We start from the raw sequence: 97664 nt of genomic DNA on the forward strand, positions 1-97664 counted from the left end.
CAGCATGCGGCGCTGAGCCGGGTCCATGGTGGTTTCCCACAGCTGATCCGGGTTCATTTCGCCCAGACCTTTGTAGCGCTGAATGGTATGACGCTTGGTGCTTTCGGCCATCAACCAGTCCAGGGCTTCCTTGAACTCTTTGACCGCTTTCTTGCGTTCGCCACGCTGAATGTAAGCACCGTCATCCAACAGAGTGCTCAATTGCGCGCCGAGGGTCACAACGGTTTTGTAGTCGTTGCTGCCGAAGAAGTCGCGGTTGAAGGTGACGTAGTTCGACAAGCCGTGGGAGATCAGTTCGACCTCAGGCAGCCAGACGTTACGTTCACGGTCTTCACGCAGGCTGGCTTTGTAGACCAGGCCAGATTTCTCAACGGTGCGCAGGCGCACTTCATACTGGGCCAACCAATCCTGCATCGCTGCGTGATCGCTCAGTTGCTCCAGGCTGACAGCCGGGAGGTAGATGAAGTGCTCGGTCAGCTCCTGAGGGTACAGGCGCGACAAACGCTTGAGGGTCTTCATCACCATGCGGAAGTCGTTAACCAAACGCTCCAGCGCCGCACCGGAAATACCCGGGGCTTCGTCGTTCAAGTGCAGGCTCGCATCTTCCAGGGCCGACTGCGTCATGTACTCTTCCATGGCGTCGTCGTCTTTGATGTATTGCTCTTGCTTGCCCTTTTTCACTTTGTACAACGGTGGCTGAGCGATGTAGATGTAGCCACGCTCGATCAGCTCCGGCAACTGACGGAAGAAGAAGGTCAGCAGTAGGGTACGGATGTGCGAACCGTCGACGTCAGCATCGGTCATGATGATGATGTTGTGATAACGCAGCTTGTCGATGTTGTACTCATCGCGGCCGATACCGCAGCCCAACGCCGTGATCAAGGTGCCAACTTCCTGGGAGGAAATCATCTTGTCGAAGCGGGCCTTCTCAACGTTGAGGATCTTACCCTTCAACGGCAGGATGGCCTGGGTGCGACGGTTACGACCCTGCTTGGCGGAACCGCCAGCAGAGTCACCTTCCACCAGGTACAGTTCGGAGAGAGCAGGGTCCTTCTCCTGGCAGTCGGCCAGCTTGCCTGGCAAGCCAGCGATATCCAACGCGCCTTTACGACGGGTCATCTCACGGGCTTTACGCGCCGCTTCACGGGCACGTGCAGCGTCGATCATCTTGCCGACGACCAGCTTGGCTTCGTTCGGGTTTTCCAGCAGGAAGTCGGAGAAGTACTTGCCCATCTCCTGTTCCACTGCGGTCTTCACTTCGGAAGACACCAGCTTGTCTTTAGTCTGCGAACTGAACTTTGGATCCGGCACTTTCACCGAGATAATAGCGGTCAGGCCTTCACGGGCATCGTCACCGGTGGTGGCAACTTTGTGTTTCTTCGCCAAGCCTTCGGCTTCGATGTAGGTGTTCAGGTTTCGCGTCAGTGCGGAACGGAAACCCACCAAGTGAGTACCACCATCGCGCTGTGGAATGTTGTTCGTGAAGCACAACAGGTTCTCGTTGAAGCTGTCGTTCCACTGCAGGGCGATTTCCACGCCGATACCGTCTTCACGCTGGATGTTGAAGTGGAACACTTCGTTGACCGGAGTCTTGTTGGTGTTCAGGTATTCAACGAAAGCACGCAAACCACCTTCGTACTTGAACAGCTCTTCCTTGCCGCTGCGCTCGTCCTTGAGGACGATGCCGACACCGGAGTTGAGGAAGGACAATTCACGAATCCGCTTGGCCAGGATGTCCCAGCTGAAGTGGATGTTCTTGAAGGTTAGATCAGAAGGACGGAAGTGGATCTGGGTACCCGTGGTTCCGCTTTCGCCAACGATCTTCATCGGCTCTTGCGGAACGCCGTGAACGTAGGTCTGTTCCCAGATCTTGCCGCTGCGACGCACGGTCAGCACCAGCAGTTCGGAGAGGGCGTTCACCACGGAAACACCTACACCGTGCAAACCGCCGGATACTTTATAGGAGTTATCATCGAACTTACCGCCGGCGTGGAGCACGGTCATGATGACCTCTGCCGCCGATACACCTTCTTCTTTATGCACGTCTACCGGAATGCCGCGACCGTTGTCGCGCACGGTAATCGACTCATCCGGGTGGATGATGATGCTGATGTCGTCGCAGTGACCGGCCAGAGCTTCGTCGATGGAGTTGTCGACCACCTCGAACACCATGTGGTGCAGACCGCTACCATCATCGGTGTCGCCAATGTACATACCGGGACGTTTGCGTACGGCATCCAAACCTTTCAGCACTTTAATGCTGGTCGAGTCGTACGTATTGGTATTTTCTTCGCTCATGCCTTCACTCCCGATGGTCGTGGGTCTGGGTGATACGGCCTTGTTCCACGTGGAACAAAGCGACTGGCGTTTCCGTCTGCCAGCCTTCCCTCAATAATTCGTGGTCTACACAGGTGATAAACACTTGGCAGCGTAAGTCTTCCAACAAGCGGCATAACGCGCGGCGATGTTGCTCGTCGAGTTCAGACGGCAAGTCATCCACCAGATAAATACACTGACCACGCCGGGCTTGGCTAACCAAATGCCCTTGCGCAATACGCAAGGCACACACCACCAACTTCTGCTGACCACGGGACAAGATGTCCGCGGCATTATGTGCACCTAAACGAAGGCGCAAATCAGCGCGTTGGGGTCCGGCCTGGGTGTGGCCGATTTGCTGATCCCGCTGTAAGGATGTGGCGAGCACTGCACTCAGTTCACGCTCTTTATCCCAACCACGGTAGTAACTCAACGTCAGCCCTTCGAGATCCAACAACTCACTCAGGGTCTGCTCAAAGACTGGTTTCAAGGCTTTGATATAGGCGCGGCGGTATTCATCTATTTCATCGCTGGCCAGGCACAGTTCCCGGTCCCAGGCCGCTTGCGAAGCGGCGTCAAGTGTACCATGCCGCAGCCATGAGTTCCGCTGCCGCAGGGCCTTCTGCAGGCGCTGCCAAGTGGCCATGAACCGCGGTTCCACGTGGAACACTCCCCAATCGAGGAACTGCCTGCGGATTTTCGGCGCACCCTCCAGCAAGCGAAAGCTGTCGGGGTTGATCAATTGCAGTGGCAAGATTTCCGCCAATTGCGCCGCACTGCGAGCATTTTGACCATCGATGCGGATTTGAAACTCTCCGCCGCGATCACGGGATATGCCAAGGCTGCTATGTCCACCCTCAGCCAGTTCGACCTGGCCAAACACTGTGCACGCCAGTTGCTCGTATTGAATGACGGGTAAGAGGCGGGCACTGCGGAACGAACGGGCGAGCCCCAGCAGGTGAATGGCTTCCAGCACGCTGGTTTTGCCACTGCCGTTGGCGCCATGGAGAATATTGATGCGGGGGGAGGGGGAGAAGGTCACCGGGTGCAGATTGCGCACCGCGGTGACCGAGACGCGACTGAGGGACATCTAGCTTCTGCTGAACATGATTACAGACGCATCGGCATAACAACGTAAGCCGAGTCGTCGTTATCGGATTCTTGTACCAGGGCGCTGCTGTTGGAGTCCGACAGGATCAGGCGAACCTGTTCGGTAGTCATAACACCCAGTACATCCAGCAGGTAGCTCACGTTGAAGCCGATCTCGAGTGAACCGCCGTTGTAGTCGACGCCCACTTCTTCTTCCGCTTCTTCCTGCTCCGGGTTGTTGGCCTGGATTTTTAATTGGCCGTTGGCCAGTTGCAGGCGAATACCACGGTACTTTTCGTTCGACAGAATCGCAGTACGGCTGAACGCTTCACGCAGGGCCTGACGATCGCCGATCACCAGCTTGTCACCGCCTTTAGGCAGTACGCGCTCATAATCAGGGAACTTGCCGTCAACCAGCTTGGAAGTGAAGGTGAACTCGCCAGTGGTCGCGCGAATGTGATGCTGACCCAGCACGATGCTGACGTTGCCGTCCGGCTCAGTGAGCAGACGCGCCAATTCCAGGATGCCTTTACGCGGCACGATCACCTGGTGACGATCAGGCTGACCGATATCGGCACGCATCGAGCACATCGCCAGTCGGTGGCCGTCGGTGGCCACAGCGCGGATGATGCCTTCCGACACTTCCAGCAGCATGCCATTGAGGTAGTAACGCACGTCCTGTTGGGCCATTGCGAAACTGGTGCGCTCGATCAAACGACGCAGCTTGCTTTGTTCGAGACTGCAGGTCAGCGAGCCCGGGCCTTCTTCGACAGTCGGGAAGTCATTAGCCGGCAAGGTGGACAGGGTGAATCGGCTGCGACCGGCTTTGACTACCAGCTTCTGCTCATCAACCTTGATGTCGATCAGCGCGTCGTTAGGCAAGCTCTTGCAGATGTCCATCAGCTTGCGCGCCGGTACGGTGATCTCGCCCGGTTCGGCGGGCTCTTCCAGCTGCACGCGACCGACCAACTCGACTTCCAGGTCGGTACCGGTCAGGGACAACTGCTGGCCTTCGACAACCAGCAATACGTTGGAGAGCACCGGCAAGGTCTGTCGGCGCTCGACGACGCCTGCGACCAGTTGCAGGGGTTTCAACAGGGCTTCGCGTTGAATGGTGAAATGCATGGTCTAGTCCCTTGCCTTAATAAGCTGCGCTGGTGTCATCAAGTTGTCAGTGTACGCAGCAGGTTCTTGTAGTCCTCGCGAATATCCGCGTCGGATTCCTTAAGTTCATTGATCTTGCGGCACGCGTGCAAGACCGTGGTGTGGTCGCGACCGCCAAAAACATCCCCGATTTCCGGCAGGCTGTGGTTGGTCAACTCCTTGGAGAGCGCCATGGCCACCTGACGTGGACGTGCCACCGAGCGCGAACGACGCTTGGACAGCAGGTCGGAAATCTTGATCTTGTAGTACTCGGCCACGGTGCGCTGGATGTTATCCACACTTACCAGTTTGTCCTGCAGTGCCAGCAAGTCTTTCAGGGATTCGCGAATCAGCTCGATGGTGATATCGCGGCCCATGAAGTGCGAGTGCGCGATGACCCGCTTGAGCGCACCTTCCAGCTCACGCACGTTGGAACGAATGCGTTGGGCAATGAAGAAAGCGGCGTCATGGGGCAGGTCGACTTTCGCCTGGTCGGCCTTTTTCATCAGGATCGCAACGCGGGTTTCCAGCTCCGGCGGCTCTACCGCAACCGTAAGCCCCCAGCCAAAGCGCGACTTCAAGCGTTCTTCCAGGCCTTCGATTTCCTTCGGATAACGGTCACTGGTCAAGATGACCTGTTGGCCACCTTCGAGCAATGCGTTGAAGGTGTGGAAGAACTCTTCCTGGGAACGTTCCTTGCGTGCGAAGAATTGAATGTCATCGATCAGCAAGGCATCAACCGAGCGGTAGAAACGCTTGAACTCGTTGATTGCATTCAGCTGCAGGGCCTTGACCATGTCAGCCACGAAGCGCTCCGAGTGCAGGTACACAACCTTGGCATTCGGGTTCTTCTTTAATAGGTGGTTGCCCACAGCATGCATCAAGTGGGTTTTACCCAAGCCAACGCCGCCATAAAGGAAGAGCGGGTTGTAACCGTGCTTGGGGTTATCGGCGACTTGCCAGGCTGCCGCGCGCGCCAGCTGGTTGGATTTACCTTCGACGAAGTTTTCAAAGGTAAACGTGCGGTTCAGGTAGCTGGTGTGCTTGAGCGCGCCTTCGACCTGAACGGTGCGTTGTTCCGCGCGAATTGGCGCCTGTTGAGAACTGGCACCCGCCATCGGATCAAAGCTGTCGCGGGACGGCTCTTCATTAATAGGCGCGTTTTTCTGCGACGACGATTTCGACGTAGCCTGGGCAACCGGCGCAGGTGAGTTATTAACAGGTGCCGCCGCGGCCTGGGCGTGTGAAGCGCTGGCGGCCAGCGGTGCGTTCGGCGCGGCACGAGGTGCCGAGCTGCGTTTGCTGCCTATTAATAGGGAGAGCACGGGCGCGAGGCCATTGCCATGTTCATCGAGCAATTCGAGAACGCGGCTCAGGTACTTCTCGTTGACCCAGTCGAGAACAAAACGATTGGGTGCGTATACACGCAACTCGTCGCCTTCGGCTTCGACCTGTAGCGGACGGATCCAGGTGTTGAATTGCTGGGCAGGCAGCTCATCGCGCAAAAGCTCCACGCACTGCTGCCAAAGTTCCACTGACACGGATATCCCCTAAGTTGAAAGCCGGTGAGGCAAAAACAGCCGCCATTGTAGCGGCCAGCCGCCCACTTATCCACATGTAGGTTGCTCACAGACCAGCCAAAATCAATGCCTTAACTCTAAAAAAGGCGACAGATGGTCTGTGCATAAGCTCTGTGGATAAACGTACGTGAGCTCGTTGCACAAGTAGGGGGTAAAGTCTGTGGGTAACTGGGCTGTGGATAACAACGCATTCCACACACAGCTTATCCGATAGCGCAGCACAGGCAGAGCACCGTTTCTCCCCCGTGTTGTCATTCTCTGTACATCAGGTGGAATATGGCCTCAAGGCAGTTATCCACAGAAGATTGGCTCCCTAGCTTTTATAAGCTTTACAGAAAAGCTTTAAATAACTTCCTTCTTTATTTTTATATCTATGGCATTGCCCACGAAAGGCGAGCGGATAGAAAAGGCCAGAACGGCTGTGAAGATCTAATTGAAGGAAAAGCTGGTTGGAAATTGACCTAGAGGCTTGCTTTCTCTAGAATCGCCGGTCTCTTAAAACGGGGGCCATTCCGGCCCGTTGTGGACGAACCAGGTAACAACGCCATGAAACGTACTTTCCAACCAAGCACCATCAAACGCGCCCGTACTCACGGCTTCCGTGCTCGCATGGCTACCAAGAACGGCCGTGCTGTCCTGTCGCGTCGCCGCGCCAAAGGTCGTGCGCGTCTGGCAGTTTGATAATCCGGTACTGGTGGTGAGTCAGGACTTCAGTCGGGAAAAGCGTCTGCTAACCCCCCGACACTTCAAGGCAGTCTTTGACTCCCCCACCGGCAAGGTTCCGGGGAAAAATCTCCTGCTCCTTGCGCGTAACAACGATCTGGATCACCCCCGTCTCGGGTTGGTGATTGGCAAGAAGAGCGTAAAGCTCTCCGTTGAGCGCAATCGCCTCAAGCGTCTGATGCGCGAATCGTTTCGTCTCCACCAGGACACTCTGGTTGGTTGGGATATTGTTATCGTCGCGCGCAAAGGCTTGGGGGACGTAGAAAACCCCGAATTGATTCAGCATTTCGGCAAGCTCTGGAAACGGTTGGCGCGTACAAACAAGCCAGCACCAGCAGTCAGCACCGAAACTGTAGGGGTAGACAGTACCGATGCGTAAACTGGCGCTCGTTCCGATCCAGTTTTACCGCTATGCCATTAGTCCCCTGATGGCCAGCCACTGTCGTTTCTACCCCAGTTGTTCCTGCTACGCGTTAGAGGCCATAGAAAATCATGGTCTTCTGCGCGGTGGCTGGCTGACCTTTCGTCGTTTAGGTCGCTGTCATCCGTGGAATCCCGGTGGTTATGACCCGGTTCCGCCTATCCCTACCTCCCGTTCTTCTTCGATGGCCGAGTAATCATGGATATTAAACGCACGATCCTGATCGTCGCCCTGGCAATCGTGTCCTACGTCATGGTTCTTAAGTGGAACCAGGACTACGGCCAAGCTGCCCTGCCGACTCAGAATGTTGCTACCAATCAGGCTGCGCCGGCTATTGCGGACACCCCGTTGGGTAACAATGCGTCCGCGAGTGCCGATGTTCCCAGCGCGAATGGCGAGACCCGCGCTCCTTTAGAAACGCCTGTGGTCACCAACAAAGACCTCATCCACGTCAAAACGGATGTGCTCGACCTGGCTATCGACCCGCAAGGTGGTGATATCGCGCAGCTGAAACTGCCGCTGTATCCACGTCGCCAAGACCATCCGGATGTTCCGTTCCAGCTGTTCGATAACGGCGGCGAACGTACTTATCTGGCACAAAGCGGCCTGACTGGTACCAACGGTCCTGATGCACGTGCTACCGGTCGTCCGGTTTATTCGACCGAACAGAAGACTTATCAACTGGCCGACGGCCAGAATCAGTTGAATGTCGACCTGAAATTCAGCCTCGACGGCGTCAACTACATCAAGCGCTTCAGCTTTACCCGTGGTCTGTACGACTTGAAGGTCACTTACCTGATCGACAACGAAAGCGACAAACCGTGGAGCGGCAACCTGTTTGCCCAGCTCAAGCGTGATGGCAGCTCCGATCCTTCTTCCAGCACCGCCACCGGCACCGCGACTTACCTGGGCGCCGCCCTGTGGACAAGTGGCGAGCCGTACAAAAAAGTGTCGATGAAAGATATCGACAAGGGCGCGCTGAAAGAAACCGTCCAGGGCGGTTGGGTTGCCTGGTTGCAACACTACTTCGTGACCGCATGGATCCCGAACAAGGGTGAAGCGAACCTGGTTCAAACCCGCAAGGACAGCCAGGGCAACTACATCATTGGTCTCACTGGCCCGGCGGTGACCGTCGCTCCAGGTGCCAAGGCTGAAACCAGCGCTACCCTGTACGCCGGCCCGAAAAGCCAGGCCGTGCTGAAAGAGTTATCCCCAGGTCTGGAACTGACTGTGGATTACGGCATTCTGTGGTTCATTGCCCAGCCGATTTTCTGGCTGCTGCAACATATCCACAGCATCGTCGGCAACTGGGGCTTCTCGATCATCTTCCTGACGATGCTGATCAAGGGGATCTTCTTCCCTCTGTCGGCTGCCAGCTACAAGTCGATGGCGCGCATGCGTGCCGTGGCCCCTAAACTGGCCGCGCTGAAAGAACAACATGGCGATGACCGGCAGAAAATGTCGCAGGCCATGATGGAGCTGTACAAGAAAGAGAAGATCAACCCGCTGGGTGGATGCTTGCCGATTCTGGTGCAGATGCCGGTGTTCCTGTCGCTGTACTGGGTACTCCTGGAAAGCGTGGAAATGCGCCAGGCGCCGTTCATGCTGTGGATAACTGACCTGTCGATCAAAGACCCGTTCTTTATCCTGCCGATCATCATGGGTGCGACCATGTTTATCCAGCAGCGCTTGAACCCAACGCCTCCGGATCCGATGCAGGCCAAGGTAATGAAAATGATGCCAATCATCTTCACCTTCTTCTTCCTGTGGTTCCCGGCTGGCCTGGTGCTGTACTGGGTGGTCAACAACGTGTTGTCGATCTCTCAACAGTGGTACATCACACGTAAAATCGAAGCGGCTACCAAAAAAGCCGAGGCGTAATTTACTCTGTGGTTAACCACTCAAGACGCCCCCTAGTGGGGCGTTTTGCTTTCCGTCACTTTTGTTCTGGAACCTGCTGATGAGCGCTCCTCGTGAAACCATCGCTGCTGTTGCTACCGCTCAAGGTCGCGGCGGTGTCGGTATCGTTCGAATTTCCGGGCCGCTCGCCGGCATCGCGGCCAAGGCCATCAGCGGCCGCGAATTGAAGCCGCGTTACGCCCATTACGGGCCGTTTCTGGATGCCCATGACGAGGTGTTGGACGAAGGCCTGGCGCTTTATTTCCCAGGCCCGAATTCCTTTACCGGTGAAGACGTCCTGGAATTACAGGGCCACGGCGGTCCCGTGGTGTTGGATATGCTGCTGCAGCGTTGCCTGCAATTGGGTTGCCGCCTGGCGCGTCCAGGAGAATTCAGCGAGCGAGCATTCCTCAACGACAAGCTCGACCTGGCCCAGGCCGAAGCCATTGCTGACTTGATCGAAGCCAGTTCTGCACAGGCGGCACGCAATGCCTTGCGTTCTCTGCAAGGTGCGTTTTCCCTGCGTGTGCATAACTTGACCGAGCAATTGATCAACCTGCGCATTTACGTAGAGGCGGCAATTGATTTTCCGGAGGAGGAAATCGACTTCCTCGCCGATGGCCACGTCTTGGCGATGCTGGATAAAGTCCGTGATGAGTTATCCACAGTGCTGCGCGAAGCCGGGCAAGGGGCTTTGCTGCGTGACGGCATGACGGTAGTCATTGCCGGACGCCCCAATGCCGGCAAATCCAGCCTGTTGAATGCCCTGGCGGGCCGTGAAGCGGCCATCGTCACAGAGATCGCGGGCACGACCCGGGATATCTTGCGCGAACATATCCATATCGACGGTATGCCGTTGCACGTGGTCGACACTGCCGGGTTGCGCGATACCGACGACCAGGTGGAAAAAATCGGTGTGGAACGGGCGCTCAAGGCGATCAGCGAGGCGGATCGGGTGTTGTTGGTAGTCGATGCCACAGCGTCGGAGGCTGTGGATCCTTTTGCGCTGTGGCCGGAATTCCTCGAGCAACGACCGGACCCGGCCAAAGTCACCTTGATCCGTAACAAGGCCGACCTGACGGGCGAAGCCATTGCGATGGAAACCAGTGAGGATGGCCATGTCACTATCAGCCTGAGCGCCAAGTCGGCCGGTGACGGTCTGGAATTGCTGCGCGAGCACCTCAAGGCCTGTATGGGCTATGAGCAGACCTCGGAAAGCAGCTTCAGTGCTCGCCGCAGACACCTGGAGGCGCTACGCCATGCCAGCGCGGCGCTGGAGCACGGTCGGGCACAGCTGACCTTGGCGGGGGCAGGGGAGCTGCTGGCTGAGGATCTACGTCAGGCACAGCAGCTGCTGGGGGAAATTACCGGAGCATTTAGCTCCGATGATTTGCTGGGGCGGATCTTTTCCAGCTTCTGTATCGGTAAATAGCAACGTTATCCACAACCCCGTAGGAGCTGGCTTGCCAGCGCTAGCTGCCTGAAGAACGCCTTAATGCTTCAGGCCATTACCAGTTGTAGGAAACCGTCCCGAGCAGCGTACGGCTGTCGCCCCAATAGCAGCGGCCCGCATCGTTGCAACCGGACACATACTCCTTGTCGAATAGGTTCTTCGCGTTCACGTCCACCGACCAGTGCTTGTCGATCTGATAGCCCACAGCGGCATCCACCAAGGTGACGCTTCCCGCATCCAACTTCCCGTACAGCGTTGGTTGGGTATAGGAAAAGGTACTGTCGAAATAACGAATACCACCGCCAAAGGACAGTCCCTTGAGTTGGCTATCGAGGAAACGGTATTTGCCCCACACCGAAGCCTGGTTACGTGGAACGCCAGTCATCTGATGCCCTTCCACCAACGACGTCGCGGAATCCTTGGTAATCCGTGCATCGGTGTAGGTGTAGGCCGCAGTGACGTTCAGGTTAGGCGTGATGTTGCTGTTGACCTCCACTTCCACGCCCTTGGCCTGGCTCTCGCCTACCTGGCGATAGCTGTTGGTAGTGGCATCGAGGTAGGTGTCGTCCTGTTTGCGCAGGTCATACACCGACAGTGTCATCGCTGTGTCCCAGCCGATAGGCTCGTACTTCACGCCCACTTCATATTGGCTGCTGGTGATTGGCTTCAAGGGTGAACCGGCGTTGGAAATCTGCTGCACCGGGACAAACGCTGTGGAATAGCTGACATACGGCGTAATGCCGTTGTCGAACTGGTACATCACTCCGCCCTGATAGGTGAACTTGCGATCATCGGAACCGGTGTTACTGGCCTTGTTCACTTTGTCGCGGAAATCGCTGTCGACCCAGTCCTGACGGCCACCCAGCAGGAACAGCCAGTGGTCGTACTTGCTCTGGATCTGTGCATATACCCCCTTCATCTGCTGCTCTAGTAATGTATTTTGCACCTCTATCGGTGTAAGAGGGTCGCGCAGGTACACCGGGTTATACACATTGATGGTGCCGGCGAAACCAGCGTCCCAGTCCTGGTTGAACGACGTTCGATCGTAGCTGGCACCGAACAGCAACGTGTTTTCCAGACCGCCTACCTGGAATTTCCCTTCGAGCTGGTTATCCAGGGAGTAGACCATCGACTTGTTGTAGCGGTCGTAGGCAGTCATGTTCAGTTGCGTACGGAAGCCGCGGTTATTCAGCGCGCTTGGCCAGGTTTCGTGGCGGTTGATACGCGACTGCATATAGCGCGAGTTCTGGCGGAACAGCCAATCGTCGTTGAAGCTGTGGCTGAATTCGTAGCCGGCGCTCCAGATTTCACGCTCGAAAGTGTTCCAGTCCGGATCACCGAGCAGGGTGTGCTTGGAGAGCTTGCCGTTAGGGTTTGTGAGCAATGTGCCGGCGGCCGGTAGGCCGAGTTCCAGGTTGGTATGGTCTTTCTGATAATTGGCCAACAGAGTGAGCGTGTTGTAGTCGTCGAAATTCAAGGTCAGGGATGGCGCAACATAGAGGCGATCATCAGGCACGTGGTCGGTCTGGGTGTCGGACTTGCGGCCAAGCATCACCATCCGGCCGAGTACATTGCCGCTGTCATTGAGCGGGCCCGAGATATCAACACCCAGCTGGCGCCGGTTATTGGAGCCGTAGCCTAACTGAACTTCACCCTGGGGTGTTGCCGTTGGGTGTTTGCTCACAAGGTTGACCAACCCACCGGGGGCGTTCTCGCCGTAGAGCAGGGAAGAAGGACCACGGAAAATTTCTACACGCTCCAGGCCGTAGGGTTCGCTGGTGGTGTCATACCGATTGCCTTGCACCCGGAGTCCATCGCGTAGCAGGCCGTAGCCATAATCGGTGGCATTGAAACCGCGAATGAAGAACAGATCCCCGGCCAGGCCGTCACCGGCAGCGAAGGGCGGTGCGAAGATTCCGGGCACATAGCCCAAAACCTCGGTAAGGGTCTGGGATTTCTGGTCTTTGATACGCTGCCCCGTGACCACCGATACCGAACGCGGGGTCTCGGACAGCGGCGTGCTGGTCTTGGTACCAATGCGACTGTTTTGCGCCTTGTAGCCAACATCCCCAGCAATCTCTTGATTGAAACCGTCCAGTTGATAAGTGCTGACGGTAGTCGGAGCGAGCGTCAGTTGCCCGGCAGGCGCCGCCTGTAATACATAGCTGCCGGGTGCTTGGATTACCGCCTGCAATCCCGAATTTTGCAACAACAGCACGAAGCCCTGGTCGACCGAGTAATCACCTTCCAAGCCTGGCGTGTTCAACAGCGCAGTTTGCTCGGGCGAGAATGACAGGATCACATTGGCCTTGGCGGCAAATTGGCTCAAGGCGCCGTCCAACGGGCCTGCGGCAATTGCGTAGTGCTGTACTGTACTGGCAGCCATGGCACCACTCGCCAGAAAAACACTGGCCGAGGCTGTGGTGGTCAGCAATAAACCATAGGTCATGCCGTGGAAAGAGAGTCGCTGGCGAAGCTTGGCGGGAAGGCGCATAGGTGAGTAAGCCCTGAAGGTAGCGTCGTGATTACCTGTAGGGCCGCATCAGGCAGAAAAAAGATAACCCCCTATGGACTATTTTTGCGATCAACCGATGTGCTTCACCGAGATCCAGTAACGGGTGAAGTACTTCACCTGGATCGGCAGGGTGGCCTGCAGATTGGCCAGTACTGCATCGGTAGAATCCAGGCGGAACGTGCCTGAAACCCGCAGGCGTGAAGACGCTGGATCGCACTGCAGTACACCCGGACGGTAACGTGCGAGTTCATCGATCACATCCCCAAGCCGGGCATTCAACACGATCATTTGGCCGTCGACCCAGGCAGCCTGGGTTTGGCGATAAGGTTGGTTGTGACTGATGGTATGCCGGTCAAAGTCGGCACTTTCGCCGGCACTGAGCAATTTGTCGCGGGCGGGCGTGTCACCGGGCGAAACGCTGACACGGTCTTCCAGGACACCCACTCGCGTGGAATCCGGCATCTGTCGAACGGTAAACAGGGTGCCTAGCGCCTGGACCCGGCCATCGCGGGTTTCGACATAGAACGGCGTCTGCCCACCCGACTTGCCGGTGTGGATAAGTACCTCACCCTCACGCAGACGGACCAAACGCTGGTATCCGTCGAACAGCACATCGATTGCCGTACCGGTATTGAGGTCAATTCGGGTGCCTTCAGCCAGTTCGATGCGGCGCCGTTCTCCAACACGGGTGCGATAATCCGCCCACACGTTACCCAGTGACGTGTGTTGCTGAACATTCCAGCCCAGATAACCGGTCCCTCCAAGCACCAACATCCACTTGAGCACCTGACGCCGTTGCTGCGTGGCCGATAAAGCACGTCGGGTGAGATTCTGAGGCAGCGAGCCGAGGCTGCGCTGCAACTGCTCCATCTGATTCCAGGCGGCTTGATGGGACGGATCGCCATTGAGCCATTGTTGCCAGGCATGCCGCTCAGCGGCGGTGGGCGGTTGCGATTGAAACTGCACGTACCAACTGGCAGCAGCCTCGAAGGTCTTGCGATCGGGGGCCGCCATCACAGGCTTGCCATAATCAGCGAACATTCAGTCAGGGCGCGGATCATGTGTTTCTTCACTGTGGTCAGCGACAACTGCAGCTGATCAGCGATCTGTTGATAAGTCAGACCTTCAATCTGCGACAGCATGAAAATCCGCCGTGTACGTTCGCCCAAGCCAGACAACGCCTTGCCCACAGCCACCAGGGTTTCGATGATGATCGCCTTGTCTTCCTCACTGATCGCAGTGGCTTCAGGGCGGTCGGCCAAGGTCTGCTTGTAGGCCTGCTCGATGGCGTGCCGACGATAACGATCGATGACCAAACCCCTGGCTATCGTCGCCAGATAGTCCCTTGGCTCAAGGATTTGCGCCGCATCGCGCCCGCCCAGAATACGCACGAACGTATCGTGCGCCACATCGGCTGCATCGCAGGCGTTATGCAATTTGCCTTTAAGCCAACCGTGCAACCAAGAGTGGTGTTGCTCATAGATGTGCTGGACTGCAGCCGAGTGTGAAGGGGGCATAGGGACGACAAGGTAGGTTAATGATAATCGCTATTATTAACTGGCCCGGAGATTTCCCACAATAGTTCTCTATCTGAAGCGTTCGGCGGTTCTGTCGTAGCTAGGCTTGCTGTGTATTCGCGTATTTCTGTGGATTAAGCCCTGTGAATAACCGTCCCTGTGCCCAGTTGATAACAGGGCTCAAAACCTGAGTAAAAACCCACCTGTGGATAACCACCTGTTTAATCCACAGGCTTAAGGCACTTATCCAACCCGCTCATGGGCACATGACCACAGACTTTTGAATCTCTGTACACATTGTAAATAGAGGCCTATAGAGATCTATCCACAGAAAACATGCTCAGTAGAAATAAACATAAAAACAAAGATTTAATAACTTTCTCTCTTTTAATTTCTATTGTCCGTGATTCATCCACAGCTGGTTAAATTTTGTGCAAAGGGTTCTTTAGGAAGGGCTAAGTCCCTATACTTGCCGCCAAAGCTCTAAAACCAGCTCAACCAATCAATTCCTAATTACCTACATAAGCAGGCACGAGGTGCGTGGTGGATTTCCCTTCCCGTTTTGAAGTGATCGTCATCGGCGGCGGTCATGCCGGTACCGAGGCAGCACTGGCGTCAGCACGCATGGGCGTAAAAACCCTGTTGCTGACGCACAACGTGGAAACCCTCGGCGCCATGAGTTGCAACCCCGCCATCGGTGGGATCGGCAAAAGCCATCTGGTCAAGGAAATCGATGCCCTTGGCGGTGTCATGGCGATGGCCACCGACAAGGGTGGCATCCAATTTCGCGTGCTTAACAGCCGCAAAGGCCCGGCCGTGCGTGCCACGAGGGCACAAGCTGACCGCATCCTGTACAAGGCGGCGGTGCGTGAAACCCTGGAAAACCAGCCGAACCTGTGGATATTTCAACAAGCGGCCGATGATCTGATCGTCGAACAAGACCAGGTACGCGGTGTTGTCACCCAAATGGGCCTGCGTTTCTTGGCAGAATCCGTTGTGTTGACCACCGGTACTTTCCTCGGCGGGCTTATCCACATCGGTATGCAGAACTATTCCGGCGGCCGCGCCGGTGATCCGCCGTCGATTGCCTTGGCAAAACGCCTGCGTGAATTGCCGCTACGGGTAGGTCGCTTGAAAACCGGTACGCCGCCGCGTATCGATGGCCGTTCAGTGGATTTTTCGGTGATGACCGAGCAAGCCGGTGATACGCCGATTCCAGTGATGTCGTTCATGGGCTCCAAGGAGCAGCACCCAAAACAGGTGAGCTGCTGGATTACCCACACCAACACCCGTACACACGAAATCATTGCCGCAAACCTCGACCGTTCGCCGATGTATTCCGGGGTGATCGAAGGTATTGGCCCGCGTTATTGCCCGTCGATCGAAGACAAGATCCACCGCTTTGCCGACAAGGAAAGCCACCAGGTCTTCATCGAACCAGAAGGCTTGACCACCCACGAGCTGTACCCGAACGGGATTTCCACTTCCCTGCCGTTCGATGTGCAAATCCAGATCGTGCAATCGATCCGGGGCATGGAAAACGCGCACATCGTGCGCCCGGGCTACGCCATCGAGTACGACTACTTCGACCCGCGTGACCTGAAATACAGCCTGGAAACCAAAGTGATTGCCGGTCTGTTCTTCGCCGGGCAAATCAACGGCACCACCGGTTACGAAGAAGCCGGCGCCCAGGGTTTGCTGGCCGGGACCAACGCCGCATTGCGGGCACAGGGCAAAGACAGCTGGTGCCCGCGTCGCGATGAGGCGTACATCGGCGTATTGGTTGACGACTTGATTACCCTGGGGACTCAGGAACCGTACCGGATGTTCACATCCCGGGCCGAATACCGCCTGATCCTGCGCGAAGACAACGCCGACCTGCGCCTGACCGAAAAAGGTCGCGAACTGGGTCTGGTCGATGACGCACGCTGGGAAGCTTTCTGCAAAAAACGCGAAAGCATCACGCTGGAAGAGCAACGCCTGAAAAGTACCTGGGTTCGCCCGGGCACCGAGCAGGGCGATGCGATTGCCGAAAAATTCGGCACGCCGCTGACCCACGAGTACAACCTGCTGAACCTGCTGTCCCGTCCGGAAATCGACTACGCAGGTCTGGTCGAGGTGACCGGCGGCGGCGCAGACGATCCACAGGTTGCCGAACAAGTCGAAATCAAGACCAAGTACGCCGGTTACATTGACCGCCAGCAGGATGAGATCGCTCGCCTGCGCTCCAGTGAAGACACCAAGCTGCCTGTGGATATCGACTACACCGGTATTTCCGGGCTGTCGAAAGAGATTCAAAGCAAGCTGGGGATAACTCGCCCCGAAACCCTGGGCCAGGCTTCACGTATTCCCGGTGTCACCCCGGCAGCCATTTCGCTGTTGATGATTCATTTGAAAAAACGCGGCGCGGGCCGTCAGTTGGAGCAAAGCGCTTGAGTTCGTTGGTCACCTCGCAACACGCCGAAGAGTTATCCACAGGTGCACGCCAATTGGGCGTGAACTTGACCGAAGCCCAGCACGACTTGCTGCTGGGCTACCTGGCCCTGTTGATCAAATGGAACAAGGCTTACAACCTGACGGCGGTGCGCGATCCCAACGAAATGGTCTCGCGTCACTTGCTCGACAGTTTGAGCGTGATGCCGTTTATCGAAAACGGCCGTTGGCTCGATGTAGGCAGCGGCGGGGGCATGCCAGGGATTCCGTTGGCCATCCTGTTTCCCGAGTCGCAAGTGACCTGCCTGGACAGCAACGGCAAAAAAACCCGCTTCCTGACCCAGGTCAAACTCGAACTCAAGCTGGACAACTTGCAAGTTATCCACAGCCGCGTCGAAGCCTTCACGCCTGAAGAACCGTTCAACGGAATTGTTTCCAGGGCCTTCAGCAGCATGGAGAACTTCAGCAACTGGACCCGCCACCTGGGCGACCGCGATACTCGTTGGCTGGCAATGAAGGGCGTTCATCCAAGCGACGAGCTGTTAGCATTGCCGGCAGACTTCCACCTCGATAGCGAACACGCCTTGGCCGTACCCGGTTGCCAAGGCCAACGCCATCTGCTGATACTGCGCCGCACGGCATGATTGGGAACACAAGCAAGAATGGCTAAGGTATTCGCGATAGCGAACCAGAAAGGTGGCGTGGGCAAAACCACCACCTGCATCAACCTCGCAGCATCCCTGGTCGCGACCAAGCGCAGGGTGCTGTTGATCGATCTCGATCCACAGGGCAACGCCACCATGGGTAGCGGTGTGGATAAACACGGCCTGGAAAACTCGGTCTACGACTTGCTGATCGGCGAGTGCGACCTGGCCCAGGCCATGCACTACTCCGAGCATGGCGGTTATCAACTGCTGCCGGCCAACCGCGATTTGACCGCGGCGGAAGTGGTGCTGCTGGAAATGCAGATGAAAGAAAGCCGTCTGCGCAGTGCCTTGGCGCCTATCCGCGAGAACTACGACTACATTTTGATCGACTGCCCACCGTCGCTGTCGATGCTCACGCTCAACGCATTGGTGGCTGCTGATGGGGTGATTATCCCCATGCAGTGCGAGTACTTCGCCCTCGAAGGGTTGAGTGACCTTGTGGATAACATCAAGCGTATTGCGGAATTGCTCAACCCGAACCTGAAAGTCGAAGGCCTGCTGCGGACCATGTATGACCCGCGCCTGAGCCTGATGAACGATGTGTCGGCGCAGCTCAAGGAGCACTTTGGCGACCAGCTGTACGACACCGTGATTCCACGCAACATCCGCCTGGCCGAAGCGCCAAGCTATGGCATGCCCGCGTTGGCGTACGACAAATCATCGCGTGGCGCCATTGCCTACCTGGCCTTGGCCGGCGAGATGGTTCGCCGTCAACGCCGCAACTCACGCACCGCTGCAGCCCAGCCAACTTAAGGAATCCCCATGGCCGTCAAGAAACGAGGTCTCGGACGTGGACTGGATGCACTGCTGAGTGGTCCGACTGTCACGACCCTTGAAGAACAAGCGGTGCAGGCTGACGAGCGCGAGCTGCAGCACCTGCCGCTGGACCTGATCCAGCGCGGCAAATACCAGCCACGGCGGGACATGGACCCCCAGGCGCTGGAAGAACTGGCCAATTCGATCAAGGCCCAGGGCGTGATGCAGCCGATCGTGGTACGCCCGATTGGCGCTGGCCGCTTTGAGATCATCGCCGGTGAGCGCCGCTGGCGCGCCAGCCAGCAGGCTGGCAAGGAGACCATCCCGGCGATGGTGCGCGATGTGTCGGATGAAACCGCTATCGCCATGGCGCTGATCGAGAACATCCAGCGTGAAGACCTCAATCCCATCGAAGAAGCGATCGCCTTGCAGCGTTTGCAGCACGAATTCCAGCTGACCCAGCAACAAGTGGCCGATGCGGTGGGTAAATCCCGCGTCACTGTGTCGAACTTGCTGCGTCTGATAGCGCTGCCGGAAGTGATCAAGACCATGCTGTCCCACGGCGACCTGGAAATGGGTCATGCCCGTGCCTTGCTCGGTTTGCCGGAAAATCAACAGGTTGAAGGGGCGCGACACGTTGTCGCACGAGGTCTCACAGTTCGCCAGACTGAAGCACTGGTTCGCCAGTGGCTTAGCGGCAAACCTGCACCGGTCGAAACGGCCAAACCTGATCCGGATATCGCGCGTCTTGAGCAGCGCCTGGCCGAGCGCCTGGGCTCTGCGGTGCAAATTCGACACGGGAAGAAAGGTAAAGGCCAATTGGTCATCGGATATAACTCGCTTGATGAGCTTCAGGGCGTCCTTGCCCACATCCGCTGAAACATTTGCTCATGTAGCGTGTGATCGGAAATCACTACCCGACAGTTGAATAGGGGCAGAACCGCCCCTATACTCTGCGCGCATTTTGTCGGCACAAATTATGCCAAGTTATTGATTTCCGGCAGCCGACCATTGAGGAGCAAGAGTGATGGAAACCCGCACGCCAAACAGGTTGCCGTTCCATCGCTTGGCCGTTTTCCCGGTTTTATTGGCTCAATTTGTCATCGTACTGATCGCCGCATTGGCGCTTTGGTATTGGCATGGAGTCGTAGCCGGGTATTCAGGACTTTGCGGAGGCCTGATAGCCTTGCTGCCCAATATGTATTTTGCTCACAGGGCCTTTCGGTTTTCCGGCGCCCGAGCAGCCCAGGCTATCGTCCGGTCTTTTTATGCCGGCGAGGCGGGGAAACTGATTTTGACGGCAGTGCTGTTCGCACTGACCTTTGCAGGTGTGAAGCCATTGGCGCCGCTGGCTGTATTCGGCGTCTTCGTGTTGACCCAACTGGTTAGCTGGTTCGCTCCCCTGCTAATGAAAACAAGACTTTCGAAACCTTAGGGCGTTTGAGGCAACCATGGCAGAAACAACCGCTTCGGGCTATATCCAGCACCACTTGCAGAACCTGACCTTCGGTCAGCTTCCCAACGGCGGCTGGGGCTTCGCCCACACCGCAGCAGAGGCCAAAGAAATGGGCTTCTGGGCTTTCCACCTGGATACTCTGGGTTGGTCGGTCGCACTGGGTCTGATCTTCGTCCTGATTTTCCGCATGGCGGCGAAGAAGGCGACTTCCGGTCAGCCAGGTGCCTTGCAGAACTTCGTTGAAGTATTGGTCGAATTCGTCGATGGCAGCGTGAAAGACAGCTTCCATGGCCGTAGCCCGGTGATTGCACCGCTGGCGCTGACCATCTTCGTCTGGGTGTTCCTGATGAACGCTGTCGACCTGGTACCGGTCGACTGGATTCCTCAGTTGGCCATCCTGATCACCGGCGATGCTCATATTCCATTCCGTGCCGTTTCCACCACGGACCCTAACGCCACCCTGGGCATGGCCCTGTCGGTGTTCGCGTTGATCATTTTCTACAGCATCAAGGTCAAGGGCATCGGCGGCTTCATCGGCGAACTGACCCTGCACCCGTTCGGCAGCAAGAACATCTTCGTTCAAGCCCTGCTGATCCCGGTGAACTTCCTGCTGGAATTCGTCACACTGATCGCCAAGCCTATTTCCCTGGCTCTGCGACTGTTCGGCAACATGTATGCCGGCGAGCTGGTGTTCATTCTGATCGCTGTGATGTTCGGCAGTGGTCTGCTCTGGCTTAGCGGCCTGGGCGTGGTTCTGCAGTGGGCGTGGGCTGTGTTCCACATCCTGATCATCACCCTGCAGGCCTTCATCTTCATGATGCTGACCATCGTCTACCTGTCGATGGCGCACGAAGAGAACCATTAAGGCCAGTCTCGACTAGTCTGATGTCCTTCCCGGTGAAACGGGAAGGTGGCCCACCAGGGCTATGAAACGATTTGTTTTACCGCTTTAAAATCTAAAAAACCTAAACCATACGACGTAAAAGTCGGGAGGAAAGATGGAAACTGTAGTTGGTCTAACCGCTATCGCTGTTGCACTGTTGATCGGCCTGGGCGCCCTGGGTACTGCCATTGGTTTCGGCCTGCTGGGCGGCAAATTCCTGGAAGGCGCCGCGCGTCAGCCAGAAATGGTCCCAATGCTGCAAGTTAAAATGTTCATCGTCGCCGGCCTGCTCGACGCCGTGACCATGATCGGCGTTGGTATTGCTCTGTTCTTCACCTTCGCGAACCCCTTCGTTGGTCAACTCGCTGGCTAATCACTCGACTTTTCGAGTGATTAGGGTGATGGACAACGAATGAGCGAGGTGTTGGCGTGAACATTAATGCAACCCTGATTGGCCAATCCGTTGCGTTCTTCATTTTTGTAGTGTTTTGCATGAAGTTCGTGTGGCCTCCGGTCATCGCGGCTTTGCACGAACGTCAGAAGAAGATCGCGGATGGTTTGGACGCTGCCAGCCGTGCAGCTCGCGACCTGGAGTTGGCCCAAGAGAAAGCGGGTCATCAACTGCGCGAAGCTAAAGCACAGGCAGCTGAAATCATTGAGCAAGCCAAGAAACGCGGTAACCAGATCGTCGAAGAGGCTGTTGATAAAGCCCGCGTCGAAGCTGACCGTGTGAAGGCTTCGGCTCATGCCGAGATCGAACAGGAACTGAACGGCGTCAAAGACGCGCTGCGTGCCCAACTGGGTGCTCTGGCGGTCGGCGGTGCTGAGAAGATCCTCGGTGCCACAATCGATCAAAACGCGCACGCGGAGCTGGTTAATAAACTGGCTGCTGAAATTTAAGCGAGGGCGATCATGGCAGAACTGACCACGTTGGCCCGACCTTACGCCAAGGCAGCCTTCGAGCACGCCCAGGCCCACCAGCAACTGGCCTCTTGGTCAGCCATGCTCGGCCTGGCTGCAGCAGTGTCGCAAGACGACACCATGCAGCGCGTGCTCAAGGCCCCGCGCCTGACGAGCGCAAACAAGGCCGCCACTTTTATTGAAGTGTGCGGCGACAAGTTTGATGTGAAAGTGCAGAACTTCATCCACGTCGTTGCCGAAAACGACCGCCTCCTGCTTCTGCCGGAGATCGCCGCTCTGTTCGACCTGTACAAGGCTGAAGAAGAGAAATCGGTAGACGTTGAAGTGACCAGTGCTTTCGCATTGAACCAAGAACAGCAAGACAAACTCGCCAAGGTTCTCAGTGCACGACTCAATCGGGAAGTGCGCCTGCAAGCTACGGAGGACGCATCCCTGATTGGTGGTGTCGTTATCCGCGCCGGCGACCTGGTTATCGATGGCTCGATTCGCGGCAAAATCGCGAAACTTGCCGAAGCATTGAAATCTTGAGTTTGAAGGGGCAGCAGAGCAATGCAGCAACTCAATCCTTCCGAAATAAGTGAAATTATCAAGGGCCGCATCGACAAGCTCGATGTGACCTCCCAAGCCCGTAACGAAGGCACTGTCGTCAGCGTATCTGACGGCATCGTGCGGATTCACGGTCTGGCCGACGTAATGTACGGCGAGATGATCGAGTTTCCGGGCGGCGTCTACGGTATGGCCCTCAACCTGGAGCAAGACTCCGTAGGTGCCGTTGTATTGGGCGCGTACACCAGTCTGGCTGAAGGCATGAGCGCCAAGTGCACCGGCCGCATCCTGGAGGTTCCGGTTGGTAAGGAACTGCTGGGTCGCGTAGTCGACGCACTGGGTAACCCTGTTGACGGCAAAGGTCCACTGGGCAACACCGAGACCGACGCGGTCGAGAAAGTTGCTCCAGGCGTGATCTGGCGTAAGTCGGTAGACCAGCCTGTACAGACTGGCTACAAGGCTGTCGATGCCATGATCCCTGTCGGCCGTGGCCAGCGTGAGCTGATCATCGGTGACCGTCAGATCGGTAAAACCGCTCTGGCGATCGACGCGATCATCAACCAGAAGAACAGCGGCATTTTCTGCGTCTACGTAGCCATTGGTCAGAAGCAATCGACCATCGCCAACGTGGTTCGCAAGCTGGAAGAAAACGGCGCCCTGGCCAACACGATCATCGTGGCTGCCAGTGCTTCGGAATCTCCTGCGCTGCAATTCCTGGCACCGTACTCCGGTTGCACCATGGGTGAATTCTTCCGCGACCGCGGTGAAGACGCGCTGATCGTTTATGACGATCTGTCCAAGCAAGCAGTGGCTTACCGCCAGATTTCCCTGCTGCTGCGCCGTCCACCAGGCCGTGAAGCGTACCCAGGCGACGTGTTCTATCTCCACTCCCGTCTGCTTGAGCGCGCATCCCGCGTTTCGGAAGAGTACGTAGAGAAGTTCACCAAAGGCGCAGTGACCGGCAAAACCGGTTCCCTGACTGCACTGCCGATCATCGAAACCCAGGCTGGCGACGTTTCCGCGTTCGTTCCGACCAACGTGATTTCCATCACCGACGGTCAGATCTTCCTGGAATCGGCCATGTTCAACTCGGGCATCCGCCCTGCAGTGAACGCCGGTGTTTCGGTATCCCGTGTGGGTGGTGCCGCTCAGACCAAGATCATCAAGAAGCTCTCCGGTGGTATCCGTACCGCTCTGGCTCAGTACCGTGAACTGGCGGCATTCGCCCAGTTTGCTTCTGACCTGGACGAAGCGACCCGTAAGCAACTTGAGCATGGTCAGCGCGTTACCGAGCTGATGAAGCAGAAGCAATACGCCCCAATGTCGATCGCTGACATGGCGTTGTCGCTGTATGCCGCTGAGCGTGGGTTCCTGACCGACGTTGAAATCGCCAAGGTCGGCAGCTTTGAACAAGCGCTGATTGCTTACTTCAACCGCGATCACGCCGAATTGATGGCGAAGATCAACGTGAAGGGTGACTTCAATGACGATATCGACGCTGGCATGAAAGCCGGTATCGAGAAGTTCAAGGCCACCCAAACCTGGTAAGCCGCAGCGGGAGTCGCAAGGCTCCCGCTTGCTAACCTGATAGGTGTTACATGGCAGGCGCAAAAGAGATTCGCAGTAAGATTGCGAGCATCAAAAGCACGCAAAAGATTACCAGCGCCATGGAAAAAGTGGCGGTCAGCAAAATGCGCAGGGCACAAATGCGCATGGCTGCTAGCCGTCCTTATGCGGAGCGTATCCGCCAGGTAATTGGGCATTTGGCCAACGCCAACCCGGAATACCGCCACCCGTTCATGATCGACCGCGAAGTCAAGCGTGTGGGTTATGTGGTAGTGAGCAGTGACCGTGGTTTGTGCGGTGGTTTGAATACCAACCTGTTCAAGGCCCTGGTCAAGGACATGGCGGTAAACCGCGAAAACGGCGTCGAGATCGATCTGTGTGTTGTTGGTAGCAAGGGTGCGGCCTTTTTCCGTAACTTCGGCGGTAACGTCGTTGCAGCTATCAGCCACCTGGGTGAAGAACCGTCGATCAATGATTTGATCGGCAGCGTCAAGGTGATGTTGGATGCGTACCTGGAAGGCCGGATTGACCGCCTGTCCGTGGTATCCAACAAGTTCATCAACACCATGACTCAGCAGCCTACCGTGGAGCAGTTGATTCCATTGGTGGCGACCGCGGATCAGGAACTCAAGCACCACTGGGACTACCTCTACGAACCAGACGCCAAAGAGCTGCTTGACGGCTTGATGGTGCGCTACGTGGAGTCGCAGGTTTACCAGTCGGTGGTCGAGAACAACGCGGCTGAACAAGCTGCGCGGATGATCGCGATGAAAAACGCTACCGACAACGCCGGTGACCTGATCAGTGATTTGCAACTGATCTACAACAAGGCGCGTCAGGCTGCGATCACCCAAGAGATCTCGGAAATCGTCGGCGGCGCTGCCGCGGTTTAACGGTTCAAATATTCAGAGGATCCAGCTATGAGTAGCGGACGTATCGTTCAAATCATCGGCGCCGTTATCGACGTGGAATTCCCACGCGACAGCGTACCGAGCATCTACAACGCTTTGAAAGTCCAAAGCGATGCCGGCACCACTCTGGAAGTTCAGCAGCAGCTGGGCGACGGCGTGGTTCGTACCATTGCAATGGGTTCCACCGAGGGCTTGAAGCGCGGTCTGGAAGTCACTGACACTGGCGCTGCCATCTCGGTACCAGTCGGTAAAGCGACCCTGGGCCGGATTATGGACGTTCTGGGCAACCCGATCGACGAAGCTGGCCCGATCGACACCGAAGAGCGCTGGGGCATCCACCGTCCAGCACCTTCGTTCGCCGAACAAGCTGGCGGCAACGATCTGCTGGAAACCGGCATCAAGGTTATCGACCTGGTTTGCCCGTTCGCCAAAGGCGGTAAAGTCGGTCTGTTCGGTGGTGCCGGTGTAGGCAAAACCGTAAACATGATGGAACTGATCCGTAACATCGCCATCGAGCACAGCGGTTATTCCGTGTTCGCCGGTGTGGGTGAGCGTACTCGTGAGGGTAACGACTTCTACCACGAGATGAAGGACTCCAACGTTCTGGACAAAGTGGCACTGGTTTACGGTCAGATGAACGAGCCGCCGGGTAACCGTCTGCGCGTAGCACTGACTGGCCTGACCATGGCCGAGAAGTTCCGTGACGAAGGTAACGACGTTCTGCTGTTCGTCGACAACATCTACCGTTACACCCTGGCCGGTACTGAAGTATCCGCACTGCTGGGCCGTATGCCTTCGGCAGTAGGTTACCAGCCGACCCTGGCTGAAGAGATGGGCGTTCTGCAAGAACGTATCACTTCGACCAAGGAAGGTTCGATCACTTCGATCCAAGCGGTATACGTACCTGCGGATGACTTGACCGACCCGTCGCCAGCGACCACCTTCGCCCACTTGGACGCCACCGTCGTTCTGTCCCGTGACATCGCTTCCCTGGGTATCTACCCAGCGGTCGATCCACTCGACTCGACTTCGCGCCAGCTGGACCCGAACGTGATCGGCCAGGAGCACTACGACACCGCTCGCGGCGTTCAGTACGTGCTGCAGCGTTACAAAGAACTGAAGGACATCATTGCGATCCTGGGTATGGACGAGCTGTCGGAAGCCGACAAGCAGTTGGTAAACCGTGCTCGTAAGATCCAGCGCTTCTTGTCGCAGCCGTTCTTCGTGGCTGAAGTCTTCACCGGTGCTTCGGGTAAATACGTTTCCCTGAAAGACACCATTGCTGGCTTCAAAGGCATCCTCAACGGTGACTACGACCACTTGCCAGAACAAGCGTTCTACATGGTCGGCGGCATCGAAGAAGCGATCGAGAAAGCCAAGAAACTGTAATCCCGGCGCCCGGCAACGGGCGCTAATCAGGTTGAGGCAATCAGATGGCTATGACATTCCATTGCGATATCGTCAGCGCGGAAGGGGAAATTTTCTCCGGTCAGATTGAAAGTGTCATTGCACACGGCGAGCTGGGTGATCTGGGTATTAACTTTGGCCACGCGCCATTGATTACGTCCCTGAAGCCTGGCCCGATTACTCTGACCAAGCTGGGCGGGGAAAGGGAGGTGTTTTACATCTCCGGTGGTTTCCTCGAGGTTCAGCCGAACATGGTCAAGGTACTTGCCGACACCGTGCAACGTGCTGGCGACCTGGATGAAGCCGCTGCTCAGGACGCCGTCAAGGCTGCCGAGAAGGCCCTGAACGAAAGAGGTGCGGACTTCGACTACAGCGCTGCTGCTGTACGTCTGGCCGAAGCCGCAGCTCAGCTGCGCACGCTCCAGCAGATCCGCAAGAAGTAAGCGGCCACGCCGACAAACTTCATGTGTGATTGATTAAAAAGGGTAGCCTCGGCTACCCTTTTTCTTTTTTAGCAAAACACTTCTTTGGTCTGAAGTCGGACCGCCCAGGATTGGTAGCCATTCATGTCTCTTGAAATCGTCATTCTCGCCGCAGGCCAGGGCACCCGTATGCGTTCGGCCCTGCCCAAAGTGCTGCACCCGGTAGCGGGCAACTCCATGCTTGGCCACGTTATCCACAGCGCCCGGCAATTGGCCCCGAAACGCATTCACGTGGTCATTGGCCACGGTGCGGATGTGGTGCGTGAACGCCTGGCCGCGGATGACCTGAATTTCGTATTGCAAGACAAGCAACTGGGTACCGGCCACGCCACCGCGCAAGCTGTGCCGTTCATCACCGCCGACACCGTGCTGATCCTCTACGGCGACGTACCGCTGATTGAAGTGGAAACCCTGCAACGCCTGCTCAAGCATGTGGTGCCTGGCCAGATGGGCCTGCTTACCGTTGAACTGGACGACCCTACCGGTTACGGCCGCATCGTGCGCGATGCCGTAGGCAAGGTCGCCGCCATCGTCGAACACAAGGACGCCAGCGAAGCCCAGCGCGCCATCACCGAAGGCAACACCGGGATTCTCGCGGTACCGGCTGATCGCCTCGCTGACTGGATGAGCCGTCTGTCCAACAACAACGCCCAGGGCGAGTACTACCTCACCGACGTCATCGAAATGGCCGTGAGTGATGGCCTGCTGGTCGCCACCGAGCAGCCCCACGATCCGATGGAAGTGCAGGGCGCCAATGACCGCAAGCAGCTGGCCGAACTGGAGCGTCACTATCAGATGCGCGAAGGTCGCCGCCTGATGGCCCTGGGCGTGACTCTGCGTGACCCGGCACGCTTCGATGTGCGGGGTGAAGTCAGCGTTGGCCGTGATGTGCTGATCGATATCAACGTGATCCTCGAAGGCCGTGTGATCATCGAAGACGATGTGGTGATTGGCCCGAACTGCGTGATCAAGGACAGCACCCTGCGCAAGGGTGTAGTGGTCAAGGCCAACAGCCATATCGACGGCGCGGTGATGGGCGAGGGCAGTGATGCCGGCCCGTTCGCGCGTCTTCGTCCCGGCACCGTGTTGGGTTCCAGGGCTCATGTTGGTAATTTCGTCGAACTGAAAAACGCCGTGATGGGTGACGACGCCAAAGCAGGCCACCTGGCCTACCTCGGTGATGCGGTGATCGGTGCCCGCAGCAATATTGGCGCCGGCGCGATCACCTGTAACTACGATGGCGCGAACAAGTATCAGACGACTATTGGTGAAGACGTATTCATCGGCTCCAATAATTCGCTGATTGCCCCCGTGACCATTGGCGATGGCTCGAATACGGCTGCCGGTTCAACCATCAACCAGGATGTGGATAAGTCCCAACTGGCCGTGGCCCGAGCCCGCCAGCGCAACATCGACGGCTGGAAACGCCCAGTCAAAATCAAAAAGAGCTGAGTTATCCACAACTCCGGAAAAACCTGTTGGCTTCCCCCAACAGGTTTTTTTATGCGCGCGTATTGACGATTTTCCACCAATAGGTTTTGATTGCCTTCGTTATCTTTCGAAACGAAACTTACCATCACCATGTCGAAACGAAATACGCCCCAACGACGCCACAACATTCTGACCTTGCTCAATGAACAGGGCGAAGTCAGTGTGGACGAATTGGCCAAGCGTTTCGAAACTTCGGAAGTGACCATCCGCAAGGACCTGGCCGCCCTCGAAAGCAACGGCTTGCTCCTGCGCCGCTACGGTGGCGCGATCACCATGCCCCAGGAACTGGTCGGCGACCCAGCCCAGCCCATCTCGGCCTACAAACGCGCCATCGCGCGTGCCGCCGTGATGCGTTTGCGCGAACACGCCCGCATCATCATCGACAGCGGCAGCACCACCGCCGCCATGATCCCCGAGCTGGGCCCGCAGCCCGGCCTGGTGGTGATGACCAATTCCCTGCATGTGGCGCGAGCCCTGAGTGAACTGGAACACGAACCGGTGCTGTTGATGACCGGCGGCACCTGGGACCCGCATTCGGACTCGTTCCAGGGCCAGGTCGCCGAGCAAGTCCTACGGTCCTACGACTTTGATCAACTGTTCATCGGCGCCGACGGCATCGATCTGCAGCGCGGTACCACGACCTTCAATGAGTTGCTGGGCCTGAGTCGCGTCATGGCCGAAGTCGCCCGCGAAGTGGTGGTGATGGTCGAATCTGACAAGATTGGCCGCAAGATCCCCAACCTGGAACTGCCCTGGAGCAGCGTCCATACCCTGATTACTGATGATCGCCTGCCGCTTGAGGCCCGCGACCAGATCCAAGCCCGCGGCATTACGCTGATATGCGCGGCAATCATCTAGGAGAAATACCATGTGTGGAATTGTTGGCGCAGTCGCTGAACGCAACGTTACTGCCATCCTGATCGAAGGCCTCAAGCGCCTGGAATACCGCGGCTACGACAGCGCCGGCGTGGCGGTTTTCACCAACGCCGGCGAGCTTGAGCGCGTGCGTCGCCCGGGCAAGGTCAGCGAGTTGGACCAGGCCCTGGCCGGTGAGCCGCTGGTTGGCCGTCTGGGCATCGCCCACACCCGTTGGGCCACCCACGGTGCGCCGTGCGAACGCAACGCTCACCCGCATTTCTCCGGTGACTTAGCGGTGGTGCACAACGGCATCATCGAAAACCACGAAGTGCTGCGTGAGCAACTCAAGGGCCTGGGGTACGTGTTCACCTCGGACACCGACACCGAAGTCATCGCCCACCTGCTTAACCACAAGCTCAAGGACCACAGCGACCTGGCCACCGCCCTAAAGGCCACGGTCAAGGAACTGCACGGCGCTTACGGCTTGGCCGTAATCAGCGCCAGCCAACCTGACCGTCTGGTTGCTGCCCGCAGTGGCAGCCCGCTGGTGATCGGCCTGGGCCTGGGGGAAAACTTCCTTGCCTCCGACCAACTGGCGCTGCGCCAGGTCACCGACCGCTTCATGTACCTGGAAGAAGGCGACATCGCTGACATCCGCCGTGAAAGCGTGGCGATCTGGGACATCAATGGTAACTCCGTCGAGCGCGAAGCCGTGCAATACCGCGACGGTGCCGAAGCCGCCGACAAGGGCGAGTTTCGCCACTTCATGCTCAAGGAAATCCACGAGCAGCCCGCCGTTGTGCAACGCACCCTGGAAGGTCGCCTGAGCCAGAACCAGGTGCTGGTCAACGCTTTCGGCCCGCAAGCCGCCGAATTGTTCGCCAAAGTACGCAATGTGCAAATCGTCGCCTGCGGTACCAGCTACCACGCCGGTATGGTTGCCCGTTACTGGCTGGAAGAGCTGGCAGGCATCCCGTGCCAGGTCGAAGTCGCCAGCGAATTCCGCTATCGCAAGGTGGTGGTGCAGCCCGACACCCTGTTCGTGACCATCTCCCAGTCCGGCGAAACCGCCGACACCCTGGCCGCACTGCGCAACGCCAAGGAACTTGGCTTCCTCTCTAGCCTGGCAATCTGCAACGTCAGCATCAGCTCGCTGGTGCGTGAGTCCGACCTGACCCTGCTGACCCAGGCCGGTCGCGAAATCGGCGTGGCCTCCACCAAAGCCTTCACCACCCAGCTGGTCGGCCTGTTGCTGCTGACCCTGTCCCTGGGCCAGGTGCGCGGCACATTGGCTGCCGGCGTCGAAGCCACCCTGGTGGAAGAACTGCGTCGCCTGCCCACCCGCCTGGGCGAAGCCCTGGCCATGGACGCCACCGTGGAAAAAGTCGCCGAGCTGTTCGCCGACAAGAACCACACCCTGTTCCTCGGCCGTGGCGCACAGTACCCGGTAGCGATGGAAGGGGCTTTGAAGCTCAAGGAGATCTCGTACATCCACGCCGAAGCCTACCCGGCCGGTGAGCTCAAACACGGCCCGTTGGCCCTGGTGGATGACGACATGCCCGTGGTCACCGTGGCGCCGAACAACGAACTGCTGGAAAAGCTCAAGTCCAACCTGCAGGAAGTGCGCGCGCGTGGCGGCCAATTGATCGTCTTCGCCGACGAGAAAGCCGGCATGACCAACGCCGAAGGCACCCACGTCATCAACATGCCGCACATCCACGACACCCTGTCGCCGATCCTCTACACCCTCCCGCTGCAGTTGCTGTCGTACTACGTGGCCGTGCTCAAGGGCACTGACGTTGACCAGCCGCGCAACCTGGCGAAGTCAGTGACGGTGGAGTAACGCGGCAACTGCCTGGAGACTCTGATCTTCAGGATTAAAAACTGTCTCAAAGTATTAAAAACTGTCTCGTTTTGGAGCCTCTAGGGGCTCCAAACGACTTTATTGCTTCTGGCCATACCTGCCTTACAGAATTCCGAGGCGCTCGCCCTTGCTCCTTACCATCCAGCCCAACGAGTCCTTGCGTTCCTTTTTGGAGCGGCATATCTATCTGGATTCGCAAGCCCCCTCAGCAATCAGTCTCAAGCAAATCTCGCGCTTCTACATGAGGGCATCAGCAATCCGCGTAATCGCTGCGGTTATAGGCAGTGACAATTGTTACGGTTTTAATCGTCTCCTGCACGACCATACCAGTTACCCTCAACTCGCACTTTTCCGACAAGCTTCCCAGGTAGGTTATTCAGGAAGCAAGTATCTATCGAGTACAACAAGGTTTGAAACCGAAGATGTACGACCTGCTTTCTGCATTGCGTGCGTCAAAGAAGATATAGAATCGATAGGATTTGCGTACTGGAGGAGAGATCATCGCTACGTGAATGTGTGTGCCAAGCATAATGTCGTTCTACTAAAAAAATGCCCAGTTTGTAAAAAGAGCATTGAAATACACGACCATGGATATGGCTATTCCCTTTTATGGAAAGGATGTAAAGGGCGTCACGTCTATGAATTCCGCGAGATAATAAATAGCGATGCCAGGGAGCAAACCTATTCAAAAATACACGAAGAAATAGGGCGATCAAGATTTTATCTTTTACGTGATGAAGTAACTCAGCATCTTAAAGAAAAGGCCATAGAAATGGCATCTAGTGAAGCAATTTCAGAAGAAGAATTAGAAGTAATTAAGTCTCAACTAGAGTTTTTCAGGTTCTGTATTCCGAGACTTGACTCAGATTACAGGCCAGATCATCGTTATAGCAAAGAATTGATACACGTAATATCAACCTTGTATGGGAGTTTCGGATCGTTAGTGGATGATATTCGTCAGAGAGGTGGCTTGGTGCGCTGCATAGACGATTCTATGCATGCAGTAGGTGAATAAGAGCCATGGTGTTACGAATCCTAATCGACCTTTGGATCAAAGATTTCATTGAATGCATCCAATAAGCTTTCATCCGTTGGCTTTTCGATGCTGGGGCGCTTACGGCGCTTAGTGCTTGGGGGGCTTGCGTCGGAGTCCAGCTTAAGCTTTTTGTGTGTTTCCCGCTCAGTCGGTGTCAGTGCGCCCTCGAATACGGCTCGAGCTGCACGATTGTCACGATCCTTCCTAGCAAACTGAATTACATTGGATCGAATTGGTGTACCGAATGGGCAGCGTAGATCTAAACGACTAGCCTTATTTTTTTGAATAGCTTGGCGCTCCAGTTCCTCCACGTCATCCCGATGAGAAAAGTAGGAGCTTGAACTGTAAGCGCGGTGCACATCTTCAAGACCGATCCACATGCGACTCGAGTTCCTAGCTTCTAAGTAAGAAAGCTTTAAGAGCTGCACTGCGAGCCGCTTGATTCCAAAACTGCCGCGATAGACTTCTCTTGCTAGGTCCTCGACGTTGGCGCGAATTCGCCCATTGCTGGCGGCTATGCATTCGCTTATGTATTCGGCCCAAGGCTTCGAGTCTGGTGCATCTGGAAGCATCACTCTTGGCTCTGATAACAAGCGCTGTCTATCCTCGCTGTTACGTCTAAGAAGTTTATGAATTAAGCTATAATTCGATACAAAAACCATCGGTATATTCAGACCAGACATGGTTAGAAGGAGGTCCGTTACCTTGGCGGCACCTTGTCCGGTATTTACATGCTGCATTTCCTCAAGTACTGCCAACGATATACCGTCCTGATTAGCGCGCTGTTGACATCTGTGCAGCAGGTTCGCAACGTTTTCCCGTGTCGAGCCTTCATGGCCCAGGAAATTCATTAGAAGTTGCTTACCAGATGCTTTGCCGCGAGCGCTCGCGTACCAGTGAGAGTAAACGGTATGCGGCTTTTGATAATGGCCAACTTCTATTTCAGCTGGGCCGGGCATTACGCGTCGTAACGCATTAATCGTTTCGGTTTTACCTACACCTGCTAAGCCGGTTAGACAGATGGGAAATACCTCACCAGAAGATGGGTAGTACATTCTATTGACATAATGGTTTTCAGTGTCGAAGTTCATGGCTGAGTGAGCGGCTGCCCTACCTACCACCTCTGCAATGAACTCAATGGTAAATTTATTGGGAATGAAAATTTCCCTTAGTACGCCAGCAAAAAGTTCTGCTGCCAGATTAGGTTCTATGCAGTCTAGGTCGCTAACAGGTGCGGGACGGGTTGTAATAGTCTCGCGAAGATGATTTATGTTCGTCAAACCGTCGAAGCGAGATGTCATAAGGCTAATCATGACTTTATTCCCATCAGGCGCTTTTGATCTTCTAAGTCACGTTGAGCGATAGAGTCCTTTGAGGGGCGCCCCAGTTTCTTAACTCCAGCGTCCCAATCTTTTCCGGTTTCTTCTTCAAAGGTTGTCTTATGCTGTTGTTCAATAGCTACCTTTTCATGGCGTCGAATTGCTTGCGCACGTAGTCGAGCTTCATTTATTACCTGGAGGTCTTCAAGCGAAATGTCGGCGCTTCCTGGCTTTGTGCTTGCGGTGTAGACGAAGCTGAGTTCGAATAATTCACCTTCAATCTCAATCCATATATGACGTACACACATGGTGATACTGTAGGCTTTGACGCGAATCACGCCGTTGCGCGCTATCCTATCAAATACACCAGTGTCAATTAATGATCTTGAGTTGTATTTTCGGCCATAAAAATACACTCCGTCATTGCGGATTGTTGCGGGGAGTGGAATCAAAAACTCTCTGACCGCTTGCTCGAAGGGCATCAAACTCCCGCTATTACGTCCTCTTTCGTCTAGATACTTCCAAACATTCAGTGGGGTCGGAGCGAATTCCTGAAGCCACATTTCTTCTGTCATATGGGACTTTGCGTCGGAGGTCTCGTTATCTTTTATTGTTCTACGGACTTCCCGGCGTGCCATTTCCACTAGATTGAGTCCGCTATGAATGTAGGAGGCTTGATCATTAGTTTGCTTATCCCTAGGATGCGATGACTCTACCGTTGCTTTGGATTGTCCAGAATGAACGGGGGTCAATTCAAGGCGGCTTAGCCATTCAATTGCTTCCTCGGCCTCCATATGTGCAGCTGGACCTCTGTCGAAGACCAGTCTGCTGGACAGTCCAACACTTGGCCATTGATCGGGTGTGATCGTAACCCCAAACAATTCACAGTATTTGACCTTATCGACTGCTGCAGAGAATAAGGCCATTCGATACGCTTCCATGCTTTCACGCCCTTTAGCGAATCCAATACCAACGATGGCCCCAGATACAACACAGACCGCTCTTACAACGCAAAAAGCGTCTAGAGCAGCGCCTTCAATAATTCCAGAGATCTTCTCGCTCGGATAAAAGCCGTCATACTCGACGAGCTGATTTAAATTACATAGCTGCGCAGAAAAGCTTCCCTTGTCGCCCGATCTTGCTCGGGCCGAGCTCGGTCCTTTTAAATCGCGGGCGAGCGATGCGGGATCAGTTTGTTTTTTGACCCAATCCCAAAATTGAAATGGGCTAGGAAAAGACTTACCCTCAGGATGAAAGAACTCTCGGCCCCTCATACCTTCACGAACTTGGCACCCGAAAGTCTTTCGGAGAGCAGCTCCATAAATGTCATCTTGAGTCTTGTGCGCCCGTTTAAACTCCAGAAATCCTTTCAGAATTTTTTCTTTCATTTCGGGTGTAATGGGAAACCCGCTATTTTTTCCAAAGCGCGGGGGGCGGCCAAGCTTCTTCACTATCTTATTACTTCTGTCCCAAGTGCCGATTCTGTGCAAGCTGGGTAGGAGCGCCCATTTTGATTTGCCAAACACCAAGTAGCTGAAAAACCACAACCGTAGCCTCCCCGGATGCTGCTTAGGCTCATAGTTTTTCGCGTGTGCGTTGATGATTGCTTCTGGATTGTCGGATGCCAGAATTTCCGCTGACCTAGGCACCAGCTCAGCTATGGCCAGTAAGCGTCGGTTCACCTTATCCTCGTATCGCTCTTTCGGATTGACACGGCGGCTCTCTCTCCACGAGTTTTCAATGCCAGCAGCTTCGTCGAGCCAGGGTGGATGGGCCTGCACGTCCATCTCAACGAGCTCACCTGCTTCGAGCGCGGCTTCGAAGCGCAGCCGTGACATAGTAACTAGGGTGGCACGCGTTCCACGCTCGTCGAACTCGACCAACCGAACTCGGTTGCTCCCGCCGTCGCTTATGAGGAAGTGATAGGCCACTCCATTGACCAGCTCACCGCAGCCTTCAGGCGCACTGAGTCGAGATCCCGTCATCATTGAGCAGTTTCCGAGAAGAATGATCGGTAATGCTCAATCACATCGTACCGCGCATGTTCAAGCGGTTGATCGATTTGAATATATTGAAATAGATCGACAGCTAGATTTCGATCCCAGATATCTTGATAGATACGTGCGAGAAACTGATCCCGGTTACCCCATTTTTTTCCAAACGCTATAGCGACTGGCGCGAGGGGACGACCGCAGATGAAATCGTTATGCACTTGCTGGCTAAAGTCCTCTAGCAACTGAGGATTCAAATCCAGTGGACGGTCGTGCGCACCAAAAACTTGATCCAAATTTGCCACTACAATCGGATCAATCTCATCAAGTGATAAATTTACTGTTCTGATTCCCGCGCTTAAATAATACTCTTCCTCTAAGCGGAGCCGCAGTTCAGCAAGTTGACGATCCTTGCGCCTCGTCGCAAGCGATTTTAACGAAGACCTCCGTTTTTCCATGAAGTCGTATTTCGATAACTTAATGTTCCAGTTAACTGCATACGGTGCTGCGCCTGGAGCATTGAGGTAGATCAGCAAGTCTCCGAGGTAGGGGTACGCTGCCCACTTGCGCTCGCCGCTTGAGGTTTCGACTACCACCTTTGCGTGGTCCATGCCGATATGGTTTGCGATGGCTAGCGTGCCAGCTAGCGGTTTGAGGCTGGCTCCTTGTGCTAGTGGGTGACCATGCAGCGGGTGGACGTGCGCTTGCGGATGAAGCAGCTTCTGTTCGTGAATATCGAAGACAGCTGGATGGAACAGAGCCAGCTGGGTAAATACACGTTCAGGAATGGAGAGCAGATGAAGCGCACGCTCAAGCTTCCGGCTGTTAAGCCGGCAAACCCGTGATCCCTTAGGCGCCTCGCCAGGTACTGCGAATATCGCGGGTAAGTAGTCATCACCCCAGCGGAAGTTACCCTGGCGATTCCTAATTCGAGTGAGAGTTTTTTGAGAAATCATTGTTATCCATACCCATGCCACTTGGTTAAGCCAGCAGCAGGTGGCCTAACTGAGGTAATACGTACAACAGTCGTACGCATACGCCGCGCTGCCTTTCGGCACGCGGATTTCACTTTTCTAGGGATGAGGGGAACCGGCAGAGCTTGACGCCCTGCGCATGCGGATAGACAATGATCGTGTCAGGGGTCCAATCTTGACACGGGGGCCTAAGGTAAAACTTAGGCCCTTGTCTATTCTGGCTCTCGGCTAAATTAACCAGAATCTATCATTACTTTCCTGCCTCCATACTTTCTACTCTTTTGACGATTCCATCATCCAGTAGCACAACTTAGTGGTAGCCAAGCCCATAGCAAAATTGGGATTTAAGCATACGCCGCTGAAGTGCGTCTTTTAGATCAATTCGCAGTTATGTCTATAGCGATGACCACGCATGGTAACGCCATGAAACGTTAATTGACAACTGGAAAAATTCGTACAAAAACCGCCCCCTGAGGCGGCTTTCACAATTGCCAATGTTGATGTAGAGCGCTACGCTTAAACTATGTGTGCAAAAGGTCTCAATTCATTACGCTCTGTATAAGTGCAAAGTTATCCACAAATCGATTTCCTTCTGTTATATATGGCTTGCGAGTTAATTCGAATCAAACTATCCACAGTGGTCCTCTTGCTATAATAAGTTATCCACAGAACTGTTGAGCATGCTGGAATGGGATCTGGATTGGATGGCAGCCCCATAGACACTGCTTGGTCGGAAGCAGATATCGAATGGTTGAGGAATGAGACCTTCTTCAGTCTTTGCAGTCGCGTACATCTACTATCAGGAAACCTCCGCTCCAGTGCTACTGCGAAGCAGCTGTTCAGTCTGTCTGAGCGATGCATCAAACACGACCTACCCTGCGGAATGGATGCTTTCGAACAGAACAGTGGTGGCCGGTGGGGCGATGCTAGGCTTCTCATTGAGAAGCACACGATTTTTCCCTTCTTCGCTCCCTTTCAGTCTCAGGTGGCGGTCTATGACGCATTGATCCGCTTGAGAAGCCCAGTAATGGGGTCGCTGAAATATCAGCTCGGCCTGGTATGCGGAGGTTTTGGTGCAGACCATCCTCTAAGGGCTTGCTTGTCGTGCATGAGGCGAGATATCGAGCTTTGTGGCGTTTCGTACTGGCATCTCGACCACCAGTATCCTGGCGTAGTGATTTGCTCGACGCATGGGGAGGCGCTCCGTGAATGCACACGAAACCGGCGGTGGTGCGGCCGTTTCAGTTGGACATTGCCTGAGGAGGCCACTTTGCGCGACATGGGTTACGGAGCATTGGCGGATGAGGAACAGGAGAAACTCGCCTTGTTGTCCGATGCTTGTCGCGACTTGGCGAGTTTCGGACTTAATCAGCACTTCGATCCACTGGTAGTCGCCAACGCCTATCGGCACTGTCTTCCGAAGCTCGGGGCGCCCCAGAGCCTGTTGGCTCATTTGCTTCCCCTGCGGAGGTTTCATCCGTACGAAGGATTGCCGGCAACTGCGGAAGTTGCCAGCAGCTTTATCACTCAGATGGCGCGTTCTCCGCGCCGGCACGTTCACCCGCTGAAGCATTTGGTGATGCTTACCTGGCTTTTCGGTGATTTGCCGTCTTTTGTGCAGTGCTACGAGGTAAGCTCCAGACAGCTAGCAACGCCGGTCCTGCGAGATGACAACATCCAACAGCCTAGGGACCTCGTGCCGATTGATATTACTAGAGGGCCTCCGAGACCGAAGCGGTTGAAACCTCGACTCAGGGCTGTTTTGCTCAGGCGTCTTGCCGAGGGGGTAGCAAAGCGGGTGATTTGTGATGAGTTCCAGATCACCATCTCAACGGTAAACAAGCTGCTTCGATCCGAACCTGGTGTTCAAGCGTCTTGGTCATCTCGGCAAATTGATCTCAGCCAAGCTCTTCATCGTTCACGATGGTCCGACCTCCGGCAGCGGTTCCCGTCGCTCTCTCTTACTGACCTTCGAAAAAAATGCCCGTCGTTGTACGCTTGGCTGTATCGCAATGACAGAAAGTGGCTGGACGTGCAGACCGTTCAGATATCCAAGCCTTGTAGAAGCCGCCCTGCGCGAGTCGATTGGGAGAGCCGAGACGATAGCCTTCTACGCGAGCTGAGAGTGGAGCTAATCCGCGCGTTTGGAGCGGATCATGATATGCATCTCAAGCAATCGCAGATTTTTGCCTTGATGCCTCGCCTCGCCCAGAGCTTGGAGCGAAGGGATCGTTACCCACGGACTCGTGCATATGTGAAGCTGCTATCCATACGGTAGGCCTCACTGGCATCTAGGGTTTGCATCATGAGCTATTTGCAAAAGCTGCCGATGCTGTAGGCACATCCCAAAAGATCGTCTTCTTGAAGGGCGCCGATATCTAATTTTAGGTTTGAAAAAATATCTACCATTAAATGGCCGATTTCGGCCATTTAAATCTAACGCCCTTAGCAGCTGTGATTATCGGTAGTCTTCGTAAGGGGTTTCTTCGACTGAGAATTCAATACCGCCCGACAGACCTTGAACGCTTATATTCATGTCTTGGATTGTAAATTCCCCATCATCGACCTCATACGACAAGTCGATCTCCACCGTAAATTCTAGCTTTCCTTCTTCTTCCTGTGTCGTATCTTCAAAGGTGTATATGACATCATCCTCTCTGTCATATCGACCATTTGCATAGTCTGGGCCAGTCACCTTGACGCTGTAGCGAACTTCAACGTCGCAAACTATCTGGCAGTTCTCGTCATCAATGTGGATGATCGAAGGCTCAAAATCTCGTACATCCAGTATTGAGAATTCTTCTACTTCTGCATCTTCCCAAGTCGATGAGTTGTAGGCATCCGCTTCCTGTATCTGCGATTTTATGCTGAGTTTTATTTCCTCTTCATGCTCGTCGATATAGTCTTTGATGAATTTTGAACGATCTTCATCATGAGCATTGTAGAGGTCAAGAAGCTTACTCAAACTCTCAATTTGAATAAAGCGAGGATTCTCGTCACAAAATGTAATTAGATCTTTATCTTCGGAAACAACATAGATTTCTTCTCGACCCTTTAAAGCGCCACGAACAGCCAAAAGGGTAAATGCGTCAGGAAATTCATTTTTTTTCTTTCCGCCTTGAAACGGCGGTGTTTGATCGAAATACATCTCGACAATTTCATTTCCATTAACATTACTCAAATCAACTATTGTAGTGTTCGACTCATCTAGAAAGTCATCGAAAACTTGAATTGCGTGCTTTTCGATTTCTTTTTGATCGAATGGTACGAATAGATTTTTTATTACGTCATCATTTGAGTTTGTTAAGATTTTCGCTTTGCGGCGAAATGAATTCACTCCGTTTATAGCATCTCCGATGTGCTCCCCAATTTTACGTTTTACTTCTCGGACTACTATCGTGCTGGTGATGTGATTTAGCTCACCATCATTACAAATATCTTTGAATGACTCCAAAGTCTTGGAAGAAAAGTCCAAACCAGCCTTCACGAAAAACTCTGTATCTATGAATACATTCCTTGTTTGCAGCGGCATCGCGACCTCCTGAGGTGATGGCTATCTGATTGTTCATACTCTCTGTGCCACCTATGGCAATCAACCCTCCTTTAGTTGACCATTTCCCGCACTGCTCAGCCGCAGCAGTCAAACGATCTGGATCGAATCACGAAAGCTTTAAACGCATCGTTGGCCTGGAGGTTGTCGGTCAAGATCTCTACAGGACAGCACGTCCTTGTATTTGCTGCCGGACTCGCTCCTGTTCCCGAGCTTGGACCTGTAGCGCGATAGCCGCCTGGATTTCCACGTAGAGTTGAGCATTCTCGTTGTCACGGTCAGCCACCGTCACAACAAGGGAGTAGGGCTCCTTATCTGCTACATCAGGATGATTCCAATCGCGATCTTGGCGTGTTACCACCACAAACCATTTCTCGTTCGGGGACCGTTGCTTAAAGGTCCACCGAGAAGATTGCACCGTGCCTCGGCTTCGTAACTGCGCAGAAATTTCTCGGTTGGGTGTAGCGTCGTCGTTACGTGCGTCTGCCTCTTTCTGCTTTTCGCGATTAAAGGATTTCTGCACAGTTTCAAGGGAGTCTCCTTTGACCAGCCGATAGCTAATTTGAGTAGCAAGGTATTCCATGCGCGTTGTGCGGACTGCGGGTGAATACGCCAAGCTGATGCTCAGCTCGCGGGTGCCCCTGGCTTTCCGTAGGTAGGAGGCTGGCAGGGGAAGCTCATAGAATTGGCAGGAATCTTTCTCGATTGTCTCCTCACATACAAGCACAACGCAGTGATCTGAAGACCTAAACAGATCGCTTTCACTGACTTGGCCATACCCTCCAACGTCTCGGGGCATGTCTCGTTGCCAGGTGGCCTTATTTGCCTTGTAGGCTGCCTTCAGTTCATCAGGGAATGTCGAGTCAACTTCCTCTGGCAGATAAGCGTGGTTAACCAACATCGCCCTTAGCAGGTTCGCCGACGCATCGGGGTACTCGTTTAGCAACCTGCCTGCTAGGTGCGTCACGTAGGGAGCGGAGAAGCTGGTACCGCTGATCTCCTTGAAAATAGTATTGCCTTGGAATTGATGGTTTAGAGTCAGAACCCCTAACCCTCGCATATCGGCTTTCCACTGGTTCGCAGCTTGGCGCATAGGGCTGGCCAAGTTGCCACCTGGTGCGATTAGCTCAGGTTTCAGGGCACCCTTCACTGACGGGCCGTGGCGAGTGAATGGGGATGGTTGGTGTTCGGATGCTGGCGATAATTGGTAGATCTCAGGGTACTTCTGGCTGTCGTATGTCGCGTTGTGGCGGGAGACACTGCCCACGGTCAAGACGTTCAGGGCCGGTGCTGGATCTATAATCACGCTCTGTTCGTGAAGCAAATACTCCGGGTACTCCTCCCGCCAGCTTTCAATCGGCATTGGCGGTTCAGAACAGCCGCGGAAATTACCTGTGGAAACGACGAACAGGACATTATGCTTACGGGCTAATACGTCGAGTATGTAGGCAAGTCCTCTCACGTGAGCGCCGTCGTAGGGCGCGTTTGAGTTTCCTAAGGACAAGTTGAAGATCCTGCATCCAAGGCCTACGAAATATTCAACTGCTTTGGTGAGCGTTGACTCCACTGAATGTTCGTCGTAGATCGCATCGTTGGTGTGCGGGCATTTGCGCATCACCTTTCCATTGTATAGCCAGAATTGCGGCTGCCAGAAATTGCCTCGATCACAAGCTTCGACGTCACCGTACAGGGCTATGCCGGCCACGGCTGTACCATGCCCTGCTTCATCGAACTCATCCTGCTCATCGACGAAAGACTGGCTTTCCCCAATAGCGGACTTGAGAAGCGGGTGATTTGTGTTGATACCGCTATCTAAAATACAGACTCGTGCGGCATCACGGTTTGGGGAGGGAATATTCAGGGGAAGCGCTGCGATGTCTCGGTTTAGCTGAGGAAAACTGATTCCGGTCGTGGGAATGAGGTCGACTAATCTGACATCGCGGTGATTGAGCAATAGCTCCGCTTGGGCCATCGTTACCTCAACCCTGTACATGAGAAGGCTATCAAGGTTGATGCTGTCGATTTTCTTCACACCGATCTGCGCAAGCCACGCTTCGAAAGTAGTGAATAATCGAATCCGTACAGGATGATGGACCACTTGGTGCGGCCATAGCTCAATGTCTAGCTTGAATGTCGGTGTCTTCGGAAGGCCGATGTTACGTACCGCCCAGCTTTTGCGATCTTCAGCAGACCAGCTTTCGATGCCTTCAATTGCTTGCAGGATTTGGCCATAAGAGAGTTTCTGGCCGGCTATGCCCAGTTTGTTGATGTGGTCTTGGAATTTGGCTAGTCCCTCTTCAGTGGCAAATACAATGCACAGCTGCTTGTTTTCCTGACTTACAAACTCCAATCCATGTTTTTGAAGATCTTCGAAGGTCAAGGCTCCGTCGTACTGGATCTTCAACACGAATGGGGAGCCTTCGGCTGATGCAACTTGCTGCTTTGCGGCGGCTGCGGCAGTGGCAAAGTAACCATTCAGCTTTTGCCCGTGCCCACGGAGGTCTTCGCGCTTGGTAAATTTTGGAGGCTGTTTGGCGCGGCGGCGATTGTCCAAGTTTTCGCGAGCGATAGTCAGGTGCTTGTAGGTCGCCAATTCCATCATCCTTGAGTTGGGGGATTAATGCCTTCGGAGTCCTTCACGAACGAGCGCACTGCGCAGCTCCTTGATCGTCAGAAACTCCTGGCCTCTTAATATCATACGCTTCGCTGCACGACGAACTACACGCTCTACGTCGGCGCCACTCTTTCCCTCGAACTCAGTCAAAAGCTCTTTATCATCCAGCTCGAACTGTCGGCGAATACCTCGAAGTTTTAGCTGCAGCAGGGAAGTCAGCTGCTTCTGATCAGGTAAGGGAAACTCGATCGCTTCATCGAACCGGCGCCAGATCGCAGAATCGAGGATATTTTCGTGATTGGTAGCTGCCAAAATCAAACTGCTACCGTCATAAGCGTCCATCATTTGAAGTACCGCATTGACGACGCGCCGCAGCTCGCCATGCTCGCCGCTATCTCCCCGCTCCTTACCTATGGCGTCGAACTCGTCGAACAGAACGACTAAGGGGTGCTTAGCGATGAAGTCGAAGACCTTTCGAAGGTTCGCTGCTGTCTCCCCCAGGAAGGAAGATACGAGCGCGTCAAGGCGAACGATGGCCAAGGGACGATCCAACTCGAATGCGATTACTTCCGCTGCAAGCGTCTTGCCGCATCCAGGGGGACCGAAGAAGATGATTTTCCCTGAGGGCTTCATTCCGTAGCTTCGAAGCACATCGGACCGGCGATGCTCTTCAAGCATTTCCTCAATCATTACCGAGCTACTTTCCGGCAAAATGATCTCATCCAGCGAACGCTTAGGTGGCCTAATGTCCAGCAGTGGAAGTCCGCGTTCTTTATCCACAGGGATATCAAACTCAAACTGAGGTTTCTTAGACGATGGCTGCGCATGCATGTCACCGCCATATAGAATTCTCTCAAGATCATTGGCGAGAAGATGATGTTGCTTTTGCCGCTCCTCTTCAATAATCGCTTCAGATGCTTGACGGAACGCAACGGTATCCCCGAGCGCGCCAGCTTTCACTAGTTGTCTAAGTATTTTTCCGTTAGCCATTTATGTACTCCTGCGGATGCGTTTGGATTCAGAGTGGTCAACTCATGAAACCGATCCTTGCCCTAAGCAGTAAGAACTAACAGGATAAAATTATCAGAGCTAACATGTAACATGAACTCCATTTCGTATTCCTTATTATTACTAAGTCTATGTAAACGAACCAGTAATATCTGATGACGAGCGTATCTGTGAGCTGTTGATTTGTCCAGTGAGATCACTATTCAAGAGGCCATTTGTCGCTGATTTGGGACGGATGGCACTCTACCGGTCGTCTGGCGAGCGTTAGTGGATCTGAACATAGGTGACAGTTCCGACGCATGCCTACTTTGCTGGTCTTTACGGGACGTCGTGGTGAAGGGGGCAACCTTGTTGAAGGGGGTCTACAATTACGTGTGCTTTGCATTTTCGGTGGTAACCGGCTGAAAAAACTGAGCCGCGAGCATAAGAATGCCTGGCTGCGACATGTGGAAATCGCAGTCAGAAAACAGATCCAGAGAGCCTACGACTCGGCGTGGAGCTAGCGCGAGTAGTGGCTATTAGGTGACTCCAGGAGAAGATGATGACTACCCCTAGTGAGCGCAGTCGGGCGGTGATTCAGACGCATGAATTTCTGAACGAGCTTTCTCGAGACGACTCGCTCCCCGAGAAGGTGCGCCATGACGCGAAGTTTTTGTTACGACATTTTCCAGGCCGCGCTGAAGTCGTATTAGCAGGACGCCTTGAAGAAGAGGCAGTTACCTTACCGATACCATTTATTTTTCCTGTATTTAGCTCCTCAATTGAAGAGTAGGTTATACAAGAATCGTGAAGTAGAAACTGGCCGAAAGTTATACGAAACGATGCTGTTTAGTAGATTTGGCAAATAAACTACACAAAGCTCTTGAGAGTTTGACGCAACGTATTCGCTTAGGGCCGGAAGCATCCGATGCAGTCACTGGGTAGATCCATGTTTCAATACCTCCCGGAGATTATTTTGTCTGTAGCCAGAAACATCTCATGTCGAATCAAGCGTATGACGAAAGGGCGTCCCTTTTATCGCGACGTATTCACCACGGCTGGTTCTTCATCAGCAGTCAGTAAAGCTCTATCTCAAATGATCCGAGCAGGCCTGCTGCAACGTGTCGCCCGAGGGATCTATATGCGTCCCAAGTGGAGCGAGTACATCGGTCAGGTTTACCCTAGCCCATTAGCTGTCATGGGAATCATTACCAGGGCGAATGGCGAGGTCGTCCAGATTCATGGTGCGGAGGCGGTTCGTAGGTTCGGGCTCAGCACTCAAATGCAGGTATTGCCAACTTATTACACAAGTGGCTATACGAGAGAAATCAAGGTCGGAAATGCTGTGATCCGGCTAAGGCATGTTTCAAAAGAGCGTTTGCAGCATGCTGGTACGAAGGTGGGACTAGCGCTTACCGCGCTCTACTACCTCGGCAGAAAGGGATCGTCCGAGCTAGTCATTTCCAGGATCTGCGAGGTGTTAACCGATCAAGAGTTAACGGCACTGCGCGCCTGCGTGATGCCGATATGGATGCACGCAGCACTGAGCCGATCCTATGGACGGAATGGAGAATAATAAGTGTCATTTCTGGTTAGGCGATGGAGTCCAAAAAATATAGTTGGACGCCATGCCTCAAGCGACGTTATCAGGAAGTGTATTCCCCCGGACGGCTACACTTTTCCTGGAAGTTTGTTGGTTCAATTTGGAGGAGCATGGCGACCATGGGGTTCAGCAACGCGGCTCATCATTCGCTGGCCTGTACCTCTTCCAAATATGATGGATTTGAGTGACTGCGCTGCCACAGCTCAGCGGACCAGTCCATCTTCTGATCATCAGTCCTTGGGTGTGCAGTGATTGGCACAGCCCTCTTTAGCGAGATCGGCACAAGGATGCGTTAAATCCCAAACCATCATTCAGTGTGGGCAAAGAGCGCTTAAGCCGGAAATCGGCGGTGGTTGAGTTGCAGCACCGAGTAAGCAGACCATCGGGGCGAGAGTCATATTCACAGTGCTCTGCGGCTAGGGTGCTGAAACAGTCTAAGAAAAGTCATATATTTTTTTGGGGGCGATAGTTGAGCGAAAGGTCGGTCATTCACTTTATAAAACCATGCCGTGATCCTGTAGAGGATCATCGTATCCTTACTCCGCAGTACGCAATGGGTATGCTGGTGCAAGGGCATATCGTCAAAATAGGGCTGGATAATTGCACGTTGCAGAGGATGGAGGAGCTACCAGCCAATCCGTCCCGAGCAGCGGCTGAAGCGGTTGGACTTCTCCCCCTTGTCGAGTTTCTAGAGCGTGCTCCCGGTGTTGCCCTTACAGCTATGGGGACACATGAGATGCCTGAAAACCGTGTTGCAAAGGCTAAGAGAGCATACGAAAACTTTTGTGCGACCTTTTGGCCGAGCCACCGAGACGATGTTGAGGCATCACACAGAGAGTTTGACGAAGCGTCTACAGATCGTTGGGTTGAGTTTACTGAGTTAGGTGACGGGGCCAGATGTACCTACGGCTTGGCGTACGTTGCTCTCCTACAAATGCAGAATATACGGCGAACATATCCGTCATTGAGCCCCGAAGAGAAATTTGAAGCGTATCTCCACAGCATGGCTGGCATGCTGGACCTAGTGAGCGCATTTGAGCTTGAGATCGCCAAGTATGCGTTTTGGGACGCCTCACATGTCGAAATAGACAGGCTTCCTGGCCGAGTACGAAGAAGAAGAGCGGACATAAAGGAAAACTTTACGAAGCAGCAGTCCACTGTCAGTAAGTGCAAGCGAGCTGCTTTTAACGGCGCTATGGATTTGTACTGGCTCAGTGGGGCCAATTTATTGGAAGATCTTGGAGTTCCGATCAAAACCGACGTAGGAGAGTTTGCACTTGATAATTGGGTTGGAACCAATGACCTCAAGCTTTATCGGATATGCAGAGATCTGCACTCGACGCCGCATGAGGGTTCGAAAACTATGCGCTTTGCATGCTCACGCGAGTCAGCTTTGGGAACACTTCGTTACTGGCGCAATGTAGATCGCATGTCTAAAAACGTAATGCTGTACCGAAATGCGAGCGGCTATCGATCCCTCGATAGCACTCTACTTTCCAACGTAGACGCGGCCGTCAAGCACCTTGAACGGGAGCTGCGCAAAGTGCTGAATGAATGAGCTCGGTTAAAAGGGTGATTCAAATCAACAGACCCGTTACCCAAGAAGGTGGTTGGCTCAGTTTGGAATACTAGTCCGGGTAGTCAGCCTCTTCTTTAGATTGCACTTCATGCCAACTAGCCCACACCTGTGCTTCGGCAACGCACTGCTCCTGCGAAACCTTACGCGGTCTGATTTGGTGAATTTCTCCCGCATCTATCGAGAAGATGTAGCGACTAGCACTTTGAAGGATGATATCGCGAAAAAATCTTGCGTCTGAATCATTTAGGATTGTTCCCCGGCGAGGTGGACGTACACCTAAGCAGGCGTAGAGAAGGTGTTTAGGGCTCAAAGGGAGAAACAATTGTACTCCTGGTACGTCCCACCCTCCTTCCAATGACAGTTTCCCGTTAGCATCACGAGAAAGCCTGATGAAAGGATTATCACTGGTAGGCCAAGAAATCCCAGATGGCGCGTGCAAGATCGTCCAGTGGTATTTGGGTAAACGATGGATTGTCCGCGTAAGTACATGGCGAAGGTGCCAAATCCACATTTTCCTTCCATTTAGGGCCCTGGCTTCCACCCCCTCAGTACCATCCTCATTTTTAACTCGTAAAACTTTGAGTGGTAGTTTACTCAGAGACTCATCAGCGGGTGCAGGTTGCAGTTTTATACCGGCGTTTAACGCTACTCCAATTCTAGCGACGGAAGTCTCCAAAGAGTCGATGAGTAAGGTTTTCAGCGTTTGGTTTTGCCTTTGCATGAAGCTTTCAAGACCCGCTGGCGTTCTTACCGACTGGGCTACCGCGAAACGAAAGAGATTGTTCCAATCCTCAGGGGTAAGTCTGGACTCGTTGATCACTTTAGCGATAGAAATCGTCGCTGGACTCTCGAAATCTCGGTCAAGCCACTGTTCGACCTCGTCACTGTCTTTCGCACCAGAAAAGTAAGTGTAGAGATGTTGATGTTTTGCGATGCTACTAGGCGAGTGGCTCTTCCACAGTTCACAATTTTCATGAGGAACTAGCAGTCGATATGTGGGAATTTTCCCATCGATTGTCCATTGCTTCAGATACGCTTGGGGCACATAGTGATTATCTTTCTTCAAATGACCCATAGTGAAATCAATACCCCTTTAACAAAGCAATTTGCTGCTGGCATCCCTAAAATAGATTCTTCAGCTGCGGCTCAATGCGACGGAAAACAGTATAATATTTGGACTTAGAGCAGTGGATACTTGCAGTGTCGGGGCTGCTAGACCAGAGTGATCATACCACCCCAATCCAGAAAACCTCCTTACCTCTATCGATCCAACCTGACCCGTAAGCGACGTGCTCGCTCGCGAAACGCTTGCTCGCCACCTTCCAAAATATCGCAAACGGCCTTCCGAATTGACGCATTTTCAAGGCCACCTGCTTTGTATGCGATCAATGGCAACCCCCCGGTTGAATGGGGGCCAGCGTCAGCGACGATGATCTGATCTGCATCCGTATTTATTACCAAATTCGCGTTGTGAGTTACCATTATTACTTGGCGCTTAGATTTGGCATTTATGAACAGACCAACCAATTCCTCAAATACAGATTTTGGGTCTAGATTTTCCTCAGGTTGATCGATGATGAGTGGACGGTCATCCGCCTCATCTAGTGCGAGGTATAAAAGAAGTAAAACGATACCTCGAGTTCCTGGGGACAACTTTCGGATATCAGTTCCGTCGTAGATAATCTCGTAGCGAACAGTGATGTGGTCTGTATCGAAGAGCCAATGCGCAAATTGCTTCAACCAGCCACGTAATTCAGCTTGCTGATCTGACCCATAAGGTGCATGACGCAGCAGATCTCGCTGATGTGTTTCTATAAAGACTGCCATTGCTGCTTGAACATCCGCCGCTGATCCTGTTTCCCATGCTGTGCGGAGCATTCTTTCAGCCACCTCAATTAGCGCACCGCGCCCCTGAAACGGCCCCGCTTTTCGCCTATCCAAGAGGGATTCTTCCGCTACCGCACCCCACGCGTTAACGTTCACAATGCGGCGAACTGTGAAACCCAGTTTTTTTAAGGTGCCGGAAGATTGGGCTAACCGGGCTAGTAATGGAGCGTATAGATCCAGGAGTGCGTCTTGTTCGCTCTCAATCGCTTGGAACACCCGACCGTATGCTTCTTCACGTTCAGTCTGAAGATCCTTTCGCCGAGCATTGGAACCTTCTGCATCTGTAAGCCGCTTTTTGAGGGTTTCTAAAGCAGCACTTTCTTGAGTGATGCGTTGAGTGAGGGCTGTGTATTGGGCCCGAACAACCTTATCGGCGCCTATGACGGTCTCCAGTCTGTTCATTTCGGCGGTGAGCAGATTCAGGGTTAGTGCTGTAAGGTCTGCGTCGGCCGGAAAGTACGCAATTTGTTGCACGCCAGTCGCCGGAGGCGGAAGTGGCGGGCCCGTCATTGCGTTGATTTGGCCGTCAGCCCAGGTAATATAGTGCGAGAGACTCTTGTCTACGTCTCCTTTATAAATGAGTAGGAATTCCTCCCATTGCTCAACGGAGAGATTGCTAACCTGATAGCGCTCTTTAGCTTGTCGCAATAGTTCCGGAGCCCGACTGGAACGAGTACTTTTAACCTCGTCTTGTAAAGAAACAAATGCCCGCCGTTGATTCGTGAACTGTTGGATAGCTGTTTGCTTTGCCTGAACGGCAGTTACGACTTCTGTATGGCGAGCGGCCTGCACTTCTGAGCCTTTCACCACAAGCTTGGCCCGGTCTTTACTGTAGTTTTCTAGGAGCCCTACCTTTTGGGCTACCTGGGCTTTAAGAGTTGCGACGGATGCTTCCTTTTCAATCTCCGTGGCGATGCGATCTGATAATTCCAGGATTGCTTCAACCTCCCGTTCTCTGGAGTGTTTGAACCTAGAAGTTCGGTATTCACGCAGCTCCTCAAAATCGATGGCACCTTCACGGTCTTCATGTGGGTGAGTGTCATAAATTACCCGCTCAATCTCTGCAATGAGGCTGTCTGAAACCCCGTTTGATGAGCAAAGCTCTTCTACGAACTGCTGGGACAGATAACGTGCTCGCGGAAATGATAAATGGTCGTTCGCGTCACGACCGTCTAGGAAACGGGTTACGGACGTGCCTCCTCCCCATGTCAGAGTAGCGGTTGCCTCACCCATAAGCTTGTTAGCGCGGGCTAAGAATGACGGGCTGATAGCACCGTGAGTATTCCACGCCTCCGCTGGGATCGCATCACAGGCCGCTGCGATCATATCAGCGAGCGCGGTCTTGCCTGATCCTCGAGCACCGATGATTGCCACCAATCCAGGATTGAGCTGGATTTCTGGGTTAGCCATCCAATCAGCATTTGATATCGATAGATGGGATATAACTTGAGACGGCATTGCGGAGCGAGGAGGTTCTGAACCTACATATGCTCGTCCTTCGGGATCAATGCAGGCCTGTCGTAGTGCATCAAACTCTAGGCCTCCTTTGATCCATGAATATCTCTCGTCTGTTGGTTGACCTACAGTTTTATGATCGTGCGCATCACTACCGTGAAGGCAAGGTTTGCAACCGTTATATCGTTCCTTCAAATCATCCTGGGTGACACTCCGTTGCCCACTCCAGTATTCCCGCTGTCCCGGATTACTGGAAAAGATGATATGAGCGAACCGTTCGATTTCTTGGCGCACCGTGGCGTCGGCGGCTTGATGAATCCCTGAGGTTCCGTCACCTGACCCAGCAGCCACCGCCACCAAAATATTGGTTTTTGCCCATTCGCTTTCGCGTAGAACCCGCCGAAGCTGGTCGAAGTTAACCTTGAACTGGGTAGCTCCGTGTCTAAGCGCCGCGTGATCATCAATGATCTTGTTATCTGCGCGCTTTCCAAGGGTGATCAGATCAGCTCGGGTACAGTTATAGGTATCGTCATGCGCCTGAAATTGTAGACGCTGCAAAATACGCTGGAGCTGTTCAAGATGGTCTGGGTCGTCTGGACATACCAGGAGGTGAGCGTTGACGAACCCGCGTTTCGCAGCAACATCTAGCCGAATCTCCACATTCGGAAAAATCAGTTGGACATCAGGCAGCCGTCCTGCGCGTTTGAACTCCAGGACTTTCTCGTAGGTTTCCGTTAGGTAGTAATCTGTGACAGCCAACGCCTCGATTTTCGGCGTAAGCATTTCTATGCCAATGAGGTAATCATCCCAAGGCGATTTGCCTCCAAATTGATTATTGAGAACGGTGCCCGGTGCATGAATATGAGGTTCCCAGCGACACCATTCTGATCCGCGCCCTATCATTTATCCTCCTTGAGTGCCGTGGTCCATTGATGCTCAGATCATACCTTGGCTCATAGCTGCATAAACAGCGGCCTGTCGAATGCAGAACTTCAGTTGCAGCGGCAGAAAGGGCGCCGGGAGAGTGAGCAGCAACGTGTGTTCATTTAATGTGAACAAAATCCGTCCCGACGAGGCTATCAAACGTTCTATTACGAGAGACCCCAAGCGCTATGCACGCTGACCGAACACTAATTGAAGTCTTGAATACCCTTTGGAGAATCAGCCCGCCAGGACCAGACAGACTGTGGTCGTCACCGGAATTCGTAGCGTTAAAGAATTTATTGGTGCAACGATATGAAAACGGTAGATCAACCTTCGGACTGGAGTTTTCACTCGGAAATGCGCTGAGGTCTCTCGGCCTGCCTTGTTTACAAATGCAAGAGATTCGGCATCCACCGTTAGAGCTGGAGGACATCGCATCGGCGCTTGAACGAGAGTTTTCTAGAACGAAAGTGATGCGGCGGTATTTATGCCCATTGGATCTTGCGGACGATATCCCCACAATTAGCTTTGGGAATTCGAAGCTGTCTCGCTTCTCCGCCGCCGAGCTGGAAAACTTATTCGACGCTCCAAGATTGGAAAGACATTTCCCCGAAGTTCGACTGGACAGCTGTCGGCTTTCGGAATTTCACTGGTTGATCGTCGAAGAAGAGGTGGCGATAAACGTCGGTCCGGCAGGGCGCGCTCTTCCTTTTTTAGACATGTCTATTGAGAGAGATCTCGGAGAAATAGACCCATACAGCGGGCGTATCCCCGCTGTGGTCGAGTCAGCACTATTTTTCTTGCTGCTGGCACCTTGGGAGAAATGGGCCGAAATGACCGAGGTTGATTGGCGCGGATTTCACATGCCATGGATTTACACCGTCAGCGATGACTTATGCGTCTCACCAGCCCGGCCACCTGATCCGGATAGCCTATCTTGGGAACCGCAAGGTTATACAAACGAATGGGGAGAGACCATTGAGTATGAACGGCCGGTTGGTCTGCGCTTGGATGACAGTGCTGTTTTTGGTATCCAAGCCCTAACAAACGCATTCTGGGAACTGGTGCAGGACGCGCGAAAATCAGACCTGTTTAGTACTCCCGTGAAGCACTTTCTGGTCCGGGCTTTTTTGGCCAATAAAATAGATGAAATTATGGCTCACCTGACGGTGATCGAGGCTGCGTTGGGGACGGAAAGTGACCATAAGTCTCAATTGCGCCCAAAGCCCGACCGCCATAAAAGCATTGGGGCAACTAGAAGGGTTGCAGCCAGGCTTAGCGCTGCAGTCGGAGAGCCTCAAGCAGCACGAGACTTTCTTTACCTGTTCGACTTGAGGAGTATGTTCGTCCACGGACGTGCAGGTCTTCAGCCCATCTCAACCACACATCGAGTCATGGCGCGCAGCCTTGCACGAGGCGCCGCTAGCGCATTGGTGCGCCTCGCAAGCCTAGGGCTTCCGCGTGAGATCCTTTTGGCGCAGCTGCTCGATAGTGGGATTGAAAATTTGCCGTGAGGCTAGATCCCAAAGGAACCCAGTCTCTAAGGACGGTGTTAAAAGAGCTCAAAACTTCATATCTTGTCGAGCGACTCTACGACGTATCCTTGGGTTATGAAACCGTTCACTGTAGTCAAATAGATCCGCCCGTGCTTCATAGCGTGTCCGGAATATACGAAACTCGGGGCGATTCACTTTATATAAAACGGATTTTTCTCGCCAAATATGAATAAAGAACAGCTATACACCGTGGGTGATGAAGGACTCATCCCCCAAGCCGACTCCGCGCGTCAAGCTGTGGACTCGCTGCGTGGTTACGTCTATCAGGTGACTGCAGCGGCCCTTGCGTGGTTGGATATCGGTGAGCGATCCCGAATTTTCCTAGAGGTCGCTGAGGACTATGCCACTATGGCTGGTAACGTCCTCAAAGCTGTGCAGGTTAAGGATACCCGCGCATCAACCACTGTCACTCTCAATACAAAGAGCGTCCGCGCCGCGATCGCCAACTTTGTTCGTTTGACCCTTGAAAATCCCGCAATTGAAGTACATCTCGAATATTTTACGACCTCCGAGATCGGTAAAGAGTTAGCCGGATCTACGCCTCTTCCATCGGGAGAGGCGGGCTTGGCGTACTGGCGTTCAACCGCTAAAAGTGGAGATCTTTCACCTTTACGACAGTTACTCAACAGCGACTCATTCGTAGAGCCGGTTAGAACCTTCGTCAGAGAGCGAGACGACGAACAGCTGAGAAATGACTTACTACGGAGGATTCACTGGAACTGCGGCCAACCCGATCTGGCCGCGCTCCGCAGAGAGTTCAATCAGCGTTTGATCGTGGTGGCAAGGGAGCGATTCCAGTTGCCTGCTTCAGAAAGTGAGAGCGTCGCAGACACCCTGCTTTACAGTGTGCTTGAGAAGAGCATAGGCAAGAACGCTTCGGGACGGTGGTTGACACGAGCGGACCTAATAATTGCAGTAGAGACATGCACCCGGGTATCGGTTCCCAGGGCTGTGCTCGACACACTGACGGCATTCTCAGGCGGACTCGCCAAGCTAGACGGAGGAGGTGTCCAGCCCGGTATGTCATCGACACCGGCGCTGCGTTGGCTAATTGAAGGAAGCTCGCTTCCCAAGGCTCGAGGTTTTCTATCCCGGCCGGTTGTTAAGAATGATATTGAGGTAATGGTACGCGAGACAGGCGTCGGCTTTATTATCGGTACTAGCGGAGTTGGAAAGACAAATATAGTCCGTGCTGTTGCGGAGACAATCGGTGGAAGATTTTTTCTGGTTGATTTTCGGGATGCGGGAGTTGAAGAGACAAAGAATCGGTTAGACGTATTGCTTTCTCGTCTAGGTGGTCTTCAAGCACAGGTGATCCTTTTAGAAGACCTCAATTGCTATGAAAATCCTCAAGTTGGGCTATTACTCAGTCAAGTGCTTCAGGCGCTAGCTAGACGCGACATAGGCGTGATGATCACTTGCTATAGCAAACCTACCGCAAGAGACTTGGCTAATTTTGGGCTAAAGTTTAACTGTATTCACGAATGCTTGTACTTTAATCAAGACGAAGTGGACGAGCTGGTGTTGCTCCATGGCGGCGACCCAGCAATTTGGGGGCAATTAGCTCGTATTACAGGTGCTTTTGGGCATCCTCAATTGGTGCATGCATTCATTGCCGGTATGGCTGCTCGGGAATGGCCAAAATCCGAGGTGCTGCAGCTTTTGGGGGCCGGCCTCTCATCTGGAGATGTCGCTGCGGAGCGAGATAGTGCGCGTCGAAAAATCGTAGAGGCGCTCCCAGAACATACGAGAACGCTCCTCTATCGCCTTAGCCTGCTAATAGGCAACTTCGATCGCAACATGGCTCTGATCGTTGCTGAAATCCCACCGCCTGGAATCACCCCAGGCGAAGATTTGGACACGCTTATTGGCCCTTGGGTCGAGATAGTGGGAAGAGATCGGTACCGAATTTCGCCCTTGGCTGCGAAGTTTGGAAAAGAAATGCTTTCTCCATCTCTTCAAACACTCATCCATAGCGGTATTGCGAAGCATTTAATTTCAAATTCAAGCGTTGACGTTAGCGACGTTGACAAAATAATCACTCATTCACTCGTCGGGAAAAATACTTTTGCTTTGGCATTAGTTGCTACGAAACTGCTGAAAGCAGACGAATCTATCATAGGCTACCTCTGCGAAAACTTTTCGTTATTCCAAGTGCTTGAAGCGAGTGGGCCAATTTATCCACATGATATTCATGTATCGGCATTGCTTCGAATGGTGCAGTTGAAAGTTCTCGTAGCTGCTAAATCCAGAGAGAAGATACCATCCTGTTTTGCGGCATTACGTAAGGAAATTCAGCTCTTGCCGGAAGGGCCGACGAGAGATGCGATGTACGTCTCTGGGCTGCTCGTAATACTGAATTCCTTAGGTGTCGCTAATTATGTTAGCGATTGGTTTGTGATTTTGCAGGAATATCGAGCATTCATGCGGGAAAGTACACTGCTCGATCGTGCGACAGACGAAAGCTTGGAACAGAACTTCAATGCGGATGGTGGTGTTTCGAGCCTTTTCGCAGTCGGGATTGCCGGTCTGGATAGTGTTATAACGCTGGAGAAAATCTTACGTCAGCTGAATGATCTTGACCCCACCGATAGGGCTTTTTACCTTAGTACTATCCAAGATATCACACCCGATTATTCAGTCATGGTGAATGGTCCATGGGTCGCTCAGGACCGGGCGTCTCTAGATTATATAGATACTTCTGCACGCTATCATTGGATGGCAATGTGCACTAAAGATTGGGGAGTCCGTGCTCTAACTCTGCAATGCTGGATTGCTAGGGCGGTAATGTTAGATGAGCACGCGAGTGATCAGTTAGGTGCTCTTCGTGTCCTTGATGAGGCAGTAGCCGCGTGCGGCGAGGATATATTGTTAGCGCGCGCACGCGCAAAAATTTACTGGCGTGCACAAGATCACCCCAAAGCGTTAACAATACTGCGTGGTATTGCTGATGTTATTGGTAGTGACAATTGCGTCGAGCGAGCTTTCGCTCTGCGTGAGGCCGCAATCAGCGCAGCTAAGACTAGCGACTGGGCACAAGCGGAGCAGTGGTTCCTAGAAAGTAGAGAATCGGCATTACAAGCCAGCCTCCATGACATGAAAGTCATGGGCATTGGACTCGGTGCTGATGCCGCAGCAGCAGCTTTCAAGGCTAGGAATGTAGAAAAATCGCTGATCCTAATTGGGCGTGCCCTGACTGAGCTAGAGGGTATTGATCCCTGCACCTCTTTGCGATCTATCTACTGCCATAACGTCGTGCGACACACCTTACTCTGGCTAACGTCATGCATCGAAGACATACCTGTAGAGATCGAGGGTAAACCCATAGTGTTGGTACCTGGGAGTTGCAGTAATCCCGAACCGCCAGCAGCGATCGCAGAGCGTCCGGCTGCAGCAATGGACGTTGCCTGGTATATGCTGGCGAAGCTGGACGTCTTGGCCCGCACTAAAATTGGGTACGCGGTTCAGCTTCGTGAGAAATTGGGCTCGAATACTATTTTGAGTCTGGAGTTCAGCCTGCGCATGAGCGAACTCGTAGTAAATATTGAAGATAGTAATTCCGTAGAGTTTCCTGACTGTGTTTTACGTTTCGTAGAATGCGCGTCCCTTGCATTCAGCCGGTCAGATCTAGCCGAACTCAATATACTAGAGCCAGCTCGAGAAAGAATTCCAATGCTGAAGTTAGCTGAGCTCGACACTCAGTCTAAGAAAATCCTGAATGATGCACTCCTTGCGTATGCCATTAGGTGCGCAAGCAAGCATCGATTTGAAAATACTTCAGAACTGAAAGCCGCCATGGTTTCGCGGTTCGGCGTCGGCCCGGTGGAAAGCACCATCCTCGTTAGGATTGGAACCAGTGGGAAGCAAGCTTCACCAACGTCGTTTGAAGAGAGTCTAATTGATGATCTGTCGGTCTTTTGCGCGGAAGTTCACCCAACACCTAGAAACTACGCGTTGGCGGGTATTCGATCACTTCAGTTAGTGGCTCATTCGTACATAAAGAGTGACTTGATTCCCATAATTGCGTTATGGCAGCGCTTAGCTTGGACAAGGATTATCTCTTCAGAGGCGTTTCAGCTTTTCACACCTTTGAGTACAGTCCCACCTTTGAAAGCAGCTTTATCAAATTCAGCCAATGATGAGAGTTTTTTGTACCAACTTATGCTGTTGGCGGCAGATGCCACTGCATTGTCCCTCGGCCCTAACCTACGTGCGGATTTTGTCTCGAAGATTCGTCAATGACTGAGCAAATGACGACTTGGTTCGAAGGACTTGCTGGCAGGGCTATGGCAATATTGCAGTAGGCTGGAAGGTTGCGATAGTTTTTAATACTTGATGCATTGTGTCATGGAGAAATTTCCGGTGGTTGCGACAGATTCTAGATATCAATGACGCCCGAACGCGGACCCGTATCTTAGGCGTCTGATGCGACAGTTTTTATTTGCAATGACCAGTTGGGGCGTGTTTTCCAGGATCAAAACAGCCCCATGGAATGAAGGCTGACTACAAACCCCTCTAAAGCGATCCTCCTAGCGAAGGTGACGGCGCTGCCGGCAACAGGTGGGAACCAATGCCGAGGATTGAGACAGTTTTTAATCCCTGCCGCATGGATCAAGGGCGGAATTCCGAGCGTCGGGACAGTTTTTAGAGCGTCAACGCCCCTGCTCGGAGCGCCCGGATTTCTGGGACTACCAGAGACAGTTTTTAATCCTTAAGATCAACTCGTCGGGTCTCCAGGCCCCAACGCAAGGACGCGACGTTGATGCAACCTTCCTTTCCCCAAATCGGCGAACGTTTGAACAATCGCCGATTTGTCGTAGCGAACAACACCCATGGGCTATCCGGCACAGGCACGGTGTTTCATTACCTTGTCGAAGGGGATGCCATTTCCGGTACCTACCAAGGCGGCCGGATTCGCATGGGCACGCAAGTCGGGCGCGCAACAGGTGCCGATACCATTGAGCTGCTTTATCAGTGCCTGACGCTGGAGGGTGAGCTGCTGGCAGGCTGGTCGCGTGGCACGGTTGGCGTTGATCACGCCGGGCTTACCACCCTGAGCTTTGTGTGGGGTTGGTTGTCGGGTGCGAGCGGAGGCGGGGAATCGAGCTACGTTGAGCTGGCTACATAGGTCAAAAACAACCAGCGAAAAACCTCAGAGAGACGAGGGAAATGGCGCAGCAATTGATATAGATCGTTCCCACGCGTCGGCTCTTAAAGGGCTGACGCGGAGCGTCACAGGATGCATTCCCACGCAGAGCGTGGGAATGATCGGTGGAGGAAGTCAGGTCCACCAGTAACGAACAAGGTGGAAGAAAATCGGCGCCGCAAAACACACCGAATCCAGCCGATCCAGCATGCCGCCGTGCCCTTCGATCATATGCCCCCAGTCCTTCACACCTCGGTCGCGCTTGATGGCCGACATCACAATGCCGCCGGCAAAACCGAGCAGGTTGATCAGCAACGCGATCAAGAATGACTGCCACGGGTTGAACGGCGTGGTCCACCACAGCGCCGCGCCGATCAGGGAGGACAGCAGAATGCCGCCAATAAAGCCTTCGACTGTTTTCGACGGTGACAGGTTGGGCGCGATCTTGTGTTTGCCGAACAGTTTGCCGCACACGTACTGCAGCACGTCCGACAGTTGCACCACGATCACCAGGTAGGCGATCAGCAGCAGGTTGCGGCCTTCATAGCCGGGGATGTCGAGGGTCAGCAGGGCGGGCACGAACGACACGCAGAACACCGCGATCATCAGCCCCCATTGCACCTTCGATGCGCGTTCCAGGAAGTGCGTGCTGTCGCCGCCGAGAGAGGCGAGGATCGGTAGCAGCAGGAACACGTATACGGGGATGAAAATGGAGAACAGCCCGTACCAGTCGGCGTAGATCAGCAGGTATTGCAGCGGCAGGGCCAGGTAGAACGCTGCTACCAGGGCTGGGTAGTCGCTGCGGCGGGTGGGGGTGAGGGTGAGGAATTCGCGCAGGGCGTAGAACGACACTGCGTAGAACAGCAGGATCACCGCGCCGGTGCCGAGCCAGAAGGCGATGCCGATCACCACCACCATGACCCACCAGGCGTTGATGCGGGCGTTGAGGTTGTCGATCACCGCGTTCTGGGTGCCGCGAGTGCGCCATTTCAGGGTCAGGCCGATCAGCGAGGCCAGCACCAGGATCGCGCCGATCCCGCCGAACAACATCAGGGTTTGGCTATCCATGTCAGGAGTGCTCCGGGGCGAGGGCGAGCAGGGCGTCGCGGGTGCGGGCGAGGAATACAGCTTTGTCTTCGTCCTCTTCCAATTGCAGCGGCGCGCCGAAGCTGGTGGTGCACAGCAGGGGCAGCGGCAGTACGCGGCCCTTGGGCATGACCCGGTTGAGGTTGGCGATCCACACCGGAATCAGTTCAGCCTGTGGGTAACTTTTCGCCAAGTGATAGAGGCCGCTTTTGAAGGGCAGCAAGCCGTCTTCCAGATTGCGCGTGCCCTCGGGAAAAATGATCAGCGAGTCGCCGCCTTCCAGCGCGGCGAGCATGGGCTGCAAAGGGTTATCCACAGGGTCCTTGCGTTCGCGGTCGATCAATACGCCGTTGAACACCCGGTTGATGATGTAGCGGCGCAGGGCGCTCTTGTTCCAGTAATCGCTGCCGGCCACCGGGCGCGTGAATTTGCGCAGGTTTTGCGGCAGCGACGCCCACAGCAAGACGAAGTCGCCGTGGCTGCTGTGGTTGGCGAAGTAGATGCGTTGTACCGGTACCGGCGCGCAGCCAAGCCACAAGCTACGGGCGCCGGTGACGGTGCGTGCCATTGAGGTAATCAGCGTGGCGACCACGGGTTCGAACATGGGAATTCCTTATCCGGCAAAAGGTAGCCAAGGGCTGGCGAGGATCACGGCCAGGGTCAGCAGTACTTGCGCACCCAACAGCCAGGCTTGCTTGCGCAACAGTTTGAGGGCGCCGCGACGGCGTTCAATCCAGGGCCGGCCGGCGCGTTTGGGCGATTGCAGGCCGAGGGTTTGCAGGGCCTGGTCGAGGTCCGGGGTGCGTTCGGTGTCGCGGGCCAGCAGGGCGAACAGGTCGGCGTCGAAAGCCACGCGCAGCGCCGAATACTTTTGCAGCAGGCCCAGAATAATCATCCACAGGCTGAGCAGCAGGCAGATGGGCGCGACACTGGGCATTAGCAGTTGGACCAGGCCAAATAACACGCCAACCAGCGTCAGGCCTGTGGATAACTGATCCAGCGAGCGGCCACGGCGCAGCAGGCTGGCGACCACCTGGAGTTCCATATCAGCGGGCATGGGGCAAACCCTCCAAAGCTTCACGGTGAGCGGGATGCAGGACCACATGGGCCCGCGCTGTACGAATAATAGCCAGTGCCTCATCGACCGTGGCGGCGCGGCCGCTGTGCAGTAGCCAGGCGGCGACGGCAGTGGCGCTGCGCGAATAGCCGAGGGCGCAACACACCAGCAACGGACCGTTTACACGCAGGCGCTCTATGGCGTGTGCGGCTTGCAGGCATTCGGCAGGTGTCGGGGCGATCAGGTCCAGCACGGGAACGCATTGGTAGGCGCGGCCCTGTGGATTAATCGGTAATTCTGCGCAGAGGTCGACAATGGCCTTGAAGGAATTCTGCTCGCCCGTTGTGGGAATCCGCCCGAGCCAGATGTTATCCACAATCAGATCGGGTTGTGGATGCTGGCGTGTCCAAAGGCGTGAGTTTATCCACGCGGCCGCCAAGTAGGGCGCGTAGAGCCAGCGCGCTGCGGGCGTCAGTCGACCGTCGGCACGTTTCTGAACGCCCGGGGCTCCAAGCACGAGGTAGTTGGCCTTGATCAGGCCCAGGGACACTGCCGGCCACAGCAGCCAAAGCCACCAGCCACCCAACGTAAACGCCAGAACGATCAACGCCAATGCCCCCAGGCCATAGCGGACTCCCAACCGCCAACGTTTCGAATCCCGCGTAAGCCGCGCATTCAGCAGCGGGCTCGGATGCTCCAGCGGCCACAGCCACACACACAACCACCCGGCGAGGGCGCCTGTGGGTAAGTCGATAAAGTGATGTTGATAAGTGGTCAGTACTGAAATGCCGATCAACGCGAACCAACCATGCACCACCCAGCGCCACAATCCCTGGGTATGGCGCTGGTACATGACCCACAGGATCACCAGCAGTGCGATATGCAGAGACGGCGCCTGGTTGAACGGTTTGTCGAACCCGGCCAGTACGGCAAACAGCCAGCCGAATACGCCATCCAGTTCGGGCCGTTCGAAGGTGAAGCGCAGCGGCCAGATAAGGAAGCAGCTCACGGCGATCACTTGAGCAGACAGCAGGCGAAGCGCGTGTTGCTTCAGTTCATGACGACTGTTGGGCAGTAGCAGGGAGAAACCGTAGAGCAAGTCGATGGACCAGTAGGGCACGATGGTCCAGGCCCAGAACGGCATGTGGGTTTCCCAGCCGAACACCAGCGTGCCGACATCGCTGCGCTGGCTGGTGACCCAAGTGGCAAAGCCGTAGGTGCTGAAAAACAGCGGCGCCAACAGCAGCAGCCACAGGACGGCGGGTTTCAATAAACCGGGTTCGCGCATGCTCAGATCTTCTGCGCCAGGGATACGGTAAAGATGCCCCACTCATCCACACGCTGGGTGATTTTGCGGAAACCCGCCGCCTCGACCAGTTGATCCATTTCTGCCTGGCTGCGACGGCGCATCACCCAGGCCTGGCCCTGGCGATGGCTGGTCAGCGCGCGGGCGATCAATTCCAGCTGCGGGTGCCATGGCTGGCCGGTATAGACCAGGTAACCACCGGGCTCCACCGCTTCGGCCAGACCGGCCAGCGAACCGCCGACCATGGCGTTATCGGCAAACAGTTCATACAGCCCGGACACCACCGCCAAGGTCGGCTTGGGCGTCAGCGCCGCCAGATCTGCGCGATCAAACGCATCCCCTTTGACGAACTGCGCGATATCCCCCAGGCCTTTTTCGCGAATCAGCGCGCCACCGTCGCGCACGTTGATGTCGCTGTAGTCGCGCAGCAGGATCGATTCCGGCAGCGGCGACACGCCCTGCAAGGCTTCGAGAATGTAACGGCCGTGGCCGGCGGCGATGTCGACGATGCGCACTTCGCGATCATCCGCGCGCAACTTGGCCATGGCCAGGCGCAGCAGCTCTTCGACGTTCAACTTGCGCTGACGAATACCGCGCCAGCCGATGGAGTTGAGGTAGTTGGTATCGATCATCCGCCCCAGCCCGCCCTTGCCGGTGGGCGTGTTGCGGTACACGTAGTCCAGGGTGCTGCCGGAGTCGAAACCGGTGTCGAAGCCCAGCTTTACACCGTCCGACAGATTCTTGCCCAGGCCCATGCTGGCGCGGGTCATGCGCCAGTACAGGTCGCGCAGGGAGTTGCGCGGCAGCGGCGCGGCGAGGGATTCGGACTCGGCGCAGGTGGCGCCCAGTTTGTCGGCGTCCAATAGAGAGGCGCGGTCCAGCGGGTGTAAGAAGTTCTGCAGGATAAAACGCTTGGCGCTGTTCACGGCCACGGCACGGTCACGTTCACCGAGGGTGTCGTGGAAGAAGCCGGGGAGGACGTGCAGCTCCTTTTTCAGGCTGCCGAGGCGCTCGAAAAATTGCTGCTGGGGTTTGCGGTGCACCACGAAGTCGGAGCCAGAGATCAGCAACTGGGTCGGCACCTGGATCGCCTGGGCATCGGCTACAACGCGGTCGGCCGCTTCGTACAGGCCGAGCAGCACATTCACCGAGATAGCCTTGGTGATCAGCGGGTCGCTGTCGTAGGACGCTACGCGTTCCGGATCATGGCTGAGGAACTTGGCCTTAACGTAGCTGTTGACGAAAAAGTTGCCGCGAAACTTGCGCATCAGCGCGAGGCCAGGCCGCGCGAATGGCACGTACAGCTTGACCTTGAACGCCGGGGAGGCGAGCACCAGGGAGCGGATCTTCGGCGCGTAGTCGTGCACCCAAGTGGCTGCGATCACCGCGCCGACGCTTTGGGCGATCACCGCGAGGTTTTCCTCGACGAGGCCGTAGGTGGCGCCGATGTGGTCGCAGAAGGTCTGCACATCGCGGGCGCTGGTGGCGAAGCTCGGGCTGTCGCCACGTTCGCCGGGCGATTGACCGTGGCCACGGGCGTCCCAGGCGAAGAAGTCGAACTGCGGCAGGTCCAGTTCATCCACCAGGTGGGCGATGCGTCCCGAATGCTCGTGGCCGCGATGGAACAGCAGGATCGCCTTGCGCGGCTCGTCGCCGGCGGGCGCCGTGGCCGGCCAGTGCCGGTAGAAAAGCTCGACGCCATCATGGGTGCTGAAGGTGTGCTCTTGCTGTTCGCGCATCGCAAAATCCTTATGCAGAAGGGGAAATGTTTTGTTCTTCTTTGAGGCCCTGACGCACCCGGTTGACCAGGGTGTAGGCGAGCAGGGCGGCGACCAGCCACATCACCGTCTCGACCCAACCAGCGCCGAGCCAGCCCAGCGCAACGCCGGTAGCCAGCACGCCAAGTACAAATGCGCGGTCACTCTTGCCCATCGGCCCGTCATAGCGGCGTGACGCACCCACCATCGGCCCGAGCACGCCGGCGTATTCGCTGAACACCGCCAGCAGCGCCACCAGCAGCACCGGCGCCAGGCTCACGCCGGGTATCAATGCGAAGGGCAGGATCAACGCGCTGTCGGCGACCACGTCGCACAGTTCATTGAGGTACGCGCCCAAACGTGACTGCTGGCCGAATTCCCGGGCGAGCATGCCGTCGATGGCGTTGAGGGCCATGCGCAGGATCATCCACAGCGGGATCAGTGCAAACAGCCAGAGGTGCTGGGCGAAGCTGGCGATCAGCAGGCCGACCAGCACGGAAATGACCCCGGCGAGCACGGTGATCTGGTTGGCGGTGGTGCCGTTGTCGTAGAGGCGCTGCACCAGGGGGCGCAGCAGGTTTTGAAAACGCGGCTTGAGCTGATAGATCGAAATCATGGGGGGTGACGCTTCCTTGTCCGTGGGCCCGCGAAAAACTGTTTGGAGTGTGCCGATTTAACGTTGCTTGCACCAGTGATAGCGCGTGTTTATGGGGGTTTAGTCACGGTCTGCTTAACAGCGAACAAAAATTTCACGCCGTGTGTTATATCGTAACGAATTATGTACAAGTGGACATGTCGGGGATGCAAGTGGATCTAGAAGCTGACGGCGCTTCGGTTGAAGGCCTGCCGCGTTTTCAGCAAGGGCTGTTCCATGCCCGTCGATTGAGGCAAGCCGGTATCAGTTTGACGGCCCTGGCCATTACCGGTTGGGTGCTGGCGCTGTTTGTCGCGCTGTTTGCGCCGTTGTCGATCTGGCCGGTGGTGTTGATCAACTGCGCCTCGGCCTTGCTGGTGCTGGTGGCCGGCTTGCAATCGGCGTGGTGGGTGGCCGATTGGCGTGCCCAGGCGATGGAAGAGGCGCCGGTTGAACTGAACGCAGCGCTCAGCAAAGACATGGGCTGGCACGCACGCCTTGTCGAGCGGTTTGGCAGCGGCTTGCTGGCCCAGATCGGTGCACCGGTGCTGTGGCTGGGTGGTTGGTCGTTGCTGGCGTTGGTCAGCATCATCGAATTCTGGAGCCTGGCCTTGCCGGCTGCGGCAGTCGGTCAATCCGCAAGCGTCGGCGCCGCGCTGGCGTTGGCATTGGCTTTTGGCCTGCTGGTGTTCGAGCGTCGGCTGGCCCAGGAAACCCCCGCGCAATGGCCGGAAGCCTCGCCGCTTGCGCAGTTGAGCCGCGTGGCGATTATCTGCCTGGTGGTCAGTGCGATTTGCCTGTTGTTTGCCAGTGCGCAATCCGTTTGGCCGTTGCGCCTGGCGACACTGATTGGCCTGTTGCCGGCGCTGGTGGCGCTGGAGTTCCTGTTAAGGGGCGCGCTATCGCTGTTCAGCCCGCGCCAGCCGCGGCTTGAACCGCGCCTGATGGCGCACAGTTTTATTGCCGGACTGCTGTGCTGGCCACCGCAACCCTTGCAGGCCTTGCAGCATGAATTGCACAACCGCTTCGGCATCGACCTGCGTCAGATATGGGCCTTTACCTACATGCGCCGGGCATTTTTGCCGGTGTTGCTGGTGGTGCTGGCTGTCGGCTGGGCGCTGACCGGCGTGCATGAAGTGCCCCTGCAAGGCCGTGGGATTTATGAGCGCTTCGGCAAGCCGGTGGAGGTCTTTGGCCCCGGCCTGCATGCCGGGCTGCCATGGCCTCTGGGCCGCGTGTTGAGCGTGGAAAACGGTGTGGTGCACGAACTGGCGACCAGCGTCAGCGAAGCCGCCACCCCCGAGTTGGCCCCCGCCGAAGGCCCGGCGCCGCTGATCGCCAACCGCCTGTGGGACGCCAGCCATGTGAATGACAAATCCCAGGTTATCGCCAGCAGCAGCGGCGACAAGCAGAGCTTCCAGATCGTCAATATGGACGTGCGGTTCGTCTACCGTATCGGCCTGACCGACCACGCCGCGCTCGCCGCCACCTATAACAGCGCCGATGTACCCATCCTGATTCGCAGCACCGCCAGCCGGATCCTCGTGCATGACTTTGCCTCGCGTACCCTCGACGAACTGCTCGGCGAACAACGCACAAGCCTCGCCGACGAAATCGGTCGCGCCGTGCAAGCGGACTTGCAAAAGCTCGACACTGGTGTGGAAATTCTCGCCACGGTGGTAGAAGCCATCCACCCACCGGCCGGTGCGGCCAACGCCTACCACGGTGTGCAAGCCGCGCAGATTGGCGCGCAGGCGCTGATCGCCCGCGAGCGTGGTGCCGCCAGTGAACAAACCAACCAGGCCTTGCTGCAAGCGAGTACCGCCCGCGACCAGGCCCTGGCCACCGCCCGCGAAGTGAACGCCGGCGCCCAAGCGGCCGACCTGCGGTTTACCGCCGAACAAAAGGCCTACGCCACGGCCGGCCAAGCCTTTGTGCTGGAGCAGTACCTCGGCCAACTGAGCCAGGGCCTGGCCCACGCCAAGCTGCTTATTCTGGATCACCGCCTGGGCGCCAATGGCGCGCCGACGATCGATCTGCGTTCTTTTACCTTGCCGGCCGATCCCTCGGTGCCGCGTAAAGCCGTTCAATAAGGAGTCTGTCTGTTGAGCGCTCATTCTCACGATCATGGTCACCACCACGGCCACCCTCATCACCATCACGGTGATGAACAACCGGCCGGCCCGTTTCCTTGGCGGCGCATGGCCTGGGCCGTGTTGCTGGTGCTGTTTGCCGTCGCGGCGGCGAGCCTGGTGCAGGTGCGTTCCGGCGAAGCCACGGTGATTACCCGCTTCGGCAACCCGGCGCGGGTGCTGCTGGAACCGGGCCTGGGCTGGCGTTGGCCGGCGCCGTTTGAAGCGGCGATCCCGGTGGACCTGCGCCTGCGCACCACCTCCAGCGGTTTGCAGGATGTGGGTACCCGCGATGGTCTGCGCATCATCGTGCAGGCCTACGTGGCGTGGCAGGTGCAGGGCGATGCCGATAATGTGCAGCGCTTTATGCGCGCGGTGCAGAACCAGCCGGATGAAGCGGCGCGGCAGATTCGTACCTTCGTTGGCTCGGCGCTGGAAACCACCGCCGCCAGCTTCGACCTGTCCAGCCTGATCAACACCGATGCCAGCCAGGTGCGCATCGCCGATTTCGAGGCGCAGTTGCGTCAGCAGATTGATCAACAATTGCTCACCACCTACGGCGTGCGCGTGGCGCAGGTGGGCATCGAACGGCTGACCTTGCCGTCGGTGACGCTCACCGCCACCGTCGACCGCATGCGCGCCGAGCGCGAAACCATCGCCACCGAACGCACTGCCGTGGGCAAGCGCGAGGCGGCCCAGATTCGTTCCGCCGCCGAGCGTGATGCGCGGATCGTGCAGGCCGACGCCACGGTGAAAGCCGCCGATATCGAAGCGCAGTCGCGGGTCGAAGCCGCGCAGATTTATGGCCGCGCTTACGCCGGTAATCCGCAGTTATATAACCTGCTGCGTTCCCTCGACACCTTGGGCACGGTGGTAACGCCGGGCACCAAGATCATCCTGCGCACCGATGCCGCGCCGTTCCGCGCGCTGGTGGACGGGCCGAAGGACGTTCAGCCATGACGATGCGTGACATCCCGGACAGCCCGTGGATCCAGGCCGGACGCCTGACCTTCCTGGCGCTGTACGCGGTGACCGTGTTGGCGGCGCTGGCGTGGGCGTTTTCCAATGTGCGGCAGATTGATCCGCAGAACCGTGCCGTGGTGCTGCACTTCGGTGCCCTAGACCGGATTCAGAATGCCGGGCTGCTGTTGGCGTGGCCGCAGCCGTTCGAGCAGGTGGTGCTGTTGCCGGCGGCCGACCGGGTGATTGAGCGGCGGGTCGAGAACCTACTGCGTTCCGACGCCGCGACCCAGGCCGACCGCGTGGCCAGTTTTGCCACGCCGCTGAGCGATGCGCTGGCCGGTTCTGGCTACCTGCTGACCGGCGATGCCGGTGTGGTGCAGCTGGATGTGCGGGTGTTCTACAAGGTCACTGAGCCCTACGCGTTTGTGTTGCAGGGCGAACATGTATTGCCGGCCCTGGATCGGTTGGTGACGCGCAGCGCCGTGGCCCTGACGGCGGCGCGGGACCTGGACACGATTCTGGTAGCGCGCCCGGAACTGATGGGTACCGACAACGGCGCCGCCGAGCGCCGTGAGCGGCTGCGCGGCGATCTGGTACAAGGCATCAATAAGCGCCTGGCGGAGTTGACCGCCAGCGGCTTGGGCCTGGGCATCGAAGCCACTCGCGTCGATGTGCAATCGAGCCTGCCGAGCCCGGCGGTAAATGCTTTTAATGCGGTACTCACCGCCAGTCAGCAAGCCGACAAGGCCGTGGCCAACGCGCGTACCGAAGCGGCAAAACTCACCCAAAACGCCAACCAGGAGGCTGATCGCCTGGTGCAAGTCGCCCATGCCCAGGCCAGCGAGCGCCTGGCCAATGCCCAGGCGCAAACCGCCACCGTCGCCAGCCTGGCTCAGGTCAAAGACCCAGGCTTGTTGCTGCGGCTGTACCGCGAGCGCCTGCCGAAGATTCTCGGCCAGGCCGGCTCGGTGACCACGGTCGATCCCAAAGACGACTCCCGCTTGATCATTCAGGGAGCCGAACAATGAGCGCGCCCATGCTGACTTCCGCCGAGCAGCGCAGCGCTGCCCGGCAACTGACCCTGGCCATGCTCGCCTTGGGACTACTTGTGCTGGGCCTGGTGTGGCGCTGGCTGGCGCCGGACCAGAACGGCGTCAGCCAATTACTGTTGGGTGTTGCCTCGCTGCTGGTGGCGGTGCCGGTGATGCGTTCGGCCTGGTACAGCCTGCGTTATCCGAGCTTGCATGGCATCACCGACCAACTGATCGCCCTGGCGATGCTCGGCGCCTGGGCCACTGGCGACCTGCTGACCGCCGCGCTGCTGCCGATCATCATGATTTTCGGGCATGTGCTGGAAGAGCGCAGCGTGATCGGTTCCCAGGAAGCGATCCACGCCCTGGGCAAACTGACCCGCAGCCATGCACGCCTGGTGCAGGCCGACGGCACCATTCTCGAGGTCGACAACGGCACGCTGAACACCGGCGATATCGTCGAAGTGCGCGCCGGTGACCGCGTGCCCGCTGATGGGGTGGTGCTGTCGGGCCAGGCGAGTTTGGACACGGCGCCGATTACCGGCGAATCGGTGCCGCTGGAAGCCAGTGTGGGCGTGCAGGTGTTTGGCGGGGCGATCAACCTCGACGGTTTGTTGCGCCTTGAGGTGACCCGCACGGGCAACGAGTCGACCCTGGGCAAAGTCATCGCGCTGATGCAGAACGCCGAACGCTCCAAGCCGCCGATCACCCGGTTGCTGGAACGTTATGCCGGCAGCTATATGGTGCTGGTGCTGTTGCTGGCGGCGGTCACCTGGTTTGTGACCAATGACGCCCAGGCGATGTTGGCCGTGTTGGTGGCGGCGTGCCCTTGCGCGCTGGTGTTGTCGGCACCGGCCACGGCGATTGCCGGGATTGCCGTGGCGGCGCGCCATGGGATTCTGATTCGCAGCTCGGCGTTTCTGGAAGAGTTGGCGGACCTGACCTCGCTGGTGGTCGACAAGACCGGCACGCTGACCTTCGGCACGCTGCGTTTGCAGTCCATCGAGACCACCGCTGTGGACCGGCAGGTGTTGCTGAACCTGGCGGCCAGCCTCGGCTCGGCCAGCAGTCACCCGGTCAGCCGCGCGTTGGCGGGGTTGGCGACCCAGGAGCAACGCTTGGCGCTGACCGACATTCGCGAACGCCAAGGCCTGGGTGTGGTGGCGCAGACCGAGCAGGGCGAAGCGGCGCTGGGGCGGCCGGAGTTGTTCGCGCAATTGGGCGTCGTCACCCCCCCTGTTCCGAACCATGACGGCCCGATTGCCGGGCTGGCGCTGAACGGGCAATTCCTCGCCTGGATGTTGCTGGCCGACAGCGTCAAACCGGAGGCTCGCCAGGCCCTGCAAGAACTTCGGGACCTGGGTCTTGGTCGCCAACTGTTGCTCACCGGCGACCGCCAAAGCGTCGCCGACAGCCTGGCGCTGGACGTGGGCATCAGCGATGTCGTGGCTCAGGCCCTGCCGGAAGACAAGCTCAACCGCGTGCTGGGGGAGATCGGCAGCGGCTTTCGGCCGATGGTGGTGGGCGATGGCATCAACGATTCCCTGGCGCTGAAGGCCGGTGTAGTCGGCGTGGCGATGGGCGCGGGTGGGGCGGATATCGCCCTGGCGTCGGCGGATGTGGTGTTGATCGGCAGTGACTTGCGCCGCTTGGGTACCTGTGTGCGGCTGAGTCGCCAGTGTCGGCAGACGTTGCAGGTCAATGTGATCATCGGCCTGGGCTGGACGTTGGCCATCGTCGTGTTTGCCGCCTTTGGCTGGCTGGGCGCGGCGGGCGCGATGATTGCGGCGGTGCTGCATAACCTCAGCACGTTGTTGGTGTTGGGCAATGCCGGGCGTTTATTGCGCTTCCAGGAGCCGCTGTCGAAGCTCGACGAATGATTTTCGGATTTTTTGCATACGGCTGTAACGCGGATAAGGGACCTCACTCTAGTGGTGTGTCGAGACTGAACAATCCGTTCAGACCGACTCCACTACCGATCATGAGGAATACAAGAATGAACATTAAATCCGCAGCTGCCGGTGCCGCTCTCGCAATGGCCGCCGCTACGATGTTTGCCGGCGTTGCTACTCAGGTACAAGCCGCAGACGCCAACGTGCATTGCTATGGCGTCAACGCCTGCAAAGGCCAGAACGACTGCAAGACCAAAGACCACGCGTGCAAAGGTCAAGGCTCCTGCAAGGGCCAGGGCTTCCAGTCCATGAGCAAGGCAATGTGCGACGAGAAAGGCGGCAAAGTCGGCGAGTAACCGGCAACCGAGTGCTCCCGCAGCGGCTGTCCCCACCGCTGCGGACACTTTGCCCCTGGAGTGTCTTATGTCCGCTTCCCTTCCAAGTCTGGGTTACGGCCTGGGTTTGCGCAGTGAGTACTACCAGCAGATCCTCGAACAATCGCCGGCCGTGGATTGGTTCGAAGTGATCTCCGAGAATTACCTCGTGCAGGGCGGTAAAGCCTTGTACTACCTGGACGCGATTGCCGAGCGTTATCCCCTGGTGATGCACGGCGTGTCCCTGTCTATCGGCGGGCCGCATGCCCTCGATACCGATTACCTGAAACAGATCAAGCAGCTTGCCGAGCGCATTCAGCCGGCGTGGATTTCCGATCACCTGTGCTGGAGCCGTGGCAACGCGCACCAGTTGCATGACCTGCTGCCGCTGCCTTACACCGAAGAAAGCCTCTACCACGTGGCCGGGCGTGTTCGTCAGGTACAGGACGTGCTGCAGCGCCCGTTGGTACTGGAAAACGTCTCCAGCTATGTGCGCGCCAAGGCGGATGATTTCACCGAGTGGGAATTCCTCAATGCCCTGGCTCATCTCACGGGGTGCCAGTTGTTGCTGGACGTCAACAACGTGTATGTCAGCTCGCGTAACCACGGGTTCGACGCCTGGACGTTTATCCGCAACCTGCCGCCCGAGAGTATCCGCCAGCTGCATCTGGCGGGGCATATGGACTACGGCGATTACGTGGTCGACACCCACGACCACCCGGTGTGCGATCCGGTATGGGCGCTCTATCAACAGACCCTGGAACACTTGGGGCCCGTCTCGACGCTGTTGGAGCGTGATGACCATTTCCCGCCGTTCGAAGAACTGCTCACCGAGTTGAGCAAGGCCCGCGAACTGGGGGCGACGGCCTTGGCCAGGAGAGCGTTATGCGCCTGACCGATTGGCAGCTGGCCTTCGAGCAGCATCTGTTATCTGAAACCCAGATTGCCAACAGTGGCTTTGCCGCCACCTTGCTGGGTGGGCCGACCCTGGATGTCGAAACCGGCCTGGCGATTTACCACAACGCCTACCTGTCGCGGTTGCAGGAGGTGTTGCGGCATGACTTCGGCGCGATCTGGTATTGGCTGGGGGATGATGAATTTGCGGCGTTGACCGAGGCCTACGTGCGTCGTTATCCGTCTGCTCATTACAGTCTGCGCTGGCTGGGGGAGCGGTTTGCAGCGTTTATCCTTGAGCATCTGGTGGCCGGGCAAAGCGCGCCGCTGGCGGAACTGGCGCGCCTGGAATGGGCGTTTACCCTGGCGTTCGATGCGCCGCAGGGACAGCCGCTGACCCTGAATGACATGGCACAACTGCCGCCAGAAGCTTGGCCGGGTTTGCAGGTCACCCTGGCGCCTTCGGTGCAGCAGTTACTCTGCCGCTTCAACACGCTGGCGATCTGGCGCGCCAGCAAGGCTGAGTCGGACTTTCCTGATAGCCAGGCGTTGGCCCCGGCACATATCTGCCTGGTATGGCGACACCAGAATGTGTGCCATTACCGCAGTCTGGAACCCGCCGAAATGTGCGCCCTGGCAGGAATGGTGACCACCGGCTGGAATTTTTCAGAACTGTGCTCAGCGTTGGCAGTCACTTTTGGAGAGGGTGCACCCCTGCAAGCGGTTACGTGGCTGAAACAGTGGGTCCAGGACGGTTTGCTTCAGCGCCGAGTCCCATAGAAGTGGGCTATCAAATCGATAGCCTCCTACTTTGTTACGCAGGGTCTACCCTCACTGCAGACGTCTGAAACAAGGGGGACTACTCATGCTCGCGCAACTTCCACCGGCCTTACAGAATCTTCAGCTACCGCTGCGTCTGCGACTCTGGGACGGCCATGAATTCAACTTGGGCCCCGAGCCCAGTGTGACCATCGTGGTGAAGGACCCCACGGTTGTTTCCAAGCTGACCCATCCAACGCTCAACGCACTGGGCGAGGCCTTCGTCGAGGGCAAACTGGAGCTGGAAGGCTCCATCGCCGAAGTGATTCGGGTGTGTGACGAGTTGAGTCACGCCCTGATCGACGACGGCGAGGTCAATCGTCCGGTGCGCTCGATCCACGACAAGGCCACCGACGCAGCGGCAATTTCCTACCATTACGACCTGTCCAACGAGTTCTACCAGCTGTGGCTGGATCAGGACATGGCGTATTCCTGCGGTTATTTCGAAACCGGCAGCGAATCCATCGACCAGGCCCAGCAAGATAAATTTCGCCACCTGTGCCGCAAATTGCGGCTGCAGCCTGGGGAATATTTGCTTGATGTCGGCTGCGGTTGGGGTGGGTTGGCGAGGTTTGCGGCGCGGGAATTCGGGGTCAAGGTGTTTGGCATCACCCTGAGCAAGGAGCAGTTGGCACTGGCCCGGGAACGGGTGAAAGCCGAGGGCCTGGAAGACCATGTGGACCTGCAACTGCTGGATTACCGCGACCTGCCCCAGGACGGCCGTTTCGACAAAGTGGTGAGCGTGGGCATGTTCGAACACGTCGGCCATGCCAACCTGGCGCAATATTGCAAAACCCTGTTCGGCGCGGTGCGTGAAGGCGGCCTGGTGATGAACCATGGCATTACCGCCAAGCACACCGACGGCCGTCCCGTGGGCCGAGGCGCCGGGGAGTTTATCGAGCGTTACGTGTTTCCCAACGGCGAACTGCCGCACCTGGCGATGATGACTGCCGAGATCAGTGAGGTCGGGCTGGAAGTGGTCGACGTCGAAAGCCTGCGCCTGCACTACGCGCGCACCCTGGATCATTGGAGCGAGCGCCTGGAAGACAACCTGGAAGCGGCGGCGAAGATGGTGCCGGAGCAAGCGTTGCGTATCTGGCGGCTGTACCTGGCCGGTTGCGCCTATGCGTTTGCGCGAGGCTGGATCAACCTGCACCAGATTCTGGCGGTGAAACCTCACGCCGATGGCAGCCATGAACTGCCGTGGACGCGCGAAGATATCTACCGCTGAATCTCTGGATCGGGCTTTTTGTGCCGAGCGGGCTTGTTGTGGCAAGCCCGCTCCCCACAGGGGTTTACCGTCGCTTCTTAGAGGATCGGTGAAATAAGCCGCGCAACCCGCATGCCCAGCTGTTGAAGCCGGCGGGTTTCGCGGCTTTCTGCCTGGCTGACTTCATGCGCCAGGGCGAAGTCAGCCAGCAACATCTGCTCCACTTCCTTGGCGAAGGCTTCGTCGACGGTCAGCAGCATCACTTCGAAGTTCAGCCGGAACGAGCGGTTGTCCATATTCGCACTGCCGATGGCGCTGATTTCGCTGTCCACCAGCACCACTTTCTGATGCAGGAAACCGGGCTTGTAGCGGAACACACGCACCCCGGCGCGTACCGCTTCGATTGCATAAAGGCTGGAGGCGGCGTAGACGATGCGGTGGTCTGGGCGCGACGGCAGCAGCAGGCGCACGTCTACCCCACGCAGGACCGCCAGGCGCAGGGCGGCAAACACGGCTTCGTCGGGGACGAAATATGGGCTGGTGATCCACACGCGCTCGGTCGCCGCGTGGATGGCCTCGACGAAAAACAATGAGCAGGTTTCATACGGATCGGCCGGGCCGCTGGCGAGCAATTGGCAGAGCACACCGTCTTCGGGGTAAGTGTCAGGCAGGATCAGCGGCGGCAACTCCCGCGCGGCCCAGAACCAGTCCTCGGCAAACGATTCCTGCAGGCACGCCACCACCGGGCCGGTGACTTGCACATGGGTATCACGCCACGGCGCCAGCGGTGGTTTTTTGCCCAGGTATTCATCACCGACGTTATGCCCGCCGACGAACCCGGTGATGCCATCCACCACCACGATCTTGCGGTGGTTGCGGAAGTTGACCTGGAACCGGTTGAGCCAGCCGCTGCGGGTGGCGAACGCCTTGACCTTTACCCCGGCGTCGCGCAGCGATTGCGCATAACGGTAGGGCAGGGCGTGGCTGCCGATGCGGTCGTAGAGCACATGAATGTCTACGCCTTCGGCGGCCTTTTCCTTGAGCAAGGCATGCAGTTCGCGGCCCAGTTCGTCGTCATGAATGATGAAGAACTGGAACAGCACGGCGGTTTTCGCACCGCGAATGGCCTCGAAGATAGCGCTGAACGTGGCATCGCCATTGATCAGCAGGCGCACCTCATTGTTCGCCAGGCACGGCATGCGGCCGAGTTTGGGCATGGCGCGCAGGGAGGCGTAGGCGCTGGAGTTTCGCGCGGCGAGGGCTTCCTCGACCCAAGGGCGCCAGTTCAGCGCGGTGATGGCGGTGTGCATTTCCTGGTTGGCCTGGCGGCGCGCCTGGATGTACGCGTCGAAGGTACTGCGGCCGAAAACCAGGTAGGGAATCAACGTCAGGTAGGGCATGAACATCAGCGATAAGGCCCAGGCAATCGAGCCTTGGGCGGTCCTGACGGTCAGCACCGCGTGGATCGCGGCGAGGCTCCCGAGAAAGTGCAGCGAGGCGATGAAGTAGGCGAGCAGGTGCGGGCCAAAAAAATCCATGGACGACATAACTCCAGACAATCCTGTGCGTAACAGACCATGTTCGACGGTGAATGTCGCTATTTTATTTGCCGTGCAACACTGGCGCTTTTACGGCGTCTAACGCCCACAATTGCTCAGGAGTTACTCGATGAATGCTCGTCTGCTAGGTTTGGCCATGGTTGTTGGTTTGTCGCTGCCCATGGCGGCACAGGCGCAGATGCTGGCGCCGGGGTTGTGGGAGTTGACCAGCAGTAAAATGAAAGTCGATGGACAGGACTTTGACCCGTCGTTGATTCTCGGCCAATTCAAGCAACTGATGACCCCTGAACAGAAAGCCATGCTTGAAAAGCAGGGCGTCACCATGGGCGGCAAAGGCGTTCAGGTGTGCCTGACGCCGGAGCAGGTAGCCTCTGACTCAATCCCCCTGACCGACCCACGCTCTGGCTGCAAACAGGAAGTGACGGACAAGACCGGTAACCAGTGGAAATTCCGTTTCAGCTGCCCGAAAGCCCAGGGCACGGGTGTCGCGACCTTCCAGAGCCAGAAGGAATTCACCACCACGGTAACCGGCACCTTCAACGCCACCGGCATCCAGCAGAACGGCAGCCTCGATACCCATGCCCAGTGGCTGGGCAACAATTGCGGTACGGTCAAACCCCGCGCTTAACGCAGAAAATGCAGCGGCAAACCCTGACAACTGTCGACCACCTGGCCGTTGTGCCACGCCAGGTGGCCGGAGACCAGTGTGGTGCTGATGCTGTGGCGGAAACTGCGTTCGGCAAACGGGGTCCAGCCGCAGCGGGCCAGGATCGGCTGGCTGCTGACCGGCTTGCCCGCAGGCGCAGGCTTGATTAGCACCAGGTCGGCCCAATAGCCTTCGCGCAGGTAACCCCGGTCCGGGATGGCGAACAGGTCCGCCACACGGTGACTGGTTTTCGCCACCAGGGTGGTCAGGGGCAACAGCCCATCCGCCACCAGCTCCAGCAACGCCGGCAGTGCGTGTTGCACCAGGGGCAATCCCGACGGTGCTTCGCGATACCCCAGCTGCTTTTGCGCCCAGGTATGCGGCGCATGGTCCGTGCCAATCACATCCAGACGATCACTCAGCAAGGCCTGGCGCAGGGCGTCGCGGTCGGCGCGCGTCTTGATTGCCGGGTTGCATTTGATCTGGTGGCCGAGGCGGTGATAGTCGCGGTCATCAAACAGCAAGTGGTGCACACAGACTTCTGCCGTGATGCGCTTTTGCGCCAGGGGCTTGTCCTCGAACAACACCAATTCGCGGGCGCTGGTCAGGTGCAGCACGTGCAGGCGCGTGCCGTGGCGCTTGGCCAATTCCACGGCTAATGACGAGGAGCGATAACACGCCTCGGCGTCCCGGATCAGTGGGTGGGCGACGGCGGGGATGTTGTCGCCGAAACGCTCGCGCAGACGCTGTTCGTTGGCCAGGATGCTGGGCGTGTGTTCGCAGTGTGCCAGCAGGATGGTCGGCACTTCGGCGAACAGGCGCTCCAGGATGCGCGGGTCGTCCACCAGCATGTTGCCGGTGGAGGCGCCCATGAACACTTTGACCCCAGCCACTTCGCGCGGGTCGAGGGCGGCGACGGTATCCAGGTTGTCGTTGCTGACGCCGAAGTGAAAACCGTAGTTTGCGACCGAGTGCAGGGCGGCACGGCGTTTTTTGTCGGCCAGCGCATCCAGGTTCAGGGTTGCCGGTTGGGTGTTGGGCATGTCCATGAAGCTGGTGATGCCGCCGGCCACCGCCGCGCGGGACTCGCTGTAGAAGCTGCCTTTGTCCGGTGCGCCGGGTTCGCGAAAGTGCACCTGGTCGTCGATCATTCCGGGCAGTAACCACTGGCCCCGGGCGTCGATTTCCACGGGCGCGTTGTGCCCTTCAATGCTGCTGGCGATCTTCTCGATACGGCCATTGGCAACCAGCACATCGGCGTCGAATACCTGGCCTTCGTTGACCAGGCGAGCGTTGCGAATCAGCAGGCGGCTCATGGTTCAGAACTCGTTCTGCAGGGCTTTGTAGCCGCGGACCAGGTCGACATTGGTGCGCGCCACGTCTTCGGAAAACTCCGAGGCGCTGACGCTCACCGGCGGGAATTGCGACAGGTCGGTATTGGGCCCGATGCGGGTGGTGGAGGGCACGTAGAACGCGGCGGGCAAATCGCGGCCGTCGACCACCGAGTTGTGGCGCACCACGCAGCCATCGCCCACCGCGCAGTTGAACAGCACGCTGTTGAAGCCGATGAAGACGCGGTCGCCGACAGAGCAGGGGCCGTGGACGATGGAGCGGTGGGCGATGGAGGTGAACTCGCCGATGGTCACGGCGGCACCGGACTTGGAGTGGATGACCACGCCGTCCTGGATATTCGAATTGGCGCCGATGGTGATCGGATCCATGGCGCCGCTGGCGTCCACCTCGTCGGCGCGGATCACGGCGTAGGGGCCGACGAAAACGTTCTCGCCGATGATGACTTTGCCGCAGATGATGGCGGTCTTGTCGACGTAGGCCGATTCGGCGATTACCGGCAGATCGCCGGAAGGGTTCTTGCGGATCATTCAGTGGGCTCCTTGAGAGGCGCGGTAATGATGTGGACCTGGTCGCCATCGATGGCGTTGTAGAAGCAGGTGGGCCGGCCGGTGTGGCAGGCTGGTCCTTGCTGGTCGACGATCAGCAGCACCGCATCGCCGTCGCAATCCAGGCGCGCTTCGACCAGCTGTTGCCAGTGGCCGGAGCTTTCGCCTTTGCGCCACAGCCGCTGGCGCGAGCGCGACCAGTAGCAGGCCTGTCCTGTGGCCAGGGTCTCGTTAAGGGCCTGGCGGTTCATCCAGGCCAGCATCAGTACTTCACCGCTGCCGTGTTGTTGGGCGATGGCGGCGATCAGGCCATCGCTGTTCCACGGCAGCGCGTTGAGTACCGGTTCCAGGGGAAAGCGGCTGCCGACGGCAGCCTCTTCCAGGTCCAGCATGCTCAACCTCATGGCTTGCTCAGGGCCGCGCACAAGGTGTTGAGGTTGTATTCGAACAACCCGGTAAAGGTGCTGGCCGGGCCTTCTGCGGCGAGGGCGTCGGAGTACAGCGTGCCGCCGATCTGCGCGCCGCTTTCGTCAGCGATCTGCTTGAGCAGGCGTGAGTCTTTGATGTTTTCCATGAACACGGCTTTGACCTTGTCCTTGCGGATCTGGGTGATCAGCGCGGCGACTTCGGCGGCGGACGGTTCGCGTTCGGTGGACAAACCTTGTGGCGCGAGGAACTGGATGCCATAGGCCTGGCCCAGGTAGCCGAAGGCGTCGTGGGAGGTGACGATGCGGCGGTTGCCCGGTGGCAGCGCGCCAAACTTGGCCTTGGCTTCGGCCAGCAAGCGGTAGATGTCTTTCAGGTAGGCCTGGCTGTTGCGCAGGTAGTCAGCCTTGTTGGCCGGGTCGGCCGCCACCAGTGCCTTGGTGATGTTGTTCACATAGATTTCGGCGTTGGCCAGGTTGTGCCAGGCGTGCGGGTCGGGGATGGTTTCACCGTCTTCGTCCATGGTGTGGGAGATCACGCCTTTGCTGGCGGTGACCACGGTGGCCTTGGTTTCGGTGCTGGTCACCAGGCGGTCCAGCCAGGGCTCGAAACCGAGGCCATTCTTGATGATCACCTTGGCCTTGAGCAGCGCCTTGGCGTCGTCCGGTGTGGGCTCGTAGGTATGGGCATCGGCGTCCGGGCCGACCATGTTGCTGATCTGGATGTGATCGCCACCGATCTGGTGGGTGATGTCATCGAGAATGCTGAAACTGGTGACTACCTGGAGTTTGTCTGCGGCCTGGGCCGTCGATAACGACAGCACGAGACTGAACAGCACGAATAGAGCGCGCATCGGGAAACACCTCATTGGGATGACAGCAAAGGCGGGCGGCGCAGCAAGCCGTGCACCGGACCGAAGACCACGGACAGCAGGTACCCACCGCCAGCCACCAGCACAATCGCCGGGCCGCTGGGCAGCGAGTAGTAGAACGACAGCAACAAACCCAACCACACCGACAGGCATCCCAGCACCGCCGATACTGCGATCAACACCGGCAGGCGCCGGCTCCAGAAACGTGAAGCGATCGCCGGCAACATCATCAAACCCACCACCATCAACGCGCCGATGGCCTGGAAACCAATCACCAGGTTCAGCACCACCAGGGTCAGGAACAGCCCATGGGCAAGCGGGCCGAGACGGCTGACGGTTTGCAGGAACAGCGGGTCGAGGGTGTCCAGTAGCAGCGGTTTGTAGATCAGTGCCATGGCGATCAGGCTGAAGCCGGAGACCCAGAGCATGCCGGTCAGCGTGGTTTCGTCGACCGCCAGGGCGGAGCCGAACAGCAGGTGCAAAAGGTCCAGGCGCTTGCCGGCGAGGCCCAGGATCAGCACGCCAGCGGCGAGGGAGATGGGGTAGATGGCGGCGAGGCTGGCGTCTTCGCGCAGGCCGGTGCGTCGGGTGATCCACGCCGCCAGCCCGGCCATGCTCAGGCCGGCGCCGAGGCCGCCGATAGTCAGCGCGGGCAGGCTCAGCCCGGCGAACCAGAAGCCCAGGGCTGCGCCGGGCAAGATGCCGTGGGCCACGGCGTCACCGATCAGGCTCATGCGGCGCAGAATCAGAAACACGCCCAGCGGTGCGGTGCTGCAGGCGAGTACCAGCCCGCCGATCAGCGCGCGGCGCATGAAGACGAAGTCTACAAAGGGCATATACAGGTGGCTGGCGAAGTGCATCAGGCCACCTGCATGTGGGGTTGCGGGCGGATCAGTTCTTTACTGGGGCCGAACAGGCAGCCGCTGCTTTTGATCTGCACGACCTGCTCGGTGTGTTGACGCACGGATGACAGGTCATGACAGACCACGACCAACGTGCGGCCTTCAGCGTGCCAGGCATGGATGTGTTTCCAGCACAGCGCCTGGCCTTCTTCGTCGAGGGCGGCGTGGGGTTCGTCAAGCAGCAACACCGGCGCTTCGGCCAAGCTCATGCGGGCGAGCAGGGCGCGTTGCAGTTCACCGCCGGACAAGGCCATCAACGGGCGATGCTCCAGGCCACTGAGGCACCAGTCTTCCAGTACCGCTTGCAGGCGCTGGCTACGTTGTTGCGGGGTCAGCTTGGTGCCCCAGAAACCGGCGGCGACCAGCTCTTGCAGGCTGATGGGAAACTGGCGGTCGAGGTGTTGTTGCTGGGGCAGGAACGACAGGCCGCCACGACGTGGAACATCCACGCTCACGTTGCCCGCCAGCGGTTTTTGCAGGCCCGCGATGACTTTCAGCAGGCTGCTCTTGCCGCAACCGTTGGCGCCGATGACACCGGTGAGGCTGCCTTTTCCCAGGGTGAAATCCACAGCGGGGGTCAGCGGCTGGCCGGGAGCGCCCCAGCGCAAAGCGTTGCAGGTGATCATGCAGAGTCTCTCGTCCAGCGGCTTTCAGCCACGGCATCGTGCGCGTGCAGGCTTTCGGCGTGGATCACTTTGAGGTGGAAGGCTTTGACGGCATCCGAGCGCTTCAAGGCGAGGTTCAGACGGCGGGCGGCGTCTTCGCAGAACATCAGGTTCTGCCCGTTGGCGAGGGCGAAGGCTTGTTCGTCCGCACGTTTCACGGCGGTTTGCACAGCGGTGCCTAGGGCGGCTTCGACTTTGTCGATCAGCTCAGCCAATGCCAGCTGTTCGCCTTGCACCTGGATGTGCAGCTGCGCGCTGCTGCGCTGGCTGTGGGGCGTGGCGACGATACCGTTGGCGCTGCCGAGCCAGGTCAGCACATCTTCGTGTTGCAACGGTGTGTTGCCGAAGTCTTGGAGGAATTGCTGCTGAATCAACTGCCTGGCGAGGGCAGCGGAGCAAGGGCAGGTTGAGGAGTAGGTAACGTCAATTTTTAGTTCCACGTGGAACATCTGGTTTTCCAGGCGCGCTTCAATGCTCACCGGGTAGCCCTTCCAGCCCGCTAAAGGACTGACCAACGCCGGGCGTTTCAGCAGCAAATCGGTGTGGATGCGCAGGTAGGCGTTATTAGATAAACCTTCATGACTGTCGAGAAAACGCTGCAGTACATTACGCAGAAGTGCCGGAGTAAGGGGCTGCTGGTCGAGCATCTCCAGCGCCAGGTACAGGCGTGACATATGAATGCCACGGGCCGCGCCATCGTCCAGGCTGACCCCGGCGTCGGCGGTCGCGGTCAGGCGTTGACCGTCGAGAAAGATGGGCAGGGCAATGCCGCACATGCCCACCCAGTCGAGCGGCAAGGCTTGGCGTGAAGCCTGCGCGGCGATATCCGGCAGAGTCAGCGCGTTCATAAGCAAGTCCATCGTTGGCAACAAAAAGACATGTTATATTATAACTATTGAGCCGACGATGAATTTTCTGCTCCTGCCTTTGTTCAGTCATGTCGAGCAGGGACGCTCCTTTATTTGCGGTATATGTCATGCACAGACGTCAGCTCCTCAACCTGCTCCTGGCCAGCCCCCTGTTCACCCTGCCTTTCGCCGCGTCGGCCACGCAGATTCGCAATGCCCGCCTGTGGCGCTCGGACGACAAACTGCGGCTTGTGTTCGACCTCAGTGGCCCGGTGCAATACAAGACCTTTTCCCTGGCCGCGCCGGACCGCCTGATCATCGACCTGAGCGGCGCCGGCCTCAGTGGGGACTTTTCTCAGTTGGCCTTGAAGAACAGCGGGATCACCGCGATTCGCTCGGGGCACTTCGGCAAGGACGACACGCGGATCGTGCTGGACCTGGCAGCGCCGATGCAGCTCAACAGCTTTCTACTGCCGCCCCAGGATGGTCAGGGCCATCGCCTGGTGCTTGATCTCACCAGCGCCACTCAGGTGCCTCGTCAAATCGCGGCTGAACCCACACCTGCTGTGGACAAGGCGCACCCCAAGCGCGACATCGTCGTGGTGGTCGATCCCGGGCATGGCGGCAAGGACCCTGGCGCAGTCGGTTCCAAGGGCCAGCGCGAAAAAGACGTGGTGTTATCGATCGCCCAACTGCTCGCCAAACGCTTGAAGCGCGAGAAGGGCTTTGACGTGAAACTGGTGCGCAACGACGACTTCTTCGTACCGCTGCGCAAGCGTGTGGAGATCGCCCACAAGCACAACGCCGACATGTTTATCTCGGTGCATGCGGATGCGGCGCCACGGGTCACTGCGTCGGGTGCTTCGGTGTATGCCTTGTCCGAAGGCGGCGCAACGTCGGCCACCGCGCGCTTTATGGCGCAACGGGAAAACGGCGCCGACCTGCTGGGCGCCACCAGCCTGCTGAACCTTAAGGACAAGGATCCGATGCTGGCCGGGGTGATTCTCGACATGTCGATGAACGCTACCATCGCCTCCAGCCTGCAACTGGGCAGCTCTATTCTGGGCAGCCTGGAAGGCATTACCTCACTGCATCAGAAACGTGTGGAGCAAGCGGGGTTTGCGGTGCTCAAGTCACCGGATGTGCCGTCGATCCTGGTGGAAACCGGGTTTATCTCCAACGCCAGGGACAGCGTGCGGCTGGTCACCGCGCGTCATCAGCAAGCCGTTGCAGATGGCCTGTTCGAGGGCCTGAAAAAATATTTCCAGAAGAACCCACCGATGAATAGCTACATGGCATGGGTGCAGGAACAGAAGAACGGCCAGGTTTAACAACCGTTGATGCGGCTGCAGGTGAACTTGGCGCTGGCCCCACCCGAACTGGAAAACCGGTTAATCGTGGTCCAGCCCACACGCCGCGTGTAGCCGACCCACGCCTCACCGTCCGAGGCCAAACCCGTAAAGAACGTCAGCTGCCCATAGCGGCTGTTGGTTTGAGCCCAATAGCGTTTGCCGATCACCTCGAAGCCGCGCAAATACGTGGTGCTGCCGACGGTCGCCACGCTGTAGGCATTGCCCAGCGGGTCCACGCAGGCCAGCAGGTTGGCGCTGCGCGTGCAGTGCGCCAGCGGGCTTGGTACTTGGGCGCAGGCAGGTCCTGCCGCTGCCAATAACAGGGCGCACAACAGGTATTTCATAGGGCTTCTCGGGGCAGGGAAGTGATCAAGCATTGCGCCCTTTGTCGTGACGAGCAAGGGAAGGTTGGCTTATTTGTATTGTTATACTATAACATTAAAAAACAGCCTGACCCGTGAACCGCTCTCCATGACTGAACAAGACCTCCTCGCCCAACCGCCCGTCGATTACATGAACGAAACCCAACGAGGGTTTTTCCGCGCGCTGTTGCTGGCCCAGCGCAATGAGCTGCAAGCGCGTATCGACGCCGAGTTCCAGGTGCTGCGCGAGCAGGAGCCCAACAGCGATCCGGCGGATGTGGGCAGCGCCGAAGAACAGCGCCAATGGCAACTGCGCCTGCTTGAGCGGGAAAAAAAGCTGTTGGACAAGATCGACGACGCCCTGGAGTTGCTGGCCCGGGGTGAATACGGATGGTGCCGCGAAACCGGCGAGCCCATCGGCCTGCAACGTCTGTTACTGCGCCCCACCGCCACCCTGTGTATCGAAGCCAAAGAACGTGAAGAGCTGCGCGAACGCCATAAACGGGCGAGTTGACCGGCCACCCCTGATGAGGAATACCTGATGCCCAATCGTCTCCCCGTTACCGTGTTGTCCGGCTTTCTCGGCGCCGGTAAAAGCACGCTGCTCAACTATGTCCTGCGCAACCGCGACAACCTGCGGGTAGCGGTGATCGTCAACGACATGAGTGAAATCAACATTGATGGCGGCGAGGTCCAGCGTGACGTCACCCTCAACCGCGCCGAAGAAAAACTGGTGGAGATGAGCAACGGCTGCATCTGCTGCACCTTGCGTGAAGACTTGCTTATAGAAGTCGGAAAGCTCGCCAGGGAAGGTCGGTTCGATTACCTGCTGATCGAATCCACCGGCATTTCCGAACCCTTGCCCGTGGCCGAAACCTTCACCTTTCGCGACGAAAACGAGCAGAGCCTGGCGGATATCGCGCGACTCGACACCATGGTCACCGTGGTCGACGGCATGAACTTCCTGCTCGACTACCAGGCCGCCGAAAGCCTGGCGTCACGGGGTGAAACCCTCGGTGAAGAAGATGAGCGCTCGATCACTGACCTGTTGATCGAGCAGATCGAATTCGCCGACGTGATCCTGATCAGCAAGATCGACCTGATCAGCAGTCATGAACGCGAGGAACTGATGGCGATCCTGGAGCGCCTGAATGCCCAGGCGGAAATCATCCCGATGGTCATGGGTGAAGTACCGCTGAACAAGATCCTCAATACCGGCCGCTTCGACTTCGAACGCGCCGCGCAGGCTCCAGGCTGGTTGCAGGAGTTGCGCGGTGAGCATGTGCCGGAAACCGAAGAATATGGCATCGCGTCCACCGCCTATCGCGCGCGGCGCCCGTTCCATCCGCAGCGGTTTTTCGACTTTATCGACCGCCCGTGGGTGAACGGCAAACTGCTGCGTTCCAAGGGCTTTTTCTGGCTGGCCAGCAAGCACCAGGACGCCGGCAGTTGGTCCCAGGCTGGTGGCCTGATGCGCCATGGATTTGCCGGGCGCTGGTGGCGCTTTGTACCGAAAAGTCAGTGGCCCCAGGACGAAGAAAGCGTCGCGGCGATCATGGGCAACTGGCAATTAAGCACCGGCGATTGCCGCCAGGAACTGGTGTTTATCGGGCAGAACATCGACTTCGCGCTGATGCGTGCCGAACTGGACGCCTGCCTGCTCAGCGATGAAGAAATGGCCTTGGGCGTCGATGGCTGGCGCCTGCTGGCCGACCCTTTTGGCCCTTGGTATGAAGAGGCAGCCGCCTGATGCTGGCGCCGGTCATCCCCCTGCGTCACGTGATTCGCCAGACCTGCGGTGAAACCCCGCTGGCCCTGTCCGATATCCTCGAAGACGGCATCAACCTGGCGTTGTGGCAGCGCCAACTGCCGCTGCATATCGCCGAATTCGGCGCCCTGCTGGTGGCGCTCAACGAGCCGCTGGCCGAGTCTTTGGTCATCGAGCTCAACAGCGAAGACGCTGAGCCGAACATGCAGGGTTTGGCGTCACGTTGCCGCGACCTTGAGGGCTACGAAGGTTTTATCACCGATGTGTCATGGCTGATCAGCGCCTTCGCGTGTTTGCTTGGCGCCAAGCGCATCGGCGTGCGTTTGCGGCTGTTGGACAAGGCCATGTGCCCGCGTTTTCACGTCGACCATGTGCCTGTGCGGCTGATCACCACCTATGCCGGCGTCGGCAGCCAGTGGTTGCGCGAAGGCGTGATGGACCGGCGCAAGCTGAGCCAGCCGGACGCCGAACCTACCGAGCGCATCGAGCAGATCCAGTGCGGTGAAGTGGCGCTGCTCAAGGGGACAAAGTGGCACGGTAATGAAGGTCATGGCCTGATTCACCGCTCGCCTGCCTTGAAGGCGGATGAACGACGATTGATCCTGACGCTGGATTGGCTGGCATAACCGGGTAGGATCAAGCTCTCTACACGGTCCGAATGATGCCCCTCATGCTGCAGAACATTCCCACCCATGTGATTGCCGGGCCCTTGGGCGCCGGCAAGACCAGCCTGATCAAGCACCTGCTCGCCCAACGCCCGGCCAACGAGCGCTGGGCGGTGTTGATCAACGAGTTCGGGCAGATCGGCCTGGATGCGGCCTTACTCACTCAGGACGACGACGGCATTGCGCTGGGCGAAGTGGCGGGTGGCTGCCTGTGCTGTGTGAATGGCGCACCGTTCCAGGTAGGCCTGGGCCGCCTGCTGCGTAAGGCCAAGCCGAATCGTTTGTTTATCGAGCCCTCGGGCCTCGGCCACCCGGCGCAGTTGCTCAAGCAATTGCGTGATGCGCCGTGGCAAAACGTGCTGGCGGTTCAGCCCTGCGTGCTGGTGCTGGATGCGCAAGCCCTGGCGGCGGGCAAACCCTTGCCTGACGCGCAGCGGGAAGCGCTAGCCAGTGCCGGTTTGCTGGTGCTTAACAAGGATGAGGCGCTGGATACGGCGCAGCGCCAGGCTATCGAACGGCAGTTGCCCGATTGCCCGTTGTATTGGACCCGCCAGGCGCAGCTGCCCCTCAATCAGTTGCCAGGCTTCAATGCGCACGCGGGCGCGGCTGTGGATAACTTCGACGAGCCCAAAGGCTTGGCGCAGATGCCGGCGATCTGGAGCGATCCCGCGCTGCCGATTTGCCTGAACCAGGCTCAAGAGGGCGGTTGGAGTATTGGCTGGCGTTGGCACCCGAGTCAGGTATTCGACACCCAGCGACTGCGTGAGTGGCTTGAAAGCCTTGAGTGGCGCCGCGCCAAGCTGGTTATCCACAGCGCCGAAGGCTGGGTCTCAGCCAACGCTGTGGATAACAGCCCACTCGCTTGGCAACCCAGCGAGTGGCGCCGCGACTCTCGTATCGAATTGATCTTCAGCCAACCACAGGACGTGGCCGCGTTACAGGCCGCGCTTGCTGCTTGCCGTCAGTGACGCGTCTTGGTGGCGTGGTCCTGGCGCCACTGGCTGAGCTCGATCACCTCGGCACTGGGCAGCGGTGTCTTGATTTCGAAGGGGTAGGGCGCCAGTTCGATCTGTGCGCTATGGGCGCCGAACTGGGTGATCGTCCCCGGATGGCGGGTTTCGCCGGTCACGGTGAACTCGAAATTGTAGATACGCGCCAGGCGCCGCCGGCCGTTGGCGTCCTTTACAAAACCGATGCGCTTGAGCGCCACGGCGCCATCCAGCAACTCGATGTCGAGCTTGGCGCAATGCTGCTTGACCCGCTCCAACGCCCGTTCGCGCAGACCGTGGTTGTGCCACACCCAGGCGGCGCCGGTCGCCAGCAGCATTAACACGAAGATGTTTCCCAGGGTCAGCATGCGAAAAACTCCAACAAAGTGAGAGCAGCTTAACTGTGTCGCCGGTCTGTCGTACAGGCTGCGTTTAGTCGCATACTGCGCGGCCAGAATTTCAACGGCTTTACGGAAATCCCCTGCATGAAACGCACACCTCATCTGCTTGCGATCCAGTCTCATGTGGTCTTTGGCCACGCCGGAAACAGCGCCGCCGTGTTCCCCATGCAGCGGGTCGGGGTGAACGTCTGGCCGCTCAACACGGTGCAGTTCTCCAACCACACCCAGTATGGCCAGTGGGCGGGCGAAGTGTTGGCGCCGCAGCAAATTCCGGCGCTGGTGGAAGGCATCGCCGCTATTGGTGAACTGGGCAACTGCGACGCCATCCTGTCCGGCTACCTGGGCAGCGCGGCCCAGGGCCGGGCGATCCTCACCGGCGTGGCGCGCATCAAGGCGACCAACCCCAAGGCGCTGTACCTGTGCGACCCGGTGATGGGCCATCCGGAAAAGGGCTGCATCGTGCCGCAGGAAGTCAGTGATTTCCTGCTGGATGAAGCTGCGGCCATGGCCGACTTCCTGTGCCCCAACCAGCTGGAGCTGGACAGCTTTGCCGGGCGCAAGCCGCAATCGTTGTTCGATTGCCTGGGCATGGCCAAAGCCCTGCTGGCCCGCGGGCCGAAGGCGGTGCTGGTCAAACACCTGGACTACCCAGGCAAGCTGCCGGACGGCTTCGAGATGCTGCTGGTGACCGCCGAAGGCAGCTGGCACCTGCGTCGCCCGCTGCTGGCGTTTCCGCGCCAGCCGGTGGGCGTGGGCGGCCTGACCTCGGGGCTGTTCCTGGCGCGGGTGTTGCTGGGTGACAGCCTGCTGGCCGCCTTTGAGTTCACTGCGGCGGCGGTGCATGAAGTGCTGCTGGAGACCCAGGCCTGCGCCAGTTATGAACTGGAGCTGGTGCGCGCCCAGGATCGGATCGCCCATCCGCGCGTACGCTTCGAAGCGACGCCGATCGGGCTGTGATCAGGCGTCGGCCTTGATTTCCTGATAGCGCTTCTCCAGCTCCTGGCGGATCTGCCGGCGTTGCTGGGCCTGCACAAACCGGCGCTTGTCCTCGCTGTTATGCGGTTGCAGCGGCGGAACGGCGGCGGGTTTGCGCTGGTCGTCCACGGCCACCATGGTGAAGAAGCAGCTGTTGGTATGGCGCACCGAGCGTTCGCGGATGTTCTCGGTCACCACCTTGATGCCCACCTCCATCGAAGTGTGGCCGGTGTAGTTGACCGACGCGAGGAAGGTCACCAGCTCGCCGACATGGATCGGCTCGCGAAAAATCACCTGGTCGACCGACAGCGTCACGACATAGCGACCGGCATAACGGCTGGCGCAGGCGTAGGCCACTTCGTCGAGGTACTTGAGCAGGGTGCCGCCGTGGACATTGCCTGAGAAGTTGGCCATATCAGGGGTCATCAGTACCGTCATCGACAGCTGGGCGTTTCCGGGTTCCATAGCACACTCACGGTTGTAGGCATTGGTTGGGGAGGCACCTCTGCGGGTGCTGAAATCTTTGCAGCGCCATCCCTAACGGGACGCCGGTGGGCGGCTTGCCGTCACGCCCTGACCGATCTGTTTCCATATATTGCACCGGCTTTCTGCCGGAAGTCGCGGTGTTAACCTTCAAAAGCCCGTCTCAGGGCCTTTCTTACGATTTAGGCAGACTTTTCCTTCCGCCCTTTGCGACTATTCAGACGCGCGGGCGGAAGTGGGAAAAGCGCCAGTACCCTCAAGGAGCCCCTCGCCATGCACGCCATCAGCTTTATCCAGGACTTGGCCGTGATCATGCTGGTGGCAGGGGTTGTCACTATCCTGTTTCACCGCCTCAAGCAGCCGGTGGTGCTGGGTTACATCGTTGCCGGGTTCATCATCGGCCCTCACACCCCGCCGTTCGGCCTGATCCACGACGAAGACACCATCAAGACGCTCGCCGAACTTGGGGTGATCTTCCTGATGTTCTGCCTGGGCCTGGAGTTCAGCCTGCGCAAGTTGTTCAAGGTGGGCGCCACGGCATTTATCGCGGCTTTCCTGGAAATCATCCTGATGATCTGGATCGGCTACGAGATCGGCCGCTGGTTCGACTGGAGCACCATGGACTCGCTGTTCCTCGGCGCGATCCTGGCGATCTCTTCAACCACCATCATCGTCAAGGCGCTCAATGACCTGAAGATGAAAAACCAGCGTTTCGCCCAGCTTATTTTCGGCGTGCTGATCGTGGAAGACATCTTGGGCATCGGCATCATCGCCTTGCTGTCGAGCATCGCCGTCAGCGGCACGGTCAGCTCCGGTGAGGTGTTCTCCACAGTCGGCAAGCTCTCGCTGTTCATGATTGTCGCGTTGGTGATCGGTATTTTGCTGGTGCCGCGCTTGCTGGCGTATGTGGCCAAGTTCGAAAGCAACGAGATGCTGCTGATCACCGTTTTGGGCCTGTGTTTCGGCTTTTGCCTGCTGGTAGTGAAGCTGGAATACAGCATGGTGCTGGGGGCGTTCCTGATCGGGGCGATCATGGCCGAATCCCGGCAGTTGGTTAAGATCGAGCGCCTGATCGAGCCAGTTCGCGACATGTTCAGCGCAATCTTCTTTGTGGCGATTGGCTTGATGATCGACCCGCAGATCCTGCTGCAATACGCCTGGCCGATTGCGGTGATCACCGTGGCGGTGGTGCTGGGCAAGATGCTGTCCTGTGGCCTGGGGGCGTTTATCGCCGGCAATGACGGCCGCACCTCACTGCGCGTGGGCATGGGGCTGTCACAGATTGGCGAGTTTTCCTTCATCATCGCCGCGCTTGGGATGACCTTGCAGGTTACCAGCGACTTTCTCTATCCGGTGGCGGTGGCCGTTTCAGCGATCACTACGTTGCTCACACCTTACCTGATTCGTGGTGCCGACCCGCTGTCGCTGAAGATCGCGGCGGTAATGCCCAAACGCATGAGTCGGGTGTTCGGCATGTACGGTGAATGGCTGCGCAGCATTCAGCCTCAGGGTGAGGGCGCGATGCTGGCGTCCATGATCCGCAAGATCATCCTGCAAGTGGGTGTGAACCTGGCGCTGGTGGTGGCGATATTCTTCACCGGCAGCTTTTTCGCGGCGCGCATTGGCGGGTACCTGGAGGGCTGGATCAGTGATCCAAGCTGGCAGAAGGCGTTGATCTGGGGCGGGGCGCTGCTGTTGTCGCTGCCGTTTTTGATTGCGGCGTACCGCAAGCTCAAGGCGCTGTCGATGTTGCTGGCGGAGATGAGCGTGAAGCCGGAGATGGCCGGGCGGCATACCCAGCGCGTGCGACGGGTGATCGCCGAAGTGATTCCGGTCCTTTCGCTGCTGGTGATTTTCCTGCTATTGGCAGCCTTGTCGGCCAGTATTCTGCCGACCAACAAGTTGCTGGTGCTGATTGCCATTGTCACGGCCGCAGTAGCTGCCGTGCTCTGGCGATGGTTCATCCGCGTGCATACGCGGATGCAGGTCGCCTTGCTGGAGACCCTGGATAACCACAAGGATACGCCGGAGCACTGAGGCTAGCAGCGCATTCATTGTGGCGAGCGAGCTGTTGTGGCGAGCGAGCTTGCTCGCGCTGGGCTGCGCAGCAGCCCCATTGAGAACGATGCGTTCTTTCAGGCTTGCCGATGTGAGGGTTTTTGGGCTGCTTCGCAGCCCAGCGCGAGCAAGCTCGCTCGCCACAACAGCCCGCTCGCCAGAACCCGCGTTGTTACGCAGGTATCAGCTTTCCAGCCAGACGTCCCGCGCCCAGTGCCAAACCGATTCCCAGGTTTCTTCGGTGACGAGTTCTTCTTCGCCGGACCACAGCACTACGGTGCCGTCTTCCTCGACGCAGTAGTAATCGTCGCCGTCCTGGCAGATCGGGATCATGCTGCGGTCGACGCCGGCATCCCAGGCGTTGGCGGCCACGTCTGGCAGGTAGGTGTGGGATTGTGGGTCGGTGATGGTCACCGGCTCCAGGCTGCCGTACACCACGTCGCTGACGGTCAGCAGAAATTCACGGAAGACAAAGGGGATGTCGATGAACAGTTGCTCCTCGATTTCCACCACTTGGTCTTCGTCAGGCAGCTCCAGAGGAACCGGGACCGGTTCGTTGGCTTCACGCAATTGTTCGATGATTTCTTCCACGGCCGGGATCCTCTTGCTAGATGGCGCGGTTTATAGGGGCGTTTTATACAGTAGCTCGCTATAAGTGCAACCGTGAAATAGAAAACCCCGGACATGTCCGGGGTTTTTTATTACCGCTTGCTTAAACGTGCGGGTATCAGCCGTTCTGACGGATACCGGCGACCAGCCAAGGCTGGTTCTCGCCTTGCGGACGTTCCATGTTCCAGCTTTCGCTGAACACTTCGCCCTGGTCGAAACGCGAGGTCTTCGACACACCGCTGAAGGTCAGGGTGGCGATAGTCTTGTCGGCGCGATCATCCACACCTTCCAGCTGCACGCGCAGGTCGTCGATGTAGGTCGACTGGAATGCATCGCCCAGGTCGGCACGTTCGCGCTTGAGGAACTCCAGCAGTTGCGGGGTCACGAACTCGGAGATCTTGTCCATTTCGTTGGCGTCCCAGTGCTGCTGCAGGGACTGGAAGTGGCTACGGGCCGCTTCGACGAAACGCTCTTCGTTGAACCAGGCCGGCGCGTTGATCACCGGACGGGCGGCAGCAGGCGCTGCCGAACCACCGAAGATCGAACCCATGGCTGGCTTCTGCTCGAACACTTCACGCTGCATCGGCGCGCCGGCTGGAGCCATGTGCTCCTGCTGCTTGCGGCGACGGGCGGCGATAAAGCGGAAGATCAGGAAGGCGATAACCGCCATGATCAGGATGTCGAAGATCTGCATGCCCTGGAAGCCGCCGCCCATGAACATGGAAGCGAGCAGGCCACCGGCCGCGATACCGGCCAGAGGGCCCAACCAGCGCGAAGCACCGCCGGCCTTGGCAGCAGCGCCAGCGGCACCGGCTGCACCAGCAGTGGCGGCTGCACCGCCGGCACCGGCGGATGGAGCCATTTGGCTGGTTTGGTGAGTCGGTGCTGCACCCGAGCTTTTGCCGCCACCGAAGCGCTTGGCGTTGGCGTCGATGCTCATCGTCAGGCCGATGCACAACGCCATGGCGATGCTAAGAAAACGTTTCATAAAGGGAATTCCCATTTGTGGATTGCACGCGCGCCATGTTGCACAGGTGTCGTGACAGTGGCTAGCGACATAATGTTTCGGGCTTTTGCGTAAGACTGATTCTGAAGGGTCTGTAGGACGTATTACAGATATTGGCCCGCGCGGTTAAAAAACAAGGGCGGGACCACCGATCGTTCCCGCGCTTCGCGTGGGAATGCCGCCTGAGACGCTCTGCGTCGCTCTTTAAAGCCGTGACGCGGAGCGTCACCAGATGCATTCCCACGCGGAGCGTGGGAACGATCAGGCAGCATGGGAACGATCATGCGCAGTGTTTCAGACGGCTTCGAGCTTCGCGTAACCCATCATCAGCCACTTGCTGCCTTCGGCGAAGTTCACCTGCACCCGTGCCTGGGCGCCGGCCCCTTCGAAGTTGAGGATAACCCCTTCGCCGAAGATCGCGTGCTTAACCAGCTGGCCAAGGCTGAACGGGGTCTCCGGAATCTCGGAACCGGCAAACATGCTGCTGGAGTTCTGCTGCTGGCCACCGCCGAACGGACGGCTGACGCTATTGGACAGGCGCACTTCCTGGATCAGCCCCTTCGGTACTTCACGTACGAAGCGCGACACCTTGTTGTAGGTCTCGCTGCCGTACAGGCGTCGGGTCTCGGCGTACGTCATCACAAGGTTCTGCATTGCCCGGGTAATGCCCACGTAGGCCAGGCGGCGTTCTTCCTCAAGTCGGCCGGGTTCTTCCAGGCTCATCTTGTGCGGAAACAGGCCTTCTTCCATGCCCACCAGGAACACATACGGAAACTCCAGGCCCTTGGCGCTGTGCAAGGTCATCAGTTGCACGCTGTCTTCATGCTCATCGGCCTGAGTATCGCCGGCTTCAAGCGAGGCATGCCCGAGGAAGGCGGCCAGCGGCGTCAGCTCTTCGTCTTCTTCAGTGTTTTCGAACGCGCGGGCAGCGCTCACCAGTTCCTCAAGGTTTTCTACCCGGGCCTGGCCTTTCTCGCCTTTTTCCGCTTCGTGATAGGCGATTAGCCCCGATTGCTCGATGACCGTCTGGGTCATCAAATGCAGGGGCATCTCCAAGCACTTGGCGGACAGGTTCTCGATCAACTCGACAAACACACCCAACGCCCCGGCGGCGCGGCCGGTCAGGCCTTTATTGGCGATCAGCAAGCGCATGGCTTCCCACATCGACACATCGGCATGGCGCGCATGGTCGCGAATTGCTTCAACGGTTTTCTCGCCGATGCCACGGGCCGGGATATTGATCACCCGCTCCAGCGCAGCATCGTTGCCACGGCCTTCCAGCAAGCGCAGGTAGGCCATGGCGTTCTTGATTTCCGCCCGCTCGAAGAAGCGCTGGCCGCCATAAATGCGGTACGGGATGCGCTCGCGCAGCAATGCTTCTTCCAATACCCGCGATTGGGCGTTGGAACGGTACAGGATCGCGATATCGCTGCGTGCCAGGCCGGTTTTCAGCGCGCTTTCGATGGTTTCCACTACATAACGCGCTTCATCGTGCTCGTTGAACGCGGCGTACAGGTTGATCGCTTCGCCTTCGCCGCCGTCGGTCCACAGCTCTTTGCCCAGGCGCCCGGTGTTGTTGGCGATCAAGGCGTTGGCGGCCTTGAGGATACCGGCGGTGGAGCGGTAGTTCTGCTCCAGGCGGATGGTGACCGCGTCCGGGAAGTCTTCGGAGTACTGGTAGATGTTCTCGATTTTCGCGCCACGCCAGCCGTAGATCGACTGGTCATCGTCGCCCACTACCATCAGGCTGTCGCCGCCCTTGGCCAGCAGGCGCAACCAGGCGTACTGCACGGCGTTGGTGTCCTGGAACTCGTCCACCAGGATATGCCGGAAGCGTTTCTGGTAATGGGCCAGCAAGCCCGGGTTGTCACGCCACAGGTCGAGGGCGCGCAGCAGCAGTTCGGAGAAGTCGATCACGCCGGCGCGCGCACAGGCGGCTTCGTACGCTTCATAAATGCTGCGCATGGTGGCCAGGAACAAGTCGCCGCTGGCCTGGATATGTTGCGGGCGCAGGCCTTCGTCTTTCTGGCCGTTGATAAACCACTGCGCCTGGCGGGCGGGCCAGCGCTGTTCGTCGAGGCCCAGCTCGCGGATCACCCGCTTGACCAGGCGTTGCTGGTCATCGCTGTCGAGGATCTGGAAGGTCTGGGCGAGGCCCGCTTCCTGCCAATGCGCCCGCAACAGGCGGTGCGCCAGGCCGTGGAAGGTGCCCACCCACATGCCCGCCGGGCTGATGCCCATCAACTGCTCGATGCGGTGGCGCATCTCGGCAGCGGCCTTGTTGGTGAAGGTCACCGACAGGACGGAATGCGGTGACGCGTTCTCGACCTGGATCAACCAGGCGATACGGTGCACCAGCACTCGGGTTTTACCGGAGCCAGCACCGGCCAGGACCAACTGACGGCCAACGGGGGCCGCTACGGCCTGGCGTTGGGCATCGTTGAGGGAGTTCAGCAAAAGGGAGAGATCATCGCGCATCGGCGCATTCTATGGCCCCCGGGGGAGTGGGGCAAATCCCAATGCCGGGTGGTCGACGCAAATCATCCGCCGCACTCTGTGCCGGGCAAACATTCTACGGTGCCTGATGACCGGTCAGTCAGGGAGCGCAGGCCGCGCACTGCCTCGCTGAAGCGGTCTGGCGCCAAGGTTTGCGATGAATGCTCCTACCGTTTTTATGACGTGGAGCAGTTTGGCCCAAGCCCTTGCTTGTGTATGCTCCGTCGACGTTTCAGGCTCACCATTATAAGAACATTGCCTATGACCCTCAGCACCGACCTGCTCTGCCCCTCGGTGGCGCCCGCGCAGGTTCTCCGTAAACACTACGCAACCGAAATGGCGGTCGAGCGCACACGCCTGCTGTATCAGGGCTCGCTGCTGCCGACTCTATTAATGCTGGTGAATGGCCTGGTCTGCGCCTGGTTGCTCTGGAACCCCAAGCAATACCTGCTCGACAGCATCTGGCTGGTGTGGCTGCTCGCCCTGGTGGCCCTGCGCGTAATCCAGGTGGCGGCCTTTGATTCGGCCATGCCCAGCCGCCAGGCCCAACCCATCTGGCGCCGTATGTTCATGCTCGGTTCGGCGGTCAGCGGCCTGACCCTGGCCACCGCCGCCATCGCCCTGGTCCCTGTGGACAGCTTTATGCAACAGGCCTGGGTGTTCGGCCTGATCGGCGCCGCGACGCTGTCGGCCAGCGTGGCCTATGCCGTGAGCCTGCCGGCGTTCTTGTCATTCACGTTGCCCTGCCTGTTGCCGGCCATCGCCTATCTGTTCTGGAACGGCACGCCGCAGCAGCAAGGCTGGGGTGTGCTCGGCTTGATCCTGCTGGGGTCCTTGAGCCTGGTGGCGTGGCAGGTCAACCGCCTGATCCAGCGCGGGCTGTTGCGGCGCTTCCAGAACCAGGCGTTGATCGAACACTTGCAGCAGGCGCAGCAGCGCAGCGAGCAGTTGAACCAGGACCTGGTGCGCGAAGTCGAGCAGCGCCGCCAGGTTGAACAAGAGCTGCGCGACGCCCAGATCGGCCTGCAGGACCGCGTGGCGCAGCGCAGCCAGGAACTGGACGCTGCCAGCCTTGCGCTGAACAAAAGTGAAGCGCGCCTGGCGATGGCCCTGCAAGCCAGCGAACTGGGCCTGTGGGACTGGAACCTGCAAACCGACGAGGTCCACCACACCCAGCTTAAAGAACTGTTCGGCCTGGAGCCCGAGTACGTCACGGCGATGCTCAGCCACCTCAAGCCGCGCCTGCACCCCGACGACTTGCCTTTGCTCAAGCGCGCGCTGGTGGAGCATCTCAAGGGCCGCAGCGAGGATTACCAGGTGGAATACCGGGTGCGCCATGGCGATGGGCACTGGGTGTGGATCGAAGACCGTGGCCGCGCCGTAGAGCGTGCGCCCAGCGGGCGCGTCACGCGCATGCTCGGCACGCGTCGCGACATCAGTGCCGGCAAGGCCCTGGAAGAACAGCAACGGCTGGCGTCGACGGTCTTCGAAGCCGCCAGCGAAGGCATCGTGATTCTCGACCCGGACTACATGCTGATTGCCGTCAACCAGGCCTTCAGCCGCGTTACCGGTTTTGAAATCGACGACATGATTGGTCGCAATGTTGTGGAGTTGCCCAGCAGCCGCGATGCGCGCCGCCACTTCCCGGTGATCCGCCAGGCCTTGCTCAGCCACGGCACGTGGCAGGGCGAGCTGGTGGAGACGCGCAAGAACGGCGAACTCTATCCGCAGTGGCTGCAACTGAATGTGGTGCGGGATGTTCGTGGAAAAGTCAGTCATATCGTGGGTTTCTTCGCCGATCTCTCGGCGCGACGCGAATCCGAAGAGCGCATGCGCTACCTCACTCACTACGACGAATTGACCGGCCTCGCCAACCGCTCGCTGTTTCGCGAACGACTGCGCGAAGCCCACCAGCGCGTACGCCAGGGCGGCCGCAGCCTGGCGCTGCTGCATATCAACCTGGACCGTTTCAAACTGCTCAACGACAGCCTGGGCCATGAAGTGGCCGACCAGCTATTGCAGAAAATGGCGCGCCGGCTGATCAATGCCTTGCCGGAAGCCGACACCATCGCGCGGCTTTCCGGCGATGAATTCGCCGTGCTATTCGACGCCTACGGCAACCTGTCGAGCCTGGCGCGGGTGGCCACGCGGCTGCTGGCCAAGCTGCGGGTGCCGGTGGCGGTTGAGGGGCATGAGCTGGTGGTCAGTGCGTCGATGGGCGTCAGCCTGCTGCCGGACAACGCGCGGGAAATTTCCGAGTTGGTCAGCCAGTCGAACATGGCCATGCAACACGCCAAGCATCTGGGCGGGAATAATTTCCAGTTCTATACCGACAGCCTGCAAGCCAGCACCCTGGAGCGTTTGCAGCTGGAAAACCATCTGCGTAAAGCCATCGAGGAACGTCAGCTTACGGTCTTCTATCAACCCAAACTTTGCCTGGCCACCGGCAAGCTGAACGCCGCCGAAGCGTTGATCCGCTGGGAGCACCCGCAGTGGGGCATGGTGCCGCCGGGGGATTTTATCGGCCTGGCCGAAGAGACCGGCTTGATCGTGCCTCTGGGCGAATTCGTGCTGCGCCAGGCGTGCTGGCAAGCGTGCGAGTGGCAGCGCCAGGGGCTGGCGCCCATCCGGGTGTCGGTGAACCTGTCGGTGCATCAGTTGCGCCAGGGCAAGCTGGTCAGCCTGGTGCGCCAAGTGTTGGAAGAAACCGGCCTGGACCCGCAATACCTTGAGCTTGAGCTGACTGAAAGCCAGTTACTCGACAGCGTTGAGCACATCATCGCCACCTTCCAGCAACTGCGCGACCTGGGCGTGAAGTTGGCCATCGACGACTTCGGCACCGGCTATTCGTCCCTCAGTTACCTCAAGCGCATCCCTGTGGACTACGTGAAGATCGACCAGACGTTTATCCGTGGCCTTGGCCAGGGCCGGGAAGATGCGGCCATCACCAAGGCAATCATCGCCATGGCCCACGGGCTGGCGCTCAAGGTGGTGGCCGAAGGTGTGGAAGATCAGCAGCAGCTGGATTTCCTGCGCGGGGAGCGCTGTGATGAGGTGCAGGGCTACCTGATCAGCCGGCCGATTGAGGCCGAAGGGCTGGCAGATTTGTTACGGAAAAATGCAGATTTTCCTTAGTGTCGCCCGCGCCGCCTTTATGGCTACACGGCGGCTGCCCTTTGAATCAGAGGCCAGCAGGGCGATTTACTGATGCATCGGATGGGCAAAACGACAATTCTTGTAGTATAACTACAAGCTTGCTACATCCCTGGCACCTGCCAATAACAAGAGTCCTGCCCTTTGAACCTGTTGCAACATATCGCCCAGTCGCGCCACCTGTTACGCAAATCGGAACTCAAGGTTGCCGATCACGTGCTGCTTGACCCTGCGGCCGTGATGCACAGTTCCATGGCCGACCTGGCCCACAGCGTGGGCATCAGCGAGCCGACCATCGTGCGTTTTTGCCGCGCCATCGGTTGCTCCGGGTTCCAGGACTTGAAACTCAAGCTGGCGCAAAGCCTGGCCGCCGGTGCGAGCTTTGGCCAGTTTGCGATTCACGAAGACGATTCCGTCGCCGACTACAGCCTGAAAATCTTCGACACCACCCTGCACACGCTGATGGAAGTGCGCGAGAAGCTCGACCCGGTGGAGCTGCAAAAGGCCGTGACGGCCATGTCTCAGGCCCAGCGCGTCGAGTTCTACGGCTTCGGCGCCTCCGGCGCGGTAGCGGCGGATGCCCAGCACAAGTTTTTCCGGCTGCTGCTGACGGCGGCGGCCTACAGCGATCCGCACATGCAGGCGATGTCGGCCGTGACCTTGAAGCCGACCGACGTGGCCATTTGTATTTCCCAGTCCGGCCGCTCCAAAGACCTGCTGATCACCGCCAACCTGGTGCGTGAAAGCGGCGCCACGCTGATTACCCTGTGCCCGAGCCAGACGCCGTTGGCGGAGCTGTCCACGGTCAACCTGGCGATC

The 97664-nt window shown here is 57.3% G+C and carries 82 protein-coding genes (1 of these 82 only partly in view); 47 read left to right on the plus strand and 35 right to left on the minus strand.

Annotated features, from left to right (window positions below; translation table 11 throughout):
* The 4 genes in view from gyrB to dnaA are tightly spaced (at most 38 nt apart) and all read right to left on the minus strand, a layout consistent with a single transcriptional unit that may run on beyond the window.
* Positions 1-2298: the 5' portion of a DNA topoisomerase (ATP-hydrolyzing) subunit B gene (gyrB, locus tag ACR52_RS06025; protein ID WP_048721720.1), read on the minus strand. It extends 126 nt beyond the left edge of the window; 2298 of the gene's 2424 nt are visible here — the first part of the coding sequence; it begins with the start codon at positions 2296-2298; its stop codon lies off the left edge, out of view.
* Positions 2299-2302: 4 nt separating this feature from the next.
* Positions 2303-3406, minus strand: a complete 1104-nt coding sequence (recF, locus tag ACR52_RS06030) for a DNA replication/repair protein RecF (protein ID WP_010565854.1) — start codon at positions 3404-3406, stop codon at positions 2303-2305.
* Positions 3407-3426: 20 nt separating this feature from the next.
* A complete protein-coding gene (gene dnaN / locus ACR52_RS06035; protein ID WP_005783345.1) occupies positions 3427-4530 on the minus strand; it encodes a DNA polymerase III subunit beta in 1104 nt (367 codons plus the stop codon).
* 38 nt (positions 4531-4568) lie between these two features.
* A complete protein-coding gene (dnaA, locus tag ACR52_RS06040; protein WP_048721732.1) occupies positions 4569-6089 on the minus strand; it encodes a chromosomal replication initiator protein DnaA in 1521 nt (506 codons plus the stop codon).
* Positions 6090-6674: 585 nt separating this feature from the next.
* On the opposite strand from dnaA, the gene rpmH reads away from it, so the two are divergent.
* The 5 genes from rpmH to mnmE all read left to right on the plus strand — a co-directional run bounded on the left by rpmH (position 6675) and on the right by mnmE (position 10603).
* A complete protein-coding gene (gene rpmH / locus ACR52_RS29175; protein ID WP_003213577.1) occupies positions 6675-6809 on the plus strand; it encodes a 50S ribosomal protein L34 in 135 nt (44 codons plus the stop codon).
* Between the two features lie 16 nt (positions 6810-6825).
* Positions 6826-7230, plus strand: coding sequence for a ribonuclease P protein component (gene rnpA, locus ACR52_RS29180; protein WP_053128141.1), 405 nt, complete (start codon positions 6826-6828; stop codon positions 7228-7230).
* Entirely contained in the window at positions 7223-7468 is a 246-nt protein-coding gene (yidD, locus tag ACR52_RS29185; RefSeq protein ID WP_010207715.1) for a membrane protein insertion efficiency factor YidD, read from the plus strand. Before rnpA ends, yidD begins: the two co-directional genes overlap by 8 nt.
* Before the next feature lie 2 nt (positions 7469-7470).
* The gene (gene yidC / locus ACR52_RS06050; RefSeq protein ID WP_048721734.1) at positions 7471-9153 is read left to right on the plus strand and encodes a membrane protein insertase YidC; all 1683 of its coding nucleotides are present in this window, start codon (positions 7471-7473) and stop codon (positions 9151-9153) included.
* Between the two features lie 79 nt (positions 9154-9232).
* Complete coding sequence (gene mnmE / locus ACR52_RS06055; protein ID WP_048721736.1) at positions 9233-10603, plus strand: tRNA uridine-5-carboxymethylaminomethyl(34) synthesis GTPase MnmE; 1371 nt, start codon at positions 9233-9235, stop codon at positions 10601-10603.
* Between the two features lie 76 nt (positions 10604-10679).
* On the opposite strand, the gene ACR52_RS06060 is transcribed toward mnmE, so the two are convergent.
* The 3 genes from ACR52_RS06060 to ACR52_RS06070 all read right to left on the minus strand — a co-directional run bounded on the left by ACR52_RS06060 (position 10680) and on the right by ACR52_RS06070 (position 14656).
* The gene (locus ACR52_RS06060; protein ID WP_048721738.1) at positions 10680-13118 is read right to left on the minus strand and encodes a TonB-dependent siderophore receptor; all 2439 of its coding nucleotides are present in this window, start codon (positions 13116-13118) and stop codon (positions 10680-10682) included.
* Positions 13119-13208: 90 nt separating this feature from the next.
* The gene (locus ACR52_RS06065; protein WP_048721739.1) at positions 13209-14153 is read right to left on the minus strand and encodes a FecR domain-containing protein; all 945 of its coding nucleotides are present in this window, start codon (positions 14151-14153) and stop codon (positions 13209-13211) included.
* Complete coding sequence (locus ACR52_RS06070) at positions 14153-14656, minus strand: sigma-70 family RNA polymerase sigma factor (RefSeq protein ID WP_048721740.1); 504 nt, start codon at positions 14654-14656, stop codon at positions 14153-14155. The genes ACR52_RS06065 and ACR52_RS06070 overlap by 1 nt, the downstream gene beginning before the upstream one ends.
* Positions 14657-15199: 543 nt before the next feature.
* Here ACR52_RS06070 and mnmG point away from each other — a divergent pair.
* The 17 genes from mnmG (at position 15200) to ACR52_RS30185 (ending at position 31952) form a co-directional block, all read left to right on the plus strand.
* On the plus strand, positions 15200-17092 hold the full coding sequence (gene mnmG / locus ACR52_RS06075; RefSeq protein ID WP_048721742.1) for a tRNA uridine-5-carboxymethylaminomethyl(34) synthesis enzyme MnmG: 1893 nt from the start codon (positions 15200-15202) through the stop codon (positions 17090-17092).
* On the plus strand, positions 17089-17733 hold the full coding sequence (gene rsmG / locus ACR52_RS06080; protein ID WP_048721745.1) for a 16S rRNA (guanine(527)-N(7))-methyltransferase RsmG: 645 nt from the start codon (positions 17089-17091) through the stop codon (positions 17731-17733). Before mnmG ends, rsmG begins: the two co-directional genes overlap by 4 nt.
* Positions 17734-17751: 18 nt before the next feature.
* Positions 17752-18549: a ParA family protein gene (locus tag ACR52_RS06085; RefSeq protein WP_005792605.1), complete on the plus strand. Its 798-nt coding sequence runs from the start codon at positions 17752-17754 to the stop codon at positions 18547-18549.
* Between the two features lie 9 nt (positions 18550-18558).
* Positions 18559-19431, plus strand: coding sequence for a ParB/RepB/Spo0J family partition protein (locus ACR52_RS06090; protein ID WP_048721752.1), 873 nt, complete (start codon positions 18559-18561; stop codon positions 19429-19431).
* Positions 19432-19579: 148 nt separating this feature from the next.
* Entirely contained in the window at positions 19580-19987 is a 408-nt protein-coding gene (locus ACR52_RS06095; protein ID WP_048721755.1) for a F0F1 ATP synthase subunit I, read from the plus strand.
* Positions 19988-20003: 16 nt separating this feature from the next.
* Positions 20004-20873 carry a F0F1 ATP synthase subunit A gene (gene atpB, locus ACR52_RS06100; protein WP_048721757.1) on the plus strand — a complete coding sequence of 290 codons (870 nt, stop codon included), beginning with the start codon at positions 20004-20006 and terminating at the stop codon, positions 20871-20873.
* 133 nt (positions 20874-21006) lie between these two features.
* On the plus strand, positions 21007-21264 hold the full coding sequence (gene atpE, locus ACR52_RS06105) for a F0F1 ATP synthase subunit C (protein WP_002555987.1): 258 nt from the start codon (positions 21007-21009) through the stop codon (positions 21262-21264).
* Positions 21265-21320: 56 nt separating this feature from the next.
* Entirely contained in the window at positions 21321-21791 is a 471-nt protein-coding gene (locus ACR52_RS06110) for a F0F1 ATP synthase subunit B (RefSeq protein WP_048721828.1), read from the plus strand.
* Between the two features lie 12 nt (positions 21792-21803).
* Positions 21804-22340: a F0F1 ATP synthase subunit delta gene (locus ACR52_RS06115; RefSeq protein ID WP_048721830.1), complete on the plus strand. Its 537-nt coding sequence runs from the start codon at positions 21804-21806 to the stop codon at positions 22338-22340.
* Positions 22341-22361: 21 nt separating this feature from the next.
* The gene (atpA, locus tag ACR52_RS06120; protein WP_048721831.1) at positions 22362-23906 is read left to right on the plus strand and encodes a F0F1 ATP synthase subunit alpha; all 1545 of its coding nucleotides are present in this window, start codon (positions 22362-22364) and stop codon (positions 23904-23906) included.
* A gap of 50 nt (positions 23907-23956) precedes the next feature.
* The gene (gene atpG / locus ACR52_RS06125) at positions 23957-24817 is read left to right on the plus strand and encodes a F0F1 ATP synthase subunit gamma (RefSeq protein WP_048721833.1); all 861 of its coding nucleotides are present in this window, start codon (positions 23957-23959) and stop codon (positions 24815-24817) included.
* 27 nt (positions 24818-24844) lie between these two features.
* Positions 24845-26224, plus strand: a complete 1380-nt coding sequence (atpD, locus tag ACR52_RS06130) for a F0F1 ATP synthase subunit beta (protein WP_048721836.1) — start codon at positions 24845-24847, stop codon at positions 26222-26224.
* Positions 26225-26268: 44 nt separating this feature from the next.
* Positions 26269-26685, plus strand: a complete 417-nt coding sequence (locus ACR52_RS06135; RefSeq protein WP_048721839.1) for a F0F1 ATP synthase subunit epsilon — start codon at positions 26269-26271, stop codon at positions 26683-26685.
* 123 nt (positions 26686-26808) lie between these two features.
* Positions 26809-28176 (plus strand): bifunctional UDP-N-acetylglucosamine diphosphorylase/glucosamine-1-phosphate N-acetyltransferase GlmU, encoded by a 1368-nt coding sequence (gene glmU, locus ACR52_RS06140; RefSeq protein WP_048721841.1) that lies wholly within the window; start codon positions 26809-26811, stop codon positions 28174-28176.
* A 129-nt stretch (positions 28177-28305) separates the two neighbouring features.
* Positions 28306-29073 carry a DeoR/GlpR family DNA-binding transcription regulator gene (locus tag ACR52_RS06145; RefSeq protein WP_048721843.1) on the plus strand — a complete coding sequence of 256 codons (768 nt, stop codon included), beginning with the start codon at positions 28306-28308 and terminating at the stop codon, positions 29071-29073.
* Between the two features lie 10 nt (positions 29074-29083).
* Complete coding sequence (gene glmS / locus ACR52_RS06150) at positions 29084-30916, plus strand: glutamine--fructose-6-phosphate transaminase (isomerizing) (RefSeq protein WP_048721846.1); 1833 nt, start codon at positions 29084-29086, stop codon at positions 30914-30916.
* A 148-nt stretch (positions 30917-31064) separates the two neighbouring features.
* Positions 31065-31952, plus strand: coding sequence for a TniQ family protein (locus ACR52_RS30185; RefSeq protein WP_161799287.1), 888 nt, complete (start codon positions 31065-31067; stop codon positions 31950-31952).
* Positions 31953-31972: 20 nt separating this feature from the next.
* Here the strand turns inward: ACR52_RS30185 and ACR52_RS28915 are convergent, their stop codons facing one another.
* Genes ACR52_RS28915 through ACR52_RS31055 form a run of 3 tightly spaced genes read right to left on the minus strand, consistent with a single transcriptional unit; the run spans position 31973 to position 36239 of the window.
* Positions 31973-33286, minus strand: a complete 1314-nt coding sequence (locus tag ACR52_RS28915; protein ID WP_053221237.1) for an AAA family ATPase — start codon at positions 33284-33286, stop codon at positions 31973-31975.
* Complete coding sequence (locus ACR52_RS06160; protein ID WP_048721849.1) at positions 33283-35280, minus strand: hypothetical protein; 1998 nt, start codon at positions 35278-35280, stop codon at positions 33283-33285. The genes ACR52_RS28915 and ACR52_RS06160 overlap by 4 nt, the downstream gene beginning before the upstream one ends.
* Entirely contained in the window at positions 35277-36239 is a 963-nt protein-coding gene (locus ACR52_RS31055) for a PDDEXK family nuclease (protein ID WP_048721851.1), read from the minus strand. Before ACR52_RS31055 ends, ACR52_RS06160 begins: the two co-directional genes overlap by 4 nt.
* A 706-nt stretch (positions 36240-36945) precedes the next feature.
* Here ACR52_RS31055 and ACR52_RS31675 point away from each other — a divergent pair.
* Entirely contained in the window at positions 36946-38535 is a 1590-nt protein-coding gene (locus tag ACR52_RS31675) for a TnsD family Tn7-like transposition protein (RefSeq protein ID WP_082143107.1), read from the plus strand.
* 180 nt (positions 38536-38715) lie between these two features.
* Here the strand turns inward: ACR52_RS31675 and ACR52_RS06175 are convergent, their stop codons facing one another.
* From ACR52_RS06175 to ACR52_RS06185, 3 genes are all read right to left on the minus strand, one after another.
* Positions 38716-39789 (minus strand): PIN domain-containing protein, encoded by a 1074-nt coding sequence (locus ACR52_RS06175; protein ID WP_048721854.1) that lies wholly within the window; start codon positions 39787-39789, stop codon positions 38716-38718.
* 178 nt (positions 39790-39967) lie between these two features.
* A complete protein-coding gene (locus tag ACR52_RS06180) occupies positions 39968-42400 on the minus strand; it encodes a S8 family peptidase (protein ID WP_048721970.1) in 2433 nt (810 codons plus the stop codon).
* 24 nt (positions 42401-42424) lie between these two features.
* Positions 42425-43411, minus strand: a complete 987-nt coding sequence (locus ACR52_RS06185; RefSeq protein WP_048721856.1) for an AAA family ATPase — start codon at positions 43409-43411, stop codon at positions 42425-42427.
* A gap of 559 nt (positions 43412-43970) precedes the next feature.
* On the opposite strand from ACR52_RS06185, the gene ACR52_RS29190 reads away from it, so the two are divergent.
* The 3 genes from ACR52_RS29190 (at position 43971) to ACR52_RS06195 (ending at position 46569) form a co-directional block, all read left to right on the plus strand.
* Positions 43971-44201 (plus strand): BPSL0761 family protein, encoded by a 231-nt coding sequence (locus tag ACR52_RS29190; RefSeq protein WP_082143108.1) that lies wholly within the window; start codon positions 43971-43973, stop codon positions 44199-44201.
* Positions 44202-44357: 156 nt separating this feature from the next.
* Positions 44358-44984, plus strand: a complete 627-nt coding sequence (locus tag ACR52_RS06190; RefSeq protein ID WP_269084142.1) for a DUF6088 family protein — start codon at positions 44358-44360, stop codon at positions 44982-44984.
* 580 nt (positions 44985-45564) lie between these two features.
* The gene (locus ACR52_RS06195; RefSeq protein ID WP_236692117.1) at positions 45565-46569 is read left to right on the plus strand and encodes a hypothetical protein; all 1005 of its coding nucleotides are present in this window, start codon (positions 45565-45567) and stop codon (positions 46567-46569) included.
* A 70-nt stretch (positions 46570-46639) separates the two neighbouring features.
* Here the strand turns inward: ACR52_RS06195 and ACR52_RS29195 are convergent, their stop codons facing one another.
* Together ACR52_RS29195 and ACR52_RS06200 are read right to left on the minus strand one after the other, a co-directional pair.
* Positions 46640-47665 carry a DUF4238 domain-containing protein gene (locus ACR52_RS29195; RefSeq protein ID WP_082143109.1) on the minus strand — a complete coding sequence of 342 codons (1026 nt, stop codon included), beginning with the start codon at positions 47663-47665 and terminating at the stop codon, positions 46640-46642.
* Between the two features lie 185 nt (positions 47666-47850).
* On the minus strand, positions 47851-50835 hold the full coding sequence (locus ACR52_RS06200) for a TrlF family AAA-like ATPase (RefSeq protein ID WP_048721861.1): 2985 nt from the start codon (positions 50833-50835) through the stop codon (positions 47851-47853).
* Between the two features lie 323 nt (positions 50836-51158).
* Here ACR52_RS06200 and ACR52_RS06205 point away from each other — a divergent pair, with 323 nt between their 5' ends.
* From ACR52_RS06205 to ACR52_RS06215, 3 genes are all read left to right on the plus strand, one after another.
* Positions 51159-52370, plus strand: a complete 1212-nt coding sequence (locus ACR52_RS06205; protein WP_201778993.1) for a hypothetical protein — start codon at positions 51159-51161, stop codon at positions 52368-52370.
* A gap of 390 nt (positions 52371-52760) precedes the next feature.
* The gene (locus tag ACR52_RS06210; RefSeq protein WP_236692118.1) at positions 52761-56654 is read left to right on the plus strand and encodes an ATP-binding protein; all 3894 of its coding nucleotides are present in this window, start codon (positions 52761-52763) and stop codon (positions 56652-56654) included.
* 520 nt (positions 56655-57174) lie between these two features.
* A complete protein-coding gene (locus ACR52_RS06215) occupies positions 57175-57540 on the plus strand; it encodes a hypothetical protein (protein WP_048721869.1) in 366 nt (121 codons plus the stop codon).
* Between the two features lie 153 nt (positions 57541-57693).
* On the opposite strand, the gene ACR52_RS06220 is transcribed toward ACR52_RS06215, so the two are convergent.
* The 6 genes from ACR52_RS06220 to ACR52_RS06245 are packed head-to-tail and all read right to left on the minus strand — an operon-like array spanning position 57694 to position 63380.
* Positions 57694-58626, minus strand: a complete 933-nt coding sequence (locus ACR52_RS06220) for a phosphatidate cytidylyltransferase (RefSeq protein ID WP_048721870.1) — start codon at positions 58624-58626, stop codon at positions 57694-57696.
* Between the two features lies 1 nt (position 58627).
* Positions 58628-59248, minus strand: a complete 621-nt coding sequence (locus tag ACR52_RS06225; RefSeq protein ID WP_048721873.1) for a lysophospholipid acyltransferase family protein — start codon at positions 59246-59248, stop codon at positions 58628-58630.
* A 9-nt stretch (positions 59249-59257) separates the two neighbouring features.
* Positions 59258-59701: a hypothetical protein gene (locus ACR52_RS06230; protein WP_048721876.1), complete on the minus strand. Its 444-nt coding sequence runs from the start codon at positions 59699-59701 to the stop codon at positions 59258-59260.
* Positions 59691-60989 carry a phosphatase PAP2/dual specificity phosphatase family protein gene (locus tag ACR52_RS06235; RefSeq protein ID WP_048721879.1) on the minus strand — a complete coding sequence of 433 codons (1299 nt, stop codon included), beginning with the start codon at positions 60987-60989 and terminating at the stop codon, positions 59691-59693. The genes ACR52_RS06230 and ACR52_RS06235 overlap by 11 nt, the downstream gene beginning before the upstream one ends.
* Before the next feature lie 2 nt (positions 60990-60991).
* The gene (locus tag ACR52_RS06240; RefSeq protein ID WP_048721881.1) at positions 60992-62746 is read right to left on the minus strand and encodes a bifunctional alpha/beta hydrolase/class I SAM-dependent methyltransferase; all 1755 of its coding nucleotides are present in this window, start codon (positions 62744-62746) and stop codon (positions 60992-60994) included.
* A 10-nt stretch (positions 62747-62756) separates the two neighbouring features.
* The gene (locus ACR52_RS06245) at positions 62757-63380 is read right to left on the minus strand and encodes a CDP-alcohol phosphatidyltransferase family protein (protein WP_048721883.1); all 624 of its coding nucleotides are present in this window, start codon (positions 63378-63380) and stop codon (positions 62757-62759) included.
* A 185-nt stretch (positions 63381-63565) separates the two neighbouring features.
* Here ACR52_RS06245 and hflK (ACR52_RS06250) point away from each other — a divergent pair, with 185 nt between their 5' ends.
* The 8 genes from hflK (ACR52_RS06250) to cfaB all read left to right on the plus strand — a co-directional run bounded on the left by hflK (ACR52_RS06250) (position 63566) and on the right by cfaB (position 72734).
* Positions 63566-65491, plus strand: coding sequence for a protease modulator HflK (gene hflK, locus ACR52_RS06250; RefSeq protein WP_048721885.1), 1926 nt, complete (start codon positions 63566-63568; stop codon positions 65489-65491).
* A 12-nt stretch (positions 65492-65503) separates the two neighbouring features.
* Positions 65504-66490 (plus strand): protease modulator HflC, encoded by a 987-nt coding sequence (hflC, locus tag ACR52_RS06255; protein WP_048721887.1) that lies wholly within the window; start codon positions 65504-65506, stop codon positions 66488-66490.
* Positions 66487-67521: a protease modulator HflK gene (gene hflK / locus ACR52_RS06260; RefSeq protein WP_048721889.1), complete on the plus strand. Its 1035-nt coding sequence runs from the start codon at positions 66487-66489 to the stop codon at positions 67519-67521. The genes hflC and hflK (ACR52_RS06260) overlap by 4 nt, the downstream gene beginning before the upstream one ends.
* Positions 67518-69404: a cation-translocating P-type ATPase gene (locus ACR52_RS06265; protein WP_048721892.1), complete on the plus strand. Its 1887-nt coding sequence runs from the start codon at positions 67518-67520 to the stop codon at positions 69402-69404. The genes hflK (ACR52_RS06260) and ACR52_RS06265 overlap by 4 nt, the downstream gene beginning before the upstream one ends.
* Before the next feature lie 116 nt (positions 69405-69520).
* Positions 69521-69772 (plus strand): BufA2 family periplasmic bufferin-type metallophore, encoded by a 252-nt coding sequence (bufA2, locus tag ACR52_RS06270; protein ID WP_048721894.1) that lies wholly within the window; start codon positions 69521-69523, stop codon positions 69770-69772.
* Between the two features lie 67 nt (positions 69773-69839).
* Positions 69840-70685, plus strand: coding sequence for an MNIO family bufferin maturase (gene bufB, locus ACR52_RS06275; protein WP_048721895.1), 846 nt, complete (start codon positions 69840-69842; stop codon positions 70683-70685).
* On the plus strand, positions 70676-71464 hold the full coding sequence (locus ACR52_RS06280) for an HvfC/BufC N-terminal domain-containing protein (protein WP_048721898.1): 789 nt from the start codon (positions 70676-70678) through the stop codon (positions 71462-71464). The genes bufB and ACR52_RS06280 overlap by 10 nt, the downstream gene beginning before the upstream one ends.
* Positions 71465-71549: 85 nt before the next feature.
* Positions 71550-72734 (plus strand): C17 cyclopropane fatty acid synthase CfaB, encoded by a 1185-nt coding sequence (gene cfaB / locus ACR52_RS06285; RefSeq protein ID WP_048721899.1) that lies wholly within the window; start codon positions 71550-71552, stop codon positions 72732-72734.
* 77 nt (positions 72735-72811) lie between these two features.
* Here the strand turns inward: cfaB and cls are convergent, their stop codons facing one another.
* Positions 72812-74251 (minus strand): cardiolipin synthase, encoded by a 1440-nt coding sequence (gene cls / locus ACR52_RS06290; protein WP_048721902.1) that lies wholly within the window; start codon positions 74249-74251, stop codon positions 72812-72814.
* Between the two features lie 130 nt (positions 74252-74381).
* On the opposite strand from cls, the gene ACR52_RS06295 reads away from it, so the two are divergent.
* Positions 74382-74900, plus strand: coding sequence for a DUF3617 domain-containing protein (locus ACR52_RS06295; RefSeq protein WP_048721905.1), 519 nt, complete (start codon positions 74382-74384; stop codon positions 74898-74900).
* Here the strand turns inward: ACR52_RS06295 and ACR52_RS06300 are convergent.
* The 7 genes from ACR52_RS06300 to folE2 are packed head-to-tail and all read right to left on the minus strand — an operon-like array spanning position 74897 to position 80528.
* Positions 74897-76234 carry a dihydroorotase gene (locus ACR52_RS06300; protein ID WP_048721908.1) on the minus strand — a complete coding sequence of 446 codons (1338 nt, stop codon included), beginning with the start codon at positions 76232-76234 and terminating at the stop codon, positions 74897-74899. The two genes, ACR52_RS06295 and ACR52_RS06300, sit on opposite strands and share 4 nt — an antisense overlap.
* 3 nt (positions 76235-76237) lie before the next feature.
* Positions 76238-76798, minus strand: coding sequence for a gamma carbonic anhydrase family protein (locus ACR52_RS06305; RefSeq protein ID WP_048721911.1), 561 nt, complete (start codon positions 76796-76798; stop codon positions 76238-76240).
* Positions 76795-77220, minus strand: coding sequence for a phosphoribosyl-AMP cyclohydrolase (gene hisI / locus ACR52_RS06310; RefSeq protein WP_048721912.1), 426 nt, complete (start codon positions 77218-77220; stop codon positions 76795-76797). The genes ACR52_RS06305 and hisI overlap by 4 nt, the downstream gene beginning before the upstream one ends.
* A complete protein-coding gene (locus tag ACR52_RS06315; protein WP_048721914.1) occupies positions 77217-78095 on the minus strand; it encodes a metal ABC transporter substrate-binding protein in 879 nt (292 codons plus the stop codon). Before ACR52_RS06315 ends, hisI begins: the two co-directional genes overlap by 4 nt.
* 11 nt (positions 78096-78106) lie before the next feature.
* Positions 78107-78973, minus strand: a complete 867-nt coding sequence (locus ACR52_RS06320) for a metal ABC transporter permease (protein ID WP_048721917.1) — start codon at positions 78971-78973, stop codon at positions 78107-78109.
* Positions 78973-79641, minus strand: a complete 669-nt coding sequence (locus tag ACR52_RS06325; RefSeq protein WP_048721919.1) for a metal ABC transporter ATP-binding protein — start codon at positions 79639-79641, stop codon at positions 78973-78975. Before ACR52_RS06325 ends, ACR52_RS06320 begins: the two co-directional genes overlap by 1 nt.
* Positions 79638-80528 carry a GTP cyclohydrolase FolE2 gene (gene folE2, locus ACR52_RS06330; protein ID WP_048721921.1) on the minus strand — a complete coding sequence of 297 codons (891 nt, stop codon included), beginning with the start codon at positions 80526-80528 and terminating at the stop codon, positions 79638-79640. Before folE2 ends, ACR52_RS06325 begins: the two co-directional genes overlap by 4 nt.
* Before the next feature lie 128 nt (positions 80529-80656).
* Between folE2 and ACR52_RS06335 the strand changes: the two genes are divergently transcribed.
* Entirely contained in the window at positions 80657-81859 is a 1203-nt protein-coding gene (locus ACR52_RS06335; protein WP_048721923.1) for an N-acetylmuramoyl-L-alanine amidase, read from the plus strand.
* Here the strand turns inward: ACR52_RS06335 and ACR52_RS06340 are convergent.
* Positions 81856-82224, minus strand: a complete 369-nt coding sequence (locus tag ACR52_RS06340; RefSeq protein WP_048721926.1) for a hypothetical protein — start codon at positions 82222-82224, stop codon at positions 81856-81858. The two genes, ACR52_RS06335 and ACR52_RS06340, sit on opposite strands and share 4 nt — an antisense overlap.
* Positions 82225-82351: 127 nt before the next feature.
* Between ACR52_RS06340 and dksA the strand changes: the two genes are divergently transcribed.
* Genes dksA through ACR52_RS06360 form a run of 4 tightly spaced genes read left to right on the plus strand, consistent with a single transcriptional unit; the run spans position 82352 to position 85643 of the window.
* Positions 82352-82756, plus strand: a complete 405-nt coding sequence (dksA, locus tag ACR52_RS06345; RefSeq protein ID WP_048721929.1) for an RNA polymerase-binding protein DksA — start codon at positions 82352-82354, stop codon at positions 82754-82756.
* Between the two features lie 27 nt (positions 82757-82783).
* Positions 82784-83992 carry a zinc metallochaperone GTPase ZigA gene (gene zigA, locus ACR52_RS06350; protein ID WP_048721931.1) on the plus strand — a complete coding sequence of 403 codons (1209 nt, stop codon included), beginning with the start codon at positions 82784-82786 and terminating at the stop codon, positions 83990-83992.
* Positions 83992-84636, plus strand: coding sequence for a DUF1826 domain-containing protein (locus ACR52_RS06355; protein ID WP_048721933.1), 645 nt, complete (start codon positions 83992-83994; stop codon positions 84634-84636). Before zigA ends, ACR52_RS06355 begins: the two co-directional genes overlap by 1 nt.
* 44 nt (positions 84637-84680) lie before the next feature.
* Positions 84681-85643 carry a CobW family GTP-binding protein gene (locus ACR52_RS06360; RefSeq protein WP_048721936.1) on the plus strand — a complete coding sequence of 321 codons (963 nt, stop codon included), beginning with the start codon at positions 84681-84683 and terminating at the stop codon, positions 85641-85643.
* On the opposite strand, the gene ACR52_RS06365 is transcribed toward ACR52_RS06360, so the two are convergent.
* Positions 85637-86032: a DUF3301 domain-containing protein gene (locus tag ACR52_RS06365; protein ID WP_048721939.1), complete on the minus strand. Its 396-nt coding sequence runs from the start codon at positions 86030-86032 to the stop codon at positions 85637-85639. The two genes, ACR52_RS06360 and ACR52_RS06365, sit on opposite strands and share 7 nt — an antisense overlap.
* A 117-nt stretch (positions 86033-86149) precedes the next feature.
* Between ACR52_RS06365 and pdxY the strand changes: the two genes are divergently transcribed.
* The gene (gene pdxY / locus ACR52_RS06370; protein WP_048721942.1) at positions 86150-87022 is read left to right on the plus strand and encodes a pyridoxal kinase PdxY; all 873 of its coding nucleotides are present in this window, start codon (positions 86150-86152) and stop codon (positions 87020-87022) included.
* Here pdxY and ACR52_RS06375 read toward each other — a convergent pair whose 3' ends face one another.
* On the minus strand, positions 87023-87505 hold the full coding sequence (locus ACR52_RS06375) for an acyl-CoA thioesterase (RefSeq protein ID WP_048721943.1): 483 nt from the start codon (positions 87503-87505) through the stop codon (positions 87023-87025). It lies immediately after the preceding gene.
* A 291-nt stretch (positions 87506-87796) separates the two neighbouring features.
* Here ACR52_RS06375 and ACR52_RS06380 point away from each other — a divergent pair, with 291 nt between their 5' ends.
* Positions 87797-89560, plus strand: coding sequence for a cation:proton antiporter (locus ACR52_RS06380; protein ID WP_048721945.1), 1764 nt, complete (start codon positions 87797-87799; stop codon positions 89558-89560).
* A 204-nt stretch (positions 89561-89764) separates the two neighbouring features.
* On the opposite strand, the gene ACR52_RS06385 is transcribed toward ACR52_RS06380, so the two are convergent.
* The 3 genes from ACR52_RS06385 to uvrD form a co-directional block, all read right to left on the minus strand.
* Positions 89765-90172: an SMI1/KNR4 family protein gene (locus tag ACR52_RS06385; protein WP_048721948.1), complete on the minus strand. Its 408-nt coding sequence runs from the start codon at positions 90170-90172 to the stop codon at positions 89765-89767.
* A gap of 136 nt (positions 90173-90308) precedes the next feature.
* Complete coding sequence (locus ACR52_RS06390) at positions 90309-91178, minus strand: Tim44 domain-containing protein (RefSeq protein WP_048721951.1); 870 nt, start codon at positions 91176-91178, stop codon at positions 90309-90311.
* Positions 91179-91490: 312 nt separating this feature from the next.
* Entirely contained in the window at positions 91491-93674 is a 2184-nt protein-coding gene (uvrD, locus tag ACR52_RS06395) for a DNA helicase II (protein WP_048721954.1), read from the minus strand.
* 279 nt (positions 93675-93953) lie between these two features.
* Between uvrD and ACR52_RS06400 the strand changes: the two genes are divergently transcribed.
* Positions 93954-96827, plus strand: a complete 2874-nt coding sequence (locus ACR52_RS06400) for a GGDEF domain-containing phosphodiesterase (protein ID WP_048721956.1) — start codon at positions 93954-93956, stop codon at positions 96825-96827.
* 162 nt (positions 96828-96989) lie between these two features.
* On the plus strand, positions 96990-97664 hold a 675-nt coding region (locus tag ACR52_RS06405; RefSeq protein WP_048721959.1), incomplete at its 3' end, for an SIS domain-containing protein.

It is taken from the genome of Pseudomonas fildesensis (assembly GCF_001050345.1).
In the GTDB taxonomy this organism is placed as follows: Bacteria; Pseudomonadota; Gammaproteobacteria; order Pseudomonadales; family Pseudomonadaceae; genus Aquipseudomonas; species Aquipseudomonas fildesensis.

What these genes read in the sequence shown, in the direction of transcription:
- recF (WP_010565854.1), bottom strand. Translation starts at nt 3,406, where the DNA reads ATGTCCCTCAGTCGCGTCTCGGTCACCGCGGTGCGCAATCTGCACCCG.
- dnaN (WP_005783345.1), bottom strand. Translation starts at nt 4,530, where the DNA reads ATGCATTTCACCATTCAACGCGAAGCCCTGTTGAAACCCCTGCAACTG.
- rpmH (WP_003213577.1), top strand. Translation starts at nt 6,675, where the DNA reads ATGAAACGTACTTTCCAACCAAGCACCATCAAACGCGCCCGTACTCAC.
- yidD (WP_010207715.1), top strand. Translation starts at nt 7,223, where the DNA reads ATGCGTAAACTGGCGCTCGTTCCGATCCAGTTTTACCGCTATGCCATT.
- yidC (WP_048721734.1), top strand. Translation starts at nt 7,471, where the DNA reads ATGGATATTAAACGCACGATCCTGATCGTCGCCCTGGCAATCGTGTCC.
- mnmE (WP_048721736.1), top strand. Translation starts at nt 9,233, where the DNA reads ATGAGCGCTCCTCGTGAAACCATCGCTGCTGTTGCTACCGCTCAAGGT.
- ACR52_RS06060 (WP_048721738.1), bottom strand. Translation starts at nt 13,118, where the DNA reads ATGCGCCTTCCCGCCAAGCTTCGCCAGCGACTCTCTTTCCACGGCATG.
- ACR52_RS06065 (WP_048721739.1), bottom strand. Translation starts at nt 14,153, where the DNA reads ATGGCGGCCCCCGATCGCAAGACCTTCGAGGCTGCTGCCAGTTGGTAC.
- ACR52_RS06070 (WP_048721740.1), bottom strand. Translation starts at nt 14,656, where the DNA reads ATGCCCCCTTCACACTCGGCTGCAGTCCAGCACATCTATGAGCAACAC.
- ACR52_RS06085 (WP_005792605.1), top strand. Translation starts at nt 17,752, where the DNA reads ATGGCTAAGGTATTCGCGATAGCGAACCAGAAAGGTGGCGTGGGCAAA.
- ACR52_RS06090 (WP_048721752.1), top strand. Translation starts at nt 18,559, where the DNA reads ATGGCCGTCAAGAAACGAGGTCTCGGACGTGGACTGGATGCACTGCTG.
- ACR52_RS06095 (WP_048721755.1), top strand. Translation starts at nt 19,580, where the DNA reads ATGGAAACCCGCACGCCAAACAGGTTGCCGTTCCATCGCTTGGCCGTT.
- atpB (WP_048721757.1), top strand. Translation starts at nt 20,004, where the DNA reads ATGGCAGAAACAACCGCTTCGGGCTATATCCAGCACCACTTGCAGAAC.
- atpE (WP_002555987.1), top strand. Translation starts at nt 21,007, where the DNA reads ATGGAAACTGTAGTTGGTCTAACCGCTATCGCTGTTGCACTGTTGATC.
- ACR52_RS06115 (WP_048721830.1), top strand. Translation starts at nt 21,804, where the DNA reads ATGGCAGAACTGACCACGTTGGCCCGACCTTACGCCAAGGCAGCCTTC.
- atpA (WP_048721831.1), top strand. Translation starts at nt 22,362, where the DNA reads ATGCAGCAACTCAATCCTTCCGAAATAAGTGAAATTATCAAGGGCCGC.
- atpG (WP_048721833.1), top strand. Translation starts at nt 23,957, where the DNA reads ATGGCAGGCGCAAAAGAGATTCGCAGTAAGATTGCGAGCATCAAAAGC.
- atpD (WP_048721836.1), top strand. Translation starts at nt 24,845, where the DNA reads ATGAGTAGCGGACGTATCGTTCAAATCATCGGCGCCGTTATCGACGTG.
- ACR52_RS06135 (WP_048721839.1), top strand. Translation starts at nt 26,269, where the DNA reads ATGGCTATGACATTCCATTGCGATATCGTCAGCGCGGAAGGGGAAATT.
- glmU (WP_048721841.1), top strand. Translation starts at nt 26,809, where the DNA reads ATGTCTCTTGAAATCGTCATTCTCGCCGCAGGCCAGGGCACCCGTATG.
- ACR52_RS06145 (WP_048721843.1), top strand. Translation starts at nt 28,306, where the DNA reads ATGTCGAAACGAAATACGCCCCAACGACGCCACAACATTCTGACCTTG.
- glmS (WP_048721846.1), top strand. Translation starts at nt 29,084, where the DNA reads ATGTGTGGAATTGTTGGCGCAGTCGCTGAACGCAACGTTACTGCCATC.
- ACR52_RS28915 (WP_053221237.1), bottom strand. Translation starts at nt 33,286, where the DNA reads ATGATTAGCCTTATGACATCTCGCTTCGACGGTTTGACGAACATAAAT.
- ACR52_RS06160 (WP_048721849.1), bottom strand. Translation starts at nt 35,280, where the DNA reads ATGATGACGGGATCTCGACTCAGTGCGCCTGAAGGCTGCGGTGAGCTG.
- ACR52_RS31055 (WP_048721851.1), bottom strand. Translation starts at nt 36,239, where the DNA reads ATGATTTCTCAAAAAACTCTCACTCGAATTAGGAATCGCCAGGGTAAC.
- ACR52_RS31675 (WP_082143107.1), top strand. Translation starts at nt 36,946, where the DNA reads ATGGGATCTGGATTGGATGGCAGCCCCATAGACACTGCTTGGTCGGAA.
- ACR52_RS06175 (WP_048721854.1), bottom strand. Translation starts at nt 39,789, where the DNA reads ATGCCGCTGCAAACAAGGAATGTATTCATAGATACAGAGTTTTTCGTG.
- ACR52_RS06185 (WP_048721856.1), bottom strand. Translation starts at nt 43,411, where the DNA reads ATGGCTAACGGAAAAATACTTAGACAACTAGTGAAAGCTGGCGCGCTC.
- ACR52_RS29190 (WP_082143108.1), top strand. Translation starts at nt 43,971, where the DNA reads ATGACTACCCCTAGTGAGCGCAGTCGGGCGGTGATTCAGACGCATGAA.
- ACR52_RS06190 (WP_269084142.1), top strand. Translation starts at nt 44,358, where the DNA reads ATGTTTCAATACCTCCCGGAGATTATTTTGTCTGTAGCCAGAAACATC.
- ACR52_RS06195 (WP_236692117.1), top strand. Translation starts at nt 45,565, where the DNA reads ATGGGTATGCTGGTGCAAGGGCATATCGTCAAAATAGGGCTGGATAAT.
- ACR52_RS29195 (WP_082143109.1), bottom strand. Translation starts at nt 47,665, where the DNA reads ATGGGTCATTTGAAGAAAGATAATCACTATGTGCCCCAAGCGTATCTG.
- ACR52_RS06200 (WP_048721861.1), bottom strand. Translation starts at nt 50,835, where the DNA reads ATGATAGGGCGCGGATCAGAATGGTGTCGCTGGGAACCTCATATTCAT.
- ACR52_RS06210 (WP_236692118.1), top strand. Translation starts at nt 52,761, where the DNA reads ATGGCTGGTAACGTCCTCAAAGCTGTGCAGGTTAAGGATACCCGCGCA.
- ACR52_RS06215 (WP_048721869.1), top strand. Translation starts at nt 57,175, where the DNA reads ATGCAACCTTCCTTTCCCCAAATCGGCGAACGTTTGAACAATCGCCGA.
- ACR52_RS06220 (WP_048721870.1), bottom strand. Translation starts at nt 58,626, where the DNA reads ATGGATAGCCAAACCCTGATGTTGTTCGGCGGGATCGGCGCGATCCTG.
- ACR52_RS06225 (WP_048721873.1), bottom strand. Translation starts at nt 59,248, where the DNA reads ATGTTCGAACCCGTGGTCGCCACGCTGATTACCTCAATGGCACGCACC.
- ACR52_RS06230 (WP_048721876.1), bottom strand. Translation starts at nt 59,701, where the DNA reads ATGCCCGCTGATATGGAACTCCAGGTGGTCGCCAGCCTGCTGCGCCGT.
- ACR52_RS06235 (WP_048721879.1), bottom strand. Translation starts at nt 60,989, where the DNA reads ATGCGCGAACCCGGTTTATTGAAACCCGCCGTCCTGTGGCTGCTGCTG.
- ACR52_RS06240 (WP_048721881.1), bottom strand. Translation starts at nt 62,746, where the DNA reads ATGCGCGAACAGCAAGAGCACACCTTCAGCACCCATGATGGCGTCGAG.
- ACR52_RS06245 (WP_048721883.1), bottom strand. Translation starts at nt 63,380, where the DNA reads ATGATTTCGATCTATCAGCTCAAGCCGCGTTTTCAAAACCTGCTGCGC.
- hflK (WP_048721885.1), top strand. Translation starts at nt 63,566, where the DNA reads ATGCAAGTGGATCTAGAAGCTGACGGCGCTTCGGTTGAAGGCCTGCCG.
- hflK (WP_048721889.1), top strand. Translation starts at nt 66,487, where the DNA reads ATGACGATGCGTGACATCCCGGACAGCCCGTGGATCCAGGCCGGACGC.
- ACR52_RS06265 (WP_048721892.1), top strand. Translation starts at nt 67,518, where the DNA reads ATGAGCGCGCCCATGCTGACTTCCGCCGAGCAGCGCAGCGCTGCCCGG.
- bufA2 (WP_048721894.1), top strand. Translation starts at nt 69,521, where the DNA reads ATGAACATTAAATCCGCAGCTGCCGGTGCCGCTCTCGCAATGGCCGCC.
- bufB (WP_048721895.1), top strand. Translation starts at nt 69,840, where the DNA reads ATGTCCGCTTCCCTTCCAAGTCTGGGTTACGGCCTGGGTTTGCGCAGT.
- ACR52_RS06280 (WP_048721898.1), top strand. Translation starts at nt 70,676, where the DNA reads ATGCGCCTGACCGATTGGCAGCTGGCCTTCGAGCAGCATCTGTTATCT.
- cfaB (WP_048721899.1), top strand. Translation starts at nt 71,550, where the DNA reads ATGCTCGCGCAACTTCCACCGGCCTTACAGAATCTTCAGCTACCGCTG.
- cls (WP_048721902.1), bottom strand. Translation starts at nt 74,251, where the DNA reads ATGGATTTTTTTGGCCCGCACCTGCTCGCCTACTTCATCGCCTCGCTG.
- ACR52_RS06295 (WP_048721905.1), top strand. Translation starts at nt 74,382, where the DNA reads ATGAATGCTCGTCTGCTAGGTTTGGCCATGGTTGTTGGTTTGTCGCTG.
- ACR52_RS06300 (WP_048721908.1), bottom strand. Translation starts at nt 76,234, where the DNA reads ATGAGCCGCCTGCTGATTCGCAACGCTCGCCTGGTCAACGAAGGCCAG.
- ACR52_RS06305 (WP_048721911.1), bottom strand. Translation starts at nt 76,798, where the DNA reads ATGATCCGCAAGAACCCTTCCGGCGATCTGCCGGTAATCGCCGAATCG.
- hisI (WP_048721912.1), bottom strand. Translation starts at nt 77,220, where the DNA reads ATGAGGTTGAGCATGCTGGACCTGGAAGAGGCTGCCGTCGGCAGCCGC.
- ACR52_RS06315 (WP_048721914.1), bottom strand. Translation starts at nt 78,095, where the DNA reads ATGCGCGCTCTATTCGTGCTGTTCAGTCTCGTGCTGTCGTTATCGACG.
- ACR52_RS06320 (WP_048721917.1), bottom strand. Translation starts at nt 78,973, where the DNA reads ATGCACTTCGCCAGCCACCTGTATATGCCCTTTGTAGACTTCGTCTTC.
- ACR52_RS06325 (WP_048721919.1), bottom strand. Translation starts at nt 79,641, where the DNA reads ATGATCACCTGCAACGCTTTGCGCTGGGGCGCTCCCGGCCAGCCGCTG.
- folE2 (WP_048721921.1), bottom strand. Translation starts at nt 80,528, where the DNA reads ATGAACGCGCTGACTCTGCCGGATATCGCCGCGCAGGCTTCACGCCAA.
- ACR52_RS06335 (WP_048721923.1), top strand. Translation starts at nt 80,657, where the DNA reads ATGCACAGACGTCAGCTCCTCAACCTGCTCCTGGCCAGCCCCCTGTTC.
- ACR52_RS06340 (WP_048721926.1), bottom strand. Translation starts at nt 82,224, where the DNA reads ATGAAATACCTGTTGTGCGCCCTGTTATTGGCAGCGGCAGGACCTGCC.
- dksA (WP_048721929.1), top strand. Translation starts at nt 82,352, where the DNA reads ATGACTGAACAAGACCTCCTCGCCCAACCGCCCGTCGATTACATGAAC.
- zigA (WP_048721931.1), top strand. Translation starts at nt 82,784, where the DNA reads ATGCCCAATCGTCTCCCCGTTACCGTGTTGTCCGGCTTTCTCGGCGCC.
- ACR52_RS06355 (WP_048721933.1), top strand. Translation starts at nt 83,992, where the DNA reads ATGCTGGCGCCGGTCATCCCCCTGCGTCACGTGATTCGCCAGACCTGC.
- ACR52_RS06360 (WP_048721936.1), top strand. Translation starts at nt 84,681, where the DNA reads ATGCTGCAGAACATTCCCACCCATGTGATTGCCGGGCCCTTGGGCGCC.
- ACR52_RS06365 (WP_048721939.1), bottom strand. Translation starts at nt 86,032, where the DNA reads ATGCTGACCCTGGGAAACATCTTCGTGTTAATGCTGCTGGCGACCGGC.
- pdxY (WP_048721942.1), top strand. Translation starts at nt 86,150, where the DNA reads ATGAAACGCACACCTCATCTGCTTGCGATCCAGTCTCATGTGGTCTTT.
- ACR52_RS06375 (WP_048721943.1), bottom strand. Translation starts at nt 87,505, where the DNA reads ATGGAACCCGGAAACGCCCAGCTGTCGATGACGGTACTGATGACCCCT.
- ACR52_RS06380 (WP_048721945.1), top strand. Translation starts at nt 87,797, where the DNA reads ATGCACGCCATCAGCTTTATCCAGGACTTGGCCGTGATCATGCTGGTG.
- ACR52_RS06390 (WP_048721951.1), bottom strand. Translation starts at nt 91,178, where the DNA reads ATGAAACGTTTTCTTAGCATCGCCATGGCGTTGTGCATCGGCCTGACG.
- uvrD (WP_048721954.1), bottom strand. Translation starts at nt 93,674, where the DNA reads ATGCGCGATGATCTCTCCCTTTTGCTGAACTCCCTCAACGATGCCCAA.
- ACR52_RS06400 (WP_048721956.1), top strand. Translation starts at nt 93,954, where the DNA reads ATGACCCTCAGCACCGACCTGCTCTGCCCCTCGGTGGCGCCCGCGCAG.